The organism is Streptomyces sp. NPDC053079 (assembly GCF_044546695.1).
In the GTDB taxonomy this organism is placed as follows: Bacteria; Actinomycetota; Actinomycetes; order Streptomycetales; family Streptomycetaceae; genus Streptomyces.
This window is the reverse complement of record NZ_JBITZJ010000005.1, coordinates 339,239-452,835: the sequence shown is the minus strand read 5'-3', so window position 1 is coordinate 452,835 and position 113,597 is coordinate 339,239. Positions and strand designations below refer to the sequence as shown.

The following is a 113,597-nucleotide window of genomic DNA, read 5'->3' as shown; positions in this document are numbered from 1 at the left end:
CGCTGGTGGTGGAGGTCTGCGTGGAGCGCAGGATGATGCGGCCCCACGGGTTGTCGGGCGTGGGCAGGTACTCGTCCTGGAAGACCGACCAGATCTCCTGCGGGGTGACCTCGCCGCCCTCGGCGTCGGTCTTGGTCTGGATGATCTTCGAGAACTCGATCTGCATCCGGCGCGGCAGGTCCAGCTTGTGGTCGTTCTTCAGGACGTAGGCGATGCCGCCCTTGCCGGACTGCGAGTTGACGCGGATGACGGCCTCGTACGAACGGCCGACGTCCTTGGGGTCGATGGGCAGGTAGGGAACGGCCCACTCGATGTCGTCGACGGTCTTCCCGGCGGCGGCCGCCTCGGTCGCCATCGCCTCGAAGCCCTTCTTGATGGCGTCCTGGTGGGAGCCGGAGAAGGCGGTGTAGACCAGGTCGCCCGCGTAGGGGTGGCGCGGGTGGACCTCCATCTGGCTGCAGTACTCGGCGGTCCGGCGGACCTCGTCGATCTGCGAGAAGTCGATCTGCGGGTCGACACCCTGGGAGAAGAGGTTCATGCCCAGGGTGACCAGGTCGACGTTGCCGGTGCGCTCGCCCTGGCCGAACAGGCAGCCCTCGACGCGGTCGGCGCCGGCCATGACGGCCAGCTCGGCGGCGGCGACGGCGGTGCCCCGGTCGTTGTGCGGGTGGGCGGACAGGCAGACGAACTCGCGCCGCGACAGGTTCCGCGACATCCACTCGAAGCGGTCCGCGTGCGTGGAGGGGGTGGACCGCTCGACGGTGGCCGGCAGGTTAAGGATGATCTCGCGGCCGGCCTCGGGCTGCCAGACGTCCATGACGCCCTCGCAGACCTCCAGCGCGAAGTCCAGCTCGGTGTCGGTGAAGATCTCCGGGCTGTACTGGTAGCCGAAGACCGTGCCGTCGCCGAGGATCTTGTCGGCGTACTCCATGACCAGCCGCGTGCCGTCCACCGCGATCTGCTTGACCTGCTCGCGCGAGCCCCGGAAGACCACGCGGCGGAAGACGGGGGCCGTGGCGTTGTAGAGGTGGACCGTGGCCCGGTGCGCGCCGCGCAGGGACTCCACCGTGCGCTCGATCAGCTCCTCGCGCGCCTGGGTGAGGACGGAGATCGTCACGTCCTCGGGGATGGCGCCCTCTTCGATGATCGACCGCACGAAGTCGAAGTCGGTGGCCCCGGAGGAGGGGAAGCCGACCTCGATCTCCTTGTAGCCCATGCGCACCAGCAGGTCGAACATCTCGCGCTTGCGGGCGGGCGACATGGGGTCGATCAGCGCCTGGTTGCCGTCGCGCAGGTCGGTCGACAGCCAGCGGGGCGCGGCGGTGATGCGCTGGTCCGGCCAGCTGCGGCCGGCCAGGTCCACGGCGTCGTACGGGCGGTACTTGTGGACCGGCATTCCGGACGGCCGCTGGGTGACGGTGGCCGCGGTGACGGGCGTGGGACGGCCTACGGAGGGGTGGATCTCGGGCATCTGCGGAGGGCTCCTCGGTGATCCGCGCGATACGGCCGACGGGCTTCTTTCCTGGCGTTGGGCAACACCGAACTCCGCGGGGAGGGGGTCGGCCTACGTCTACAGGCCCTCGCCGCGGCAGCTAAGAAGAAGCAGCACGTCACGCATGATGCACAGCAGACTACGCGAGGCCAGGGAGGGGCTGTAGGGGCGTTCCAGCATGCGGGATGGGGCGCCTCCGGCTGTGGCCGGTAAAGGAACCTCGCCACTCGTTTGTGTTAATCACTGCACCGGGCCATGACAAGGCGGGGGGCCGGTGCCAGATTGCCGCCATGGACGACGCAATGAAGTCAGAGAAGACGGTTTTCTGCACGATCGTGCCGCCGCACGTCCTGGACAGGCTCTCCCAGGCCGAGGACCCCCGGCTCTACGAGCCCGCCCGCCGCACCCTGGAGCACGACGGCGTGCTGCGTACCCGCCGCCGCGTCACCGCGGCCCGTGCGTTCGCGGACTCGTCCGCCGGCACGCCCTCCGACACGCCGCAGCGCACGATCTACGACGCCGGGCACCGGGAGACGCTGCCGGGCAAGAAGGTGCACGCCGAGGGCGACGCCCCCGCCAAGGACGCGACGGTCAACCGCGCCCACGCCGGGCTCGGAGCCACCTTCGACCTCTTCTTCAAGGTCTACGGCCGGCACTCGATCGACGACTGCGGACTGCCGCTGGACGCCACCGTCCACTACGGGGAGGGCTACTGCAACGCCTTCTGGGACGGCGAGCGGATGGTCTTCGGCGACGGGGACAACGACACGTTCGTCGACTTCACCGTCGCCGTGGACGTCATCGGCCACGAGCTGACCCACGGCGTCGTCCAGCACACCGCGAACCTCGAGTACTACGGCCAGTCCGGCGCGCTCAACGAGTCCTGCGCGGACGTCTTCGGCTCGCTGATCAAGCAGTACGCGCTCGGGCAGAGCGCCGACCAGGCCGACTGGCTGATCGGGCAGGGGCTGCTGGGCCCGGGCGTGGACGAAGGCACGGCCCTGCGCTCGATGAAGGCGCCGGGCACCGCCTACGACGACGACGTCCTCGGCAAGGACCCCCAGCCCGCCACCATGGCGGACTACGTCCGCACCAACCGCGACAACGGCGGCGTGCACATCAACTCCGGCATCCCCAACCACGCCTTCTACCTGCTGGCCACCGACCTCGGCGGCAACGCCTGGGAGCGCGCCGGGAAGATCTGGTACGCCACGCTCACCGGCGGCGAGCTGTCCTCGGACGCCGACTTCGCCGAGTTCGCCCGGCTGACGGTGGCCTCGGCGCGCTCGCTGTTCGGCGAGGGGGACGAGCTCCAGGCCGTCCTCAAGGCGTGGAGCCAGGTGGGGGTCCCCACCGCGTAAGGACCCGTAGTCCGCAGCCGACAGGGTAGGGATGACGCCATGCGTATCGTCATCACCCGAACCGGCGGTTTCGCCGGCATCGAGCGCCGGGCCGAGCTGGAGACCTGCGGCCGGCCCGACGCCACGCACCTGGAGGCCCTGGCCCACCGCGCCCTCGCGCCGGGCCGGGAGACTCCGGCGAGGGGCGTGCCGGACGGCTTCCACTACGAGATCAAGGTGGACGGCCGCTCGGTCCACGCGGCGGACCCGCACCTCACCGAGGACCAGCGCGAACTGATCCGGACCGTCCTGAAGGAAGGCGCGTAGAGGGGCAGCCGCAGGGGGTCAGAACCCGAGCTTCCGCAACTGCTTCGGGTCCCGCTGCCAGTCCTTGGCGACCTTCACATGCAGGTCCAGGTAGACCGGCGTACCCAGCAGCGCCTCGATGTGCTTGCGGGACTTCATACCGACCTCCTTCAGGCGGGCGCCCTTGGGGCCGATGATGATGCCCTTCTGGCTGGGCCGCTCGATGTAGACGTTGGCGTGGATGTCCAGCAGCGGCTTGTCCTTGGGCCGGTCCTCGCGCGGCAGCATCTCCTCGACCACGACCGCGATCGAGTGGGGCAGCTCGTCGCGGACGCCCTCCAGCGCCGCCTCGCGGATCAGCTCGGCGACCATGACCTGCTCGGGCTCGTCGGTGAGGTCGCCCTCGGGGTACAGCGGCGGGCTCTCGGGCAGCAGCGGGGCGATCAGGTCGGCCAGCAGGGAGACCTGCTTGTCGCCGACGGCCGAGACCGGGACGATCTGCGCCCACTGGATGCCGAGCTCCTCGCCCAGCTGCTGGATGGCGATCAGCTGCTCGGCGAGCTGCTTGGAGTCGACCAGGTCCGTCTTGGTGACGATCGCGATCTTCGGGGTCTTCTTGATCCCCGCGAGTTCCTTGGCGATGAACTTGTCGCCCGGGCCGAGCTTCTGGTCGGCCGGCAGGCAGAAGCCGATCACGTCGACCTCGGCCCAGGTGGTGCGCACGACGTCGTTGAGCCGCTCGCCCAGCAGGGTGCGCGGCTTGTGCAGACCGGGGGTGTCCACCAGGACGAGCTGGGCGTCCGGGCGGTGCACGATGCCGCGCACGGTGTGGCGGGTGGTCTGCGGGCGGTTGGAGGTGATCGCGACCTTCGTCCCCACCAGTGCGTTGGTCAGGGTCGACTTGCCCGCGTTGGGGCGGCCGACGAAGCACGCGAAGCCCGCGCGGTGGGGGGCCTGGGAGGGGGAGGAGGCGTTGTCCATGCCTCATATTCTCCCCGATCGTCCGGCCCCCGCCGACCAGCGGCTTCAGCCCGCGGTGACGACCGGGCCCGGGGTGCCGTCCGGACCCGCGAGCAGCACGGGGGTGTCCGGGCCGCCCAGGTCCCGTACGGCCGCCCGGTCCGCGTCGGGCACGGCCGTCTCCGCGGATACCACGGCCGCCGCCTCCAGGGACTTCGCGCCGCTGGCCACGGCCATCGCCACGGCCGTCCGCAGGGCGCTCAGCCGCAGCGAGTCGAGCGCCACGGTCCCGGCGACGTACGTACGGCCCGTCTCGTCGCGGACCGCCGCGCCCTCGGGGACGGCGTTGCGGGCCCGGGCGGCGCGGGCGAGGGTGATGAGCTTGCGGTCTTCGGGGTCCAGCGTCTCCGTCATACCGGGAGCATAGGTGCGGCCGCGCCGGGCCCCCGAGGGCACCCGTGCGGCCTTCATGCGGCCGTCACACCGCCGTCATGTACGGGCCTCAGCCGGACGCCCGCTCCAGCAGACCGCCGAGGGAGTACATGCTGCCGCGGCGGCCCTCCGGCGTGGCGAGCCAGCGCACCTTCGCGGCCGTGCCCGTCTCCGGCACCGGGTTGTGCAGCACGATCGTCAGGTCCGGCCGGGCGGGCACGCGCAGCTGGGTGCTCTCCAGGTACAGAGTGCCGACCAGCGGGTGTGCGAACTCTTTGACCAGCAGGCCGCCGGGGCTCACGTCGCCGCGCGCCCACAGCTCGACGAACTCCGGGCTGGCCGCGGACACCTCGGCCACGATCTCCTTGAAGCCGTCGTCGTCGGGGCGCTCCGAGCAGGCGGCGCGGTAGGTGGCGACGACGCGGTGGGCGTTCTGCTCCCAGTTCGCGGCGCGGGCACGGTAGACGGGGTCGGTGAAGAAGTCGATCAGGCAGTTCTGCCGGATCTCCGGCCGGAAGCCCAGGACGTGGCCGGCCGCCTCGTTGTACGAGACGAGGTTCCAGTACGGGTCCATGATGTGCGCCGGGGACGGCAGCCAGCCGTCGATCAGCCGGCGCAGCCCGTCGCACAGGTACTCCGGGTCGTGCACGGACTCGGGCAGCGGCGGGTTCAGGCCGGCCAGGACGTACAGATGGCGGCGCTCGGGGCCGTCCAGCCTCAGCACCCGGGCGACGGCGTCGATGACCTGCGGCGAGACGGTGATCTGGCGCCCCTGCTCCAGCCACTGGTACCAACTGGCGCCCACCCCCGCGAGGACCGCGACCTCCTCGCGGCGCAGCCCCGGCGTGCGGCGGCGGGCCCCGCCGTCCGGCAGCCCCGCCTCGGCCGGCGAGACCCGGGCCCGACGGCTCATCAGGAACTCGCGCAGTTCCTCGCGCCGCCGCGGCCTGTCCCGGCCCTCGTACGGTGCAACGGTCACCATTCCCCCTCGTCCGGCCTTGCCCGGCCTCGCCCCGGGCCCTCTGCCTGGTGGTGCGACCACCACCATAAGCGCGCTCTCCCCACGGGTATTCCGCACGCCCGAGGGTGATCGCATGGCGATCGACTCCCTGCCCCGGACATCCGGCCCCGACACCTCCCCGGCCCCGGCCGGCGCCCGTATGACCACCCGCGCGAAGCTGATCCTGCTGGTGCTGTGCGCCGCGCAGTTCATCGTCGCGCTCGACTTCTCCATCCTCAACGTCGCCCTGCCCGCCCTCGGGGACGACCTGGGCATGGGCCAGGCCGACCTGCAGTGGGCGGTCACGGCCTTCGCCCTGCCCTCGGGCGGCTTCCTGCTGTTCTTCGGCCGGCTCGCCGACCTCTACGGGCGGCGGAAGCTGTTCCTGACGGGGCTGGCCCTGTTCACGGTGGCCTCCGTGCTGGCCACGCTGGCCTGGGACCCGGCGTCCTTCCTGGCCGGGCGGGCGCTGCAGGGGCTGGGCGCGGCCGTGATCGTGCCGACCGGGATGTCGCTGCTGACCACGACCTTCGCCGAGGGCCCCCAGCGCGAGCGGGCGCTGGGCATCAGCAGCACGCTGATGTCCCTGGGCTTCACCATCGGCATGCTGCTGGGCGGCGTGATGACCGACTGGCTGGGCTGGCGCTCCACGATGGGGCTGCTCGCGGTGGCGGGCGTCGGCGTGCTGCTGACGGCGCCGGGCCTGCTGACCGAGTCCCGGCGTGCCGACCGGCCGCGCCTGGACGTGCCGGGCGCGGTGACCGTGACCGGTGGCCTGCTGGCGCTGATCTACGCGCTGTCGACGGCGGCGCAGCGGGGCTTCGGCGGTGTGGACGTCCTCGTCACGCTGGTCGCCGGAGTGGTGCTGCTCGTGGCCTTCGTGGTGGTGGAGTCCCGGGCCGCCGAGCCGCTGGTTTCCCTGCCGATGCTGCGGCGGCGGACGGTGGCCTGGGGGAACCTGGCCGGGCTGATCACCTTCGCGATGATGACCACGGTCATCTTCCTCCTCACCCTGTACCTGCAGGAGGTGCTGGGGCTGTCGACGGTCCGCACCGGCCTGATCTTCGGCGCGCTGGGCATCTGCGCGGCCCTCTCCGGCATGACGGCCCCCAGGATCATCGCCCGCTTCGGCACCCGCGCCACGCTGGTGACGGGCATGCTGGTCCAGGCCGGCTTCACGGCCTCCCTGCTGTTCCTGGGCACGGCCTCGGGCGCCTGGCTGGCCCTGGTGGGCGCGTCGCTGGCCTGCGTCGGTCACATGTGGGCGATCGTGGCGTACGGCGTCACGGCCACGTCGGGGCTCCCGGACGGGGAGCAGGGCCTGGCCACGGGCCTGGTGACCAGCTCCCAGCAGGTGGGCATCACGATCGGCATCCCCCTGCTGAGCGCCCTGGCGTCGGCGGACATCGCGGCGCGACGGGACGCGGGGGCCGGCTTCGGGGAGGCGACGCTGGGCGGCATCAAACTGGCGTTGACAGTGGACACCGGGGTGGTGGCGGCGGTGGCCGTACTGGTGGCCGTCGGCCTGCGGCGTACGCGTGCGGGGCGCTGACCGGGGCTCCGCCCCGGACCCCGGTCCTCAATCTCCCGCAGCTACCGCTGGGAGGTGCCCCCAGACGGGCTGGATTTTCCAGCCCGTCCGGCGATTGAGGACAAGAAACGGTGAAAGGGCGGGTCAGGGGCACATCCCCCCACGCCCGCAGCCGCGACGGCGCCGCCCCCTACGTGGCCGGTCCGCGACAGCGATCAGCAGCCCACCCAGAATCGACATGTTGCTGAAAAAGGCCACCCGGTGCTGCATCCGCTTGCCCGGATCCTCCTCCGCCCAGTACGCGTGACCCGCCAGGGTCGTCGGCACCAGGCTGGCCGCCAGCGCCAGAGCACACGCGCGGGGCAGGATGCCGAAGGCGAGCAGCGTGCCGGCCCCCAGGTGCACGGCGCCGTTCAGGCGCACCAGCGCTCGCGCGTCCCGCGGCAGCCCCGGCACCCACTGCGCGATGGCGAGCGCCACGGGCGCGGCCGTGGCCGCCAGCGCCTCGGGGTGCTGGACGGTCCGCAGGCCGCTGCTGACGAACGCCGAGGCCAGCAGGGGACGGGCGATCCTTCTGACTACTGCCACCTGGCGTACGTTCCCGGCCGGCGCCGGGGGGAACCCCGGCGCCGGGGACATTCACTCCGCCGGGTCGGCCCCGGCCCGCACCGGCTCGACCAGCACGGTGACGATGCGGTTGCGCCGCCCCGCCGCGGCCTCGGCGGTCAGCCGCAGGGCGGTCAGGTCCGGGTCCTTGCCCCGCTCGGTGAGCTCGACGTCGGCCGTCGCACCGGCGATCGGCACCCGGCCCAGGGACTTGGCGAGCAGGCCGCCGACGGTCTCGACGTCCTCGTCGTCGAACTCCTCCAGGCCGTACAGCTGGCCCAGGTCGCCGATGTCGAGGCGGGCCGTGACCCGGTAGCGGCCGTCGCCGAGCTCCTCGACGGGCGGCAGCTCGCGGTCGTACTCGTCGGTGATCTCGCCGACGATCTCCTCGAGGATGTCCTCGATCGTGACGATGCCCGCCGTGCCGCCGTACTCGTCGATGACGACGGCGCAGTGGTTGCGCTGCTGCTGCATCTCGCGCAGCAGGTCGCCCGCGTTCTTGGTGTCGGGGACGAAGACCGCCGGCCGCATGGCCGTCGAGACCAGCTCGGACTCGGCGTCACGGCTGATGTGCGTCTTGCGGACGAGGTCCTTGAGGTAGACGATGCCCACCACGTCGTCCTCGTTCTCGCCGGTCACCGGGATGCGGGAGAAGCCGGAGCGCAGGGCGAGGGTGAGGGCCTGGCGGATGGTCTTGCCGCGCTCTATGACGACGAGGTCCGTCCGGGGCACCATCACCTCGCGGACGAGGGTGTCGCCGAGCTCGAAGACGGAGTGCACCATGCGGCGCTCCTCGTCCTCGATCAGCGACTCCTTCTCCGCCAGGTCGACCATGGCCCGCAGCTCCGCCTCGGAGGCGAAGGGGCCCATGCGGAAGCCCTTGCCGGGGGTGAGGGCGTTGCCGAGGAGGATCAGCAGCCGGGGCACCGGGCCCATGATCCGGGCGAGCGGCAGCAGGACGTACGCCGCCGCGGTGGCGGTGCCCAGCGGATGCTGCCGGCCGATGGTGCGCGGGGAGACGCCGACGGCCACGTACGAGACGAGGACCATCACGCCCACGGCGACCGTCAGCGCCTGCCAGGTGGCGTCGAACTCCTCCAGGCAGACGTAGGTGACGAAGACGCCCGCCGCCATTTCGCAGGCGACGCGCACCAGCAGCGCCAGGTTGAGGTAGCGGGTGGGGTCGGCGGCGACGGCCATGAGCCGGGCGCTGCCCCGCCGCCCCGCCCGTACGGCCTCCTCGGCCCGGAACCTGGTGGTCCGGGCGAGGCCGGCCTCGGCGCAGGCGGCGAGCCAGGCGACGACGATCAGCAGGACCGCGGCGGCGATCAGCCGGCCGGTCACGTGAAGGTGGGGGCCGGCGAGGGCCCCTCGATGCCGCGCTCGGCGCGCCAGCCGTCGATGATCGCGGCCTGGAGGCCGAACATCTCGGCCTTCTCGTCGGGCTCCTCGTGGTCGTAGCCGAGGAGGTGGAGGACGCCGTGGACGGTCAGGAGCTGGAGCTCCTCGTCCATGGAGTGGCCGGTCGGGGCCTCCTCGCCCTGCTTCTTGGCGACCTCGGGGCACAGGACGATGTCGCCGAGGAGGCCCTGCGGCGGCTCGTCGTCGTCCTTGGCCGGCGGGCGCAGCTCGTCCATGGGGAAGGACATCACGTCGGTGGGCCCGGGGAGGTCCATCCACTGGATGTGGAGCTGCTCCATGGCATCGGCGTCGACAACGATGACCGAGAGTTCGGAGAGCGGATGGATACGCATCCGGGTGAGGGCGTAGCGGGCGACATCGAGGATCGCCTGCTCGTCGACCTCCGTGCCGGATTCGTTGTTGACGTCGATTGACATGATTACCGGGGGTTACTTTCCGTTGCTGCGGCTGTCGTACTGCTCGTACGCGTCGACAATACGGCCGACCAGCTTGTGCCGGACGACGTCCTGGCTGGTGAGCATGGAGAAGTGGACGTCCTGGACGCCCTCGAGGATCTCCCGCACCTGGCGCAGGCCGCTCTTGGTGCCGCCGGGCAGGTCGACCTGGGTGATGTCACCCGTGATCACGATCTTGGAGTCGAAGCCGAGCCGGGTGAGGAACATCTTCATCTGCTCGGGGCTGGTGTTCTGCGCCTCGTCGAGAATGATGAACGCGTCGTTGAGGGTGTTGTGCGTCAGCAGGTAGTCCTGCGTGACGTACAGCGAGTCCTCGGCCGCGACCTGGATACAGACGGTCTCCTCACGGCCCGCCGGCTCGATGCTGTCGATGAAGCGCATCGGGCGGCCGCCGCCTCCGGCGGCGCGGTACGTGTCGCGCTTGCGGGCGAGGCGGAAGGGCTCGACGCCTTCGGGAAGGCGGATGTCGACGATGTGGGCGTCGCGGCGGTGGCTGACCTCGCGGCCGTTCGCCCTCCCCGGAGTCCGGCCCTCGGCCGCCCGGCGACGGCTGTACGCCACTCCGCCCAGCGACTGGACCAGCTCGATGACGTCGTCGCGGAGCAGGATCGAGGTCGTCGTGTACTGGATGCGGCAGGTGCGGCCGGACTGCGTGACGGGGCCGCCATCGGCGTCGAGCAAGCCCTGAAGAACGGCCAGGCGTACGTCGGCCGAGTTGCGCAGGTAGTCGTCCGGAATGACCTTCGAGTGCGAACGGGTGCCGAGCAGGTCCAGGGTGCGGAGCATCCCGGTGACCGGGTTCTCCAGGGTGACCACGTCACCCGGCTGCTTCACCCGGTTCAACGTGTAGTCGACACGGCCCTTCCAGCGGGCCTCGATGCCGGGCAGGGCGTCCTCCAGCGCCACCGCGAGTTCGGGGTCGGCGGTGGCGAACGAGGGGGTCGTGGAGCCGGTCAGGCACCCGTCACCGAGCAGCAGGCCGAGGGCATAGGGGTCCATGGGGACCTCCCGCTCCGGGAAACACACCGGCGCGGTCAGCATCGGCAGCTCGTACCGCCGGGACTGCGCGGCACGCAGGTTGCCAATCATCTCCTGGGTCTCCATGACCCGCCATGGCTTGTTCCGGCGCTTGTCCGAGGCCGTACGGACGGTCCACAGGTGCTCGCCGCAGCACAAGGTCCAAGAGCCGTCCTGGGCCGTGACACGGTAGATGTCCCTCTCGCCCTGCGGATAGACGCCGAGGACCGGAGTCGGCTCGCCGTTCGAGCCAACGACGAGATCACCGACCTGGAGGTCACCAATGGGGCGCCAGCCGTCCGGCGTCAGGACGTTCGTAAAGATGGGCTGGCTACGTCCCCGCATGTACGCCAGCGGCGCGACCTCGATCGTCCCGGCGGCCATCAGGCGCGGGATGGAGTCGGGGTCGAGCATGTCGTGCAGCGCGTCGTAGAGCGGCCGCAGATACGGGTCGATCTTCTCGTAGAGCGTGCCGGGCAGGAAGCCCAGCCGCTCGCCGGCCTCGACGGCGGGCCGGGTCAGGATGATCCGGTTGACCTGCTTGGACTGCAGGGCCTGGACCGCCTTGGCCATGGCCAGATAGGTCTTGCCGGTGCCGGCGGGGCCGATGCCGAAGACGACCGTGTGCTTGTCGATCGCGTCGACGTAGCGCTTCTGGTTGAGCGTCTTGGGGCGGATGGTGCGGCCGCGGCTGGAGAGGATGTTCTGGGTGAGGACCTCGGCGGGGGTCTCGGCCCCCTTCTCCTCGTCCTTGAGCATGGCGATCGAGCGTTCCACCGCGTCCTCCGTCATCGGCGCCCCCGTGCGGAGCACCAGCATCATTTCGGCGAAGAGGCGCTGGACGAGGGCCACTTCCCGCTCGTCGCCCGTCGCGCTGACCTCATTTCCCCGTACGTGGATGTCCGTCGAGGGGAAGGCGTTCTCGATGACCCGCAGGAGCGAGTCCCCGGAGCCCAGGACCGTCACCATGGGGTGCTTGGCCGGGACGGTGAACCGGGTGGTCGCCTGCGGTCGTGTGGGTGTCTGAGTCATGGGCCGGCTCTGAAGGCCTGCTCATCCCCTTCTTTCCTGCGTTCCTGCATCCGAAGAACCTTGGAATACCAAGGGTACGACGGTGTCCCCGGGAGCCCGAAGGCTTTTACGGACGGCGGAATCCCAGCGTGGGCACGGCCCGGCGCAGCGGCCAGGGGCGGCAGGCGGCGGGCAGCAGGCCGTCGAGGAAGGCGTAGCGGCGCAGGGTGGCCCGGGACTGGTCGTCGAAGGACTTCACGTGCTGCCACCAGGCGGCGATCTCCACCCAGCCGGGCGCGGAGAGCGAGCCCCCGAATTCCTGCACGGACAGGGCCGAGGTCAGCCCGGCGAAGGCGAGCCGGTCCGCGAGCGGCCAGCCGGCGAGGGTGCCGGTGACGAAGCCGGCCACGAAGACGTCCCCGGCGCCGGTCGGGTCGAGGGCCTCGACGACGATGGCGGGGACCTCGGCGCTCTCGCCGGTGCGCCCGTCCACGGCGTAGGCGCCCCGCTCCCCCATCGTCACCACGGCCAGCGGCACCTTGTCCGCCAGGGCCCGGGCGGCGGCGCGGGGGCAGTCGGTGCGGGTGTAGCGCATGGCCTCCTCGGCGTTGGGCAGGAACGCCTCGCAGTGCTCGAGGTCGGCCAGGTCGGCGGGGTCCCAGCGGCCGGTGTCGTCCCAGCCGACGTCGGCGAAGACCCGGCTGCCCCGGCGGGCCGCCCGTCCGATCCACTCCTCCTGGCGGCCCGGTACGAGCAGGGCCACGCAGGCGCGGGCGGCGGGCGGGCACTCGGGGGCGGGCTCCTCCGGGGGCGGGGCCTCGTGCCCGTGGGAGACCATCGTCCGCTCGCCCTCGTAGGCCATGGAGACGGTGACCGGGGAGTGCCAGCCGGGCACGGTGCGCGACAGGCTCAGGTCGATGCCCTCGCCGCGCGAGAGCGCCTCCCAGCAGTATTCGCCGTACATGTCGTCGCCGAAGGCCGCGGCCAGCGAGGTGCGCAGGCCCAGCCGGGCCAGGGCGGTGGCCATGTTGGCGATGCCGCCGGGGCTGGAGCCCATGCCGCGCGCCCAGGACTCGGTGCCGCGCACGGGGGCCGAGTCCAGGCCGGTGAAGATGATGTCGAGGAAGACCGGTCCGGTCAGATAGACGTCGGTCGCCGGGTCGCCCTCGCGGCGGACCTCGGCGAGGGGGTCGAGGACCGGCGCCGCGCCCTCGAACCGCTCGTCCCGGACGCGCTTGCCCTGGCTGCCTGCCTGCGGTGTCACGTGCGACGAAGAGACCGACATGCTCGCTCGTTGCTCCTCTCAGGGGTGCACGGGTGCGGGTCCGGACAGTCTGCCCGATCCTGCGGTACGTTCCGGACTATGAGGCTGACGATTCTCGGCGGCGGCGGCTTTCGCGTGCCTCTCGTGCACCGGGCCCTGTTGGACGACGCCCGGCGCGAGGCACCGGGACGCTGTACGGAACTCGTGCTGTACGACACCGACTCGAAGCGGTTGAGAGTGATCGCGTCGGTGCTGGCCGCGCAGGCCGCCGGGGTGCCGGGCGCCCCTGCCGTGCGCATCGCCGACGACCTGGACCGGGCCCTGGAGGACACCGACTTCGTCTTCTCCGCGATCCGGGTGGGCGGCACCGCCGGGCGGGTGCTGGACGAACGGATCCCGCTGAGCGAGGGCGTGTTGGGGCAGGAGACGGTCGGCGCGGGCGGGGTGCTGTACGGGCTCCGTACGGTGCTGGTCGCACTCGAGATCGCGGAGCGGGTCGCGGCGCTCGCCCCCAACGCGTGGGTCATCAACTTCACCAACCCCGCGGGGCTGGTGACCGAGGCGATGTCCGCCGTGCTGGGCGAACGGGTGATCGGCATCTGCGACTCGCCGGTGGGCCTGGCGCGGCGGGCCGCGCAGGCGGTGCACGCCGACCCGGAAAGAGTGATCTACGACTACGTGGGCCTCAATCATTTGGGGTGGCTGCGCTCCTTGACCCTCGACGGCGAGGACCTGCTGCCGCGCCTGCTGCAGGACGACGAGGCCCTGCGCACGCTCGAGGAGGGCAAGCTCTTCGGCGGCGAGTGGCTGCGGGCCCTGGGCGCGCTGCCCAACGAATACCTGCACTACTACTACTTCCGCCGCGAGACGCTCCGCTCGGTGCAGGAGGCCACGGAGACGCGCGGGGAGTTCCTCGACCAGCAGCAGAACGACTTCTTCGCCGAGGCGGCGGCCGCGCCGCACCGTTCGTACGAACTGTGGGAGCGGACCCGGCTGCAGCGCGAGGAGACCTACGGGGCCGCGAGCCGGGCCGCTTCCGGCGGCTGGCAGCGCGACAGCTGCGACCTGGACGGCGGCGGCTACGAACGGGTGGCGCTGGCCTTCATGCGCGGGGTGGCCGCGAACGAGGGCGCCCGGCTGATCCTCAACGTCCGCAACGGCACGACCGTGCCGGCGCTGAGCGCCGACGCGATCATCGAGACGGTGTGCGTGGTGGACGCCAAGGGGGCGCGCCCGATGCCGTGCGCGCCCCTGCGTGAGGACCAGCTGGGGCTGATGCTGCAGCTCAAGGCCGTCGAGCGGGCCACGATCCAGGCGGCCGTCCACGAGGACCACGACGCCGCGCTGCGCGCGCTCGCGCTGCACCCCCTGGTCGACTCCCCGGCGGTCGCGGCCCGCATCCTCGCCCGGGCCCAGGGGGCGCGCAGCTGACGATCAGAAGACGACCACCGAGCGCAGCACGTCGCCCGCGTGCATGCGCTCGAACGCCTTCTCCACGTCGCCCAGCCCGATCGTCTCCGTGACGAACGCGCCGAGGTCGAGCCGCCCCTGCTGGTGCAGGTCGATGAGCATGGGGAAGTCGCGCGAGGGCAGGCAGTCGCCGTACCAGGAGGACTTGAGGGCGCCGCCGCGGCCGAAGACGTCCAGGAGCGGCAGCTCCAGCTTCATGTCGGGGGTGGGCACGCCGACCAGGACGACCGTGCCGGCCAGGTCGCGGGCGTAGAACGCCTGCTCGTACGTCTCGGGGCGGCCGACCGCCTCGATGACGACGTCCGCGCCGAAGCCGCCGGTCAGCTCGCGGATGGCCTCGACGGGGTCGGTCGAGCGGGAGTTGACGGTGTGGGTGGCGCCCATGCGCAGGGCGGTCTCGAGCTTGCGGTCGTCGATGTCGACGGCGATGATCCGGGCCGCGCCCGCGAGCCGGGAGCCGGCGATCGCCGCGTCGCCGACGCCGCCGCAGCCGATGACGGCGACGGAGTCGCCGCGCCCGACCTGGCCGGTGTTGATCGCGGCGCCGATGCCCGCCATGACGCCGCAGCCGAGCAGTCCGGCCACCGCCGGGGAGACGCCGGGGTCGACCTTGGTGCACTGGCCGGCCGCGACGAGGGTCTTCTCGGCGAACGCGCCGATGCCCAGGGCCGGCGAGAGCTCGGTGCCGTCGGCGAGCGTCATCTTCTGCTTCGCGTTGTGCGTGTTGAAGCAGTACTGCGGACGACCGCGCAGGCAGGAGCGGCACTGGCCGCAGACGGCCCGCCAGTTGAGGACGACGAAGTCGCCGGGGGCCACCTCGCTCACGCCCTCGCCGACGGCCTCCACCACGCCCGCCGCCTCGTGGCCGAGGAGGAAGGGGAAGTCGTCGTTGATGCCGCCCTGCTTGTAGTGCAGGTCGGTGTGGCAGACGCCGCACGCCTGGACCTTCACCACGGCCTCGCCCGGTCCCGGGTCCGGCACCAGGATGGTCTCCACCCGGACCGGCTCGTTCTTGCCCGGTGCGATGACTCCGCGTACTTCCTGCGCCATGGTCAGCGCCCCACCCTTCTCGTCGCTGCGATGTCCGACATGGTCACGGTACGCCCAAGGATCTTTCTCCGCGCGTAGAGGACCCTTGACCGGCACGTGTCGAGCGCCTTAGCTTCGCGCTGCACCTTCCTTGTTACCCAGGAGTCACTAAAGTGTCGCTCTCCCTGAAGTCCACCCGCGTGCGCATCGCCGCCGCCACCGCCGCCCTCGCCGTCGGCGCCGGCCTCTACACCGCGGGCGCGGCCACCGCCGACCACGCGGTGCCCCGCACGGACAAGGAGATCCCGAACCTCACGCAGGTCCAGGAGAAGATCAAGGCGTTCTACGGCGACACCGTCGACAAGAACGGCCAGCACTACGCGTCGCCGGACAGCAACTACGCCAAGCAGGTCGCCGACATCGAGAAGAAGGCCAAGGCCCACCTCGAGAAGGTCGTCAAGAACCAGGCCCACGGCAAGAAGGACGCCAAGCCGGCCATCGTCCTCGACCTGGACGACACCACGCTGCTGACCTACAACTACGAGCTCCAGGTGGGCTTCCACTTCACGCCCGAGTCGCAGGACGCCTATCTGAAGTCCACCGACATGGCGCCCGTCTTCGGCATGCCCCAGCTCGTCAACTGGGCGAAGTCCAAGGGCATCGAGGTCTTCTACGTCACCGGCCGCGGCGAGCACCAGCGCGAGTGGAGCGCCCGCAACCTCAAGAACGTCGGCTACAAGCCCGTCGCCGACACGGCGCACTTCTTCCTGAAGAACAAGCAGAACCCGCCCGCCTACCTCGCGTGCGGCGCGAAGTGCACCACCGTCGAGTACAAGTCGGGCACCCGCAAGTACATCGAGTCCCGTGGCTACGACATCGTCGCCAACTTCGGCGACCAGCACAGCGACCTGCAGGGCGGCTACGCCGACCGCACCTACAAGCTGCCGAACCCGATGTACTACCTGCCGTAAGGCCCTGGGGCCCTTAAGGCCCTACGCCCGCCGCTTCGGCAGCGGGACGCGCATCAGGTCCCGGGCGACGGTCAGCTCTCCGTCGAAGCCGGCCGCCCGGGCCTGGCGCTCGAAGACGGACGGGTCGTCGTAGCGCTGCGAGAAGTGCGTGAGCACCAGGTGCCGCACGCCCGCCCGCGCCGCGACCCGGCCGGCCTGGCCCGCCGTCAGATGGCCGTGCTCGGTGGCGAGGGACTCGTCCTCGTCGAGGAAGGTCGACTCGATGACGAGCATGTCGCAGCCCTCGGCGAGGGCGTCGACGCCCTCGCACAGCCGGGTGTCCATGACGAACGCGAACCGCTGTCCGCGCCGGACCTCGCTCACCTCGTCCAGGGTGACGCCGCCGACGGAGCCCTCGCGCTGCAGCCGGCCCACGTCCGGTCCGCTGATGCCGTGCGCGGCCAGCAGCTCGGGCAGCATGCGCCGCCCGTCGGGTTCGATCAGGCGGTAGCCGTAGGACTCGACGGGGTGCGAGAGTTTGCGCGCCTCGAGGACGAACGCCTTGGTGTCGGCGAGGACCGCGCCGGTGCCGGCCACGGGCTCCTGGACCAGCTTGACCGTCTCGCGGTAGGCCGTGGCGTACCGCAGCCGTTCGAAGAAGCGCTGCCCGCTGGCCGGGTAGTGCGCGGTGACCCGGTGCGGCACCCGGTCGAGGTTGATGCGCTGGATCACCCCGGCCAGGCCGAGGGAGTGGTCGCCATGGAAGTGCGTGACGCAGATCCGGTTGAGGTCATGGGCGGCCACCCCGGCGCGCAGCATCTGCCGCTGGGTGCCCTCTCCGGGGTCGAAGAGCAGGCCCTCGCCGTCCCAGAGCAGGACGTAGCCGTTGTGGTTGCGGTGCCGGGTGGGTACCTGGCTGGCGGTGCCGAGGACGACGAGTTCGCGTACGGACATAGGGCTTAGCCGGGCGGCCAGTTGAAGCCGCGGCCGCCGAGGACGTGGGCGTGCGCGTGGAAGACGGTCTGCCCGGCGCCGGCGCCGGTGTTGAAGACGATGCGGAAGCCCTGGTCCCCGTTCTCCTGCAGGGCGACCTCGCCGGCCTCGCGCAGCACGTCGGCGGCGATCTGCGGCTCGGCGGCCGCGAGGGAGGCGGCGTCGGGGTAGTGCACCTTGGGGATCACCAGGCAGTGCACGGGCGCCTGGGGGTTGATGTCGCGGAAGGCGAGGGTCGTCCCGGTCTCCTTGACGACCGTCGCGGGCACCTCCCCTGCCGCGATCTTGCAGAACAGGCAGTCGGCCTGCGGTTCTCCCGCCACCGGTGGCTCCTCCCGGGTCGTCGGCTCGTACGGTCCGGATGTTACCGGTCCGTCCGTACGGCCGTGGCGACCCTCCCCGCTACTTGCCCTGCTGGTGGTGGCCCTGATCGCCGGGCTTGTCGGTGCAGTCTGCGGAGGAGGTGGGCTTCGACGGCGGGCTCGGGGGCGTGCCGCCGCCCGTGCGGGAGCAGTCGCCGAGGACGCTCACGGAGAAGACCGTCCTGCCGTCGACCTTGGCGGTCAGCAGGCCGCGCACGCACGCCTGGCCGCTGATGCCGGTGACCCGGCCGAAGACGATGATCTTCTTGCCGTTCTCGGTGCGCCCCTCGCAGTCGACGCCGACGGCGTATACCGGCTGGGTGGCGCCGCTCGCGTCCTTGCCGCCGCCCTCGGCCTTGCCCGTGCACTTCAGCCAGGCCACCTTGACGCCCTCGTGCTCGAGCGCCCCACTGGCCTGCCGCTGTGTGGTGACGGCGACGGTCGCCGAATCGAGCCCGCCGGCCGGGTCGCAGCCGGCGAGCGCCATCACTGCCGCCCCGGCGAGGGCCGCGGCACCCGCCGCGTACCGCACCCGGGGACGGACACGCATGCGCCCCAACGCACCCATGACGGCGAGTCTCCCACCGGCCCGGGCCGTGCGGAAGAACGCCCGTGGGCCACGAGCTGACGCTCCGTCGGCCGCCGCTCCGCCCCCGTCCGCCGGAATGGTCTGTGCCAACATGACAGGATCAACTCCGAGTTCGTTCGGAAACACAGGATTTATCGTTTCCGCACCCGAGTTTCACCTTCCCCCCTTACTCTCTCCCGCAGGGAGACACACACGCGCCCGGGGAGGCGCGTGAGGGGGAAGATCCAAGCGATGCCACGGCGCTTTCGTGGCGCTTTTCAGGGGGGACTTCTTTGCTCGCTTCCGTCTTCGTCTGCGCCGTCTCGCTCGCCCTCTTCTGGATGGCGGGCTTCACGCTGTGGTGGCAGATGCACGCCTGGCGCACGCCCGAGACGCTCGCGGGCACCCGCTTCGAGCCGGCCGGCGACGACGGCGCCCTGTCCTTCTCGCTGCTGGTGCCCGCCCGGCACGAGCAGGCCGTGCTGGAGCACACCGTCACCCGGCTGCTGACATCCACGCACGGGCGCTTCGAGGTCCTCGTCATCGTCGGCCACGACGACCCGGAGACCGCCGGGGTCGCCGAGAAGGTGGCGGCCGCCGACCCGGACCGGGTGCGGGTGATCGTGGACACCCACGAGAAGAAGAACAAGCCCAAGGCCCTCAATACCGCGCTCCCTCACTGCCTGGGCGAGGTCGTCGGCGTCTTCGACGCCGAGGACCAGGTCCACCCCGAGCTGCTCACCCACGTCGACCACGCCTTCCGGGCGACCGGCGCGGACGTGGTGCAGGGCGGCGTCCAGCTGATCAACTTCCACTCCAGCTGGTACAGCCTGCGCAACTGCCTGGAGTACTTCTTCTGGTTCCGCAGCCGCCTCCACCTCCATGCGGAGAAAGGTTTCATCCCCCTGGGCGGCAACACCGTCTTCGTCCGCACCGACGTGCTGCGCGAGGCCGACGGCTGGGACCCGGAGTGCCTGGCCGAGGACTGCGACCTGGGCGTGCGGCTCTCCAGCCGGGGCAAGCGCGTCGTCGTCGCCTACGACTCGGAGATGGTCACCCGCGAGGAGACCCCCGGCACCCTGATGAGCCTGCTCAAGCAGCGCACGCGCTGGAACCAGGGCTTCCTGCAGGTCTACCGCAAGAAGGACTGGCGGCAACTGCCCACCGTCGCCCAGCGCCTGCTCGCCCGCTACACCCTGATGACGCCCTTCTTCCAGGCCTTCACCGGTCTGATCATCCCGCTGAACATAGCGATAGCGCTCTTCCTCGACGTCCCCGCCGGCGTCGCCGTGGTGACCTTCCTGCCGGCCGTCACCATGCTGGTCACCTTCATGTTCGAGATCGTCGGACTGCACGACTTCGGCACGCAGTACGGCCTGCGCGTGCGGTTCGTCCACTACCTCAAGCTCATCCTCGGCGGCCCCTTCTACCAGCTGATGCTCGCCGGGGCCGCGGTCCGCGCGGTCTGGCGGGAGCAGCGGGGCCGCAGCGACTGGGAGCTCACCCGACACGTCGGCGCGCACCTCACCCGAGAGGACGTCACTTCGTGACCGCGACACTCCCCACCGCCGAGGCGGCCCCGCCCGCCGTCCGGCGCCCGGCACCCGTCTCCCCCGGCCCCCTCAGACCCGTCCTGCGCCTGCGCGGCTCCCGCCCGGACCTGCTGGTGTGCGGGGCTCTGCTGGCGGCGATCCTGCTGGTGCAGGGCTGGAACATCACCGGCTTCCCGGCCCTGAGCGACGACGAGGGCACCTACCTCGCCCAGGCGTGGGCCGTCCAGGAGGGCAGGGGCCTGGCCCACTACACCTACTGGTACGACCACCCGCCGCTGGGCTGGATCCAGTTGGCCCTGGTCACCTGGATACCGGCGGCCCTGTCCCCCGACGCGATGTCGGTCGCCCCCATGCGCTGCGCGATGCTGCTGATCTCGGCCGTCAGCGCGGTGCTGGTGTACGTGCTCGGGCGCCGGCTGGGGCTGCAGCGCTGGGCGGCGGGGCTGGCCATGGCCCTGTTCGGGCTCTCCCCGCTGGCGGTGGTCCTGCAGCGGGAGATCTTCCTCGACAACATCGCCGTGATGTGGATCCTGCTGGCCTTCTGCCTGGCCGCCTCCCCCCGGCGGCACCTGTGGCACCACTTCGGGGCCGGGCTGGCGGCGGCCGTCGCCGTGCTGTCCAAGGAGACGATGCTCGTCATCCTGCCCGCCCTGCTGCTGACCATGTGGCGGCACAGCCACCGTGACACCCGCAAGTTCGCCGTGACGGGCGCGGTCACCGCCTGCGGGCTGATCGGCCTGGCGTATCCGCTGTTCGCCCTGCTCAACCACGAGCTCTTCCCCGGCCCCGGCCATGTGTCCCTGATCGACGGCATCAAATACCAGATGAGCCGACCCGGTTCGGGCTTCGTGCTCGACCCCGGGTCCGGCTCGCACGGCGTGCTGCACTCCTGGCTGTACTACGACCGCGTCCTGCCGCTGTGCGGACTGACCGCCGCGGTGGTACTGCTCGCCGCCGCCCGCTGGTCCCGCACGGGCCGGGCCCTGGCCGGCCCCACCGCCGCGGCCGTGATCCTCGCGCTGGTCGCGCTGCGCCCCTCGGGCTATCTGCCGGCGATGTACGTCATCCAGGTCCTGCCCTTCCTCGCACTGGCCCTCGCGGGCGTGGCCGCCTCCGTGGCCGGCGCCCTGCTGCGCGCCCGCCCGGGCCAGGGGCCCCGCCGGCGGGCGCTGCGCCGCTCGGCGGTCGCCCTGCTGGCCGTGGCGGCCGCCGTGCTCGTCGTACCGCGCTGGTACGACGGCAACCGCGCGGCCCTGACCGTCGACGCCAACGCCCCCTACCGCTCGGCCGCCGAATGGCTGGGCGACCGGGGCAACGTCGCCGACCCGGCCCGTACGCGCGTCCTGGCCGACGACGGGATCTGGCTCGACCTCGTGCACGCCGGCTACCGGCCCGGCACCGGAGCCGTCTGGTTCTACAAGGCCGACCTCGACCCCGCGGTCAGCACGACCATGCCGAGGGGCTGGCGCGACGTGGACTACGTGGTCTCCTCGCCGACCGTCCGCCGTGACGCCACGACGCTGCCGCTGGTGAAGGCCGCGCTGGAGAACTCCGAGGCCGTGGCCTCCTTCGGCGAGGGCCCGGACCGGATCGAGATCCGCCGGATCAGGGCCGGCGCCCGGTGACGGGCAGCGAGACCACGGCCACCGAGCCGTTACCCCGCCCGGGGGCCACCGCGCCCCCGGGCCCTTCCGGCATCCGCCGCCGCACGGCCCGCACCCTGGCATCCGTGCCCACGTCCTCGCCCCTAGCCCGCATGGTCGCCTTCGGCCTCATCGGCCTGACGGGATTCCTGCCGAACCTCCTCGGGCTGAAGGTGCTGACCGGCGCGGGCCTGCACTACCTCCCGGCCGAGGTCGTCGCCAACCAGTTCGGCGTCGTATGGAACTTCGCCCTCACCGAGACGTTGCTCTTCCGCCACCGACGCGGCCACCGCCACTGGGCGGACCGCCTCGCCCGCGTCGCCCTCCTGGCCAACGCCGACCTGGTGCTGCGCATCCCGCTCATCGCCCTGTTCGTCGGCGGCCTCGGCCTGGGCGTCCTGCCCGCGACCGCGCTCGCGCTGCTCACCACGTTCGTCCTGCGCTACGCCGCCACCGAGGCGCTGGTGTATCTGCCGCGCCCCCGGCGCCGCCTCCGCCCGAGCCGCGGCGGAGGCGCACACCGCCGAGACCGCCGTCAAGGAAGGGACAAGTGATGGCATGGCATTGAGAGTCACCACGGGCAGACGCACCCGTATCCCCGGACGCAGGAGACGCACCCGGGCGGCCGCGGCGCTGCTCCTGGCCTCGAGCGCGTCCTTCGGACTGCTGCTGGCCGCGCCCGGCCCGGCGGAGGCCGGCTCGAACATGGTCGTCAACCCCGGCTTCGAGTCCGTACGGTCCTCCGACGCCCTGCCGACCTGCTGGGAGAAGTCCGGCTGGGGCGACAACGACTTCACGGTCACCACGACCGACCAGGCGCACAGCGGCGGCAAGGCCCTGTCCGTCTCCGTCACGCGCCGCGTCGACGGCGACCGCAAGGCCCTGATGGTCGAGGACACCTCCTGCGCGCCGAACGTGACGCCGGCCCATCAGTACGACCTCTCGCTCTGGTACAAGAGCACCACCCCGGACGCGACCATCACCGTCTTCCGCCACGACGTGAAGGCCGGCTGGCAGTACTGGACCGACCTGAAGACGCTGCCGGTCAGCGCCGACTACACGCGCGCCTCCGTCCGTACGCCCGTCGTCCCGCCCGGCACCGACCAGATCACCTGGGGCGTCTCCGTCCACGGCACGGGCACGGTCGTCTCCGACGACTACGACATGGAGGACGCCACCCAGCCCGCGGTCGGCGACACCTGCACCGCCGGTGACGCCTGCACCAAGGGCACCTGGGCGGTGATGCCGTTCAAGAACCCGGTGCGCAGCATGCACTCGGTCGTCCTGCACAACGGCAAGGTGCTGCTGGTCGCCGGCTCCGGCAACGACCCCGACATGTTCAAGGCCGGCACCTTCACGTCTGCGGTCTACGACCCGAAGACCGGCACCACGAAGACGATCCCGACCCCGGTCGACATGTTCTGCGCCGGCCATGTGCAGCTCTCCGACGGCCGCGTCCTCATCATGAGCGGCAACAAGGCCTATCCGGCGGCCGACGGCAGCCACGGCTACGAGGGCTTCAAGGACAGCTACATCTTCGACCCGGCGGCGGAGAAGTACGTCAAGACCAACGACATGAACGAGGGCCACTGGTACCCCTCGGCGACGATCCTCGGCAACGGCGACGTCATCAGCTTCGGCGGCCTCAAGGAGGACTCGACCGGCAGCGTCACCGCCGAGAAGTTCTCGCAGGCGCAGCAGAAGTGGCTGCCGCGCAACGAGGTCAACCAGACCTGGTCGTACTGGGGCCTGTACCCGTCCATGATCCTCATGCAGGACGGCCGGCTCTTCTACTCCGGCAGCCACGTCTTCGGCGACGGCACGCCCGGCACGGGCGCGTCGGTCTACGACTACGGCGCCAACAAGATCACCGACGTGCCGGGGCTGCAGGACAAGGACAACCGCGACCAGTCGATGAGCGTGCTGCTCCCGCCCGCGCAGGACCAGCGCGTGCTGACCATGGGCGGCGGCAACGTCAACCGCAACCCGGAGGCGAGCCGCCTCACGGACCTCATCGACCTCAAGCAGCCCAACCCCGTCTACAAGCCCGCTCCGCTGCTGCCGCAGGGCACGGTCGACCAGGGCCAGGGGCCCAAGCCGCAGACCGGCGGGCAGGGCAAGATGTACGTCTCGGCGGTGCTGATGCCCGACGGCAAGGTCCTGGAGACCGGCGGCGGCCTCCACGACCGGGCGGACCCGGTGTACGAGGCGAGCTTCTTCAACCCGCAGACCAACACCTTCCAGCCGGGTCTGGCGACGGACCCGATCCCGCGCACGTACCACTCCTCGGCCTTCCTGCTGCCCGACGGCCGGGTGATGGCGGTGGGCGACAACCCCGGCAACGGCACGTTCGACGACCACGTGTCGATCTACACGCCGCCGTACCTCTACAAGGGGGCGCGGCCGCAGATCACGTCGGTGGCGAACAACAAGTGGCAGTACGCCAGCACGCAGCGCGTGACGGTGGACCGTCCGGTGGTCAAGGCCGAGCTGATCCGCCCGGCGGCGGTGACGCACTCCTCCGACCCGAACCAGCGCTTCGTCGACCTGCCGATGACGGTCGGCGCGGACGGCACCACGATCGACCTCAACGTGACGAGCAACCCCAACCTGGCGCCGCCGGGCTGGTACATGCTCTTCGCCGTCGACGCGGCCGGCGTCCCGTCGGTGGCCTCCTGGGTCCACCTGGGCGGCCCGGAGGCCCTGGCCACCCCGATGGTGCACGACTTCGCGGGCAAGATGCGGCACGACGCGAAGGCGTCCGTCCCGGAGCCGGCGAAGAAGTCCCACCCCGTCTCCCCGCAGATCGCGGGCTGCGACCGCCACTACGGGGCGGAGAACGTGTGCGTTCCGACGGTCTTCCCGAAGACGGTCGCGGCGACGACGGCGGCCCGGTGCGAGTGGCTCACGGCGCACGACTACAAGGCGCTGCGGCTGAACGGCAAGGACGATCCGCTGAAGCTGGACCCGGACCGGAACGGCCGGGCGTGTGACTGAGAAGGCCTGAAGGCAGGCACCCAGTGCATCCGTGCCCCCGCGTCCGAACCGGGCGCGGGGGCACGTGCGTTCGTGCCGCCCGGCCTCGCGGTGGGATCATGCGTGTTCCGACCGCTTCTGGATCACTGGAGCCACCGTGAAACACCTGGGCATTCTCGCGCACAGCGCGGAAGGGGCCGCCCTGTGCTTCCGCACCTTCTGCCGGCAGGGCTTCGCCGAGCTCGGCCCCCACGAACACCCCGACGTCACCCTCGACTTCATCGCGCTGGCCCGCAGCATGCCCGCGTGGGACGCGGGCGACCACGACACGATCCGCGCCACGTTGGCCGAGAGCGCCGACCGGCTGGCCCGCGCGGGCGCGGACTTCTTCGTCTGCCCCGACAACACCGCCCACATGGCATTCGAACGCCCCGGCCCCGCCCTGGCCATCCCGGGCCTGCACATCGCCGAGGTCGTCGCCGCCCAGGCAGCCCGCGAGGGCCGTAAGCGCGTGGCCGTGCTGGGCACGAAGTACCTGATGGACGGCCCGGTCTACCCCGAGGCGCTCGCCCGTCGCGGCATCGCGGCGGAAGTGCCGGACGCGGCCGACCGCCGGATCGTCAACGACGTCATCTTCGAGGAGCTGCTCAACGGCATCCTCTCCGAGAGCTCGCGCCGGGAGTACGTACGCATCATCGCCGGCCTGGCCGGTCGCGGCTGCGACGCGGTGGCCCTGGTCTGCACCGAGATCCCCCTTCTGGTGACCCCGGACGTCTCCCCCCTCCCCACGCTCGACTCGACCCGCCTCCTGGCCGGCGCCGCGTTCGACGTGGCCGTGGGCCGCGCGGAGCTCCCGTCCTGGCGCGGAGGCCCGGTCGCCCCCTGACCGCCTACGGCAGCTCGCGCCGCACCAGAGCCCGGTCGAACGGCTCGCCCGTGGCGCGGGCGTACGCCAGCCGCTCCCGCACCTCCCTGAGCGTGCGCGGCCGGTAGCCGGGGCCGCCGAAGCAGCAGTCCTTGTGGAAGCGCACCCCGGCGTGCAGCAGCACCGACAGCGCCCGCCAGCCGGCGACGTCCCGCCGGCGTGGCGGCGCGAACGCGGACCCGACGTGGATCAGCGACCCGGCACACCGCGGACAGGTGCGCACCCGGTTGTAGCGGCCGTGACTGGGCTGCTTGTAGGAGGCCCGGCAGGGCAGGCAGACGTACGCGGACTTGGCGGGAGGCATGCGCCGAGGCTAACAAGGCCGCGGGATTGTTCAGCAGCTGTAGTGCTGAGTCACGCCGCCGATGTCGTCGTACTCGCGCTCATCGAAGATGAACACCCTCGACCAGCGGTACTCGGGGGGTGGATTCCCGTCGTCCATCTCCGGGCTGTCGAAGGTTCCCACCTGGAAGAGTGTCAGCCCTGTCGAGTTCTTGACCGAGAACCGCGCATGCCAGATGTCTCCGGTGCCCGTCGAATACGTCTTGGTGACGCAGCTCCACAGCCCCGAGCCGTCCGAGTTGAATTCGATCCTGCCGTCCCGCTGCTCACAGTCCCCGACGTGGAGCTCGCCCCAGACGAACACCTTGGAAGCGAGCTCCGGCGCCCCTTCCTGGAGGCTGCCGTCCGTACTGGTTTCGACGCAACCGGCCATTTCCCCGTCCCCTCTCCCCTGATCACCGTCCCCTTCAAGGGGAGATGACACTTCGCAGCGTACGCGGGACGCCCGAAACAGGAAGAGAGCGTACGAAAGTGTGCTGATGCCACTTATGGCCGGATCGGGGCCGGACCCGGCGCATCGCCTCCCCCACCCGCCCGGCGGCAGCCCGGTCCGCCGCACGCCGCGCGGGCCCGTCGGGTGTCACCGCGTGCGGCAACCCCGACGGCCGCAGCGCCCCATAGTCCGAGAACCGCCGGGCGCCGCACGCCTCGCAACACGCCTCCCCGCCGGTGTGCCGCCAGCCGGAGCGGTGCGCACACCGGGCTGTGCCCTGGCCCCTCACCGGGCCGCACCCCGTCGCGGCAGCGGCAGCAGATGCGCGTCCCGGAAGTGGCTGCGGGCGGCGATGGTGGCATCCTCGGCTGCGACCTTGCCGCCGTCGGCTACGGCCGCCCGCCGCGCGGCCTCGAGCGCGACGCACTCGCCGCAGTCCACCGGCGACTTGTACATCCGCCGTTGTGGGTGGCCCAGTTCGAACCACAGCATCTTGCCGAAGCGGCGCTTGTCGTACGTACGGCTCCCCCAGCTGTCGGCGCACATGCGCAGGAGTACGAGCCCCCGCCCGGCCTCGCTGACGGGGCTACGGTCGGTGGCCGTTCCGCCTTCGAAGGCGGGCGGTACGAGGGGGCTGGTGTCCCAGACGCCGACGCGGAGTTGTCGGCCTGGCCGGCCGCGCAGGCTCAGTGAGCAGGGGCCGTCGGTGTGGAGGTAGGCGTTGGTGACGAGCTCGCAGGTCAACAGGGTTGCGTCGGCGGCGATTTCGGTCATGCCGTGGCTGTCGAGGACGGCTCGGGTGGTGACTCTGGCGATGCCGGGTGCGCGGGGGTCGCGCGGCAGTTCGAGGATGTAGGACCAGGGGGGCGTCGGGGATACGGTGGCCATGGAAGTCTCCTGGCGGAGTTGCCGGTTGAGCGGATTGGCCCACACGGTAGCGGCGCCCATGGGCTACATTCCCGCAATCCGTGGACTGAAGACCATGAGACCTCGAATGAGCGACACAAACGCACGCCAGTGCGAGTAGGGGAGCACCATGGCACCGAGCACACCGCTACCGACCGCGCGACGCCGTCGGCTTGGCGCCGAGCTGCGGCGGCTGCGTGAGCGGGCGGACCTGTCGGCCACCGAGGCGGGCGCCCGGTTCGGCATCACCCAGTCACGGATCAGCAATATCGAAGCGGGCCGCTACGGCGTGAGCGCGGAAAGGGTCCGCGCCCTTGCCCGGACCTACGACTGCTCGGACGAAAGCCTGATCTCCGCACTGGCCGCGATGGCCGGCGAACGCAAACGCGGCTGGTGGGAGGAGTATCGCGAGGTGCTGCCCGGCGGCCTGCTCGATCTGGCGGAGGCGGAACACCATGCCACCGCCCTCAGGGTCGCCCAGGCGATCACAGTGCCTGGACTCCTGCAAACCCCTGAACACGCCCGCGCCGTCTTCCGCGAGTTCGTTCCCGCCCTGATGCCGCACGAAGTGGAGTACCGCGTATCCCACCGCGTCAAGCGGCAAGAGATCCTGTTTCGCACCACCCCTCCGCCCTATACCGCGATCATCCACGAGGCCGCACTGCGGATGCAGTTCGGAGGTTCCGGGACAGCGAGTGCACAACTCGCCCACCTCTTGGCCATGAGCGAACGAGACAACATCACCATCGTCGTGATCCCCTTCGACGGCACGTCATTCCCGATCTCCGGGCACGGGGTCGACTACTTCCACGGTCCGGTCGACCAGCTGGACACCGTGCAACTTGATGCCGCACACGGCAGTCAGCTGATCGACACCGCCGCAAGCCTCGGCAGGTACCGCCTGATGCTGGACCGCATGGAAAACGTGGCACTCAACGCAAGCAACTCACGCGATTTGATGCACCGCATCGCAAAATCCACCTGAAAGGGACAACATGACCGAGCCGCACTGGCAGAGGTCGTCGTACTGTGAGGCGGCGTCCTCGTGCATCAACCTCGCCACCTCCGCAGACGCCATACACCTCCGCGAAAGCGACACCCCCGAGACCGTCCTGAGCCCCACCCGCCAGAGACTGCGCCCCCTCATATCCGGCATAAAAGCCGGAAACTTCGACCGGGCAGGGGCGCCGGCATCGTAAACAGGGCGCGCGGAACGCAAAACGCGCCCCCAAATGGCTGCAAGCTCTGGCCTTCACGTCGCAAGAAGAAGACGGTGGCGGTCGGAAATCGAAGGGGTTCGGGATAATGAGTGCGGCCTGCAGCACCAATCCCTATCAGAGGTAATCGAAAACCCCCGAAGAAGGTGCAATGCCCGACATCAAGAGCGGCTCTAAAAAGCAGGACGTGCTCATCCTCGTATTCACCGTCCTGCCTGCCGGCGCGGTGCCGATCATCACCTGGATAGCCAAGGCGACGGACGGGGCGGCGCAGATCGCCCTGATCATCCTTGTCGCCGTCCTGGCCACGGCACCCCCGCTCTGGGCGTTCTGCCAGCAGAAGAAGACGCGCGTCCAGGAAAGAACCCGCCGCGAGGCACTCCTGGCACCGATCATCGATTACATCGGCGAAAGCATCACCAAACCGCACGAAGCCCCCGCAAAGGTGGCGCAGATCCATGAGCGCCTGGCCCCGCTCCTGGCGGAGAGCCTCGGCGGCGGCGCACGGTGCACGTTCTACTCGTACGACAGGAAGAACGAACGCTTCGTCAAGGAAGTGGCCTCGGGCGGACCGAACGGCACGCCCGACGAGATCGGGAACCGTTCCGAGAAATTTGCCAGCCTGAGGCACGTAATGGAACAAAAGGTCGCGGTGTACACAAAAGACATTCTCGACCCCGATGCGCAATTGAACTTCACCCTGGGCAGCGGCTACAGGTCGATCCTCGCTCACGGAGCCTGGGCGGGGGACGAAGTGCAGGGGGTCCTGATTGTCGATGCACCGAATCCCGGCGATCTTTCGAGGGTCAAGGTGCCGGAAACCTACGTATGGGTCTTCGCTTCTTTGTTCGGCGCTTCAAACGCTCTCGGAATGGACCCGACCGGGTGACGGAACGCCGGACAGCGGGTAAAACAGTGAAGATGCTCCAAACCGAGCGGAGACCGCTCGCGGCTCACTAGAGTCGATGCGCATCGAGAGACAGGTTGGGGGAACCGTCATGCCTGAGCGTGAATCGGCGATCATCGCATCCGGGCATCGGTGGATGGACGGCAAGGAATCCACCGATGCCTACATCACTAAAGTGCTGCAGTCGGCGGCCACGACTCCTGGTCAGGAGTTGTTCCGCTGGATAAGGTCCAGGCTGGCCGTCGTGCTGCAGGCACATCACAAGCCATAGCGGGCGCCCGGAGCCGCCCCGCTGTCAGCCACCGCAGGTGAGCCGCGCGGGCATCTCGGCACTGATCAGATACTCGGTCTCACGCTCCCGCGCGCAGGCGGAGTTGAAGTACGAGACGTGGCCGTTCACGTCGGTGACCAGCAGCCGGCTGTCGGCGATCTGACGGTGGAGCCGCCGGGCACCGGGCAGCGGCGTGGCCGGATCGTGGGTGTTGGCGGCGATCAGGATCGGCGGTGCGCCGCGCACCGGAGTCGGCTGCCACGGGTTGGTCGCCTTGACGGGCCAGTCCGCGCAGGAGGCGGACATGACCCAGCCTTCCGCGGCCGCGCCGGTGCGCGGAGCGACCGCATGGGCCTGACCCAAACGAGCCGCCGCATCCGCGTAGCCGGTGAACTGCGGTGGGAAGTCCAGGCAGGAGACGGCGGTGTACGGGCTGTCCTGCTTGCCGACGTAGCTTCCGCCCTGGACCAGAGTTGATGCGTCATTGTGCCGGTCGGCGGCGGCCAGCCCCTGCGCGAGGTTCACCCAGGCGTTCGTACGGACGACGTCCTCTATGAGGCGTACGCGCAGCAGTTGTACGGGCAGGGCCATGCGGATCCGGTCGCCGTTGACCGTGAGGCCCTTCTGTCCGGGCACCGGGATCGGGGTACGGTCGGCGCGGGCGACGACACGGTCGTAGACCGCGCCCGCGTCCTCGCCGTGCAGGGCGCAGGCGGTGTCCTCGGCGCACCAGGCGACGAAGCGGTTGAACTCACGCTCCATCTCGGCGGCTTCCTCGCGCAGGAAGCGGGCGGGGCCCGAGGCGTGGTCGATCGGACCGTCGAGCACCATGGCCCGGATCCGCTGCGGGAACAGCCGGGCGTAGGTGGCGCCGAGGTGGGTGCCGTAGGAGACGCCGAGGTAGTTGAGGCGCCGCTCGCCCAGCGCGGCCCGGAAGGCGTCCATGTCGCGCGCGACCGAGACGGTGTCGATGTTGCGGACGAGCTCACCGTGGCGGGCGAGGCACCGCTCGCCGCGGGCCCGGCTGCTGCGCTTCATGTCCTCGTACTGGCGGGCGTCCTTCGGGAAGACCACCTGGCCCGGGTCGAGCACGGGTCCGCAGTCCAGGCCCTGGCTGCCGCCGGTGCCGCGCGGGTCGAGGCTGACGATGTCGAAGCGGTCCCGCAGCGGGCCCGGGAACAGCAGGTCCGCCTGCCCGTAGGCGAGCATCGTCGCGCCCTGCCCGCCGGGGCCGCCGGGGTTGAAGAACAGCGTGCCGACGCGGTGCGCCTGGTCGCGCGCCGGGACCCGGGCGGCCTTGACGTCGATCTTCTTGCCCGTGGGGTCCTTCCAGTCGAGCGGGACGCGTAAGGAGCCGCATTGGACGGCGGCGGTGGGCCCCTCGCTGCAGGGCTTCCACGCCACCGGGGGCGCCGGAGTGGCCGCGGGAGCCGCGTGGGCGGCGGGAGCGAGCGTTGCCGCCAGGAGCGTCAGGGCGACCGGTAAGCCATGGCGTCGCATCGTCATTCCCCCGCCAACTTCTTGAAGAAGTACACGTCCGCGTGCCCGCCGGGCATGCCCGGTACGCGGCCGACCTCGGCGTATCCATGACGCTGGTAGAAGCCCGGGGCCTGGAAGGTGTACGAGGAGACCGTGATGCGGTCACAGCCGCGCCGCACGGCCTCGGCTTCGGCCGCCCGCAGCAGCTTCGCGCCCCAGCCGCCGGCGCGGCTGTCCTCGCGCACCCACAGCAGCTCGATCGCGCAGAGACCACCCCAGGTCGAGGCCGTCAGCCCGCCGATGAGCTGACCGTCCCCGTCCGTCACCTTGACCGAGAGCTCGCCGCGCTCGGCGTTTCCGGTCGCCGCTTCGTTGAAGGCGTCGAGTTCGTGCTCCAGGCGCTCGGTGAGCGCGGCGTCGCTCCCGCCGACAGCCGGCACCGGCTTCTCTTCAGCAGTCATGAGCCGCAGTATGCGCACAACTCCCCCCGAAAACCATCGAGTTTCGAGAGGCCGGGGCAAGCCGCACATTCGGCCATGCGCGTCCTCGCCCGATCAGGCCGCCGACGCGCGCGGCGGGCCACGGCGGGGGTGTCCGAAAGTCGGACGCCCGGCCTCGGGAAGAGCGGCGATGCCACGACTGCGCCAGGGTGGCGCGTTCCGCCGCTCACCCCTCCCGGCCTGCTGAACCGGCCGGAATTTCCCGTCCGGGCGGCGATCGGATTAAGGCCAGGCCAGGACCGGCTGTTTTTGCGGGCTTGCCCGCGCGGGGGAGGCGCGAGAATACGGCCAGGTTGAACCTTCGATATTTGAAGGGGACTCTGTCCCGAATGCCCCTGGCCGCACGGTGACGGCGGCACCTAGGTTCGCGGTCGGGACGAAAGTCCCCCGGTGAATTCCTGCACTGCGAAACCCGAGGAAGGGAAAGCAGCATGAGGAAAATCCAGAAGACCGCCGTCGCACTGTCCACGGCCGCACTGCTCGGCGGCGGCATACTGGCCTCCGGAGCCCCGGCGGCGGCCGCGCCCACGGCTGACGTGTGGTACCAGTTCCAGAACATGGCCACCGACCGCAACTTCGACTCGTACAGGTCAGACGTGCTGTACGCGTACTCCCCGGACGGAAGCAATTCGCAGGAGTTCAGACTGCAGTCCGGCAACCTGCCGGGCTATCAGATCGTCGACCGTCGGCACGGCAAGTGCGTCACGGCCAAGGGCCTCAACAAGAACATCGCACTCGAGCGCTGCAACACCAATCTCCAGTCGCAGTACTGGGACTTCAACGTGAACGACCAGGGCTCGGCCTTCCAGAGCCGCAAGTACTCCCACGGCTGTATCCAGGACAGCGGCCAGAACCAACCGATGGTCCTCAAGACCTGCTCACGCGGCCCGATCCAGCAGTACCTGCCGCTGGCCGAGGGCGGAAAGAAGGCACGCCACTAACCGGCGCGGAAAGGGAACGGATGAGCCCGGCGACAAAAATCGCCGGGCTCATCGCCGGTTATGGCCGACGCGCGGTTCTCCGCCCCGCCCCTCCCCTCCCCCTCAGCTCCACCGCCCCGTCCGCCCCAGCAGCAGCGCGGCCGCCGCCGTGCCCGCCGTCGAGGTGCGCAGGACGCTCGGGCCGAGGCGGTACGGGTGGGCGCCCGCGGTTGCGAAGGTGGTGAGTTCTTCGGGGGAGACGCCGCCCTCGGGGCCGACCACCAGGACGATGTCGCCCGTCGGGGGGAGGTCGGCCGTGGCGAGGGGGGTGCTGCCCTCCTCGTGGAGGACCGCGGCGAAGGCTGCGCCCGAGAGGAGGTCGGCGACCTGGCGGGTCGTCATGAGGTCGGCCACGGAGGGGAAGCGGAGACGGCGGGACTGCTTGCCGGCCTCGCGGGCGGTCGCGCGCCACTTGCCGAGGGACTTCAGGCCACGGTCGCCCTTCCACTGCGTCACACAGCGGGAGGCCGCCCACGGCACGATCGCGTCGACGCCGGTCTCGGTCATCGTCTCGACCGCCAGCTCGCCTCGGTCGCCCTTCGGCAGGGCCTGGACGACCGTGATGCGCGGCTGCGGTTCGGGCTCGGAGCGGACGGAGGTGACGGAGACGTCGAGGTGGTCCTTGCCCTCCACCGCGGCCACGATGCCATGGGCGCCCGTGCCGTGCCCGTCCGTCAGGACGATCTCCTCGCCCACCCGCAGCCGGCGGACGGAGACCGCGTGCCGGCCCTCGGGCCCGTCGAGGGGGAAGACGGTGCCGGGGAAGACTCCGGTGAGGGCGTCCTCTTCGACCAGGAAGACCGGCGCTGTCATGACGTACTCGCTCTCTCGCTGCAATGACTCGGCGGTCCCGGCAATCGGACCGCCCGGTGGTTCAGTGGCTCGACGTCGCCCGGGCCGCGGCCAGTTCGGCCGCCAGCACGCCCACCAGCTCCGCCGCCGGGAGCTCCCGCGCCAGGCGGTGGCCCTGACCGGCCCACAGGGCCATGGCCTGCGGGTCGCCGGCCGCCGCGGAGGCCTTGCGCAGGCCGGACGTCATGTGGTGGATCTGGGGGTACGCGGCCGGGGCGTACGGGCCGTGCTCCCGGATGAAACGGTTCACCAGGCCCCTGGCCGGACGGCCCGAGAAGGCCCGGGTCAGTTCGGTCCGTACGTAGCGGGGATCGGTGAGGGCCTGCTTGTGCAGGGCGTGCGCGCCGGATTCCGGGCAGGGCAGGAACGCCGTGCCGAGCTGCGCCGCGCAGGCGCCCGCGGCGAGGACGGCGGCTATCTGCGACCCGCGCATCAGTCCGCCCGCCGCGACGACCGGCAGCGGCACGCTCTCGCGGACCTCCGTCAGGAGCGCCAGCAGGCCCAATCCCGCACCCGCGCCGTCCATGTGCGGATCGTCGCGATGCGTGCCCTGGTGGCCACCGGCCTCCACGCCCTGGACGCACACCGCGTCCGCGCCCGCCTCCGCCGCGGCCTGCGCCTCGGCGACGGACGTCACCGTCACGACGGTCACCGTGCCGGCCCGGGCCAGGGCGTCCACCGCCGTACGGGCGGGACACCCGAAAGTGAAGGAGACGACCGGCACCGGGTCGTCGAGGAGAATGGCGAGCTTGGCGTCGTAGGCGTCGTCACAGGCCTGGTCCGTCTCCCCCAGCGGGGTCCGGTACCAGGCGGCCTCGCCCGCGAGCTGCTCGGCGTAGACCTCCACGGCCGCCGGATCGGCGGCGGGCGGCTGCGGCATGAACAGGTTCACTCCGAACGGCCGGGCCGTCCGGGCGCGGAGCTGCTTGATCTCCTCGTACATGGCCGCCGGCGTCTTGTACCCCGCGGCCAGGAAGCCCAGGCCACCGGCGTCGGAGACGGCCGCGGCGAGCGAGGGGCAGGAGCCACCGCCCGCCATGGGGGCTTGCACGATCGGGTGCTCGAACAGTCCGGTGAACGGAGCCATGAGCACATCGTGTCACAAGCCCACCGGCCCCCCGGTGAGGCCGACGCGAGCACCGGGCGGGACGACGCGAACGCCGGGCGGGACCGGAGAAATCCGGCCCCGCCCGGCGTTCGGAAACGTCATCGCCCACGCGGCTAACGCCCGTTGAACGCGTCCTTCAGCCGCGAGAACAGCCCCTGCTGCCCCGGCTTGAACTCGCCCATCGGGCGCTCCTCGCCGCGGATCTTCGCCAGCTGGCGCAGCAGATCCTCCTGCTGCGGGTCCAGCTTCGACGGGGTGGTCACCTCGACGTGCACGATGAGGTCGCCACGGCCGCCGCCGCGCAGGTGCGTGACACCGCGCTGGTGCAGCGGGATCGACTGACCGGACTGCGTGCCCGGACGGATGTCGATCTCCTCGACGCCGTCCAGCGTCTCCAGCGGCACCTTCGTGCCGAGGGCGGCGGCGGTCATCGGGATGGTGACCGTGCAGTGCAGGTCGTCGCCGCGCCGCTGGAAGACCGGGTGCGGGGTCTCGTGGATCTCCACGTAGAGGTCGCCGGCGGGGCCGCCGCCGGGGCCGACCTCGCCCTCGCCCGCGAGCTGGATGCGGGTGCCGTTGTCGACACCGGCGGGGATCTTCACGGTAAGGGTCCGCCGCGACCGGACGCGGCCGTCGCCGGCGCACTCCGGGCACGGGGTCGGCACCACGGTGCCGAAGCCCTGGCACTGCGGGCAGGGACGGGAGGTCATGACCTGGCCCAGGAAGGACCGGGTGACCTGCGAGACCTCGCCACGGCCGCGGCACATGTCACAGGTCTGCGCGGACGTACCCGGAGCCGCACCCTCGCCGCTGCAGGTCGTACAGACGACGGCCGTGTCGACCTGGATTTCCTTGGTCGTGCCGAAGGTCGCCTCGTTCAGGGTGACTTCGAGCCGGATCATGGCGTCCTGGCCGCGGCGCGTGCGCGAGCGCGGACCGCGCTGCGAGGCCTGGCCGAAGAAGGCGTCCATGATGTCGGAGAAGTTGCCGAAGCCGGCGCCGAAGCCGCCGGCGCCCGCACCCGCGCCGCCCGAGGCGGACAGGGGGTCGCCACCGAGGTCGTAGACCTGCTTCTTCTGCGGGTCCGAGAGCACCTCGTAAGCGGCGTTGATCTCCTTGAACCGCTCCTGCGTCTTCGGGTCCGGGTTGACGTCCGGGTGCAGCTCGCGCGCGAGACGGCGGAAGGCCTTCTTGATCTCGTCCTGCGAGGCATCACGCCGTACGCCCAGGACCGCGTAGTAGTCCGTGGCCACTTACGACTCCGCCAGGATCTGTCCGACGTAACGTGCCACTGCGCGTACCGCTCCCATCGTTCCGGGGTAGTCCATGCGGGTCGGTCCGACCACGCCGAGTTTGGCGACGGCCTCGTCGCCCGAACCGTAGCCGACCGCGACGACCGATGTGGAACTCAGGCCCTCGTGGGCGTTCTCATGACCGATGCGCACGGTCATTCCCGAGTCCTGCGTCTCGCCGAGCAGCTTGAGCAGCACGACCTGCTCCTCCAACGCCTCCAGCACGGGCCGGATCGTCAGCGGGAAGTCATGACCGAAACGAGTGAGATTGGCGGTGCCGCCGATCATCAACCGCTCCTCGGTCTCCTCGACCAGCGTCTCGAGCAGAGTGGCGAGAACCGTAGAAACGGTTCCGCGATCGTCCTGCTCGAAGGACTCGGGGAGGTCCTGCACCAGCTGCGGCACGTCGGCGAAGCGGCGGCCCACGACACGGCTGTTCAACCGCGCCCGCAGATCCGCCAGCGAGGTCTCGCCGAACGGCGCCGGGCAGTCGACCATCCGCTGCTCGACCCGGCCGGTGTCCGTGATCAGCACGAGCATCAGGCGGGCCGGAGCCAGCGCGAGCAGCTCCACGTGGCGCACGGTCGAACGGGTCAGCGAGGGGTACTGCACCACCGCGACCTGACGGGTCAGCTGCGCCAGCAGCCGCACCGTGCGGGCCACCACGTCGTCCAGGTCGACGGCGCCGTCCAGGAAGTTCTGGATGGCACGCCGCTCCGGCGTCGACAGGGGCTTGACGCCCGCGAGCTTGTCGACGAAGAGGCGGTAGCCCTTGTCGGTCGGGATACGGCCGGCGCTCGTGTGGGGCTGGGCGATGAAGCCCTCTTCCTCCAGCGCGGCCATGTCGTTGCGCACCGTGGCCGGGGAGACGCCCAGCCGGTGCCGCTCGGTGAGGGCCTTGGAGCCGACCGGCTCCTCGGTGCCCACGTAGTCCTGAACGATGGCGCGCAATACTTCGAGCCTGCGTTCGCTCAGCATCGCGCGCACCTCCAGTCAGTGGTCCAGCCGTCTTACGGTCCTGCGGGGTCTCACAGGGTCTTCACCCTTGGCACTCAATGGTCACGAGTGCCAGAACCCTTCAGCCAGTGTACGGCCGGGCCCCACGGCCAGGGCAAGGGCCGTCCCCGCCGCGAGCCTCCGGCGCCCCTCCGGGCAGGCAACGGTACCGCTCTGCGGCTAGCGTCGCGGTATGGAGAATCACGGGGACTCCCCCGCCGCGGGGGCGCGCTGGGAGCGGCTCGCGCCGGGTGTCGTACGCCGCAGGCTGCCGGGCTGGGACGCGACGGTGGGCGCGATCGCGGGCACCACGGGCGTCCTGGTCGTCGACACGGGCTCCTCCCTGCACGAGGGAGTGGAGATCCGCCGCGAGCTGCAGGACCTCTTCGCGCTGCCCGTGACGCACATCGCACTCACCCACCCGCACTTCGACCACGTGCTGGGCACCGCCGCCTTCGCGGGCGTGCAGGTGTACGGGGCGGTGGGCGTCGCCGAGCTGCTGCTGCGCGAGCGCGACGAGCTGCGGTGGGACGCGGTACGGCACGGGGTGGAGCCCGACGTCGCCGCAGAGGCCGTCGAGCTGCTCGTACGCCCCCACCACCCGGTCTCCGGCGAGCTGACGGTCGACCTGGGCGGCGGGCGGCGGGTGCTGCTCGCGAACGTCGGGCCGGGGCACACGGCGCACGATCTCGCCGTGCTCGTCGCGGGCACGGGCGGAGCGCCGGAGGTCGTCTTCTGCGGCGACCTCGTCGAGGAGTCCGGCGAACCGCAGGCCGGCCCGGACGCCCTGCCGCACGCCTGGCCGGGCGCCCTCGACCGGCTGCTCGCCCTGGGCGGCGACGACGCGCTGTATGTGCCGGGGCACGGCGCGGTGGTGGACGCCGCCTTCGTGCGTGCGCAACGCGACACGCTGGCGGGGCGCTTCGGCGTGTCGTGAACGGTGAACCGGATCACCGTCGTGATCCACAATGGCCCGCATGCGCAGCAGCAGACAGTACGGCCCCGATCTGACTCCCCCGTGGAAGCGGAACACGCCCGCTCCCGAGGTGCCGGCCGAGGTGGACCTCGTGGTGGAGGAGGTCACGACGGGCTTCTGCGGTGCCGTGATCCGCTGCGAGAAGACGGCCCAGGGCCCGACGGTCACGCTCGAGGACCGCTTCGGCAAGCACCGCGTCTTCCCCATGGAGCCCCGCGGCTTCCTCCTGGAGGGGCGCGTCGTCACCCTCGTACGCCCGACCCCCGCCTCCCCCGCCCCGCAGGCCCCCGCTCGCACGGCCTCCGGGTCCATCGCCGTCCCCGGAGCGCGGGCGCGCGTGGCACGCGCCGGGCGCATCTACGTCGAAGGGCGCCACGACGCGGAGCTCGTGGAACGCGTCTGGGGCGACGACCTGCGCATCGAGGGCGTCGTCGTGGAGTACCTCGAGGGCATCGACGACCTGCCGGCCATCGTCTCGTCCTTCGCCCCCGGCCCGGACGCCCGCCTGGGCGTGCTGGTCGACCACCTCGTCCCGGGCTCGAAGGAGTCCCGCATCGCCGCCGAGGTCACCGGCGACCACGTGCTGGTGGTGGGCCACCCCTACGTCGACGTCTGGGAGGCCGTGAAACCGTCCTCCGTGGGCATCCCGTCCTGGCCGCGGGTGCCGCGGGGGCAGGACTGGAAGACGGGCGTCTGCCGGGGGCTGGGCTGGCCGGAGAACACGGGGGCCGCTTGGCAGCGGATTCTGGGGTCGGTGCGCAGTTACAAGGACCTGGAGCCGGCACTGCTGGGGCGGGTGGAGGAACTGATCGACTTCGTGACGGCACCGGTGGGTTAACCGGGGGCTCCGCCCCCGGACCCCCGGTCCTCAATCGCCGGACGGGCTGATTTGTTGCCCCGGAACCGGCGGAAAATCCAGCCCGTCCGGCGATTGAGGACAAGAAACGGTGAAAGGGCGGGGCAGGGGCAGAACTCCCGCCTCAGTCCACCAGGTCCCGCACCACCGCGTCGGCCAGCAGCCGCCCGCGCAGGGTCAGGACCGCGCGCCCGGCCTCGTACGGCTCGGGCGCCAGCAGCCCGTCCGCCAAAGCCCGCGCCGCGGCCGCCGCACCCGCCGGCTTCAGCAAAGACAGCGGGCACCCCTCCACCAACCGCAGCTCCAGCAGAATCCGCTCCACCCGCCGGTCCTCGTCCGCCAGGACCTCCCGCCCCGCCCCCGGCGACCGCCCCTCGCTGAGGGCCTGCGCGTACGCACCGGGATGCTTGACGTTCCACCACCGCACGCCCCCGACGTGGGAGTGGGCGCCCGGGCCCGCGCCCCACCAGTCGGCGCCGCGCCAGTAGAGCTCGTTGTGGCGGCAGCGGCCGGCGTCGGTCGTGGCCCAGTTGGAGACCTCGTACCAGGCGAAGCCCGCGCCGGCGAGCTTCTCGTCGGCGATCAGGTAGCGGTCGGCGTGCACGTCGTCGTCCGTCATCGGCACCTCGCCGCGGCGGATGCGCCGGGCGAGCTGCGTGCCCTCCTCCACGATCAGGGCGTAGGCCGAGACGTGGTCCGGGCCCGCGCCGATGACCGCGTCCAGGGAGGCCCGCCAGTCGTCGTCGCTCTCCCCGGGCGTGCCGTAGATCAGGTCGAGGTTGACGTGCTCGAACCCGGCCGCGCGGGCCTCGGCCACGCACGCCTCCGGGCGGCCCGGGGTGTGCGTACGGTCGAGGACCTTCAGAACGTGCTGGCGGGCGCTCTGCATGCCGAAGGAGACCCGGTTGAAGCCCGCGGTCCGCAGCTCTTCCAGATAGCGGGGGTCGACGGACTCGGGATTGGCCTCCGTGGTGATCTCGGCGCCGTCCGCGAGCCCGAATTCGTCGCGGATCGCGGCGAGCATCCGCCCGAGGTCGGCGGCGGGCAGCAGCGTCGGGGTGCCGCCGCCCACGAAGACCGTCTCGACCGGGCGCGGGTCGTCGCCCAGCACCTTGCGGGCCAGGCGGATCTCCTCGGCGACGGTGTCGGCGTAGTTGTCGCGGGAGGCGAGCGCACCGCCGGAGCCGCGCAGCTCACTGGCGGTGTAGGTGTTGAAGTCGCAGTAGCCGCAGCGGGTGGCGCAGTACGGGACGTGCAGGTAGAAGCCGAGGGGTCGCTGCCCGGAGCCGTCGAGGGCGTGGCGGGGCAGGGCCCCGTCCTCGGGCATGGGTTCACCGTCGGGCAGTACGGAAGGCATGCGTTCCATTGTCCGGCATGGCGGGGATTACTCGGCGCGCAGCACCAGCAGCGCCAGGTCGTCGTCCGGCGGGGTCCGGGAGAAGCCGTGGACGGCGCGCCGGATCCGCCCGGCGACGCCCTCGGCGGTCAGGCCCGTGCAGCCCGCGAGGGCGGCGGCAAGGCCGTCCCCGTCGTCGAAGAGGCGGTTGCCGGACTTGCGCTCGGTGACGCCGTCGGTGACGCACAGCAGGGTGTCGCCGGAGGTCAGGTCGAAGGTCTCGCTGCCGTAGCCGACGTCCTCGACGACGCCGAGCAGGGTCTGGGGGACCGCGGCGGCCCGCACCGAGCCGTCGGGGCGCAGCAGCAGCGGCAGCGGGTGCCCGGCGCTGGCGAGGGTGCAGCGCACGCCCTTGCCGTGCGGCACGAGCTCGCCGTACAGCAGCGACAGGAAGCGCGGTGCCGCCCCGCTCTCGGCCGCTTCGGCGGCCTCCTCGCACACCAGCCGGTTGAGACGGTCGAGGACGTCGGCGACGCCGTAGCCCTCCTTGGCCAGCAGCCGCAGCCAGGGCCGTACGAAGCCGGTGGTCACGGCGGCCTCCGGGCCGCTGCCGCAGACGTCGCCGAGGGCGAAGCACCAGCGGCCACCGCCGACGCCGAAGACGTCGTAGAAGTCGCCGCCGGCGGAGGCGTCGCCCCGGGGTTCGTAGACGACGGCCTTGTCGACGCCGGGGATCTCAGCGACGCCGCGGGGCAGCAGTCCGCGCTGGAGGATGCGGCTGATGGTGGCCTGGCGGGTGTACTGGCGGGCGGAGGCCAGGGCCTGGGCGACGCGGCGGGCGAAGTCCTCGACGAGGCAGACGACGTCGCCGGCCATGGCGGCCGGGGCGCTGCGGCCCAGGAGCAGGGTGCCGACGCCGCGGCCGCCGGCGACGAGCCGGCAGGCCAGCGCGGTGCCGTCCGCGGGGCCCTCCGCTCCGTGGGTGCCGTGCGGGGCATCGGCCCGGCAGTGCCCGTACTGGCCCTGCGGCCAGGGGACGGCGCGGCCCGCGGCGGGCAGGGCGGGCGGGGTGCGCTGCAGGGCGATCCGCAGGGGTTCGATGCGGCTCTCGCGGGCGTGCCAGACGCGGGCGAGGCGGGGTACGGGCCGGATGGCGCCGGGGGCGCCCTCGACGTCGAGCCAGACGGCGCACCAGTCGGCGAGGCGGGGCACGGCGAGCTGGGTGGCGAGGGAGGCCACCATGTCCTCGTCGAACTGCCCGGCGAGCAGCTCGGACGCCTCGGCGAGGAAGGACAGCGCGCGGTGGTGGCTGCGGTCGCCGGCGCGGCGGCCGGACGGCTCGGGGCGGGCGCCGGGGGCGAGGATCTCGGCGACGCGCAGGTCGCGCAGGAGGGCCTGCTCGGAGAGGGCTCCGGTGTGCTCGTCCGCCGGGGAGGTCGGCAGGTGGAACCAGACCGTCTTGTCCGTACGCCGGTAGGCCGTGCCCCAGGTCTCGGCCAGCTCGGCGACCAGCCGCAGCCCCTGGCCCCCGTGCGCGGCGCCCTCGCGGTCACCGGCGGCGGGGCGCGGGCAGGGCCGGAACTCGCGGGCGGGGTGGTGGTCGGTGACCTCCACGACGAGGTTGCCGCCGGGCGCCGGATCCAGCCGGCACTCCAGGTCCACGGACGTGCCGGCGTGCACCACGGCATTGGTGACCAGCTCGCTGACCAGCAGCGTCGCATCGTCGGTGACCAGGGCATGGGCGTTCCAGCCGGCGAGCACGGACCGGACGAACCGGCGTGCGGCCGACGGCGCCCGGGCGTCGCCGGGCAGGCTGGTACGGGCCGTGGGCGGGCCGTCGGCGCCACCGGGGCCGGTCGACGCGCGGATCCCACGGGCCGGTGTCAGCACGACCGGCCCGTCCTTGCCCGCGGTTGGTGATGTCCTCACGTGACGCTCCTGACCGCATACGGCATAGTGCGGAATTCACCACGGCCAGAGTGACAGACCGTCTCCGCTCAGGGGCGAGGAGTGGGGTAAGTGAGCCTTACGAGTGGCCCTGCGCGTCTCAGTCCTCCCGGGACCCCTCGTACATCTCCTCGATCAGGCCCTTGTACTCGCGCTCGATGACCGGCCTCTTGAGCTTGAGGCTGGGGGTCAGCTCACCGTGCTCGACGTCCAGGTCGCGCGGCAGCAGCCGGAACTTCTTGATCGTCTGCCAGCGCTGCAGACCCTCGTTGAGCTCGCGTACGTAGCCCTCGATGAGCTCCTGGGTCTCGGGGGCGGCGACCACCTCCGCGTACGGCCTGCCGTCCATGCCCCGCTCCTTGGCCCAGCCCAGGATGGACGGGCCGTCCAGGGCGATGAGGGCGGTGCAGAAGTTCCGGTCGGCACCGTGCACAAGGATGTTGGAGACGAACGGGCATACGGCCTTGAACCGGCCCTCGATCTCGGCGGGCGCGACGTACTTGCCGGCCGAGGTCTTGATCAGGTCCTTCTTCCGGTCGGTGATGCGCAGATAGCCGTCCGGGGAGAGCTCGCCGATGTCGCCGGTGTGGAACCAGCCGTCGGATTCGAGGACTTCGGCGGTCTTCTCGGGCTGCCGGTGGTAGCTCTCCATGACGCCGGGGCTGCGCAGCAGGACCTCGCCGTCGTCGGCGATGCGGACCTCCGTGCCGGGCAGGGGCTTGCCGACCGTGCCCGTGCGGTAGGCCTCGCCGGGGTTGACGAAGCTGGCGGCGCTGGTCTCGGTGAGGCCGTAGCCCTCGAGGATGTGGATGCCGGCGCCGGAGAAGAAGTAGCCGATGTCGGGGGCGAGGGCGGAGGCGCCGGAGACGCAGGCGCGCAGCCGGCCGCCGAACGCGTCGCGGATCTTGGCGTAGACGAGGGCGTCGGCGGCGCGGTGCTTGGCGGCGAGGCCGAAGGGCACGGCCTTGCTGCCGGTGCGGCGGTAGTTGTCCTGGGAGACCTTGGCGTACTCGCGGGCCACCTCGGCGGCCCAGCGGAAGATCTTGTACTTGGCGCCGCCGGCCTCGCGGGCCTTGGCGGCGACGCCGTTGTAGACCTTCTCGAATATCCGGGGCACGGAGGCCATGTAGGTGGGCCGGACGACCGGCAGATTCTCGATGATCTTGTCGACCCGGCCGTCGACGGCGGTGACGTGCCCGACGCCGATCTGCCCGGCCGTCAGCACCTTGCCGAAGACGTGCGCGAGCGGCAGCCACAGGTACTGCACGTCGTCCGGGCGGGCGAGCCCGGTCGCCTGGATGGCGCGCGCCATGTACGACCAGGCGTCGTGCCGCAGCCGTACGCCCTTGGGGCGGCCGGTGGTGCCGGAGGTGTAGATGAGGGTGGCGAGCTGGTCGGAGCGCAGGGCTTCCACGCGCTCGCGGACGGCGTCGGGGTGCTGTTCGAGGCGGGCGGCGCCGCGCTTCTCCAGGTCGGCGAGGGAGATCACCCAGCCCTCGGGGTCGCCCTCGGCGGGCACGGCGTCGGCGGCCTCGACGACCACGACGTGGGCGAGGTCGGGCAGCTCGGCGCGGCGCAGCCGGGCCTTGGCCAGCTGGGCGGCGTCCTCGGCGACGAGGATCCGGCACTCGGCGTCCGAGAGCATGAAGGCGGTCTCGTCGGCGTTGGTGCTGGGGTAGACGGGCGTGGTGGCGGCGCCGGCGCACATGATGCCGAGGTCGGCGAGGATCCACTCCAGCCGGGTGGCGCAGGACAGCGCGATCCGCTGCTCGGGCAGGATGCCGAGGTCGATGAAGCCCGCGGCGATGGCGAAGACGCGGTCGGCGGCCTGGCGCCAGGTGAGCGAGGCCCAGGAGTCGGGGCCGCTGCCGGACGGCGCGGGGACCGGGTGGCGGTAGGCCTCGGCGTCGGGTGTGGCCTCGACCCGTTCGAGGAACAGCGCCGCCACGGACGACGGCCGGTTCTCGATCAAACTCTGTGTCTCGGTCACGGCATCCTCCGGGGCCCGCTACGTTGCTGGTGACTCGCGAGTAACCTTCCAAGCAGTGATCAGAGTAGAGCCGAAGGGGCCATCGCGTAAGAGTCCCTGGCGGCTTATGAGAAGAGGCTGCGCAAAAGTGCCCGCCCCCTGACGGGAACGGGCACCTCGCCGACGGTGGATCAGGGCTACTTCTTGCCCTTCTCCCCGCCTTCGTCGCTGGACAGCACCGCGATGAAGGCCTCCTGCGGGACCTCCACGCTGCCGACCATCTTCATGCGCTTCTTGCCTTCCTTCTGCTTCTCCAGCAGCTTCCGCTTACGGGAGATGTCACCGCCGTAGCACTTGGCGAGGACGTCCTTGCGGATGGCGCGGACGGTCTCACGGGCGATGACGCGGGAGCCGATGGCGGCCTGGATCGGCACCTCGAAGTTCTGCCTCGGGATGAGCTCGCGCAGCTTGGCGACCAGACGGACGCCGTAGGCGTAGGCCTTCTCCTTGTGCGTGATCGCGGAGAAGGCGTCGACCTTGTCGCCGTGCAGCAGGATGTCGACCTTGACCAGGTCGGCGCTCTGCTCGCCCGTGGGCTCGTAGTCGAGGGAGGCGTAGCCGCGGGTCTTGGACTTCAGCTGGTCGAAGAAGTCGAAGACGATCTCCGCGAGGGGCAGGGTGTAACGCAGCTCGACCCGGTCCTCGGAGAGGTAGTCCATGCCCAGCATGGTGCCGCGGCGGGACTGGCAGAGCTCCATGATCGCGCCGACGAACTCGGTGGGCGCCAGCACGGTCGCCTTGACGACCGGCTCGTGCACCTCGGCGATCTTGCCCTCGGGGAACTCGCTCGGGTTGGTGACGACGTGCTCGGTGCCGTCCTCCATCCGCACGTTGTAGACCACGTTGGGCGCGGTGGCGATGAGGTCGAGGCCGAACTCGCGCTCGAGCCGCTCGCGGACCACGTCCAGGTGGAGCAGGCCGAGGAAGCCGACGCGGAAGCCGAAGCCGAGGGCGGCCGAGGTCTCCGGCTCGTAGACGAGCGCGGCGTCGTTGAGCTGGAGCTTGTCGAGGGCCTCGCGCAGCTCCGGGTAGTCCGAGCCGTCCAGGGGGTACAGGCCCGAGAAGACCATGGGCTTCGGGTCCTTGTAGCCGCCCAGGGCCACGGTGGCGCCGTTCTGCTGGGAGGTGATCGTGTCACCGACCTTGGACTGCCGCACGTCCTTCACGCCGGTGATGATGTAGCCCACCTCGCCGACGCCGAGGCCGTCGGCGGGCGTCATCTCGGGCGAGGAGACACCGATCTCCAGCAGCTCGTGGGTGGCGCCGGTCGACATCATCTTGATGCGCTCGCGCTTCTTGAGCTCACCGTCGACGACACGGACGTAGGTGACCACGCCGCGGTAGGAGTCGTAGACCGAGTCGAAGATCATCGCGCGGGCCGGGGCGTCCTTGACGCCGACCGGGGCCGGGACCTGGGCGACGACCTTGTCGAGCAGCTCGTCGACGCCGACGCCGGTCTTCGCGGAGACCCGGAGCACGTCCTCGGGCTCGCAGCCGACGAGGTTCGCCAGCTCGGCGGCGAACTTCTCCGGCTGGGCGGCCGGCAGGTCGATCTTGTTGAGGACCGGGATGATCGTGAGGTCGTTCTCCATCGCCAGGTAGAGGTTGGCGAGGGTCTGGGCCTCGATGCCCTGGGCGGCGTCCACGAGGAGGATGCAGCCCTCGCACGCGGCCAGGGAGCGCGAGACCTCGTAGGTGAAGTCGACGTGGCCCGGCGTGTCGATCATGTTGAGGATGTGGGTGTTGCCCTTGTCCTCGGTGGGCGCCCAGGGGAGACGGACGGCCTGGGACTTGATCGTGATGCCGCGCTCGCGCTCGATGTCCATCCGGTCGAGGTACTGCGCACGCATCTGCCGCTGGTCGACCACGCCGGTCAGCTGGAGCATCCGGTCGGCGAGCGTCGACTTGCCATGGTCGATGTGCGCGATGATGCAGAAGTTACGGATCAGAGCCGGGTCGGTACGGCTCGGCTCCGGCACGTTGGTAGGGGTCGCGGGCACGCAGGATCCATTCGGTGACTTCGGCGTTTGAACGCTGGTCTCGGCGGGAGTCGGGTATACGACCTCACCATGGTCCCATGACCGGCGGGTACCGTCCGGTTTGGGAGGCCGCAAGGCGTACTGGTAGCCTGGTCCACTGTGCCTGTCGTGCCTCTCACACGTACACGGCACTATCGAAATCCAATCGAACCTGAAAAGGCTCAATCGTGGCGAACATCAAGTCCCAGATGAAGCGGAACAAGACCAACGAGAAGGCGCGCCTGCGTAACAAGGCCGTCAAGTCCGAGGTCAAGACCTTCGTCCGCGCGGCCCGCGAGGCCCTGGCCGGCGGCGACGCCGCGAAGGCCACCGCTGCCGTTGCCCTGGCCGGCAAGAAGCTCGACAAGGCCGCCAGCAAGGGTGTCATCCACAAGAACGCTGCCGCCAACAAGAAGTCCTCGCTGGCCCAGCAGGCTGCCGCCCTCCTCAAGGGCTGAAGCCACTTCGGGGCATGAGCCCCTCGCCGGCACGGAACCAGCGGCCCCTCTACCGCTCCGGACCGGCACCCCGCCGCACTCGGTCGTTCGCCACGCGGGTGCGGTACGAGCCTGACGGCTCACCAGACGATCCCAAGGCCCCGGCCGCCCTTCCCCAGGGCGACCGGGGCCTTCGGGCATTTTGAGGGTCTTCGGGCGTACGGGGGCCGAGCGGCGGGAGCAGAGCTCCCGCCCCCTCTCAGGAACGGCTATGCGTCAGGAACGGCTGCGCGCCGCCCGGGCCACGGCCACCACGGCCTTCTCCAGGGCGTACTCCGGATCGTCCCCGCCGCCCTTGACCCCGGCATCCGCCTCCGCCACGGCGGTCAGCGCCGCGGCGACCCCGTCCGCGGTCCAGCCCCGCATCTGCTGCCGCACCCGGTCGATCTTCCAGGGCGGCATGCCCAGCTCCCGGGCCAGGTCGCCGGGGCGGGCGCCCCGCGGCGCCGAGGCGAGCTTGCCGATCGAGCGCACGCCCTGCGCGAGGGCGCTGGTGATCAGAACGGGGGCCACACCCGTGGACATGGCCCAGCGCAGGGCCTCCAGGGCCTCCGCCGCCCGGCCCTCCACGGCCCGGTCGGCGACGGTGAAGCTGGACGCCTCGGCGCGGCCCGTGTAATAGCGGGCGACGACGGACTCGTCGATGGTGCCCTCGATGTCGGCGACGAGCTGCGCACAGGCGCTCGCCAGCTCACGCAGGTCACTGCCGATCGCGTCCACCAGGGCCTGGCACGCCTCCGGCGTCGCGGAGCGGCCGGTCGCCCGGAACTCCGAGCGCACGAACGCCAGACGGTCGGCCGGCTTGGTCATCTTCGGGCAGGCGACCTCGCGGGCCCCGGCCTTGCGGGCGGCGTCCAGCAAGCCCTTGCCCTTGGCGCCGCCCGCGTGCAGCAGGACGAGCGTGATCTCCTCCGCGGGGGCGCCGAGATAGCCCTTCACGTCCTTGACCGTGTCCGCGGACAGGTCCTGGGCGTTGCGGACGATCACGACCTTGCGCTCGGCGAACAGCGAGGGGCTGGTCAGCTCGGCCAGCGTGCCCGGCTGCAGCGCGTCGGGGGTGAGGTCCCGCACGTCGGTGTCGGCGTCGGCGGCACGGGCGGCCGCCACCACCTCCTGCACGGCGCGGTCGAGGAGGAGATCCTCCTGGCCCACGGCGAGCGTCACGGGGGCGAGCAGGTCGTCGGTTGCAGTCTTCCTGGCCATCGCGTCCAGCATCCCATGCGCCAGTGACACTCCCCCCTCCACGGCCGAGGTCGCATGCCGCACAATGTGCGGGTGAGCAGCGCTTTCTCCTATTCCGATCAGTCCGAATCCGTACGGCACCTCCTGGTGCTCCCCGACCGCGACGCCGCCGGGGAGGCCGCGGACGAGGCCTCCGAGCGCTTCGGCCTCGACGAGGAACCCCAGATCGTGCGCGAGGCCCTCGCCGGCGAGGACGACGCCGAGGACGCCCAGTGGCTGGTGGTCCTGGAGGACCCCGACGGCGAGCTGGACGCCGCCGCCCTGCGCGAGCTCGCCGAGGAGTACGACGGCTGGCTCGAGGTCGGCTGACCCCGCGCTCCCCCGGGCGGCGCCCGACCGAGCGGCCCCGCCCCAGCGGATTCGCCTCCCCACGTGCTTCCGCCCGTACTTCCGCGTCTGCGACTTCCTCTTCGTCCGCCCGTCACCGCCGTGGCCGTGCCGATCACGGCGATCGGGCCGTCCATGTCGGTGCGCAGGACCGTCGCTCCCTGCGCCCGCAGGGCGGCGACCGTGCGAGCGGCAGGGTGACCGTAGGGGTTGCCGGCGCCGGCGGAGATCAGGGCCAGGCGCGGTCGCAGGCCTCGCGTCAGCCGCGGGTCCTGGTAGGCGGACCCGTGGTGGGCGACCTTGAGGACGTCGACCGCCGGCAGCTCGGGGCGGGACTCCCACAACTCCTGCTGGGCGGGCGGCTCCAGGTCGCCCAGCAGAGCGAGCGTCAGACCCCCGCTACGCACGAGGAGAGCCACGCTGGCGTCATTGGGCCCCTCCTCGGCCACGGCGGACGTCCCGGCGGGCGGCGGCCACAGCACCTCCCAGGACAGCTCCCCCACTCGCCGCCGCTCCCCCGGCACGGCCTCGACGACCGGCACCCGTGCCCGCTCCGCCTCCCGGCGCACGAACGCGGCCTGCCCCGCCGGCTCGGCGAACGCCGTCGTCCCGATCGCCCCGACCGCCCTGCCGCGCAGCACACCGGGCAGCCCGTCGACGTGGTCCGCGTGAAAGTGGGTCAGCAACAGCAGCGGCACCCTGTCGACGCCCAGCTCCCGCAGGCAGCGGTCGACCGCCCGCGGCTCCGGGCCCGCGTCGACGACCACGGCGGTGCCCGGACCGGCCGCCAGGGCCAGGGCGTCTCCCTGTCCGACATCGCACGCGACCATCCGCCAGTCGGGTGGCGGCCAGCCCGTGACGGCCCGCGTCAACGGCACCGGACGGACGATCGCGAGCAGCAGGAGCAGTGCGCAGCCCGCACAGGCCCAGGGGCGGCGCAGCACGGGACGGGCGGCGAACACGACGACCGCCGTGACGGCCGCCAGCGCCAGCCCGCCGGCCGGGCCGCCCGGCCAGCCGAGCTCCGCCCCGGGCAACCCCGCCCCCGTCCGGGCCACGGTGGCCGTCCAGGAGGCAGGCCAGCCGGCCAGCCACGCGAGGCCCTCCGCGACGGGCGGCGCCACAGGGGCGACGGCCAGCGCGGCGAAGCCCAGGACGGTGGCGGGGGCGACCGCGGGCTCGGCGAGGAGGTTGCAGGGCACCGCGACCAGGCTCACCCGGGCCGCCAGCACCGCGAGCACCGGTGCGCACACCGCCTGCGCCGCGGCCGTCGCGGCGAGGGCCTCCGCGAGCCGGGGCGGCATCCCGCGCCGCCGCAGCGCCGTACTCCAGCGCGGGGCGAGCGTCAGCAGGGCTCCGGTGGCCAGGACCGAGAGCAGGAACCCATAGCTCCGGGCCAGCCACGGGTCGACGAGCACCAGCAGCAGCGTGGCCGCCGCGAGGGCGGGCAGCAGGCTCCGGCGCCGTCCCGTGCCGATCGCCAGCAAGGTGATCAGGCCGCACACGGCGGCCCGCAGCACGCTCGGATCGGGCCGGCACACGACCACGAACCCGAGCGCGACCACACCCCCCAGTACCGCGGTCAGCCGCAGCGGAATGCCCAGCCGCGCGGCGAGCCCCCGGCGCTCGGCGCGCGAGGCGAGGTGCGGCGGCCCGATGAGGAGGACGAGGAGGACCGTGAAGTTCCCTCCGGACACGGCCAGAAGGTGCGTCAGGTCTGTGGCACGGAACGCCTCGTCGAGATCCGGCGGAACGCGGGAGGTGTCCCCCACGACCAGCCCCGGCAGCAGCGCCCGGGCGTCCGGGTGAAGTCCGTCCGTGGCGGCCCGCAGGCCCGCGCGCAGCCTGCCCGCCGCGCGCTGCAGTGTGGAGGGCCCACCAACGACCTGCGGTGGCTCGTGGCCGTCGACCCGCACGACGGCCGCGACGCGGTCCCCGTCCCGCACCGGCGGCGCCAGCCTGCCCTCGACTCGCAGCCGGGTCGAGGGCAGGAGCCCCAGCCAGGATTGACCGGCGATCAGCAGGACCGGCGTGCGGACCTTCGTGCGGGATCCGGTCGCGCCTGAGGCGGGGAGGACGTCCGTCGCCTCCGTCTCCACGACGACGGCGGGCGCGGTGCGGACCGAGCCGCGCACCTTCTGCCGCGTGGCCCGCGGGTCCCCGGTGACCGTCACCTCGACGGTGGCCCGCTCGTACCGCCGCGCCAGCTCCGGCAGGGGCCCGCGCCGTGTGTCGGCCCCCGCCAGGGCGCCGGCCGCCGCTCCGGCCGAGGCGCACAGCAGCGCCGCCACCACCGCGACCACCACCCCGGCGGTACGAGCGCCCGGCCCCCTCACGGCGCCGTCCCGCCCGCCCGGGGCGCGGCGCACGGCGGCCAACAGCACACAGGCCACGGTCACGGCCCCGGCACAGGCGAGGGCGACGTCCCCGCCGTCGGCCGTCAGGGCGGCCGCCGCCGCTGCCCACGCGGCGAGCGCGGGGACGACCAGCCGCAGATCGGCCGCCCGGCCCTCGGCTCCGCCTCCCGCCGACGGCCCGTCGCCCGCATCGCCGACGTCGGCGCCGCCCCCGTCTTCTCCCCGCATGAACCGCACCGCCGCCTGCCTCATGGCTGGACCAAAGGCTTGAGGTCCGTGAACCGGCGGGCGCCGATGCCGTTGACGTGCCGGAGGTCGGCGACGGACCGGAAGCCGCCGTGCCGGGTGCGGTAGTCGAGAATGTGCTGGGCGAGGACAGGGCCGACGCCCGGCAGGGCGTCAAGCTGCTCGAGCGTTGCTGAGTTGAGGCTGACCGGCCCGCCCGACGCCCCCGGACCGCCACGTGGGCCACTCGCACCCGCCGCCGTCCCACCAGCCCCGGACGCGCCTGCCGGGCCCGGCACACCAGGAACACCTGGAACCCCTGGAACACCCGGCACGCCCACCACGATCTGTTCCCCGTCCGTGAGCACCCGGGCCCGGTTGAGGCCGGTCGTATCGGCCCCCGGGCGGGCTCCCCCTGCCGCCTCCAGCGCGTCGGCGACCCGCGAACCGGCCGGCAAGTGCTGAACGCCGGGGCGCCGCACCTTGCCCGCCACGTCCACCACCACGGCCCGCGCGCTCGCCCCGACCGCCGCCGTGGGAACCACTGTGGGAACCGCCGTGGGAACCACCCTCGGCGCGGTGCCCACCGCCGCGGCGGGCCCTTCGCGCGCCGGCGGCCGTACCGTCTGCGGTCTCCCGGCCCAGAAGTGGTAGCCCGCGAAGGCGACCGCCGCCACCAGCACCACCGCCAGCGCGGCGAGCGTCCTCGGCTCGATGCCGCACCGCAGGTGCACCCACACCGGCAACCGGTCCCACAAGGCACCCCGCCAACCCCCGCGCACGGGCCTGGAGTCGGGCGCCGGCGCAGCGGCCACCCTCTCGCGCAGGGAACCGAAGTCCCGGGCGAGCGAGGCAGCCCCCACGGTTGTCACGCCATGTGATCGAGCAGTCATGGCACGTGACCGTAGACGTGTTCGGCCTGCCCCGCTGAAGCAGCCTGATTTCCGTGGATAACCGGCCGGTTGTGGAAAACTCCGTCACCCGTCAGGGGCAAGGAACGCCCAGCGCGCCCAAAGGCTCAGCACACCCCGACCTACCTGGGCGAGACCACCACACCCAGCAGCCCCGGCCCCGTGTGCGCCCCGATGACCGCGCCCACCTCGCTCACCTGCAGGTCGGCCAGCCCCGGCACCCGTTCCCGCAGCCGCTCGGCGAGCAGGGCGGCCCGGTCGGGGGCGGCCAGGTGGTGGACGGCGACGTCGACGGGCGCGGTGCCCGCCCGCTCGACGGCGATCTCCTCCAGGCGGGCGATGGCCTTGGACGCGGTGCGGACCTTCTCGCGCAGCTCGATGCGGCCGTCCTCCAGCTGCAGCAGCGGTTTGACGGCGAGCGCCGAGCCCAGCAGCGCCTGTGCGGCGCCGATGCGGCCGCCGCGCCGCAGGTAGTCGAGGGTGTCGACGTAGAAGTACGCGGCAGTGCCCTGGGCGCGTTTCTCCGCCGCGGCCACCGCCTCGTCCAGCGTGCCGCCGGCCTGCGCCGTCTCCGCGGCGGCCAGCGCGCAGAACCCCAGGGCCATGGCCACCATGCCCGTGTCCACGGCCCTGACCGGGACGGGCGCCTCCCGGGCCGCGAGCACGGCCGCGTCGTACGTACCGGAGAGCTCGGCGGACAGGTGCAGGGAGACGATGCCTTCGGCACCGGCCTCGGCTGCCGCGCGGTAGGCCGCGGCGAAGACCTCGGGGCCGGGGCGGGACGTGGTCACCGGCCTCCGCTTCTGCAGGGCCTGGGCCACCGACCGGGCCGAGATCTCGGTGCCCTCCTCCAGCGCCTCGCCGCCCAGGACGACCGTCAGCGGTACGGCGGTGATCCCGTGCCGCTCTCTCTCCTGTTGCGGCAGGTAGGCCGTTGAATCGGTGATGATCGCGACATGGCGGGACATGCACCGGAGGGTACCCGCCAGGCCGCCCCGACGGCAGTGCGAGCCTCCGCTTGCGGGCCCTCCCGGCTGTCAGGCGGTGCTTTCCGGACGCTTGGCCTTCTGCCAGGAGTACCCTGCCTGCCGCCAGGTATCCCGCCCGGTGATCGCGGCCCGCTCCGGCTCCCCGGCGTCCGCCGCGCCGGCCTGCGCCGACGCCTCACCGGAAGCCTTCGGGGCACCGCCCGACGCCCCGGGCTTCGCCCCGGCACCCGACGCCGCCGCCGCTCCCGTACCGGCCACCGGCTCCGTTTCCGTCTCCCAGTGCCGCAGCGCGCCCGTCTCCATCCGGATCTGCTCGCTCAGCGCCGACAGGTCGTCGTCCGCGAACTGCCGTGCCCGGTCCTGCGCGGCCCACCGCAGCGAGTCCGCCGAGTGCGTGACGCGCTCGGTGCGCTCGCGCAGCTCCGGCAGGCGCGCGGCCACCCGGCCCTTGTCCGGCTCGGTCTCCAGCTTGCGCAGGTCCTCGTCGATCTCGTGGGCATGGGCGCTGAGCCGCTCGAAGAGGGCCAGGGACTCCGACAGGGAGGCATCCTCAGGCAGGGCCGCCCGCAGCACGTCCTGGGTGGCACGCATCGACGTGCGCAGGGACAGCCGCAGCTGCGCGACCTCGCCGCCCGGGCCCGGCTGGACGTACTGCCTGGCCTTGAGCCGCGTGTCCTCGACCGTGCGCCGCGCCTGGGTGACCGTGCGGTCCACGCCGCGCTTGACCGCCCGCACCGTCCTGACCGCGGCGATCACCGCGAACGCGACGAGGATCGCAAAGATCACGGCGAAGATCGCGGCGGCGGCGTCCATATGCGCTCCTCCAGAGGCCCGGGCGGGCCCGGCACATCAACGGCAGGGTCCGTCCCCACCCCTCCACCGTAAACGCAACGGGCAGGCCGAGGGTTCCGGAAGAACCCCCAACCTGCCCGTAGGGACAAACCCCTAGCTCATGCGCGAGCCCTTACGCCGGAACGATGTTCACCAGCTTCGGCGCCCGCACGATCACCTTGCGGATGCCCGCCCCGGCCAGCGCCGCCACGACCGCCGGGTCGGCCAGGGCCACCTTCTCCAGCTCCTCGTCGGAGATCGACGGGGGCACCTCCAGGCGGGCCTTGACCTTGCCCTTGATCTGGACGACGCAGGTCACGGCCTCGTCGACCAGGTAGGCCGGGTCGGCCACGGGGAAGTCCCGGTGCACGACCGAGTCGGTGTGGCCGAGCTTGCGCCACAGCTCCTCGGCGATGTGCGGGGCCAGCGGCGCGAAGAGCAGCACCAGCGGCTCGGCGACGGACCGGGGCACCTCGCGCAGCTTGGTGACGTGGTTGTTCAGCTCGGTCACCTTGGCGATGGCGGTGTTGAAGCGCAGGTTCGCCATGTCCTGGGAGATGCCGTCGACGGCCTTGTGCAGGGCGCGCAGCGTCGCCTCGTCGGGCTCGGCGTCGACCACGGTGACCTCGCCGGTGTTCTCGTCCACCACGTTGCGCCACAGGCGCTGCAGCAGCCGGTACTGGCCGATGACGGCGCGCGTGTCCCAGGGGCGGGAGACGTCCAGGGGACCCATCGCCATCTCGTACAGGCGCAGCGTGTCCGCGCCGTACTCGGCGCAGATCTCGTCCGGCGTGACGGCGTTCTTCAGGGACTTGCCCATCTTGCCGAGCAGCCGGCTGACCTTCTCGCCCTGGTAGTAGTACGCGCCGTCGCGCTCCTCCACCTCGGCGGCCGGGACGGCGATGCCACGGCTGTCGCGGTAGACGTACGCCTGGATCATGCCCTGGTTGTAGAGCTTGTGGAACGGCTCGGCCGAGGAGATGTGGCCCAGGTCGAAGAGGACCTTGGACCAGAACCGGGCGTACAGCAGGTGCAGCACGGCGTGCTCGGCGCCGCCGACGTACAGGTCGACGCCACCGTGCGGCTGGCCCTCGCGCGGGCCCATCCAGTACTGCTCGGCGTCGGCGGAGACCAGGCGCTCGTCGTTGTGCGGGTCCAGGTAGCGCAGCTCGTACCAGCAGGAGCCGGCCCAGTTGGGCATGGTGTTGGTCTCGCGGCGGTAGCGCTTGACGCCGTCGCCGAGGTCCAGCTCGACGTTGACCCAGTCCTCGTTGCGCGAGAGCGGGGTCTCGGGCGAGGTGTCGGCGTCGTCCGGCTCGAACGTGCGCGGCGAGTAGTCCTCGACCTCGGGCAGCTCCAGCGGGAGCATCGACTCGGGCAGCGAGTGGGCGACGCCGTCCTCGTCGTAGACGATCGGGAAGGGCTCGCCCCAGTAGCGCTGGCGGCTGAACAGCCAGTCGCGCAGGCGGAAGTTGATGGTGCCTTCGCCGATGCCGCGCTCGGTCAGGTGGGCGATGACGGTGCGCTTGGCCTCGTCGATCTCCATGCCGTTGAGGTCGATCTCGTCGTTGGCGGAGTTGATCGCCGGGCCCTGGCCGCCGTACGCCTCGCCCTCCCAGCCCTCGGGGGGCTGGACGGTGCGGATGATGGGCAGGTCGAAGGCGGTGGCGAACTCCCAGTCGCGCTCGTCCTGGCCCGGGACGGCCATGATCGCGCCGGTGCCGTAGCCCATCAGGACGTAGTCGGCGACGAAGACGGGGACGCGCTCGCCGGTCAGCGGGTTGAGGGCGTACGCACCGGTGAAGACACCGGTCTTGTCCTTGCCCTCGGTCTGGCGCTCGACGTCGGTCTTGGACTGCGCCTGCTTGCGGTAGGCGGCGACGGCGTCGGCCGGGGTCGACGCGCCCCCGGTCCAGATGTCCTTGGTGCCCTCGGGCCACTCGGCGGGCACGATGGCGTCGATCAGGTCGTGCTCGGGGGCCAGCACCATGTAGGTGGCGCCGAACAGGGTGTCGGGGCGCGTGGTGAAGACCGTGACCTTCGCCTCGGCGCCGTCCGCCACCGCGAAGTCGACGCGGGCGCCCTCGCTGCGGCCGATCCAGTTGCGCTGCTGCAGCTTGATGGCCTCGGGCCAGTCCAGGGCGTCCAGGTCGTCGATCAGGCGGTCCGCGTAGGCGGTGATCCGCATGTTCCACTGGCGCAGCTTGGACTTGAAGACGGGGAAGTTGCCGCGCTCGGAGCGGCCGTCGGAGGTGACCTCCTCGTTGGCCAGCACGGTGCCCAGGCCGGGGCACCAGTTCACGGGCGCGTCGGAGGCGTACGCCAGGCGGTACGTGCCCAGGACGTCGGAGCGCTCGGCGGCGCTCAGCTCGCTCCACGCGCGCGTGCCCGGAACCTCACGCTGCCCGCTCTCGAACTCCTCGACCAGCTCACTGATCGGCCGGGCCTTCTTGGCGTCCGCGTCGTACCAGGAGTTGAAGATCTGCAGGAAGATCCACTGCGTCCACTTGTAGTACTCCGGGTCGATCGTCGCGAACGACCGGCGCTTGTCGTGGCCCAGACCCAGGCGGCGCAGCTGCGCCTTCATGTTGTCCATGTTGGCCTCGGTGGACACCCGGGGGTGCGTGCCGGTCTGCACCGCGTACTGCTCGGCGGGCAGGCCGAAGGCGTCGAAGCCGAGGGTGTGCAGGACGTTGTGGCCCGTCATGCGGTGGTAGCGCGCGTAGACGTCGGTGGCGATGTAGCCGAGCGGGTGGCCGACGTGCAGGCCCGCACCCGAGGGGTACGGGAACATGTCCATGATGAACTTCTTGGGCCGGGCGACGACGTCCGGGTCGCCCGCCAGCTCTCCGCTGGGGTTGGGCGCGGCGTACGTGCCGTCCGCGTCCCAGAAGTCCTGCCAGCGCGCCTCGATGTCAGCGGCCAGCGCGGCCGTGTAGCGGTGCGGGGCGGCCACTTCGGCGGCGGTGGGGGTCTCGCTCATCGTCCTCAAAGCTCCATCGATCGTCGTCTCTGCCTGCGGCTGCGATATTCCGGTCCTCCGGGCTGGCCCCGGAAATGAAAAAGCCCCTCGCACAGGAGGGGACGCCGCGCCGATGCCGACCGGAAGTCACCGGTCGGTGCTGATCAGCGCGGCTCGCTAAGCAGGAGGCGTACGGCACGCATGGGGTCAGGTTACCGCAGCGGCGGAAGGTACCGCACCGAGGCAAGGGCCCCGCAGACGTTAGCAGCGGCACCCCGCCGCCCACCGGGGTTGCGCGAAGCGCGGCCGCCGCCGCGGCCCGCTGCCTAGCGTGCCGGGGCATGGACCTCCACCGCTTCCTCGACCAGACCGGTGGCGTGCTCGCCCTGGTCTCGCTGACCGCGACCGTCGTCTGGGGGCTCATCGCCACCGACCGGCTGGTCCTCGGCCCGCGCAGCCGGCTGCTCGCCCAGGCCGTGCACCGGGCGACCGCCGTCGGCGCGCTCGGCTTCCTGTTCGTCCACGTGGGCGTCAAGGTCACCGAGGCGCACGCCTCGGCCGGCGCCGCCCTGCTGCCGTTCTCCTCCGGTGTCCGGGGCCGCGACGGGCTGATCGCCCTGGGGTCGCTCGCGGGCCATCTGATGGTGCTCGCCGCGGCGACCGGCGCCGGGCGCAGCGCCTTCGCCGGGCGCGGAAGCGCCGCCCACCGCTGGCGGGCGCTGCACGGCTGCGCCTACGCCGCCTGGTGCGCCGCCCTCCTGCACGGCCTCAACGCGGGGCGCGCCCCGGCGCGTTGGGTGACCCTCTGCTACGCGCTCTGCCTGGCGGCGGTGGCGGGCGCGCTCCTGTTACGCCTCGCGCTGGCGCGCCTCGCGCAGGGCCGCCGCGTACCGGAGCACCGCATACGGGGCCGCCGCCGACGCCCCGAAGAGGCCGTCGCCGTTGCCCCGCAGCCGGTCCGGGAAGCCCCCGTGCCGTACGCCGGCACGGACCTCGCGCGGCCCCGTGCCGCCCACGGCGCGCCGGGCCGGCACCGGTGAGGGCCGCCGTGACCGGCGGACTGCCGGAGGTGCTCGCGCTCGGGCAGCCCCGCCTGACGGCCGGCTTCGAGGACGCCGGGCGCCTGGACCGGCGGGCGCACCTGGCCGTGCACGGCACGGCGCCGCGCCTGACCGAGGACGATCTGATCCGGCTCGCGGAAGCGGTCGCCCTGCGCGGGCGCGGCGGCGCCGGCTTCCCGTTCGCGCGGAAGCTGCGCGCGGTGGGCGGCACGGCGCGGCGGCGCGGGGTCCGGCCCGCGGTGATGGTCAACGGCTGCGAGGGCGAGCCCGCGTGCCGCAAGGACGCCGTCCTGCTCGAGCGCGCCCCGCACCTGGTGCTGGACGGCGCACTGCTGGCCGCCGAGGCGCTCGGGGCCCGCACGCTCGTGGTCGGGGTGACGCGGCCGGGCACGGAGGCGTCCATGCGGGAGGCGCTCGCGGAGCGCGGTCTGGCCGACCGGCGCGGACGGGCGGTACGCGCCCGGGTCGTACGCCTGCCCGAGCGCATGGTCTCCGGTGAGTCGTCCGCCCTGCTGCGCGCCGCCGACGGCGGGCCCGCGCTCCCGCCCGGCCGGCACCCGCGCGCCAGCGAGCAGGGCCTGGCCGGGCTGCCGACGCTGCTCTCCAACACCGAGACCTTCGCCCAACTCGCCCTCGCCGCCCGCCTGGGCGCCGCCCGCTACGCCACGGCCGGCACGCCGGACGAGCCGGGCACCGTCCTGCTCACCGTCTCCGGCGCGGTGCCCGGCCCCTGCGTGGTGGAGGCGCCGAGCGGCGTGGCGCTGCCGCACGTGCTGGCCCGGTGCGGGGCCGGGCAGGCGCCGCAGGGGGTGCTGGTCGGCGGCTATCACGGCGGCTGGCTGGACGCGCCGACGGCGGCGGAGGCGCTGCTGTCGCGGAACGCCCTGGCGGCGTGCGGCGCGAGCCTGGGCGCGGGCGCGGTGCTGCCGCTGCCCGACGCCACCTGCCCGCTGGGCGAGACGGTCCGCGTGGCGCACTGGCTGGCGGCCGAGTCGGCGGGCCAGTGCGGGCCCTGCCGGCTCGGCCTGCCGACGCTCGCGGGGGCGCTGGCGGACGTGGTGGCCGGCGGCGGGCGCGGCGCGCTGGAAGGCGTACGGGAGGCCGCGGGGGGCGTACGCGGCCGGGGGGCGTGCGCCCATCCGGACGGCTCGGCGCGCTTCGTGCTGAGCGCCCTGACGGCGTTCACGGACGATCTGGCCGCGCACGTCCTGGGCAGCGGCTGCGGGCGCCCCACGGCCGGCGTGCTGCCCCTGCCGAGCCCGCCCGGCGAGGCGCCCGGCGAGGGGCGTACGGAGCGGCTGGCGGTGGACTGGACGCTGTGCGAGGGGCACGGGCTGTGCGCGGGGCTGCTGCCCGAGCTCGTACGCATCGGACCGGACGGATTTCCCGTGCTGGCGGACACAGGGGTGCCCGAGCACCTTCGGGGGCGCGCGCAACGATCCGTACGCCGCTGTCCGGCGCTGGCGCTGCGCCTGGACCGCGGGCAATGATCCATAAACGAGGAGAGGACAAACGATGAGAGGGCCGTCCTTGCGGACGACCCTCTCATCTTCTGTGGAGCTAAGGAGAATTGAACTCCTGACCTCCTGCATGCCATGCAGGCGCTCTACCAACTGAGCTATAGCCCCTTGTTTTGTTTTCCGCCCGGTTTTCCTTGCGGTCTCCCTGGCGACACGGATTACATTACACGGACCTCCCCCCCACTTGCCAAATCGGTTCGACCCCCCGACCGGGTCGCCCCGGTTTGACCGATTTTCAGGCCGTCGCGAGGGGTCAGGCCGTCGCGAAGGAGTAGAACCTCTTCAGCGCGCAGTGCTCGTCGAGCAGCCGTCCGTAGATCGGCTCGCCCTCGAGCTCGCGGTAGGTCTCGATCGGGTCGCCTTTTATGATCAGCGCCCGCGCACACTCCACACACCAGTACTGGTATTCGGAGTTGAGCGGCTCCATGTCACGGACGATCGGCGTCCCGCTGCCGCACCAGTCGCACTTCCGGCTGTGAGCACCCATGGGTCAGCTCCAACCCCCTCCCCTTCGGCCCCGTCCGCTCCCGGCCGTCCGATTCTGCCACGGGACCACGCCGGAACAGCAACAATCCCGCCTCCCTGTGAGTGGGAGACGGGATCGTCCGAACTGTGGAGCTAAGGAGAATTGAACTCCTGACCTCCTGCATGCCATGCAGGCGCTCTACCAACTGAGCTATAGCCCCGCTGTTCTCGGTTCCCCCGGAGGTTTCCCTCCGCGTTCCCCGCGAACAAGAAGAACTTTAGCCTGTGACCTGCCCAGAAGTGAAATCGGGCCTCAGGGGCCACACGACGGGCACCTCAGTCGTCGTCGCCGAGGACCGGCTCGGGCAGCGTCCCGGCGTTGTGCTCCTGCAGCCGCCAGCCGCGCGCGCCCTCGCCCAGCACAGACCAGCAGCAGTTGGTGAGGCCGCCCAGGGCCTCCCAGGAGCGGGCCTCCAGGCCCAGCAGCCGGCCGATGGTGGTGCGGATCGTGCCGCCGTGGCTGACGACGACCAGGGTGCCGCCGTCGGGCAGCTTCTCGGCGTGGGACCGCACGACGGGCGCGGCCCGGTCGGCGACCTCGGTCTCCAGCTCGCCGCCGCCCCTGCGCACGGGCTCGCCGCGCTTCCACGCCGCGTACTGCTCGCCGTAGCGCTCGGAGATCTCCTCGTGGGTCAGGCCCTGCCAGGTGCCCGCGTAGGTCTCGCGCAGCTCGGGGTGGTGGGAGACCTCCAGGCCCGTGACGGCCGACAGCTCGGCGGCGGTGGCCGCGGCGCGCTTGAGGTCGGAGGCGACGATGGCGTCCGGCCGCAGCGCCGCCAGCAGCCGGGCGGCCCGGCGCGCCTGCGCGACGCCGGTGCCGGTCAGCTCGATGTCCGTGGTGCCCTGGAAGCGGCGCTCCACGTTCCATGCGGTCTGACCGTGCCGCCACAGCACGATCCGGCGGCCCCGGCCGCCCGGACGGCCGTTCAGCTCAGGTCCCCGTCCACCTCGGCCGCCTGCGCGCGGGCGTGCTCGTCGGCCTTGCCGCGGGTGGCGACGGCGTCGGCGGGCAGGTCGATCTCGGGGCAGTCCTTCCACAGCCGCTCCAGGGCGTAGAAGACCCGCTCCTCGCTGTGCTGGACGTGCACGACGATGTCGACGTAGTCCAGGAGCACCCAGCGGGCGTCACGGTCGCCCTCGCGGCGCACCGGCTTGACGCCGAGGTCCTTGAGCAGCCGCTCCTCGATCTCGTCGACGATCGACTTGACCTGGCGGTCGTTGGGGGCCGAGGCCAGCAGGAAGGCGTCGGTGATCGACAGCACGTCGCTGACGTCGTACGCGATGACATCGTGCGCGAGCTTGTCGGCGGCCGCCTGGGCAGCGGCCTGGATGAGCTCGATGGAGCGGTCAGTGGCGGTCACAAGCCATGCTTTCGTAAAGAGGGTCAGTACCTCTCAAGGGTCTCACGACCCGCCGACACCCCTCCTGGCCTTTTCCGCCCGCCCCGGGACCGCCCCGGGACCGCCCCGGCAGGGCCCCGGGCCGCCGGGACGGCCCGCCTGCGCTCAGCTCTTGTAGTCCTTGCCCAGGACCACGGTGATGTCGGCGTTGCCCGCGCCGTCGCCCTTGCGCACGGCCTTCTCCGGCAGCCCCAGCGTCTTCGCGGCCTCCTTGGCCTCGGCCGCCCGGGCCTCGTCGGCGTAGACCACCGAGGAGGTCGCCTGAGCCGGACCGGCCGAGCCGCCGTCGACGTAGGTGTAGCCCCCGTTGACCAGCTTGACCTGCGCCGATCCGGTCGCGGCCGGGGTGCCTGTGGCGTTCTTCACGCTCACCCGGGGCGGTGCGTTCTTGTCGGTGTTCTTCACCGTGCCGCCCAGCACGTCCTTGACCACGCCGTCAGCCGCCCGCTCGCCGAGCGTGCCGTCGGACTGCACGGGCAGGACGGCGGTGCCGTACGAGCCCTCCTTGGCCTTCTCGGCGAGGTGGGCCAGCGAGGCGCCCAGCTGCTGGACGGAGAGCGAGGGGTCGGGGATCTGGGCGAGCGACTCCACGGTCGTGGTGGCCGCCTTGGCGTCGCTGGACATCTTGCGCAGCACGCCCTGCATGACCTGGCCGAACCGCGCCAGCGGCTTGCCCTGGTCCTCGCCGGGGCCCTGGTAGGTGGCGTAGGCGACCGCCGTCTGGCCGCTCAGGCTCTGGCCCTTGCCCGGGCTCACCAGGGGGCGGTCGCCCTCCTTGGCGCCGGGGACGGTCGTGTCCGTGTCGACGGTGATGCCGCCGACCAGCTCGACGAGGTTCTCGAGGTAGGGGGTGTCCAGCCGCCAGCTGCCCTTGATGTCGGCGCCGAGCAGGGTGTTCAGCGCGTCCCGGGTGCCGCCGGTGCCGGCCTCCTGGACGGCCTTGCCGAGGGTCGTGGCGCCGCCGCCCTCCTTGCCGAGGGCCAGCGCGTTCGGCAGCAGCACCGCCGTGGCCTTCTTGGTGGTCGCGTTGTCGACCAGCAGGGCCGTGGCGCTGTCACCGCCCCGGGTCTGGCGCAGGTGCACGACGATGACGTCGCGCTTCTGCGCGCCGCTCACCGCCGCCGGGCCCTTCTTCTCCTCGCCGCCGGCCAGCAGGAACCAGCCGATGCCGCCGCCGAGCGCCAGGACCAGCACCACGGCGAGCGCGACGTAGCGGTTGCGGCCCTTGCGTTTGCGCTCGTCGCGCCGCTCGGTGCGGCTCTCGCTGAACTTCAGCCAGTCGATGACGTCCTCGGAGTCCTCGTCCGGCTCCTCGATGAAGGAGAACTGCTCGGTGCGGTAGTCCGGCGCGTCCGGCGCCTCTCCCGCGGCCGGCCGGGGCTCGGGGACCCGCTGCCCGGTGCGGACCTGCGCGGCCGGCGGCTCCTCGTGCGCGGGCGGGCCCGCCTGCCGGGGGATCCACTCCTGCTGCTGGGTCTGCTGGGGCTGGTCCTGGGGTGCGGGGTTCTGGGCGTACGGATCGTAGGGGCCGTACGAGGAGTCGTACGCCTGCTGCTGGGCGGGCGGAGCCTGCTGGGCGTACGGGTCGTAGCCGTACGTCTGCTGTGCCTGCTGTTGAAGGGGCTGACCGTACTGGTCGTACACGCGCTCCGGGGCGTCCGGCCGGTACACCGGCTGCCCGTACGCGTCATAGCCGTGGACCTGCTGCTGCGGCGCGTACGGGTCGTGCGCGTACGGGTCCTGTCGGTCGTTCACCAGTGCCCCTCGATGCCCATCGAGCCGGAGTCGGCCCTCGCTCCGGTCTCAGCCGTCGTGACGGTACAGCCTGCGCTTGTCGATGTAGCGCACCACACCGTCGGGCACGAGGTACCAGACGGGCTCCCCCTGGGCGACGCGGGTGCGGCAGTCGGAGGAGGAGATGGCGAGGGCCGGGACCTCGACGAAGGAGACGCGGTCCTCGGGCAGCCCCGGGTTGGCCAGTATGTGACCGGGCCGGGTGACGCCGATGAAGTGGGCGAGCGAGAAGAGCTCCTCGGTGTCACGCCAGGTGAGGATCTGCGCCAGCGCGTCGGCGCCGGTGATGAAGAACAGGTCGGCGTTCTCGTTGAGGGCGCGCAGGTCCCGCAGGGTGTCCGTGGTGTAGGTCGGGCCGCCCCGGTCGATGTCGATGCGGCTGACCGAGAACTGCGGGTTGGAGGCGGTGGCGATCACCGTCATCAGATAGCGGTCCTCGGCCGGGGACACCTGCTTGTGGCTCTTCTGCCACGGCTGCCCGGTCGGCACGAAGACCACCTCGTCCAGGTGGAACTGCGAGGCCACTTCGCTCGCGGCGACCAGGTGTCCGTGGTGGACCGGGTCGAACGTCCCGCCCATCACTCCGAGCCGCCGCTTCGCGGGCCCTGTCTGCTCTCCCATGCGTGCAGACCCTACTGGGCTCCCCGACACGCCGAACCTCCAGGGACCGGCGGGATCAGCGGTCGCGGTTGAAGCGGGTGGTGATCCAGAGCAGGAGCAGCAGGATGACCAGGGCGGCGCCGCCGGTCATGTAGGGGCTGATGCTCTCGTGGGTGTCCACGTGGTGCTCGCCCTCGGAAGCGAGGGTGATCAGGGCGCTGTGGGCGGTGGTGAGGGTCACGTCGGCAGGACCTATCCGGGATGGGATCGGGTGGAGACTTCTGCCACATCGTATGCGGGCCCTTACGGCAAGCTCACGCCGACTCCGCGGCTCGGGCCGCTCAGTCCTTCTTGCCGTACCCGCGCAGCAGGAACCAGGCGAGGAAGACGACGCCGACCACGCCGACGATCAGGACCGTGCGCAGCACCGCGCCCGGGCCCGTGTCGCCCTTGGAGACGGCGAGGACCTCGGTGAACCCGGGATGCGTGGTGAAACCATTGATGAGGGGCATGACTCCCACGGTAGCCATGCCGGAGCCACGGCCTAGGCTGGGGTCCGGAAGCCGGGGGACGGGCCATCGACAAGGGCCACTGAGGGGGTCTTTCCACATGAGCGACAGCCACACCGACAGCCACGAGCGGGCGCCGGGCCGCGACCGCAGGCGCTTCCCCGACATCTCCTCGCGTGCGTACGAGCATCCGGCGGATCGTTCCGCCCTGGTGGCGCTGCGCAAGCTGAGCGGCTTCGACACGGTCTTCAAGGCCCTGAGCGGGCTGCTGCCCGAGCGCAGTCTGCGGCTGTTGTTCCTGTCCGAGTCGGTGCGGGTGAGCGAGCAGCAGTTCGCGCATCTGCACGCGATGCTGCTGGACGCCTGCTCCATCCTGGACATGCCGAGGGTCCCGGCGATGTACGTCACGCAGGATCCGCAGCCCGGCGCCATGTGCATCGGCCTGGACGAGCCGATCATCGTGGTCACCACCGGTCTGGTGGAGCTGCTGGACGAGGAGGAGATGCGGGCGGTCGTGGGCCACGAAGTGGGCCACGCCCTCTCCGGGCACGCCGTCTACCGCACGATCCTGCTGTTCCTGACCAACATGGCCGTGAAGGTCGCCTGGATCCCGCTGGGCAACATCGCGGTGATGGGGATCGTGACGGCGCTGCGCGAGTGGTTCCGCAAGTCCGAGCTGTCGGCGGACCGGGCGGGGCTGCTGGTGGGCCAGGACCTGCGGGCCTCCCTGCGGGGGCTGATGAAGATCGCGGGCGGCAACCACCTGCACGAGATGAACGTGGACGCCTTCCTCGCCCAGGCGGAGGAGTACGAGAGGGGCGGCGACCTGCGCGACTCCGTACTGAAGATCATGAACGTGCTGCCGCGCAGCCACCCGTTCACGACCGTACGGGCGGCGGAGCTGAAGAAGTGGGCCGAGAGCCGCGACCACCAGCGCATCATGGACGGCCACTACCCGCGCCGGGCGGAGGACAAGGACGCGTCGGTCTCCGACTCCTTCCGGCAGTCCGCGAACCACTACGCCGACGCGGTCCGCTCCAGCAAGGACCCGCTGATGGGGCTCGTGCGGGACCTGGCGGGCGGGGCCTCGGACCTGGGCGGCAAGCTGCGGGAGACGTTCGGGGGGCGCGGGGGCGCTGCGACGCCGCCGAAGGCTCCCGGGGACGGTGGGCGGGACACGCCGGGGTCCTGATCCGGTTCAGCGCCGCAGCGTCGGCTGGGACGACGGGGACAGGGCGCCGCAGAGGTCGGAGGTCGTGGGGCCGGGAGCGTAGGGGTCCGTGCCGTTCGGGCCCGCGGTGCTCGCCTTCTGGCCGGCCAGCAGCGGCCGCAGATAGCCGGCGTCGTCCGCCGAGCAGGACTGCGGCCCTGCCAGCAGATAGCTCTGCAGCACCTGTACGTGGTGCTCCTGCAGGTCGTCGCGGTCGAAGCGGAAGCGCATCGTGCGCCGCACGGTGAACAGCGACGCCTCCTCGGGCCCCTTCGCGGCGCGGACGGCGTAGACGAAGGTGTGGTCGGAGGAGACCTCCAGAGCGGCCGGGGACGCCTCGGTGATCGAGAAGGTGCCCTGGGTCCGCACGGTGCGGTCGGCGAGGGCCACCTGGGCGGGGTCGAAGCGGATCAGCCAGCCGGTGGCGGCGTACCGTCCGTCGTCGGCGGGGTGGGACAAGCTCCGGTCGAACTGGGCCAGTTGGGAAGGGGCGAGCAGCAGCCGGACGGTGCGGTGGCCGCCGCCGGTCAGGACGGCCGGGTCGAGGGCGGACTTGACCGTGTACTCCTTGGCGGTGGCCAGGGCGGCCATCACCAGGCTCTCGGAGAAATTCTGGGTGCGGCGTGCGGCCGGAAGGGTGACGCCCTCGGCGCCGTCGCGGAACTGGGCGGCGGGGCTGTTGTCGAAGAGGTCCTTCACGGCGGTGGACCCGGGCACCGGGTCACGCGGGGCGAGCGGCACGATCGCGGTGCGCAGGGCCTCGGCGGTGGGCGGCCTGGGCTCCTTGTAGGGGTGGCGCAGGCCCATGTAGACGGCCGTGCCGAAGGCGAGGGCGATCAGCATCACCAGGAGCAGCACCTGGCGCGAGGCGCTGACGCGGGCCCAGGCGTGCCGGGTGCGGACGGCCGGGGCGTGGTCGTCCATGCGCTCGCGGGCGGAGAACTCCTGGAGCCGGGCAGCACGGACGAACGATTCGTCGAACACGACGGATCGGTACTCTTCGTCGCCACCTCCCTGGGGGCCCTCGGGCGTGCCCTCAGGGGGGTCTCCAGGCCCGTTCATATCTCAAGAGTAGGTCTGCGGAGCGCCTGGTAAACGCCCTGGTACGCGACAAGTTCTGACGAAATTTCAAGCTGCCGGGCCGGGCTCGCCAATCCTGGCCAGGCAGTAGCACTCCGTGACGAAAAGACGGAGGGTCACGCCGAATGACGGAGGGTGACCGCCCCGGCGTGACGGACGGTGACGGTCAGCGAGGGGGCGGCACGGCGGAGGCCACGGGCGGTTCGGTGTCGACCGAGACCGACGGCAGCGGGTGCTGCTGCCGCCGCTCCCCCGCCGGGGCGTCCACGCCCGTGGTGGCGGGCGTCTGGGCGGGGGCCTGACGGTTGCCCGAGGAGGCGCCGCGGTAGACGGCGGTGAAGGCGAGGGCGATCACGCCTATGCCCATGACCACCGCCAGCACCCAGGCCACCGGGCGGTGCCAGCGGGCATGGCCGCGGTAGGGCCCGCGAGCCGTGCCGTACCGCCCGTAAGGGCCGTAGGCGTCGTCCGGGTCGAGGTCCCTGGCGAGGCCGTGCAGCTCCCCCAGGCGGTCGGCGTGGCGCCCGGGCGGGCCGTAGCCGTCGTCGGGGGCGTCGTCGTACGGGTCGTCGTCGGCGGGGCCGCCGCCGGCCCGGGCGCGCGCGGCATCGGTCTCCGCACGGGCCCGGTCGGCGGCGAGCATCCGCTCGACCGCTGAGGGTTCGTGGACCGCGGCGGACCGCACGAACTCCTCGTCGAAGACCACGGAGGCGAACACGTCGTCCGCGTCTCCATGGCGGTGGCTCTCGGGCTCCTCGCCGTCCGGGAACGGCTTGCCCCCCACGTCGTCCGGCACCCGTCCAGCGTAGACCCGAACCGGTCAATCCGCGCGACCGGTACGGGAATTCGGCCTACCGCCCCCGGACGTGACCGTCGCCGGTGACGATGTACTTGGTCGAGGTCAGCTCCGGCAGACCCATCGGGCCGCGTGCGTGCAGCTTCTGCGTGGAGATGCCGATCTCGGCCCCGAAACCGAACTGGCTGCCGTCGGTGAAGCGGGTGGAGGCGTTGACCGCGACCGTCGTGGAATCCACCAACTGGGTGAACCGGCGAGCGGCGGCCTGCGAGGTGGTGACGATCGCCTCGGTGTGGCCGGAGGTCCACAGCCGGATGTGGCGCACGGCCGCGTCCAGGTCGTCCACGACGGCGGCGGCGATGTCGTACGAGAGGTACTCGGTCTCCCAGTCCTCCGTGGTCGCGGGCACCACGGTGGCGCCGGTGTCCGCGGCCGCGGCCGCCTCCACCACCCGCTCGTCGCCGTGCACGGTCACGCCCGCCTCCGCGAGCGCGGCCAGGGCGCGCGGCAGGAAGCGCCCGGCGATGTCCTGGTGGACCAGCAGGGTCTCGGCGGCGTTGCAGACGCTGACCCGGCTGGCCTTGGAGTTGATCAGGATCTCCACGGCCATGTCGAGGTCGGCCTCGGCGTCGACGTACACATGGCAGTTGCCGGTGCCCGTCTCGATGACCGGGACGGTGGACTCCTGGACGACCGTGCGGATCAGCGAGGCGCCGCCGCGCGGGATCAGCACGTCGACCATGCCCCGGGCGCGCATCAGCTCCCGGACGGACTCCCGGCTCTCGCCCGGCACCAGCTGCACGGCGTCCGCGGGCAGCCCGGCCCCGCCCACCGCATCGCGCACGACGCGCACCAGGGCGGTGTTGGAGGCGTACGCGGAGGACGAGCCGCGCAGCAGGACGGCGTTGCCCGACTTCAGGCACAGGGCGGCGGCGTCCACGGTGACGTTGGGCCGGGCCTCGTAGATGATGCCGACGACGCCGAGCGGCACCCGCACCTGGCGCAGGTCGATGCCGTTGGGGAGCGTGGAGCCGCGCACGACCTCGCCCACCGGGTCGGGCAGGGCGGCCACGTCGCGCACGTCCTTGGCGATGGCCCGCACCCGCTCGGCGGTCAGGGTCAACCGGTCGACGACGGACTCGCTGGTGCCGGCGGCCCGGGCCTTGGCGACGTCCTCGGCGTTGGCGTCGAGGATCTCGCGGGTACGGACCTCCAGCGCGTCGGCGATGGCCAGCAGCGCCTCGTCCTTCACCGAACGTGGCAGCGGCGCGAGCTCGGCGGCCGCGGCACGGGCACGGTAGGCGGCACGCAGCACCGGGGACTGCGGCATCGGGTCGGCAAGGGGGGAGGGGAAGACACTGCTCATGGCCGCAGCCTAACCGTGCGGCAGGCCGCGACCGAGCGGTATTCCACACTGCGGGACGTCCGGTACCGGGCAGCGGGAGGGCGCCGGGGCCGGCGGTCGGCTAGAAGGGGTGCACCCCGACCGGGGTGGCCGGCAGGGGTCCGCAGCCCTCGGCGATGCGCTGGTGGTAGGTCTCGCGGTCGATGACCTCCAGGCCGACGATCTCCCAGGGCGGGAGCTGAGCGGTGGAGCGGTGCTCGCCCCACAGCCGCAGCGCCACGGCCGCCGCGTCGTGCAGATCGCGCGCCTCCTCCCAGTAGCGGATCTCCGCGTGGTCGTTGGCATAGCGGCTGGTCAGCAGGAACGGATGGTCGTGGGCGAGCTGCTCCAGCGCCCGCCGGACCTCCTTGAGCGGCGCCTCCGCGCCCGAGACGCTGAGGGTGATGTGCCACAGCCGCGCCACGTCGTCGGCATCCGCCCGCTCCCCCGTGTCACCTGACCCGACGCTGGTCAGTGTCCGCCCAGCCGTCCCTCGGGGCAGCGCCCCTGGGCGCCCTCGTCTCACCGGCGGCCTCCTGTTGTTCGCCGCTCCGCGCGCGTGCGGCGGAGCCTGTGGTGCGTGGGCCCGTGCGTCCTTCACGGCGCCCTGCATCAAAGTTGACCAGTCGGCGGGCGGCCGCGTGGCGGTTTTACGGAAAGGCCCCATGGAAAGGCTGTCCTTACCGGCGGTTTCTCGTCCGTGGATAACGCCCGTCAGCGATGCGGCATGCCCGCATCGCCGTGCGGCATGCCCGTATCAGCGGCGCAGGACGACCAGATCGTCACGGTGCACGACCTCGCGCTCATAGCCCGGTCCCAGGTCACGGGCCAGATCACGGGTGGAGCGGCCCAGCAGCTGGGGGATCTCGCCCGCGTCGTAGGTGACCAGCCCGCGCGCGACGGCCCGGCCCGCGGGGTCGCGCAGCTCGACCGGGTCGCCCGCGCTGAATTCACCCTCGACCGCGGCGATGCCCGCCGGCAGCAGCGAACCGGTCCCCTCGATCACGGCCCGTACGGCCCCGTCGTCCAGCGTCAGGGCGCCGCGCGGGGTGGAGGCGTGCGCGAGCCACAGCAGCCGGTCTGCGGAGCGGCGGCCGGTGCGGTGGAAGAAGGTGCCGGTGGCACGGCCCCGCAGGGCGTCGGCGGCCTGGCTGGCGGAGGTCAGCACGACCGGGATGCCGGCCGCCGCCGCGATCCGGGCGGCCTCCACCTTGGTGACCATGCCGCCGGTGCCCACGCCGGCCTTGCCGGCGCTGCCGATGGAGATCCCCTCCAGGTCCGCCGGCCCGCGGACCTCGGCGATCCGCGAGGTGCCCGGGGTGCTGGGATCACCGTCGTAGAGCCCGTCGACATCCGACAGCAGCACCAGCAGATCGGCCCGTACGAGATGGGCTACGAGCGCGGCCAGCCGGTCGTTGTCGCCGAAGCGGATCTCGTCCGTGGCCACCGTGTCGTTCTCGTTGACGACCGGGACGGCACCCATCGACAGCAGCTGGTCGAGGGTCCGGCGGGCGTTGCGGTAGTGCGCGCGGCGGCTGGTGTCGTCGGTGGTCAGCAGCACCTGGCCCACGCGGCGGCCGTAGCGCGCGAAGGAAGCGGTGTAGCGGGCGACCAGCAGCCCCTGGCCGACGCTGGCGGCGGCCTGCTGGCGGGCCAGGTCGCGCGGTCGCCGGTCCAGGCCCAGCGGTGCGAGCCCGGCGGCGATGGCGCCGGAGGAGACCAGCACGATCTCCTTGTCCGCGGCCGCGTCCTTGCCGTCCCCGACGCTCTTGGCCAGCGCGTCGACGAGGGCGTCAACCCGGTCGGCGTCCAGACCCCCGCCCGCGGTGGTGAGTGACGAGGATCCCACCTTGACGACGATCCTGCGGGCTGCCATGACCTCTTGCCGGGCCGTGTCCGACGCCCCTGCCCCTATCAACGGAAGTACACCTCTGTCTTCACCGATGCTGTGCCTGCGGCCGTATCTGTTCAGGTCCGCAAATCTACCGTCTGACGATTGCGGGCGTTCGACCCTGTTTTGTGACGGTTGACGTCGTGGAAGATTGCTCCTTGCCCAGCGGCCGTCATACGGTCGGTGGTCGACCGTCGTCCTCCACAGTGTCTTCCGACGGTTCCCCCCTGCCCCAAGCCCTCCTGCCAGGAGCCCCTCCAGTGCCTTCTGCCGGAACAGCCTCCCGCCGAGCAGTGCAGCTCGCGGTGCTGCTCTCGATGCTGGTGTTCTTCACACTCCAGCTCGTCGGCGCGCTGCTGCCCCATGTGCCGCTGCTGATCACCGCCTCGGCGACGGGTCTCGCCCTCGATCTGTACCTGCAGCATCGCGACCCCGGTCTGGTCGCCGTGCTCGGAAAGATCCGCTTCGACGTCATGGTGCGCCAGCTGCTGCGCGACATGCTCGTCCTGATCGGGCTGCTGCGGCTGCACGGCGACGGATCCCTGCGCGGCTACGCACCCGTCATCGTCGGTCTCGCGCTGTTCTACGCGGCCCACCTCGGCTGCCAGGTCACCGCGATCCTCGTCCGCAGAAGCCGCACCCTGCCGTTCCTCACCCGGAACATCGACGCCTCGGGGCTGCACCTGACCGAAGCGCCGCCGCGCCTGCTGGCCCGCCAGCACGGCCGACGGCTGCTGCGCTTCACCACGCCGGCCACGGCGGGCCTGCTGGTCACGGCGGCCACGGAGGACACCGTGTGGGCGGAGGCCGGCGTGGGCCTGGCCCTGGCCCTGGCCCTGGGCGGCACGGTGCACCTGGCGAGCTGGCTGCGCCCCGCCAAGCGCATCGCGGGCGAACAGCAGGCACTGGAGTGGCTCGACCGGTGGCTGGCCGCCTACAAGCCCACCGTCGGCATGTACTTCTCCGGCGGCACGAGCTCGGCCTACCAGGCCAACATGTGGCTCTCGACCCTCGCCGCGCTGGACGGCAAGCCCGTCATCGTGCTGCGCGAGCGCTTCATGGTGCAGAAGATCGAGGCCACGGACGTGCCGATCGTGTGCATCCCCAAGGTCGTCCATCTGATGGCCCTGGAGAAGTCCTCGCTGAAGGTGCTGCTGCACCCGGCGAACTCCGGCAAGACCTCCCAGGTCCTGCGCATGCCCTCCATCAAGCACGCCTTCACCAACCACGGCGAGAGCGACAAGCTCTCCAGCTGCAACCCGTACTCCAAGGCGTACGACGAGGTCTGGGTCGCCGGCCCGGCCGCCCGCGAGCGCTACCAACTCGCCGACATCGGCGTCGAGGACAAGGACGTCGTCGAGGTCGGCCGCCCCCAGCTCGCCCCCATCAGGCCCGCCGGCGCCCGCGACGAAGCCGCGGACGACCGCTTCACCACCGTCCTGTACGCCCCCACGTGGGAGGGCTGGGACGGCAACCCCGGCAACACCTCGGTGATGCTCGCCGGCGAGAACATCGTCCGCGCCCTGCTCGCCGACCCCAAGGTCCGCCTCCTGTACAAGCCGCACCCCATGACCGGCTCGGTCGACCCGCGCGCCGGCCAGGCCAACGCGCGCATCCAGGCGATGATCCACGAGGCCAACGCGGCCCGCTCGGGGCCCCGCCCCGGAGCGGAGGCGGCGGCGGAACTGGCGCGCCGCACGGCCGAGCTGGAGCGGCTCACCACCAGCGCCTTCCGCGACAGCGCCGACGAGATCGAGCGGATGCTGGTGCAGTCCACCCCGGAGACGGGCCGCGCCGCGACCGTCGAGGCCGCCACGACCGACTGGGAGAACGCCTACTGGGCCTCCCTGCCCGACTGGGAGCACCAGGTCATCACGACCGCGCGGCCGGCGCTGTTCAGCTGCTTCAACCAGTCGGAGCTGCTGATCAGCGACGTCTCGAGCGTCGTGTCGGACTATCTGATCAGCGAGAAGCCGTACGCCGTGGCCAACACCAGCGGCATGGACGAGGAGGAGTTCCGCGCGAACTTCCCGACGGTGAGCGCGGCCACGATCCTCACGCCCGGGGCGGAGGGCGTGGACGGCCTCCTGGCCACGGTTCGCGACCCCGCCCTCGACACCCTCGCCGGGGCCCGTGCGGAGCTCAAGGAGCGCCTCCTGGGCCCCTCCGACCCGCCTTCGCTGGTCCGCTTCAACCGGGCCGCGCTGGCGCTCGCCGCGAAGGCGGACGAGCGGCGGGAGCGGATGGAGGCCCGTTCCTCGGACATCCCGGCCCCGCGGGCGTCGGCGACGGCCGACGAGGCCGAGGCCGAAGCCCTGCCGGAACCGGCGGAGGAGCCGGCGGTCTCCGTCACCTGAGACCCGGACTGGCGCAACGCAAACGCCGGACGGGCTGCATGTGCAGCCCGTCCGGCGTTTGCGTTCGGCCCGTCAGGGATTACGAGAACGGGTTGAAGCCCTCGTACTCCTGGTCCGCCTCGTCGCGCGCGGCGTCACGGTCACGGCGGCGCTGCGCCGCCGGACGCGGGGCCTCGAAGCGGTGGTCCTCACCACGGCGGCCCAGCATCTCCGCACCGGCGGCCATCGACGGCTCCCAGTCGAAGACGACCGCGTCGTCCTCGGAGCCGATGGCGACGCCGTCGCCCCCGCGGGCACCGGCCTTCATCAACGCGTCCTCGACACCGAGGCGGTTGAGGCGGTCGGCCAGGTAGCCGACGGCCTCGTCGTTGTTGAAGTCGGTCTGGCGCACCCAGCGCTCCGGCTTCTCGCCGCGCACCCGGTAGATGCCGTCCTCCTCCAGGGTGACGGTGAAGCCCGCGTCGTCGACGGCCTTCGGGCGGATGACGATGCGGGTCGCCTCCTCCTTCGGCTTGGCGGCGCGCGCCTCGGCGACGATGCCGGCCAGGGCGAAGGACAGCTCCTTCAGACCGTGCCGGGAGACGGCCGAGACCTCGAAGATCTGGTAGCCGCGGGCCGCCAGCTCGGGGCGGATGATGTCGGCGAGGTCCTGGCCGTCGGGGATGTCGACCTTGTTGAGGACGACGATGCGCGGCCGGTTCTCCAGGCCGCCGTACTCCGCCAGCTCGGCCTCGATGACGTCGAGGTCGGTCAGCGGGTCGCGCTCGGACTCCAGGGTGGCGGTGTCCAGGACGTGCACCAGCACCGAGCAGCGCTCGACGTGGCGCAGGAACTCCAGGCCCAGGCCCTTGCCCTGGCTGGCGCCGGGGATCAGACCGGGGACGTCGGCGATGGTGTAGACGGTCGCACCGGCCGTGACGACGCCCAGGTTCGGGACGAGCGTGGTGAAGGGGTAGTCCGCGATCTTCGGCTTGGCGGCCGAGAGCACCGAGATCAGCGAGGACTTGCCCGCGCTCGGGTAGCCGACCAGCGCCACGTCGGCGACGGTCTTGAGCTCCAGGACGATGTCCTGCTCCTGGCCCGGGACGCCCAGCAGCGCGAAGCCGGGGGCCTTGCGGCGGGCCGAGGCCAGCGCCGCGTTGCCCAGGCCGCCGCGGCCGCCCTCGGCGGCCACGTACGTGGTGCCCTCGCCGACGAGGTCGGCGAGGACGTTGCCGCGCTTGTCGAGGACGACCGTGCCGTCCGGGACCGGCAGGACCAGGTCCGTACCGTCCTTGCCGGAGCGGTTGCCGCCCTCGCCCGGCTTGCCGTTGGTGGCCTTGCGGTGCGGGCTGTGGTGGTAGTCCAGGAGCGTCGTGACGGACTGGTCGACGACCAGGGTCACGTCACCGCCACGGCCGCCGTTGCCGCCGTCGGGGCCGCCCAGCGGCTTGAACTTCTCACGGTGGACGGAGGCGCAGCCGTGGCCTCCGTTACCCGCGGCGACATGCAGCTCGACGCGGTCCACGAAGGTGGTCATAGCGGTGTGCCTCCAGATACGTGCAGGGGATGTCTCTGTTGTAACGCAGCAAGGGCGGACCCGCTTCCCCGCAGGGAAGGGAGGTCCGCCCTCGCTTATCGCTCTACGGCGTCAGGATCCCGTTGGATCAGACGGCCGGAACGATGTTGACGACCTTGCGGCCACGGTGGGTGCCGAACTGCACCGCACCGGCCTGCAGCGCGAACAGGGTGTCGTCGCCACCGCGACCGACACCGGCGCCCGGGTGGAAGTGGGTGCCACGCTGGCGGACCAGGATCTCACCAGCGTTGACGACCTGACCGCCGAAGCGCTTCACGCCGAGCCGCTGGGCATTGGAATCGCGACCGTTCCGGGTGGACGATGCGCCCTTCTTGTGTGCCATGTGTTCTCAGTCCCTTACTTCGCAGCCGTGGGGATGCCGGTGATCTTCAGCGCGGTGTACTGCTGGCGGTGACCAATGCGCTTGCGGTAACCGGTCTTGTTCTTGTACTTCAGGATGTCGATCTTGGCACCCTTGTGGTGGTCCACGATCTCGGCCTGGACCTTGATGCCCGCCAGGACCCACGGGTCGCTGGTGACGGACTCGCCGTCGACCACGAGCAGCGTGGAGAGCTCGACCGCGTCGCCCACCTTGCCGTCGGAAATCTTGTCAACCTCGACGATGTCGCCCACAACAACCTTGTGCTGGCGACCACCGCTACGCACGACTGCGTACACGCGGATCTCACTCTCGCTAGTAAACGGGACCTCTGATGCCAGCCGCTCGCACGGGCCGGGGCCCATGACAGTCCAGGAGGACGAGCGGCCTCTCCCCGCCTCGACGGCCGGGAGGGATGTGCTCAGTGGTGTGGCGTCAAACAGACGCCGACGGTCAAGGTTACGGGGCCTTGACCAGGGGGTCAAACCGGGCCCCGCCGGGCGGGCCGGAGAATCCGGCCCGCCCGGCGGGTGAGGACCGTCAGGCCTCCGCGGAGGACTCGGCGGCCTTCTTCGCCGTCTTCTTGGCGGGGGCCTTCTTGGCGGTCTTGGTGGCCGCCTTCTTGGCCGTCGCCTTCTTGGCGGTGGTGGTCTTCTTCGCCGCCGCCTTCTTCGCCGTGGTGGCCTTCTTCGCCGGGGCCTTCTTGGCCGCCGTCTTGCGGGCCGTCTTCTTGGCGGGGGCCTCCTCGGCCATCACCTCGACGTCGGCCTCGGCCACGACCAGCGGCTCCTCCACGGGCGCCGGCTCCGGCTCCGCCGGGGCGGCGGGCGCGGTGACGACGACCACGGCCGTGTCCTCGGCCGTGGCGGGCGAACCCGCCGGGGCGGACGCCCTGCGCGTCACCCGGCGCCGCGGCCGTGCCGGAGCCGCCGGGGCGGCCTCGGGCTCGGCGACCGGCGCGGCCTCCTCGACGACCGGCTCGGCCACCGGCTCGGCGACGACCTCGGCCGGCGCGGCAGGCTCGGCCTGCTCCACGACGATCTCCGGCTCCGGCTGCGCGGCCTTGGGGGCACCCGCCGGGGCGGACGCCTTGCGGGTCGCCCGGCGGCGCGTGCGGCCACCGCGACGGGACGCCGCGGCCTCGGCCTCGGCGGCGCTGCCGTACCACTCGTCCTCGGACTCGACCGCCGGCTGCAGCTCGGCCTCGGTCACCGCGACGGGCTCCAGCTCGGGCTCCTCCGCGGCGGCCTCGGGGGCCAGGGCGGCGGGCTCGACGGCCGGCTCGGGGGCCTCGACGGCCGCCTTGCCCTTCTTCTTGCCGCGCTTGCCGCCACCGCCGCCGCCACCGACGGTCGTCGGCTGGTCCATGTGGACGATGACGCCGCGGCCGTTGCAGTGGACGCAGGACTCGGAGAAGGACTCCAGCAGGCCCTGGCCGACCCGCTTGCGGGTCATCTGGACCAGACCCAGCGAGGTCACCTCGGCGACCTGGTGCTTCGTACGGTCCCGGCCCAGGCACTCCAGCAGGCGCCGCAGCACCAGGTCCCGGTTGGACTCCAGCACCATGTCGATGAAGTCGATCACGATGATGCCGCCGAGGTCGCGCAGCCGCAGCTGGCGCACGATCTCCTCGGCCGCCTCCAGGTTGTTCCTGGTGACCGTCTCCTCGAGGTTGCCGCCCTGACCGGTGAACTTGCCGGTGTTGACGTCGACCACGACCATCGCCTCGGTCCGGTCGATGACGAGCGAACCGCCGCTGGGCAGCCAGACCTTGCGGTCCAGCGCCTTCATCAGCTGCTCGTCGATCCGGTACGTGGCGAAGACGTCGACGTCCGACGTCCACTTCTGCAGCCGGTCGGCCAGGTCGGGGGCGACGTGCGAGACGTAGCCGTGGATGGTCTCCCAGGCGCCGTCACCGCTGACGATGACCTTGGAGAAGTCCTCGTTGAAGATGTCGCGCACGACGCGGACGGTCATGTCCGGCTCGCCGTACAGCAGGCTCGGCGAGCTCGTCGAGATCTGCTTCGACTTCTTCTGGATCTCTTCCCACTGCGCTTGCAGGCGCTCCACGTCACGGCGCAGCTCGTCCTCGCTCGCGCCCTCGGCCGCGGTGCGCACGATCACACCGGCGTCCTCGGGGACGATCTTCTTGAGGATCTGCTTCAGGCGCGCGCGCTCGGTGTCGGGCAGCTTGCGGCTGATGCCGGTCATCGAGCCCTCGGGCACGTAGACCAGGTAGCGGCCGGGCAGGGAGACCTGGCTGGTCAGGCGGGCGCCCTTGTGACCGATCGGGTCCTTGGTGACCTGGACGAGCACGGACTGGCCGGACTTCAGCGCGGTCTCGATGCGGCGCGGGCCGTTGCCCATGCCGAGCGCCTCGAAGTTGACCTCGCCGGCGTACAGCACGGCGTTGCGGCCCTTGCCGATGTCGACGAACGCGGCCTCCATGGACGGCAGGACGTTCTGGACCTTGCCCAGGTAGACGTTGCCGACGTAGCTGGTGGCCTGCTCCTTGTTGACGAAGTGCTCGACGAGGACGTTGTCCTCCAGCACGCCGATCTGGGTGCGGTCGCCGTTCTGGCGCACGACCATGACCCGCTCGACGGCCTCACGGCGGGCCAGGAACTCGGCCTCCGTGATGATCGGCACGCGGCGGCGGCCCTGCTCGCGGCCCTCGCGGCGGCGCTGCTTCTTCGCCTCCATGCGGGTCGAGCCCTTGATGGACTGGACCTCGTCGAAGCCCGTGCCGCCCTCGGTGCGCGCGGCGCGCTCACGCGGCTCGCGGACCTTGACGACCGTACGCTCCGGCTCGTCCGCGCCCGGCTCGGTCTCCAGCGTCTCGCCGCTGCGACGACGGCGACGGCGACGACGGCGGCTCCCGGCGGACGCGAAGGCGGCCTCCTCGTCCTCCTCGGCCTCTTCCTCGGCGGCGGCCTCGGCCTCTTCGGCCTGCGGCTCCTCCTCGCCGGCCTCGGCCTCGGCGGCCTCGCCCCGGCGACGACGGCGGCCACCACGACGACGACGGCGCGAGGGACGCTCGCCCTGCTCCTCGTCCTCGGCGGCGGCTTCCGCCTCCTCGGCGGTCTCCGGCTCCTCCTCCTCGGCCTCGGGCTCCGCCGTCACGACGGTGGGCTCGACGACGACCTCGGCCTCGGCGGGCTCGCCCCGGCGGCGACGACGGCGACGGCCACCGGCGGCGGGCTGCGCGGCCTCGGCGGCGGGCTGCTCCTCCTCCGGCGCCTCGGCGGCGGCCGCAGCGGCGGCGGCAGCGGTCTCCGGCGTCTGGAACATCGGCTCGGTGAACACCGGCGCCTGGAACACGGCGGTCGGCGGGCGCACGGCCCGGCGGCGCGTACGGCCGCCCTCGGCGGGCGCCTGCTCGGCCTCGGCGGCAGCGGCGGTCCCGGCGCGCACGGCGCGACGACGGCCACGGGTGCCCTCGGCCGGCGCCTCGGCGGCGGGCTCGGCGGCCTGCTCCACGGCTTCGGCGACGGGCTCGGCGGCACGGCGGCGCGTACGACGGGCCCGCGCGGGCTCGGCGGGCTCGGCGGCGGGGGCCTCGACGACCTCGGCGGCCTCGGTGGCGCCCTGCGGCGAACCGGCCGGAGCCGACGCACGACGGGTCGCACGACGACGCGTACGAGCGGGGGCGGCGGCCTCCTCGGCGACGGGCTCGGCCGCGACGGCGGGCTCCAGGGTGATGGCCTGGGGGGCCTCGAGGGCCTCCTCGGCCACCTCGGTGGCCTCGACGGGCTCGCTCACCTGCGGCGCACCGGCCGGGGCCGACGCACGGCGCGTGGCACGGCGACGCGGACGGGCAGGAGCGGCGGGCGCCTCCTCGGCGACCGGCTCGGCCTCCACCTCGGCGACGACCTCGGCGGCCTCCTCGGCCTCCACCTGCGGCGCACCCGCCGGAGCGGTCGCCTTACGGGTGGCACGACGACGCGTACGCGCCGGAGCGGCGGCAGGAGCCTCGGGGGCCTCCTCCGCGGCGGCCTCGGCAGCCGGGGTCTCGACGACCTCGGCAGCCTCGGTGGCGCCCTGCGGCGAACCGGCCGGAGCCGACGCACGACGCGTGGCACGACGACGCGGACGAGCGGGGGCGGCGGGCTCCTCGGCAGGCGCCTCGGCGACGGCCTCGGGGGCCTCGACGACCGGGGTCTCCACGACCTCGGCGGCGCCCTGCGGCGCACCGGCCGGGGCCGACGCACGGCGCGTGGCACGGCGACGCGGACGGGCAGGAGCGGCGGGCGCCTCCTCGGCGACCGGCTCGGCCTCCACCTCGGCGACGACCTCGGCGGCCTCCTCGGCCTCCACCTGCGGCGCACCCGCCGGAGCGGTCGCCTTACGGGTGGCACGACGACGCGTACGCGCCGGAGCGGCGGCGGCAGCCTCGGGAGCCTCCTCCGCAGCGGCCTCGGGCGCCTCGACGACAGCCTCGGCGGCCGGCGCGGCCACCTTGCGCGTGGCGCGGCGACGGGTGCGGGCGGGCTTCTCCGCCTCGGCCTCCTCCGCCTGGGCGGCGGGCTCGGCCGCAGCGTCGGCGGTCTGGGGTGCGGCGGCGGTGGTCTTGCGGGTGGCACGGCGGCGCGGGCGGGCCGGGGTCTCCGGCGCGGCCGGAGTCTCGGCGGCCTCCGCGGCCGGCTCGGCGGCGGCCGTCACGGCCGCCTCCCCGGCGGGCGGACCGGCCGGGCGGGACGCCGCCCGGCGACGACGCCGCGGGGGCAGCGTGTCGCTGGGGGAAGCGTCTGTGGTGTTGTTGCCGGGCGCGTTCTGCGCGGCCCCGGCCTCGGTGGGCTCAGTGGATTCGAGCATGCGGGCGGTTCTCCCGTCACGCTCCCGGGCGCCGCGTCGTGGTCCGACCCGCCGGTCCGCGTAATGAGCGCGGTACCGCCGTCCGGGGCGCGGTCGCCGCACGGGAGCTGTCGTCTCGCTCGCCGGCTCCGAAGCTCATCGGCACCGGCGAAAGTCTCCTGGTCAGTGCGCCTGCCGCACCGGGTGGCTCCCTGGTGGACCGGCGGCGCTTCGACGGCCGTCCTTACGCGGAACCTTCCGGCACCTGCTGCGCGGCACTCGGCCCGGCGGCCGTGGATGGAGCGGCCGGGGCGGCGTCGCGGTCGGGCGCGAGCGGATCGGTCACCGTGCCGGACTCCTCATCGAGCAGCCCCTGCGCCAGCCTGGTCACCGCAGCGGGGACCGGCGGCGCCAGGTCGGCCGTAGCGCGGAGACCGGACAGGACGTCGTCGGGTCGCACGGCAGGTGTCAAGTGCCGAACAACCAGCCGCAGTATCGCACAGGCACCGTCGCCGGGCCTATCGGCCGGGGCTTCCAGCGCCTCGAGTCGGCGTACCGCCTCGCGTGCGTCGAAGGTCCGCATGCCGTTCTTGGTCCGGCGCTGGACCTCGACCGTCTCCGCCGCCAGGAAGGCCGCGACGGCCTTCTCGGCGTCCGCGGGGTCGACGCCCTCCAGCCGCAGCTCCCATACGGACGCCTGCAGCCGGTCGGCGAAGGAGGAGGTGTGCGCCTCCACCGCGTCGGTGATGTCGAGCCCGTCCGGCAGCGACTCGTCGAGCAGCGCCCGCAGGACCGCGGGGTCGCGCCGCTCGGCGAGCTGGATCTCCAGGTACTCGGCCTCGCTGCCCGTGCCGGTGGGTGCGGCATTGGCGTACGACACCTTGGGGTGCGGGGTGAAGCCCGCCGAGTAGGCCATGGGCACCTCGGCGCGGCGCAGCGCCCGCTCGAAGGCGCGCTGGAAATCGCGGTGGCTGGTGAACCGGAGGCGGCCGCGCTTGGTGTAGCGCAGACGAATGCGCTGCACCGCGGGTGCGGGCGGCGGGCCTTCGGGCTGTCGCTTGCCCAGTGTCGTTCAGTCCCTCGTGAGTGCGGTCATTCTGCTACCTAGAGTACGTGCAACGAGGGCCCTGCCGATCCGGCAGGGCCCTCGCTCGAACTCTCGTACTACTTGATGACGGACAGCGGCAGCAGCTTTTTGCCCGTCGGGCCGATCTGGATGCTGGTGTCCATCTGCGGACAGACAGACGCACGCCTATAAATTCGCCCCCATGGCAAAGCGCTCACGCACGAAGTCAGCAGCGAAGCAGAGGTCCTACGACGTCGAGGCCGAGTGGACAGCCGCGGATCTGGCGGTCCTCGAAGATCTGAAAGCGGCCGAAGCCTTATTACCGGAGGACGCTCCCCGGGCACTCCTGTCCATCCGCCTGTCGGTCTGGACCGATGACACGACCTCCCCCGTCCGGCAGGAGCTTGATCTCCGGATCCTGGCAAGAGACCTGGGGCACAGGGTCGTGGGGGTGGCCAGCGACCTGAACGTCAGCGCGACCAAGGTGCCGCCATGGAAGCGGAAGCAGCTCGGCGACTGGCTCAACAACCGGGCGCCCGAGTTCGACGCGCTGCTCTTCTGGAAGCTCGACCGTTTCGTACGCCGCCTCTCGGACCTGTCCATCATGATCGACTGGTGCCTGAAGTACGGCAAGAACCTGATCTCCAAGAACGACAGCATCGACTTGACCACCACGGCCGGGAAGATCCTGGTCACCATCATCGGTGGCATCGCGGAGATCGAGGCCGCCAACACTTCCACCCGTGTCGCGAGCCTCTGGGACTACGCGAAGACACAGAGCGAGTGGCTGGTCGGCAAGCCGGCCTACGGCTACGTGACCGACGTGGACGAGCACGGAAAAGTCATTCTCCGCATAGAGGGGACAGCGCACCGGGTCCTCCACTGGTGCCGAAGAGCAGCAAGAAGGCCAAAACCGGCGTCCGCCCGGCGCATGGTCAGGGTGCTCGTACGGTCTGGCCTCTGCGGGCCCGGACTCACCGCGTCCACACTGTTGAGCCGACTGCGGAACCCGGCCCTGATGGGCTACCGGGTCGAGGTGGACCCGGACAGGGCCCGCAGGGCACGGCTCGTGCTGGGCAAGGACGGCAAGCCCATCAGGGTTGCGGAGGGGGTCTTCACCGAGGAGGAGTTCTACGAGCTGCAGGCCGCCCTGGACCGGTCCGGCAAGAACCAGCCCCCACGGCGGACGGACAGGCCCACGAAGTTCCTCGGGGTCCTGATCTGCCCGCCCTGCGGTACCCACATGACCGTGCAGGTGAACAGGACGGAGAACGCGACATACCGCTACATGCGGTGCCAAGGCTGCAAGGGCGGGGGCCACGGGGCTCCGAACCCCGACGAGATCTACGGCCAACTTGTGCAGGACGTCTTGACCATCCTTGGGGACTGGCCAGTGCAGGTCCGGGAGTACGCGAACGGCGCGGAGGCGCGCAAGGAGGTGAAGCGCCTCCGGGACTCCATCGCCTACTACATGAAGGAGCTGGAGCCCGGGGGCCGCTACTCGAAGACGCGGTTCACGCAGGAACAGGCCCAGGAGACGCTGGACAAGCTGATTGCCGATCTAGAGGCCGTCGACCCGGAGACCACCCAGGACCGGTGGGTAAACGTGCACAACGGCAAGACGTTCCGGCAGCACTGGGAAGAAGGGGGCATGGAGGCCATGGCCGCCGACCTGGTCCGTGTGGGCGTCAAGTGCGAGGTCTACCGGACGAAGGTCCCGAAGGTTCGGGCCCCACAGATTCGTCTGCGCCTCCTCATCCCGAAGGACGTCCGGGAGCGCCTGATAGTGAAGGAAGACGACTTCGGCGAGAAGTTCTAGATCACCGACGAACAGGCCCCTGCCGCATGGCGGGGGCCTGTACTCATAGCTTGCCGGGGGCGTACGGCTCCTGGTTGCCGTCCCTGTCCACGATGACGATTTCGCTGGTCACCGTGGCTTTCGGCCTGCGTTCATCAGCCCGTCGTCCTCCCCTGTCCCGAGCAACCGGAACGCCCGTGACCCCGCTGACCCCGCAATCTTGATCCGTTGACCGGCCTCTCACTGCGCCTCACCTCGCCCCGGTCGAGGCACTAGTGCCTCACGAGCGAGCTCACGGTTTCGGGCCAGGTCGTGAGCGATTCCGGCAGCTACGGCGGCCGCACCAGGGGTGTGGCCAGACCCGAAGTAGCGCCAGCTGGTCTCTGTCATCGCGTCGGCATCAATCACGGGTCGAACCGCGCCGCCCTGGCGTTGGACTCGCGCGGTACTGAGCGCCGCGTAGGTGGTGGAGTAGGCGCGGGATTTGGTGAGGATGTGGCCGCGGAAGCCGAGGGTGTGGGTCCAGGCGCGGAGGTGGAGGGCCTTGAGGGCGGGAAGGCTGCCGAGCTTCCAGCAGGTGTGCATGAGTGTGCGGACGTGGGGTGTGACGGTGGCGTGGTCGATGTCGTCGGTGCTGGTGATGCGGTAGTCGGTGCCGCAGGCCATGCCGGTGGAGCCTGTGCCCTTGGTGACGTACTTGGCGATGTAGGCGGCTACGGCGTCGTCGCCCAGGCCGTCGGGGCCCGGTGAGGCTCGTAAGGGGCGGATGTCGAGTTGGGTGCCCCAGCTCAGGGTGTGTTCGCCGGTGGCCGGGCTGTGGGGGGTGTGGGCCAGGGTCTGGCGGGCGGCGGTCGTGACTGCGTTGGTGAGGAGTTCCGTGGTGCCCCAGGCCGGGGCAGGGTCGCCAGGGCCGGTGGGGCCGTCGAGGCGGATGACCGCATGGATGTGGATGGCTGCGCGTTGCTGGTACTCGGCGACTTTGGCGAAGGAGAGCCGGGCGTGCTGGGCGAACCGGGTCTGTGTGATGCCTGCCGCTGTGGCGAGGTGGCGGCGGGTGTTTCGTGCGAAGCGGGACCAGAGCTCTCCGGTGTGGGCGTGCCAGAGGATGTGGCCGGTGTAGTCGTAGCAGCCGGGGCAGAGCGGTTGGCCGACGAGGGGGTCGGTGGGTTCGTGGTGGCGGGTGCAGCTTCGGGGGTGGCCGTGTTCGCAGTCGGGGGTGTTGCGGCGGGGGTGGCAGCGCTTGCCGTCGGTGGTGGCCCGGTGGACGGTGCCGAAGCTGGGCGCGGTGAGGGTGACGAAGAGCCGGGGGTGCTCGCGGACCGTGGGCGGGACGGTCTTGCCGCCGGTCAGTCCGGCGCGGACGAGGTGGAAGGTATCGCCGGCGTGGAGGCGGGAGCACGGCGGACAGACGCTCTCGCGCCGGTTGCGACAGCGGACTAGGAGGCGTTCTCCGGGTTCGTTGCGGGTGTCGTAATGACGCAGGATCTCGCCGGTCACGGTGTCGCGGGTGGTGGTGTGGCCGGAGAGGTGGATGGGGTGGGCGCAGCCGCCGGTCGCACGGATCTGGTCGAGCAGGCGGGGGAAGAGGGGGTCTGCGGCAAGGCGGATGACGTCCTGGTCGACTTCGGGGAGCCGGCGCAGGCGCGCTGCCAGGTCGAGGGCGGCGCGCCTGCCGGCCGAGGTGGTGGTGTCGGTGGGGATGGTGGGGACCTCCCGGGGTGGGCCGCCGGAGCGGCGAAGTGGTGGTGGGTTGGTGGGCCGGTGTCGTCCATGGCGTTCGCTCCTTCACGGGTCGTGGGAGTGGGTTAGCGGATGGTGCCGGTGCCGCGGCAGCAGCGGCATCGGTGCCAGCGACGCCCGGAGCGGGTCTTGCGGCGTCGTTCGCCTTCGCAGAGGGGGCAGCGCACGGGACGCATGGGCATCAGCTGTTCTCCCTCTATGTGTGGTTGAAGCCGGTGAGGCACCAGGTGACGAAGCCGTGGATGGTGAAGACCACGGGGGTCTGGCCGAGGTAGAGGCCGAAGAGGGCGATGACCGCGGCTTCCCATTTCTTGACGTCCCGAGACCGGACCAGGAGAACGGTGATGATCCCGAAGACCACCACGAGCGAGAGGGAAGACCCCTCGCCGATGCCATCGGGGTTCATGAGCCGCCCCCTTCCACGGCCAGCAGCGCGCGGTGGACGTTGCGGAGGTAGGGCGTGCGTTCCGCATGCTTGTGGGCGGCGGTCCGGGCTTCTTCAGTGGTGGTCTTGTGGGACCGGGCGCGGCTCCACGTGCCGTCCGCATCAGCGCAGACAGCGACGCCCTTTTCGTCGGTGGTGATGGACTGGGCGATGACGACGGCGTCTTTGTTCAGGTCGCCGAGGGTCATCTCAGCGGTGCCGGCATCGTTGACCCGGTGGCAGATACGGCCGGAGAGCTGCGCCCGCAACGCGGTGACGCCGGGGCCGAGGTCGGAGCCCATGCGCTGGGCGGCCACGAACAGGTAAATGCCCAGGGCTGCGCCGAGCTGGCCTATCCGCAGCATCGCAGTGGAGCAGCGCTCCGCCTCGGCTTTCCCTTCGCGGGTGCCGTCGGAGAGGTAGAGCTCAGCGAGTTCATCGACGATGACCACGATCGGGGTCGGGCGTTGTTTGTCGGGGAGTTCCCAGATCGAGCGCACTCGGGCGGCGCGGCAGGTGGCCATGCGGTCGAAGAGTTCGTCGACCAGGGCGCCGAAGACGGCGACCGCTTCACGTCGGTTGGTGGTGAGGGCGGACAGTCGGTGCTCGAACAGGCCGAGTTCCATGCCGCCCTTGCAGTCGATCCCGACCAGAGCCACATCCTGCGGCGCCAGCCCGATCACCAGCCGCGCGAGCAGGTTGGATTTCCCGGATTGGGTGGCGCCGGTGGTCAGCCAGTGCGGGACTTGGCGAAAGTTGACCACCCATGCCGCGCCGGCCTCGAGGATGCCCACCAGGGCGGAGAGGTGAGCCGCTGGCGCGGAGGCGATGCCGGGCTGTTGCAAGGGGTCGGCGGCGGTGGCGAGCAGGTGGACGGTGCCGCGTTCGGGAGAGGTGACCCGTACGGCGTGGACCCGCCAGGCGTGCGCCAGAGCGTCGGCCGCGGCGATGAACGGGGCCGGTGTCTGGCCCGGATGCAGCCGCACCACCACGCTCACACCGGTGCGGGTGGCTTTGGGGAACGAGATCCGGGGAGCCACCGGCTTGAGTGCTTCACCGCGGACGATGAGGTCGCCGAGCAGGCTTCGGGTCGGGCGGGGAGCGACGGCCAGGTCCTGGAGGATGGCGACCTTGCGCCAGGTCCGCACGATCCGTAACGCGGTCAGCGGGTAGCCGACGACGTACCAGACCCACACCGGCCGCACCTGCCACAACCGCGCCCCGGCAACCAGCAGCCAGGCCAGACCGAACATGAGCACCGCGAGCGTGAACGGCCCCATCACGCACCACCACCCTTACCCGAAGACGCCGATGCCGGAGCAGGCGCGGGTACGGGGGTGATGGCGGCGGCGCGGAAGCTGATGCCGTGCCGGTCACCCATGGCCCAGGAGAACGCTTCCAGGCCGGTGACCTTCACTTCGACACCTTCGAGCACGCCGACGGGTTCGCCGGCGACGGCGATCTCGATGACTGAGACGCGGCGGGCTTCCTGGCGGACCATGACCGCGACGGTGTAGATCGTGTTGCCGTCCCGGTCCTTCTTGACCTCCTTCGTTTCGAAACTCGCAAGCTTCGGCTCCGGCGCAACAGCGCACCGCAGAACGCCGAGCCGGGTTGTGTCCACAGGGATGGACTGCATGGGTACCGGGCCTCCTTGGGCCATCGACGACCACTCACCTAGCGGACGTCACTCGTGCTGACGAGTGACCACTATGAGGCTGTTGACCGGGCGGTGCAAGCACTTATGCTGACGAGTGATGTGAGACGGATGGACGACGACGCACCAAGGGAGACCCGCAGTGGGAGAGATCCAGCGCCCCGGAGCCCTGTACCAGCAGGTCGCAGCCGAGATCCGCAACGCCATCGCCGCCGGCGAATTCCCCCCGGGCGCCCCACTCCCCTCGGAGTCCCAGCTGATCGAGCGCTACAAGGTCTCCCGCCCGACCGTCCGCAACGCGATCTCGGCCCTGCGCTCAGAGGGCTTGATCGAGGTCATCCACGGCAAGGGCAGCTACGTCCGCGCCCTCCCCACGCCCACCCTCACCATCGAGCAGACCATCCACCAGGACGCCGGAACCTACGCCCTGGGACACAGGTGGGAGCAGGCCGAAGAACCCGCCACCTACCGCTCAACCACCACCGCCATCACAGGCCCCCTGCTCGAACTGGCCGAGGGCGAGGCAGTGTTCGGCACAGACCGGCTACTCGTCGACCCGGCCAGCAGCACGCGCGCCATGCACCGGTTGACCATCCCGTTCTGCGTGGCTGAGGGAACCCCACTCGCCGACGCCCCCGACACCGAACCGGAGCAGATCTACGCCCTGCTCACCAAGGCCGGACACGAGCTCACATGGACCGAGACGGTCAGCGCCCGCATGCCCAAGCCCGACGAACGCACCACACTCGACATCCCCGAAGCCACCCCGGTCATCCACACCACCCGCATCACCCGCGGCACCGCCACCGGACCGCTCATCCTCGAAGAACTCCACACCAGCGCCGCCCGCGTTCAGCTGACCTACCACATCACCGCTGCGCCCGGTACTACCGCTCGGGCGGGAGAGTAGTGGTCCCGTCTATTTGCGTCTCTGCGAGTGGCTAAGCGAGCCCTCGAACGCCCGATAGATCTGCCCCATGCAGGGCGGCGTTTGTGAGCGTTGCCCCATGCAGGTCGGCGTTTGTGAGCGTTGCCCCGTACAGGTCAGCGTTTGTGAGCGTTGCCCCGTACAGGTAGGCATTAATGAGTGTCGCCCTGCGCAGGTGGGCATTGGTGAGTGTTGCCCCGTACAGGTTGGCGTGGGAGAGAGTCGCTCCGTCCAGGTTGGCGTTGGCGAGAGTCGCTCCAGCCAGGTTGGCGCCAGTGAGTGTCGCCCTGTGCAGGTTGGCGTTGGTGAGAGTCGCCGCGTCCAAGTCGGCGTTGGTGAGTGTTGCCAAGTACAGGTTGGTGTTGGTGAGTGTCGCCCCGCGCAGGTGGGCGTCAGCGAGTGTCGCCCCGCGCAGGTCGGCGTTGGTGAGTTTCGCCCCGTCCAGGTTGGCCCTAGTGAGGTCAGCATGAACGAGTTGCGCACCAGCGAGATGGAGTCCGTGGAGATCGAGGGTTTCCCGGTCATCAACGTGGGTGCGTGATTCCTCGCGGGTGAGGGCGGTTAGGGCTGCCTGCACGTCAGCCGCCGGTTCCTCAGGAAGACTTCTTGGGTCCGGCAGCAGAGGTTCGTTGCCGACGGCAGGGGATGAGGGGGTGGGTACGGCTTTGGGGACGCGGTCCCGGATGAAGTGGCCCAGGACGCGGGCAGCATCGGTGGCAACTTGCTCGGGCGCGTCTTGGACGATCTGTTCCAGGGCGAGGATGCCGCCGATACGCACGTATTGCTGTTCTGAGTCGAGCCGTTCCAGCGCTTTGGTGAAGCGTTCGGTGATCTGACCGCGTCGGGTAAGACGATAGGTGCGGGCAGTGTAGAGCAGGGCGATACCGGCGCCGAGAGCCGCGATGCAGGCCACCGCGGCAGTGCGCAGGCCCGTGACCAAGCCAGCTGATCCGTCCGCCAGTCCTTTGCGGTCAAGGTACCTCGCATCGATCACGTAAGGCCCCCGCCAGACTAGCCACGGCAAGCCGACGAGGAGGGCAAACCCACCCACCGCGATAAGCGCCCCCATGACCCACCGGCGGGCCCTCGCCTTCCGCCACGCCCTGAGTCGCCGCTGGTCAAGCAAGGGCAGGGCATTCCGCAGCTCCCGGCGGCGTGCCCATACGACGATTATTCGACCAAACATTCGACCAAGCAGCTGCCGAGTGTTCATGCCTGGTACATGCCCGCACCAAGGCGCCCGGTTGCGCACCCGCTACTGTCTCGCAGGATCTCCCCCGGTCGCCCACATACATCTGCGGACTTGACGGTCCCGCCAACAGATCGGTCCAAACCTTCTTCACTTACTCAAGGGCGCGCCTGCGGCGCGCCGGGCGGCCCGGGCGCCCCGGCGGGCTGCGGCCTGACGGCCGGTCCCGCCGGACGCCACCGCCCGCACGGCCAGGGCGCCCCGATACAGGCGCGAAGGCCGCCACCACTCCCGGCGCGATGGCTCCATCCTGGCGTGAGCCCGTTCGCCGGCCGCACCTCGTCTGTGGCGGATGCGTTGCGGCTTGGCTCGCTTCGCGCGTCGGCACCGCGGTCACCTGCGGCCCGGTGGACAGCACCATCGCCGCGGAGTCTCGGGTGGTGCCGGCCGTGACGATCAAAAAGCCGAGGCGGGTGGCTGGGGCCGGGAAGTGGTTGAGGAAGCACACGCGCGCCGGATCGTTTGGCCGCTCCGCCGTCGTGGCTGACTTTCTATGGCTTAGGACCACAGGCCCAACAGGGATCACTTCCCCAGGAAGCGGGCCGGCGGTCCAGCGCTCTCTTCGCCTCACCAGTGGGTGAATCCCGCTTGCGGCCGCATCGCCCTCCCAAGATGCAACTGAATGGCCGCAGTGGGACTCTGAGGGTGCAGAACTGCATGGAATGCCATCGCTGGCTGCGATGCCTACCGCACAGCGGTTGCGAGATCTGCGGGGTTAAAGATGAAGCTTAAGTGTGTCTTTGCGGCCTCGACTCTGCTGACCCCTATTCTGTTTGTGGGCATGACAGGGAGTGCCTCGGCAGCTGATGTGCACACTGTCGTACTCAAGGGAACTATGGTGGTGAGAGACACGGACGAGTTTAGCCACACCGAGAAGACTTTCGACTTCGAGAAAAAAGTCACCCTTAGGCACGGCGATAAGCCCGTGATCTTGAGGATCTCAAAGTGCGCAGGTGGCGAGGTCAGAGGCGTCTTGGACGTCCTAGTGCAGCTCGATCGCTTTGATGTAATTCACGCAGGGCCAAACCTGAAACTGTACGAGGGAGACTCCTGCACAAGCAAGGATCTCGACGGTGAAAGGTCATACTTGAATAGTCGAATACCTCTGGGGGAAACGCGGAATTGGGAAACCTGGGTGGTGAATGGCGAATACCTGTCGCCCGATCTCGTTCGGGCAAAGTGGACCGTCACTCACGACGGACCGCCGAAGCCCCCTTCGAACGTCAAGGTCACGACACCCTCCACCCGCCTGATCTGTGCCGTTCTAGGGGTGCCCTGTAAGCAAAAAAGCGTCTTCCTGACTTGGAATGACAACGCCAACAATGAAACTGCTTACGAAGTCCGAAACGTCACTCTTGATCGAACCATGCTCGCACCACAGAACAGCACAAAGTTCACCTGGCCCGGTCTCGACCGACAGGTCAACTACTGCTTCCAAGTCCGGGCGGTCAACAGTCTCGGAGCGTCAGCCTGGTCGCCTACCTTCTCCCTCGCCGCCGCAGTGGTTCTCGGTGCCCGCAGGGCATGCGCCTGACAGGTCGGTTTTCGAGACACGGCCTATTTCCCAGCCCGTGCCAAGGCTGACGAGTCTGCTCGCCCGGGCTTAAAGGAGGAGCAGCTTCACTCGGCGCAAGCGAGGTTACGTCGCTTCGCACGTCGGCGCCGCTGTCTCCTACGGCCCGGCAGGTAGGATCATCGCCGCACAGTCTCGGGTGGCGCCGACCGCGACGATCAAAAGCCAAGGAAGAGTGGCCGGGGCCGGAGCTTGGCAGCTGAGCAAGTCACGCTGTGGTCGTTCGGCGGGCCCCGCCGTCGGGGCTGACTTTCTGCGCCCCGGTTTGACCGATGCCGCCCCCATCCGACCAGCCGTGCCAGGGCGGTGTTAGGAGTCATCAGCGATGGCGGCGAAGCTGCCGGGCGAAGCGCTTCACGGTGATCTCGCGAACGACGCTGGGGCCGAGGTAGTGGGTCAGGACCAACGTCACTCCCGCTGCAAAAGTGGGCCACGGCCCCACAAGCGCATCCCCCACCAGTACGCCACCCACCAGCAGCAGTAGCCCTATCGCCGCAGCAAGCGCCTGTTGCTCGTCACGCTGCACCTTGCACCTCCCTTGATCGTGAGAGACGCACGAGGCTAGCGACTATCACTGACAACTGCCGGGAAATTTGGTGTAGATGAGTACTCTCGCCCACCGGTACAGCTCTCACCTCAGTCGGCCTGGCGCAGCTCACCGGCGTAGCGCACCAGGGCCGCCACCGCCCGCACCACCTCCGCAGGCCACACCAGCCGCACCACCCCGGACCCGTCCGGCCCCGTCTGCGCTACCGAGGTCGCCCCCTCAGTCCGCACCCCGGCGTCAGCCAGTGCGGCGCTCAGCTCGTCAGCGGCTCCAAGGGCGTCACGCCAGCCGCCCACGTAGTCGACCCCGCGGACCCACAGGACTGCGTCCGGGTCGAACTGCGAGTCGCTGACGTCGAATTCGTCGTTGCCCGGCCCGCGCATGGCTACCCCTTTGATCTTTGGCTGGATACGGATCTTGTGCGGGGCGCATCGCATGAGGACATGACGAAGGCCCCGATACCATCGGCATCGGGGTCTCCGTGATCCCTGCCGGACCACCCCCGAGCCCGCCAAGGAACGGGGTGGTCCGGTTCTGTCGTTCAATGTGCGGTCCGGCTCCTCAGCGAGAGTGAGGAGGAGCCGAGAAACCGGACCGCGGGCAGCGGGCGGTCGCAGGCCGCTGCCGTCCCCCGACGGTGTGAGCAAGCCGCCCATCTCCGGCGCAGGACGGGCGCCGCTCGTGGGCGCGCGTCGGGGGAAGTCGGAGCGTGACCCCACCATCGGACAGTGGGCCACGCAGTAGATCAGCGGTGATCGCGCCGCCGGGGTGTCCGCCAGTCCCGCTGAACCCGAAGGTCCCTGTCGGTTTCCAGGCGCAGGGGCTGTCCGGTCTTGAACACCACAATGACGTCGCGCCCGGCTTGCCGAACTGCCTTCACCTCTCGCTCTTCGCCGCCGTCGACCACCACGTCGCCGCGTCGGAGCATGTACGCCAGTACGCGCATCACAGGTACCTTCCGCCCGGAGCCGACACAATGGCCCATACGGACTTCCCGAGGCGCCGGCGGGGGTGTACTCCCCAGCGATCCGAGAGTTCAGCAACGATGGCCAGTCCACGGCCACCCTCCACGTCCTGGTCACGCAGCTGCGGCACCCTCTCGTCTGCGTCGTCGACGGCCATACGGACACCGCCCCACCCGCGACAGAAGACGGTCTCAATACACCGCTCATCCGAGAGGCGGGCGTGAACAACCGCGTTGGTCATCAGCTCCGAAAGCACGACGACCGCGTCGTCTTCGGCGGCGGACAGCCCCCAGGCGCTCAGGGCGTCGCGCAACTCGGCTCGCGCCAGGGCCACCGATCGGGGCTCATGTATCCAACGATGCACACGTCGTACGTCGACCTGACATCTGGCCAGCGCAGCACTGAGATCGCTCACGGTCTCGACCGTCCTTCGAGAGCACGGGTAAGTGACGTGAGTGAAGGTACGGCCGCAAACCAGGGAGGACCCGGAAAAAAATTCCGGGTCCTCACAAGTTCCGGTCGGAGGCGCCTACTTGATCGCGTCGAGGCAGAGCGCGAGCTCGTGGACGTCCTCCTGGCGCGTTTGCTTGGCGAGGCGTCGGGCCAGATCGCGCGCCAGCTCATGCGCCCGCATCTGTTCCGGTGCTGTCCTGAACGCACGCTTGAGGCTGTCGACCGCGTCGTCCGTCCGGTTCGCCATGCCGAAGGCGCGAGCCATGTCCAGACGTAGGCGGGCCTGGCGCTCGACCGGCAGGCCCACAGCCAGGCGATCAGCCTTTGCCTGTGAGGCTATGCCCAGCGCATCGTCCACATTTTCGAACTCCAGTGCCGTCGCCAGGCGATGAATCTGGACATTCGCCGGGCCGAACGAGGTCCACATCTCGTTGCCTTCGCCACCGAGGCGATCGGCAGCTTCCTTCGCCTTGCCCAGCATTTCGCCCGTTGTCTGGGCATCCTCCATGCGGGCGGCCGCCATAGCCCCGTTAAGGAACAGCGTGCCGTAGACGGACAAGGCAGTAGACGATGACCTCCACCATCCTGGAGCCACGTCCAGAGCCGCGTCGAGAGTGACGTTCACGGCCTCCTGTGGCAGGCCGGCGCCGAGCTGGACGTGTGCCACGCCGCGCCGCAGGGCCAGGATCACTGCTGGGTCACCGAGGTCGCTCGCAGCCACGTCACCTTGGTCGACGGCCGTCCACGCCAGGTTGGTCTCCCCCAGCTTCCGGAGATAGACAGCCGCCACGTGGAGGGCCAAGGCGAACTGCCTCAGCGCCTTCCTCCGGAGTTCGCTGGGACCTCTGTGGACTGCCAGACGTACATCGGCGAGCAGGCCCGGCAGAACCTCGCCCAGCCGCGCATACTGCGAAGCCTGGTAGAGGCGCCAGGCTTGGTCGACCTCCACCTCCACCCGTTCCAGGCGAGGCACCTCCCGGCGGTCGAACAGATCTCCAGAGAGGCGGCGCGACTGCATCAGCGCGGCCCGGATTGCCGGCACACTGCCCTTGTGGTCGCCGTAGTCGTCGAGCAAGGCGGGCGAACCTTGGAGATCTTCGACGTGGATGCGCAATGCATCGGCCAGGTCCGTCAGCATCTTGATGCGTTCCACCGGGATCCGGTCCGATTCCACGCGGTAGACCCAGTCTTCCGACCTGCCCACCAGCTCGCCGAGCTCCCGCTGGGTCAGCTCTCGCCGATCTCTGTAGAACTTGAGGCGCTGCCCGAACGTGAGGTGGTTGGTCATGCCGCGCATCGTTGCCCCTCCCCTGGCTACGTTGGGTCGAGTGTCACACGCGCTGCGGCAGCGCGACAGGCAACGGGTCAACTGCGGACACGGTTGATCGTCTCCGTAGGCTCAGCACCATGACCGAGAACGAGCACGAGCAGCGCATGGCCCGCCCTCGGATGGCATCCGGTGCCCTGTTCTTCAACGATCAAGGGCACGTACTGCTGGTACAGCCCTCGTACAAACCCAAGTGGGAGATCCCCGGCGGGTACGTCGAGATCGGCGAATCGCCCTTGTCCGCATGCAAGCGCGAGGTCCAGGAGGAGCTGGGCATCTCCCCCGCGATCGGCTCGCTCCTGGTCGTGGACTGGGCACCCAGCGAGACCGAAGGCGACAAGGTGCTGTACGTCTTCGACGGCGGGGAGCTACAGCCCGAGGACATAGACGCGATCAAGATCGCGGCCGGGGAGCTGCTGGCCGCCGAATTTCACCCCGCCGAGGCAATCGAAGATCTACTGATTCCGAGGCTCGCCCGCAGGGTCAAGCGGGCGATCGCCGCTCGAGGGGGTCCCCACCCTGAGTACCTAGAGCACGGGCAGCCGCCGCCCCAGGCATGAACCAGCTGGCAGCGCGGCCACCGCACAGCCAGCAGCCCATGCCGCCACGGCGAAGCACCCCCCTTCGCCCGGAAGGCGCCTGCCCGCCATGGACAGGCGCCTTCCGGTGCCAGTGGGCTACGTCGCACCCACTCGATTTCGCTACGGATATCGGAACGGCTCGGTTGACCCGGTAGTGGAGTACGACCGGCCTTAGGGGCCGCCCCCCGGACTTCCGCCCGGGGTATCAGTTCAGCCAGGATGCGAGCCCTTTCGGCCTCATTGAGCCCCGTGAGGACATCCGTCACCCGCTTCAGAGCATCACTCACCGGCAAGCCCTTTCCGCAGGTCAGACCCTACTTTTTGACGGTCAACGGCAGCAGCTTCTTGCCCGTCGGTCCGATTTGTATAGCCGTGTCCATTTGCGGGCAGACGCCACAGTCGAAGCACGGCGTCCAGCGGCAGTCCTCGACCTCGGTCTCGTCGAGCGCGTCCTGCCAGTCCTCCCAGAGCCAGTCCTTGTCCAGACCGGAGTCCAGGTGGTCCCAGGGCAGGACCTCCTCGTACGTACGCTCGCGCGTGGTGTACCAGGCGACGTCGACGCCCTGCTCGGGCAGCGTCTGCTCGGCGCACTTCATCCAGCGGTCGTAGCTGAAGTGCTCGCGCCAGCCGTCGAAGCGGCCGCCGTCCTCGTAGACCGCGCGGATGACGGAGCCCACGCGGCGGTCGCCGCGCGAGAGCAGGCCCTCGATGATGCCGGGCTTGCCGTCGTGGTAGCGGAAGCCGATGGAGCGGCCGTACTTCTTGTCGCCGCGGATCTTGTCGCGCAGCTTCTGCAGGCGGGCGTCGGTCTCCTCGGCGGAGAGCTGCGGCGCCCACTGGAAGGGGGTGTGCGGCTTGGGCACGAAGCCGCCGATGGAGACCGTGCAGCGGATGTCGTTGGACTTCGACACCTCACGGCCCTTGGCGATCACGTTGACCGCCATGTCGCCGATCTGCAGCACGTCCTCGTCGGTCTCGGTCGGCAGACCGCACATGAAGTAGAGCTTCACCTGGCGCCAGCCGTTGCCGTAGGCCGTGGCGACGGTCCGGATGAGGTCCTCTTCGGAGACCATCTTGTTGATGACCTTGCGCATGCGCTCGGAGCCGCCCTCGGGGGCGAACGTCAGACCGGAACGACGGCCGTTGCGGGTCAGCTCGTTCGCGAGGTCGACGTTGAACGCGTCCACACGGGTCGACGGCAGGGAGAGGCCGATCTTGTCCTCTTCGTAGCGGTCGGCCAGGCCCTTGGCGATGTCACCGATCTCGGTGTGGTCGGCGGAGGACAGCGACAGCAGGCCGACCTCCTCGAAGCCGGTCGCCTTGAGGCCCTTGTCCACCATCTCGCCGATGCCGGTGATGCTTCGCTCCCGCACGGGGCGCGTGATCATGCCGGCCTGGCAGAAGCGGCAGCCGCGCGTGCAGCCGCGGAAGATCTCCACCGACATCCGCTCGTGCACGGTCTCCGCGAGCGGCACCAGCGGCTGCTTGGGGTAGGGCCACTCGTCGAGGTCCATGACGGTGTGCTTGGACACCCGCCACGGCACGCCGGAGCGGTTGGGGACGACACGGGCGATGCGGCCGTCGGCCAGGTACTCCACGTCGTAGAAGCGCGGGACGTACACGCCGCCGGTCTTCGCCAGGCGCAGCAGCAGCTCGTCGCGGCCGCCGGGGCGGCCCTCGGCCTTCCAGGCCCGGATGATGTCGGTGATCTCCAGGACGGCCTGCTCGCCGTCGCCGATGACCGCGCAGTCGATGAAGTCCGCGATGGGCTCGGGGTTGAACGCCGCGTGGCCGCCCGCGAGGACGATCGGGTCGTCGAGGCCGCGGTCCTTGGACTCCATCGGGATGCCCGCGAGGTCCAGGGCCGTGAGCATGTTGGTGTAGCCGAGCTCGGTGGAGAAGCTCAGGCCGAACACGTCGAACGCGCCGACGGGCCGGTGGCTGTCCACGGTGAACTGCGGCACCTTGTGCTCACGCATCAGCTCCTCGAGGTCCGGCCACACGCTGTACGTGCGCTCGGCGAGGACGCCCTCGCGCTCGTTGAGGACCTCGTAGAGGATCATGACGCCCTGGTTGGGCAGTCCCACCTCGTAGGCGTCCGGGTACATGAGCGCCCAGCGGACGTCGCACTCCTCCCAGGGCTTGACGGTGGAGTTCAGCTCTCCGCCGACGTACTGGATGGGCTTCTGCACGTGCGGGAGGAGAGCTTCGAGGTGCGGGAAGACCGACTCGACAGGCATTCGCAGTGGTGTCTCTCATGAGCGGGCAGGGGTGACCCTCAAGGGTAACGTGCCCGCCGGCCGTACAAGGGGCGCCCGGAATTACTGGGCCTCCAGCCCCTCCCGCCACCGCTTGTCGGACACCGCCGCCCACACCTCCGGCAGCTCCCGCTCGGCCTGTTCCGCCCGCTGTTCCTCCCGCCCGTAGAGCAGCCCGAACGTGAAGGCGGACTCCCCCGCCCCGTCGGCCTGGGCGGCGATCGTGCGCAGGGCGCCGCGTGCCATGAGGCTGTCCTGGTGGTCGCCCAGCAGGGACTGGACGGTCTTCAGCTGCTTGGCGAAGCGTTTCGCGGGCTTGCCCAGGCCGGCCGTCGCGGCCTCCGCCGCGTAGCGGGTGCGCTTGGCGGCCTTGCGGGCGTCGTGCAGGGCGGTGTCGCGCTCGGGTCCCGGGGCCGCGGTGGCCAGGGCGTGCTCGACGCGGGCGGCCAGGCGTGCGTAGTCGCGCAGCACGGCCTTGGCCAGCGCGGGTGCCGGGGGCTTCGCGGCGGCGGTGCGCAGCGGCGGGTCGGCGAGGAGGGCGTCGAGGCTGTCGAGGAGCGCCAGATAGCGCTTGCCGTCGAGGACGCTGGTCAGGCGCTTGCGGGACTCGATGCGGTTGCGGCTGGACCAGATGCGCAGCCGGGCGCGCACGGGTCCGCGGACGAGTGTGCGGGGCAGTTCGTCGAGGTGTTCGCGCAGCCGTTCGGTGACGACCTCGCGGTCGCGGTCGATGCCCAGTTCGGCGGCGAGCCATTTCAGTTCCGCGGCGAGGGGGTCGGTGACGCGCCGGTCGAGGACGCCCGCGTAGGTGCGGAAGGCGCTGCGCAGGCGGCGGGTGGCGACGCGCATCTGGTGGACGGCGTCCTCGGTGCCGAGGCGGGCGCCGGGGTCGAGGGTGAGGACGGCTTCGGCCTGTTCGCGCAGGTACGCCAGGACGTGGTCGCCGGCGGTGGGCTTGGGGGGCAGGCTGGTGGCGGGCGGTTCGGTCAGGGGCGCGATGCCCGTCTCGGCCAGGGCCCGGGCCAGCTTGCTGGGCGCGTCCGAGGGGCGCAGGCCGGCCTTGCGCAGGTGCGGTTCGAGGGCGTCGAAGAGGTCCTCGTCGCCGCCCCGGGCGAGTTCGATCTCCACTTCCGTCCACCGGGCGGTGGCGCCGCCGTCGGTGAGGGCGGTGGCCGTGACCGTGTCGGTGCCGGCCTCGGCGAGCAGGGTGCCGCCGGCGTCGTGGAGGTGGTGCACCTGTCGGCGGGAGACGATCCGCACCAGCGGCCGGAGCGGGGCGTCGCGCGTGCGCGAGCGGACGAGTGCGGTCAGGGCGCGCGGCACGGCGGCCGCGAGGGGGGCGCGGATCTCGTCCCGTACCCCCGGGGCGACCGGCAGTTTCAGGTGCCAGCCGGCGTCGGTGCCGCCCGTGCGGCGGCGCAGGGTGATGCCGGCCGCGGCCAGGCGGCGGTCGGCGGTGTCGTAGTAGACGGCGTCCAGCTCGGCCGTCCCCCGGTCGTGGGCGGCCGCCACGGGTGCGGCCCCGCTCAGGTCGGGGAGGTGGGCCGGGCCCGTACCGTCGCCGGCTTCGTACTTCCGCTCGATCTCTCTCACGGTGTCCGCCATGACGCCGAATCTAGTCCTCGAACGGGCGTGGCGGCAGACCGCCTCCGGCGGCTAGGCCGACATCTGGCGCTGTGCCTTGATCGACTGGAGGAGTCCCACCGCCATCCAGGCCGCGAACATCGACGAGCCTCCGTAGGAGACGAAGGGCAGCGGGAGCCCGGTGACGGGCATGATGCCCAGGGTCATGCCGATGTTCTCGAAGCTCTGGAAGGCGAACCAGGCGATGATGCCGGCGGCCACGATCGTCCCGTACAGCTCGGTGGTCTCGCGGGCGATGCGGCAGGCCCGCCACAGCACGACGCCGAGCAGGAAGATGATCGCTCCGGCGCCGACGAAGCCGAGTTCCTCCCCGGCGACGGTGAAGATGAAGTCGGTCTGCTGCTCGGGGACGAACTGGCCGGTGGTCTGGGAGCCGTGGAAGAGGCCGGAGCCCGTGAGGCCGCCGGAGCCGATGGCGATGCGGGCCTGGTTGGTGTTGTAGCCGACGCCGGCCGGGTCGAGGGCGGGGTTGGCGAAGGCGGCGAAGCGGTTGAGTTGGTATTCGTCGAGGACGCCGAGCTGCCAGACGAGGAGGCAGCCGACGACGCCCGTGCCGATGAGCCCGGCGATCCAGCGGTTGGACGCGCCGGAGGCCAGCAGCACGGCCAGCACGATCACGACGAGCACCATGACGGAGCCGAGGTCGGGCATCAGCAGGATGACGGTGATCGGCAGCGCGGCGAGGGCGAGGGCCTCCATGACGGTGCGGTGGTCGGGCTGGCGCCGGTCGCCGGAATCGACCTTGCCGGCCAGCAGCATCGCCATCCCCAGCGTGATGGTGATCTTCGTGAACTCGGAGGGCTGGATGGAGAAGCCGCCGCCGAGCTGGATCCAGGAGCGGGCGCCGTTGATGGTCGCGCCCAGCGGGGTGAGCACGGCGAGGGTGAACAGCACCGAGATGCCGTACAGGATGGGGACGGCGCCGCGCAGCGCCCGGTGGCCGACCCAGACCGCGCCGAGGGCGAGGGCCAGGCCGATGCCGGTGTTGAGGAGGTTGCGCAGCAGGAAGTAGTAGGGGTCGCCCTGGTTGAGCTCGGTGCGGTTGCGGGTGGCGGAGTAGACGAGCAGGGTGCCGATGGCGGACAGGGCCAGGGCCGCGAGCAGCATGACCCAGTCCAGGCGGCGCAGCACGGAGTCGCGGGCGGTGAGCCGGGACCAGGTGCCGCGCTCGGGGGTGAATCGGCGGACGCGGTAACCGCCGGCGGTACTCACCGGTCCTCGTCCTCCTTCCGGGACGGGGACTGCTCCGGCGAGGCCGGTCCTCCCGAGGGCGGGGCCGAGGAGCCGTCCGAGGCGGACGCCGAGGGGCTGGGCGTGGGCGAGGCGATGGGCTGTGCCTCGATGGTGCCGTCCTTCTCGATCTTCGGCAGCCCGGCCTGCGGGTGCGGCAGCAGCGCCTTGCTCTCGTCGATCTTGCCCTTCTCGTCGACGCCGTACAGGCCGTTGTAGATCTTGCGGACGGCCGGGCCGGAGGCGCCGGAGCCGGTGCCGCCCTGGGAGATCGTCATGACGATGGTGTAGTCGGCGGTGTAGGTGGCGAACCAGGAGGTGGTCTGCTTGCCGTAGACCTCGGCGGTGCCGGTCTTGGCGTGCATGGGGATCTCTTTCTGGGGCCAGCCCTGGAACCGCCAGGCGGCGGTGCCGTTGGTGGCGACGCCGGCGAGGGCGGCGTCGATCTGGTCGCGGGTCCGGCCCTGGAAGGGCAGCCGGCCGTGGGAGGCCGGCTTGATCTCCCGTACGCGCTTGCCGTCGCTGGAGACGATGGCCTTGCCGACGGTGGGGTTGTACAGGGTGCCGCCGTTGCTGATGGCGGCGTAGATGGTGGCCATCTGGATGGGGGTGACGAGGGTGTCGCCCTGGCCGATGGAGTAGTTGACGGAGTCACCGGCGCGCATGCGCATGCCGGACTCGCAGTTCTCCTTGGCGATCTTCCCGGCGTAGCTGTCGTCCTTGTCGCTCTGCTTGCACCAGGTGTCCTTGTTGGCCTCCCAGTACTTCTTCTTCCACTCGCGGTCGGGGACGCGGCCGCGGACCTCGTTGGGGAGGTCGATGCCGGTCTCCTTGGCGAGGCCGAACTGGTGGGCGGTCTTGTAGAACCAGTCGGCGGGGTTCTTGGGCTTGTTGCCGCCGTCCTTCTGCCACTGGCGGTAGGCCAGGTCGTAGAAGACGGTGTCGCAGGAGACCTCCAGCGCCCGGCCGAGGTTGATGGAGCCGTGGGACTGGGACTCGAAGTTCTTGAAGACCTGGCCGCCGATGCTGTACGAGCTCGAGCAGTTGTAGCCGTCGTCGAAGCCGTATCCGGCGTTGACGGCCGCCGTGGTGGAGATGACCTTGAAGATGGAGCCGGGGGCGGCCTGGCCCTGGATGGCGCGGTTGAGCAGCGGGTAGTTGGAGTCCTTGCCGGTGAGTTCCTTGTAGTCCTTGCCGGAGATGCCGCCGACCCAGGCGTTGGGGTCGTAGGTGGGGTTGGAGGCCATGGCGACGACCCGGCCGGTCTTGGACTCCATCACCACGACGGCGCCGGCGTCGGCCTTGTAGGGGACGCCGGTGTTGCGGTCGATCTCCTTGCGGGCGTCCTTCATCGCCTGGTCCAGTTCGCGTTCCGCTATGGCCTGCACGCGGGCGTCGATGCTGGTGACGACGTTGGCGCCGGGCTCGGCCTTGTCGCTCTTGGCCTTGCCGATGACGCGGCCGAGGTTGTCGACCTCGTAGCGGGTCACGCCGGCCTTGCCGCGCAGCTCGGTGTCGTACTGGCGCTCTATCCCCGAGCGGCCGATCTGGTCGGAGCGCAGCAGCGGGGAGCGGCCGTTCTTGGCCTTGGTGATCTCCTCGTCGCTGACGGGCGAGAGGTAGCCGAGGACCTGTGCGGTGTTGGAGCCGCCCGGGCCGGCGTAGCGGCGCACGGCGGTGGGCTCGGCCGTGATGCCCGGGAAGTCCTCCTGGCGCTCACGGATCTGCAGGGCCTGCTGGGTGGTGGCCTCGTCCGTGATGGGGATGGGCTGGTAGGGCGAGCCGGCCCAGCACGGCTTGGGGGTCTTGGCGTCGCACAGCCGCACCTTGGCGGCGACGTCCTCGGGCTTGAGGTTCAGCACGCCGGCGAGGCGGGCGAGGACGGCCTTGCCCCTGTCCTTCATCTTCATCAGGTCGGTGCGGCTGGCGGAGACCACCAGCCGGGTCTCGTTGTCCGCGAGCGGCACCCCGCGGGCGTCGAGGATCGAGCCGCGGGTGGCGGGGGCGACGACCTGCTGGATGTGGTTGTCGGCGGCCTCGGCGGTGTACTGGTCGCCGTTGCGGATCTGCAGGTACCACAGGCGGCCGCCGAGGGTGAGCAGCAGCGAGAAGACGAGGATCTGGATGACGACCAGCCGGATCGTGATGCGCGAGGTCCGCCCGGTCTCAGGACGACTGGTCAAAGCCGCTTGACCCCCTTGAGCTTCGGCTTGCGCGGCTTGGCGAGCAGGCTGGTGCGCTGGCTGCCGATGCGGCTGGTGCGGCCGCCGAGGCGGCCCTTGCGGCTGATGCGGCCGAGGCGGAAGCTGCCACCGGTGTTGCGCCGGTAGGCGGGCTCGCCGGCGCCGGCGACCGCGGTGCCGTCGCCGGTGAGCGGATCGCCGAGGGTGCGCCGGGCCACGGCCATGATCAGGGGCACGGTGAAGGGGGCGAGCAGCAGGTCGTAGAGGGCGGCGGTCGCCACGAGGCCGGTGAGGCCGACGTGGCGGGCGGCGGTGTCGCCGACGAGGGAGCCGACGCCCGCGTAGAGCAGGGTGGAGGCGATGGCGGCGCCGACGACGGCGAGCATGGGCGCGGTGGCCGAGCGCAGCTGGCCGCTCTCGGGTCTGGCCAGGCCGATGAGGTAGCCGATCAGGCACAGCACCAGGGCGTAGCGCCCGGTGGCGTGGTCGGCGGGGGGCGCGAGGTCGGCGAGCAGGCCGGCCCCGAAGCCGATGAGGGCGCCCGCGGTGTGTCCGTAGACGAGGGCGAGGCCGACGACGACGAGGAGCAGCAGGTCGGGGACGGCGCCGGGCAGGTGGAGGCGGGCGAAGACGCTCACCTGGACGACGAGTGCCACCACCACGAGCGCGGTCGAGAGCAGGATCCGGTTCAGGCGCATCGGTCAGTCCTGGGGCTTGGCGCTCGGGGAGGGGGTGACGGTGACGGTCACGGTGGGGGCCGGCTTGGGAGCCTCGGGTTTGGGCGGCAGGACGGTGTCGCGGGGGTCCTCGCGGGGCGGCTGGACGACCACGCCGACGAGGTCGAGCTTGCTGAAGCCGACGAAGGGGCGCACCTGCAGGGTGCGGGTGAGGCCGCCGCCGGAGGGCTCGACGCGGGTGACCTCGCCGACGGGGACGCCGGGCACGAAGGGCTTGTCGCGGCTGGAGCCGAAGGTGGTCAGGCGGTCGCCCTCGCGGACGGCGGCCTTGCCGTTGAGGAGCTCCACGCGCAGGGAGCGGTCGCCCTGGCCGTTGGCGAAGCCGATCTCGCCGGTCTTCTCCATGCGGGTGCCCACCGTGAACTTGGGGTCGCTGGCGAGCAGGACGGTGGAGGTGGTGGGGCCCACGGTGGTGACGCGGCCGACGAGGCCGTCGCCGTTGAGGACGGTCATGTCGCGCTTGACGCCGTCGTTGCCGCCGATGTCGATGGTGACGGTCCAGGAGAAGCCCTGCGCGGCTCCTATGGCGATGACCTGGGCGCCCTTGATGCCGTACTGGCCGCGGCCGGCGGTCTTGAGCATCGCGTCGAGCTCGCGAAGGCGGCCGCGGTTGCGGTCGTCGCTGCCGAGCCGCTGCTTGAGGGTGGTGTTCTCGCGCTCCAGCTCGCTGATGCGGTCGCTGCGGTCGCCGGAGTCGCGGACGGCGGCGATGGCGTCGCCGACCGGGTCGACGGCGGCGGCCACGCCCTGTTCCACCGGGCCGAAGGCCGAGGCGGCGGCGTGCCGCGCGCCGTCGAGCGGGGACTGCTCACCGCCGCGGATGTCGACCGTGATCAGCGCGAAGGCGATCGCGATCAGCAGCACCAGCAGCAGCCGGCTCTCTCGTGTGTCCCTCACGTGCGGCGGCGGGCCCTTCTCGTCGGACCGCCGGGCTGCGGGTCCGGACGGTCATCGGGGAGCGTTCTGCCTGTATATCAGTTGGGGCAGGCGCCGTCGGCGCGCCATGGAGCGAGCGCCTCCGGTCCGGCACGGGACGCCCCTTTCGTCACCGACGGGGCTGGGCGTCCAGGACCTGCTGGAGGGCTTCGAACTCCTCGACGCACTTGCCGGAGCCGAGGGCGACGGAGTCCAGCGGGTCCTCGGCGATGTGGATCGGCATGCCGGTCTCGCGGCGCAGCCGCTCGTCGAGGCCGCGCAGGAGGGCGCCGCCGCCGGTGAGAACGATGCCGCGGTCCATGACGTCACCCGAGAGCTCCGGCGGGCACTTGTCGAGGGTGGTCTTGACCGCGTCGACGATGGAGTTGACGGGCTCCTCGATGGCCTTGCGGACCTCGGCGGCGGAGATGACCACGGTCTTGGGCAGGCCGCTGACCAGGTCCCGGCCGCGGATCTCGGTGTGCTCGTCCTGCTCCAGGTCGTAGGCCGAACCGATGGTGATCTTGATCTGTTCGGCGGTGCGCTCACCGAGGAGGAGGCTGTACTCCTTCTTGATGTGCTGGATGATCGCGTTGTCCAGCTCGTCGCCGGCGACCCGGATGGACTGCGCGGTGACGATGCCGCCCAGGGAGATCACGGCGACCTCGGTGGTGCCGCCGCCGATGTCCACGACCATGTTGCCGGTGGCCTCGTGGACGGGCAGCCCCGAGCCGATGGCGGCGGCCATGGGCTCCTCGATGATGTGCACCTGCCGGGCACCGGCCTGGGTGGAGGCCTCGATGACGGCGCGGCGCTCGACGCCGGTGATGCCGGAGGGCACGCAGACCACGACGCGCGGGCGGGCCATCCAGCGGCGCTTGTGGATTTTGAGGATGAAGTAACGGAGCATCCGCTCCGTGATCTCGAAGTCGGCGATCACGCCGTCCTTGAGCGGACGGACCGCGACGATGTTGCCGGGGGTTCGGCCGATCATCTTCTTGGCCTCGGCGCCGACCGCGAGGATCCCACCGGTGTTGGTATTGATCGCGACGACTGACGGCTCGTTGAGGACGATCCCGCGGCCTCTGACGTAAACCAGCGTGTTGGCGGTCCCGAGGTCGACAGCCATGTCACGGCCGATGAACGACATGTTGTTCCCCATGAGGATACGTCTGGCCTTCCCAGTTTGAGCGATTGCTTACTTGAGGACGGCAGGTGTGGTGCGCTGCGGGGCGCCGAGGCTTCATCGTAGTCTCGCCCACTCGAACGCGGTGCGAGGGTTCCTCCGCCATTGTGGGTGGAACACGAGCTGGCCCCAGTAATGGTGACGTCGTGTCGGAGTGAGAGGTTCCCTCGTTCGGCGCGGCATATGCCTGAGGGCGACCGAAAAGAAATCGGTCGCCCCTGATCAGAATGGACGTTCGGCTGATCCGGTATCAGGCGAGGCCGGGAAAGAAAATCTTGATTTCCCGCTCCGCGGACTCCGGGGAGTCCGAGGCGTGGATGAGGTTCTCGCGCGTGATGGTCCCGAAGTCGCCGCGGATCGAGCCGGGAGCGGCCGCGATGGGGTCGGTCGGGCCGGCCAGCGCGCGGACGCCCTCGATGACGCGCTCGCCCTCGACGACCAGGGCCACGACCGGGCCGGAGGACATGAAGCCCATCAGCGGCTCGTAGAAGTCTCGGCCGACGTGCTCGGCGTAGTGCTGCTCGAGGGTGGCACGGTCCAGGGTGCGGAGCTCCAGCGCCGCGATCGTCCAGCCGGCCTTCCGCTCGATGCGGCCGACGATCTCGCCGACCAGGCCGCGGCGGACGGCGTCCGGCTTGAGAAGGACGAGGGTGCGCTGGCTCATACTGCGGGCTCCTTGCGGCAATCGAGTGTGTGGCCCAGAGGGTACAGGGGCGCGGCAGCCGAGCGGCACCCGGACCGTGATCGCCGGCAAGGCCACGGCGGACCGCCTCCGGCGGCTCACCTCCGCCTGCGCGGAGCAGCGGCCCGGGTGCTGAACCCAGTTCAGCACCCGGCACTGACAACCGGGCCCTATGCGGCGTCCGCCGCAGCGGCGGCGAAGCGGGCCTTGGCCTCGTCCACCTTGCGGCCGAAGTGGACCGAGGCCCACCACAGGCCGGCGAAGACCACGCCGAGGATGAACATCATCGGGACGACCAGGCCGCTGGCGATCAGGCCGATCTGCAGCAGCCAGCCCAGCTGGACGCCGCCGGGCCGGGTGAGCATCCCGCACAGCAGGACGCTGAGCACCATGGCGGTACCGCTGACGGCCCAGACCGTGCCCGTGGACAGGTCGGAGGTCTGCATGGCGACCAGGCCGGCGAAGCCGATGACGAAGAATTCACCGATCAGGGTGCTCGCGCACAGCGTCCTCATGTCAGCCCCTTCCCAGCAGCAGCCGGGCCTCGCCGACCGTGATCACCGAGCCGGTCACCAGCACACCGGCGCCCGCGTACTCGCCCTCTTCCTCCGCGAGGGTGATCGCGGCCTCGAGGGCGTCGTCCAGCCGCGGCTCGACCTGGACGCGCTCGGAACCGAAGACCTCGACGGCCAGCGCCGCCAGCTCGTCCACGTCCATGGCGCGCGGGGTGGAGTTCCGGGTGACGACGATCTCCGCGAAGATCGGCTCGAAGGCCTCCAGCAGGCCGCGCACGTCCTTGTCGGCGCTGGTGCCGACGACGCCGACGAGACGGCTGAAACCGAACGCCTCGGTGACGCCCTCGGCCGCGGCCCGGGCGCCGGCCGGGTTGTGGGCGGCGTCGAGCACCACGGTGGGGCTGCGGCGCACGACCTCCAGCCGGCCCGGGGAGGTGACGGAGGCGAAGGCGCGGCGGACGGTGTCGATGTCCAGGATGCGGGCGTGCTGCGAGCCGATGCCGAAGAACGCCTCGACCGCGGCCAGGGCGACGGCGGCGTTGTGCGCCTGGTGGGCCCCGTACAGCGGGAGGAAGACCTCTTCGTACTCGCCGCCCAGGCCGCGCAGGGTCAGCAGCTGGCCGCCGACCGCGACCTCGCGGGCGGTGACGCCGAACTCCATGCCCTCGCGGGCGACGGTCGCGTCCACCTCGACGGAGTGCTTGAGGAGCACCTGCGCCGCGTCCACCGGCTGCTGCGCCAGCACGACGGTGGCGTCGGGCTTGATGATCCCGGCCTTCTCCGCGGCGATGGCGCCCGAGGTGGAGCCGAGCCGGTCGGTGTGGTCGAGCGCGATCGGGGTGACCACGGCGACCGTGCCGTCGACGACGTTGGTGGCGTCCCAGGTGCCGCCCATGCCGACCTCGACGACGGCCACGTCCACGGGGGCGTCGGCGAAGGCCGCGAAGGCCATGCCGGTGAGCACCTCGAAGAAGGAGAGGCGGAAGTCCTCGCGCTCGTCGACCATCCGGACGTACGGCTCGATGTCGCGGTAGGTCTCGATGAAGCGCTCGGCGGCGATCGGGGCGCCGTCCAGGCTGATCCGCTCGGTCACGGACTGCACGTGCGGGCTGGTGTAGCGGCCGGTGCGCAGGTCGAAGGCGGCCAGCAGGGCCTCGATCATGCGGGCGGTGCTGGTCTTGCCGTTGGTGCCGGTGATGTGGATCGCGGGGTAGGCGCGCTGCGGCTGGCCGAGGATGTCCATCAGGGCTTCCATGCGCACCAGCGACGGGTCCAGCTTGGTCTCGCCCCAGCGGCCCGCCAGCTCGCTCTCCACCTCGCGCAGCGCCCGGTCCACCTCCGGGTCCTCCGGCCGGGCCGGGACGCCGTCGCCCTGCGGGGGCCCGGACTGGGCGCGCAGGGTGCGGCTGCCGGCCTCGATCACGGCGAGGTCGGGGTCGCGGTCGGTCTCGGCTTCGACGATCTCGGCGAACCGGTCGGTTGCACCGTTTTCACCATTTTCGCCGGGTTCGGTTTCGCCGTTTTCGTCGTTCAGGGGGCGCTCGCTCACGGGGCCCAGTCTACGGACCGGGGCGCCCGGGAGAGCGGGGGCACCTCCCACGACATCGGGAGCGCGTACATCCGCTTTGGCATACGGTTTTTCCGGAAGATCCCTTGAGTGAGTTTCGGCGGTGCGCGCGAAGGAGAGCCATGGGGTCCGAGGACCGGGACCGGCTCCAGGCGGTCCTGGAGGCGCTGCCGGCCGGTGCGCTGCTGCAGAGCCCGGCCGACGAGGTGCTGGCCGTCAACCGACGGTTCGTCCGCATGTTCGACCTGGAGGGGCGGGCCGACCTCTCCCCCGGCGCCCCCATGCGGCCCGTCGCCCCGCTCGTACGGGCCTTCTTCGCCCCCGGCCACACCGGACCGGGCACCCCCGGCGAGATCCTGGCCGGCCGCCATGTGCACCGGGTGGCCGAGATCCCGCTCACCGACGGGCGGACGATCCGCCGCCAGGTCGAACCGCTGCGGCACGGCGACGCCTACCTCGGCTCCCTGTGGGTGTTCGCCGACATCACCGACGCCAAGCGGCGCGAGCGCGACCTGGAGCGCGACAACCGCACGCTCACCGAGCTCGCCGGACAGCGCAACGCCTTCACCGCCGCCGCCTCCCACGAGCTGCGCACCCCCCTCACCTCGATCTGCAGCTTCGGCGAGCTGCTGGCCGACCCGGCCTTCGGCAGCCTCGGCGCCGAGCAGTCCTCCTTCCTGGACGCCATCCGGCGCAACGCCGAACGGATGCAGCGGGTGATCTCCGACCTGCTGCTCACCACCCGGATGCGGGCCGCCGGACCCGAGCTGGAATTCGCCCCCGTGGACGTACCGCACATGCTCGAGGACTCCGTCATGGACCAGATGGGCGCGATCGAACGGGCGGAACTGTTCGCCGTCCTCGACTGCGCGCCCGGCCCCGCCCTGCGCGGCGACCGCCACCGCCTCCAGCACGTCCTGGGAAACCTGCTGGAGAACGCCGCCAAGTTCACCCCGCCCGGCGGCCGGATCACCGTCACCGCCGCCCCCCGCGGCGTCCACTGGGACATCGAGGTCGCCGACACCGGCATCGGCGTCCCCGAGCAGGCCCGCCACGAGATCTTCACCGGCTTCGTACGGGCCCCCAACGCCCGCTCCGGCGGCTACCCCGGCACCGGACTGGGCCTGGCCATCGCCCGTACCGTCGTCGAGCTGCACGGCGGCACGATCACCGTCGGCGGCCGCGAGGGCGAGGGCGCGGTCTTCCGCATCCGGCTGCCCCTGGAGGGGCCGCCGCCCGCACCCGGAGCGAGGGCCCGGCCATGACCCGCATCCTCCTCGTCGAGGACGACCCCGACCTCGCCCTCGCCCTGCGGGTCCTGCTCACCCGCGCCGGCCACGAGGCCGTCCACGCCGAGGACGGCCGCGAGGCCCTGCGCCTGCTGTTCGCCGAACGGCCCGGGCTGATGATCCTCGACATCGGCCTGCCCGGCCTCGACGGCTGGGAGGTGCTCGAACGCACCCGCGACATGAGCGACCTGCCCGTCCTGCTGCTCACCGCCCGCGGCGCCGAGTCCGACCGGGTGCGCGGCCTGCGCGCCGGCGCCGACGACTACCTGCCCAAGCCCTTCGGCAACGACGAGCTCCTCGCCCGCGTCGAGGCGCTGCTGCGCCGCAGCGAGCCCACCCGCTGGGCGGGCGACTCCTTCGGCGGGGACGGGCTGCGGCTGGTGCCCGAACGGCGCTCGGCCGTATGGCAGGGCCACGAGGCGCGGCTGAGCGACATCGAGTACCGGCTGCTGCAGGTGCTCGTCCGCAACCGGGGCCGGGTGATCACCACCGACCAGCTGCTGGACCGGGTGTGGGACGACCCGGAGGGCACCGGCCGTGAGCGGGTGAAGTTCGCGGTGCTGCGGCTGCGGCGCAAACTGCGCCAGGCCGCCGGCGACGAGGCCGCCGACCCCCTGGAGGCCGTACGCGGCCTGGGCTACCGCTACCGCCCCGACGACGGCGGCAATGGCGAGGACGAGGGGGCCGAAGGTCCCTGACCGGCCCGGGACCATGGTCCTCGATCATCCCTTCGCAACCGTCCGGCAACCGAAGACCCTCCTGACGCGCAACCGGGGCACCGCAGTCTCGTAGCCGTCCCCGCCGCCGGCCTCAGGAGTCCCCCTCGTGCTGTCCCTGCCCCCGCGTAGCGTCGCCCTCGTTCTCGGCACCCGCCCCGAGCTCGTCAAGCTGACCGACCTCGTGCGCCTCCTGGGCCCCGCCGCCCACCTGGTCCACACCGGGCAGCACTACGACGAGGAGCTGTCGGGCCGCTTCCTGACCGAGCTGGGCCTGCCGGAGCCGACGTTCCTGACCGGCGTGGGCGGGCAGCCGCGCGCCGTGCAGATCTCCGCCGCCCTCGCGCAGCTCGACGAGCTGTTCACGGCCGAGCCGCCGCTGGCCGTCGTCGTCCAGGGCGACACCAACGCCGCCCTCGCCGGCGCGCTGGCCGCCAACGCCCGCGGGATCCCCCTGCTGCACGTCGAGGCCGGGCTGCGCAGCCACGACCGCGACATGCCCGAGGAGCACAACCGCGTCCTCATCGACCGCATCGCCGACGTGCTGTGCGCCGCCACCGAGGACAACCGCGCCAACCTCCTCGCCGAGGGCATCGACGACGCCCGCATCGCCGTCACCGGCAACACCGTCGTCGAGGCCGTCCGCAACCAGCTCCCCGACGCGGCGGAGCGCACGGCGCTGCTGGCCCGGCACGCGCTGACCGCCGACGGCTATGTCCTGGCCACCGTGCACCGGCCCGAGAACACCGACTCGCCCGGGGCCCTGCGCGCCATCCTCACCGAGCTGGCCGCCCTGGCCACCGCCGACCGCCCGGTCGTCCTGCCGCTCCACCCGCGCACCCGCGCCCGCATCGAGGCCGCGGGCCTCACCGGCCTGCTGACCCCGCTGACGGTGACCGCTCCCCTGGGCTACTCCGAGTTCCTGGCCCTGGCCCGGCACGCCGCGCTGCTGATCTCCGACTCGGGCGGCATCCAGGAGGAGTGCACGGTCCTCGGCCGCCCGCTGGTGGTCGTCCGCCGCTCGACGGAGCGGCCGGAGGCCATGGGGGACTTCGCGGACCTGGTCGAGCCGGGGGCGCAGATCGGGCGGGTCGCCACCCGCCGCCTGGCGGAGGGCGCGGACGGTCTGCGGCGACTGGCCGCCCTGCCGAGTCCCTTCGGGGACGGGCTGGCGTCGGAGCGGATCGTGGCGCTGCTGGTCGCGATCGGCGCGCCGGAACAACTGGCGGCAGCGGCCTGAGCCTTCCCCCACCCCGCCCCTTCCCGTAACCGGGGGCTCAATGTGAGCCCGTCCGGCGATTGAGGACAAGAAACGGTGAAAGGGCGGGACCGGGGCCCCTTCCGCGACGCGCACCGCACCGCACCGCCCCCGTAAACGCACCCCCCCCCGGAGCCCCCACCCGCATGTTCTCCAGCCCCCTCCTCCTCGCCTTCCCCTTCTTCCTCCTCCTGTGCTTCCTGCTCTACTGGGCCGGCGCCCGCCACGCCTACACCCGCCGCCCCGAGGCCGGCCACGGCGACCCCGGCGCCTTCGACTGGCACTTCTTCGTCCCGTGCCGGGACGAAGAAGCCGTCGTCGGCACCACCGTGCGCCGGCTGCGCGCCGACCACCCGGGCGCGCACGTGTGGGTCATCGACGACGACAGCGAGGACCGCACCGGCGCCATCGTCGCCGCCCTGGCCGACGACGACCGCCGCGTCCACCTCGTGAGCCGTCGCCGCCCCCACGCCCGCCAGGGCAAGGGCGCCGCGCTCAACGCCGCGTACGACGAGCTGAACCAGTTCCTGTCCAAGGACGCCGACCGCGAGCGCGTCGTGGTGTGCGTCATCGACGCCGACGGCCAGCTCGACCCGCACGCCCTCCCCCGCGTCGCCGGCCCGCAGGGCTTCGGCGATCCGGAGATCGGCGGCGTCCAGGTCAGCGTCCGGATGCGCAACACCGACGACCCCCGCCCGCTCGGCGAGGACCGCGGCCGCATCGCCAACGCCTTCGCCCGTCTCCTCGTCCGGATGCAGGACATGGAGTTCTCCGTCTCCAACGCCGGCATGCAGCTGCTGCGCGGCCGCACCGGCTCCGTGGGCCTCGGCGGCAACGGCCAGTTCACCCGGCTGACCTCGCTGGACCGCATAGCCGCCGCCGAGCGCCGCCCCTGGCAGCGCGGCGCGCTGCTGGAGGACTACGAGCTGGGCCTGCACATGATCCTGGCCGGTGACCGCATAGCCCACATAGCCGACACCTGGGTCTCCCAGGAGGGCCTGCCGCACGGCCGCCGCTTCCTCACCCAGCGCACCCGCTGGGCCCAGGGCAACCTGCAGTGCGTGCGCTACGCGCCGCGCATCGTCTCCTCGCGCCACTACGGCGGCAAGGGCGTCCTGGAGACGCTCTACACCTTCCTCCAGCCCGTCGCCCACCTGGTCACCCTCGCGCTGTGCGCGATCATGTTCACCCTCCTCGGCCTGACGGCCGCTCAGGACGGCGTGGGCGAGGCGTTCGGCGGCATGCTGGCCCTGTGGCCACTGGTGCTCGCGCTGGGCGTCGTCTCCGTGCTGCCGTTCGTGCTGTGGGGCCCGCTCTACCGCCGTGACCGCGCCGCCGACCGGTCGATGCTGACCGCGCTGCTGTGGGGGCTGGCCCTGTGGCTGTACGCGTACCACCTCTTCCCCGCCTCGGCGCGCGGGTTCGTCCGGATGCTGCGCGGCCGCAACGGCTGGGCGAAGACCCGGCGCAACGCCGAGCGCGTGGAGTCCGGGCCGGTGGCCATCGAGGCCTGAGCCCCCCTCACGAGCCGCACGGGCCTCATGAGATCGGTCACAGAAGAGACCGACGAGGCAACTTTCCGTTCCCTTCCGTCATCTGACCGCCGGTGATATTTATGCCCGGAACGGTTCCGGGTGGCGGAACGGAGCGTTGTGCGGATACCACAACTGAGCAATCGGACGCATCTGCTGCTGCTCACCGCGTGGGCGGTGCTCTGGTTCGTGATCGTCGAGCCCAGCGGCGGCTTCTCCTGGCACTACCTGCGCACCGGCGGCGAGCTGATCTACGGATCCTCGGGCGACGGCGGGCTCAACCTCTACGCCCGCCACCCTGAGCTGCAGATGGGTCCCATCAGCTTCCTCGTGGCGGGCCTGTTCAACCCCTTCCCCGCCGAGGTCGGGCAAGTGCTGGCCGAGGCGTTCATGTCGGTGCTGGGCCTGGTGATCCTGGTCCTCGCCGGCCGCAGCGCCGCCCGGCACTTCCTGGGCACGGGCACGAACCACCAGCGGCTGCGGCAGCGCGTGCTCATCGCGGGCCTGGCCTTCATCCCCATGTGGATCGAGGTCGCGGTCCGCTTCGCGCATCTGGACGACGTCCTCGCGCTCTTCTTCACCGCCCTGGCGGTCTATTACCTGACGCGCTGCAATGCCGCCGCGACCGGCATCTGCATGGCCCTGGCCCTGGACTCCAAGCCCACCGCGCTGGCCTTCCTGCCGCTGCTGCTCGCCCTGCCCAAGGAGCGGTGGCTGCGCGCGGGCCTGTGGTGCGTGGGCCTGGTGGCGGTGGCCTGGCTGCCGTTCTTCGTCGTCGACCCGCAGTCCTTCGCCGCGGCGAAGTTCACCATTCCCAACAGCCCCGCCTCCGCGCTGCGCTGGCTGGGCGGCAACACCCCCGTGACCCCCGACTGGGCCCGGCCCGCCCAGGCCGCGCTCGGCCTCGCCCTCGGGACGATCGCCGTCTGGCGGGGCCGGTGGGCGGCGGTCGTGCTGCTGGGCGCCAACGCCCGCATCGTCCTCGACCCCAGCGTCTACACCTACTACACGGCGTCCGTGCTGCTGGGCACCCTGCTGTGGGACGTGTGCGGACAGCGGCGCCTGGTGCCGTGGTGGAGCTGGATCGCGCTGATCGTCCTCTACGGCAGCGTGTTCATGGTGCCCGACGAGTCGGCCAAGGGCCTGATCCGGCTCGGCTTCGTGGCCGTGTCGACGGCGTACGTGCTGTTCGCCCCCGTACGGGACCGGCGGGACCGCAACCAGCACAGGCCCCTCGACCGGGTGGAAGAGGGGCCTGTGGAAGGGCCGTGGGGTCCCATGTGGGACCCGGGTCGTACGAGGCCTTGGGCCGCTACTTCGCCGGCAGGGCGGCCAGCTGGGCGGTGATCCGCTCGATGTCGGCCTCGGCCGTCGCCAGGCGCGTGCGGATCTTCGCCACGGCCGCCTCGGCGGCCTTGGCGAGGAACGCCTCGTTGCCGAGCTTGGCCGTGGACTGCGCCTTGTCCTTCTCGGCAGCGGCCAGCGCCTTGGTCAGCCGCTTGCGCTCGGCCTCGACGTCGATCGTGCCGGACAGGTCGAGCGCCACGGTCGCGCCCGCGACCGGCAGCGAGGCGGTGGCGGCGAAGCCCTCGCCGGCCGGCTGGAGGCGCAGCAGCAGACGCATCGCGTCCTCGTGGGCGGCCAGCGCCGTGCCGGTCAGGTCCAGCTGGGCCGGGACCCGCTGGCCCGGCTGCAGGCCCTGGTCGGAGCGGAAGCGGCGGACCTCGGTGACGACCTGCTGGACCGTCGCGATCTCCTGCTCGGCCGCGGCGTCACGGAAGCCGCTGTCGGCCGGCCAGTCGGCGATGACCACGGACTCGCGGCCGGTGAGCGCGGTCCACAAGGTCTCGGTGACGAACGGGACGACCGGGTGCAGCAGGCGCAGCGTGACGTCCAGGACCTCGCCCAGCACCCGGCGCGAGGCCTCGGCCTCGGGGCCGCCCTTGGCGAAGGTGGCCTTGGACAGCTCGACGTACCAGTCGAAGACCTCGTCCCACGCGAAGTGGAACAGCGTGTCGGAGAGCTTCGCGAACTGGTAGTCGTCGTAGTACGCGTCCACCTCGGCGACGACCGAGTTGAGCCGGGAGAGGATCCACCGGTCGGTGGCGGACAGCTGCTCGGCGGGCGGCAGCTCGCCCTCGACCGTCGCGCCGTTCATGAGCGCGAAGCGCGTCGCGTTCCAGATCTTGTTGGCGAAGTTCCGCGAGCCCTGGACCCAGTCCTCGCCGATCGGCACGTCCACGCCGGGGTTGGCGCCGCGGGCGAGGGTGAAGCGGACGGCGTCGGAGCCGTACTTGTCCATCCAGTCCAGCGGGTTGACGGCGTTGCCGAAGGACTTCGACATCTTCTTGCCGAACTGGTCGCGGACCATGCCGTGCAGGGCGATGGTGTGGAACGGCGGGGTGCCGTCCATCGCGTACATGCCGAACATCATCATCCGGACGACCCAGAAGAAGAGGATGTCGTAGCCGGTGACGAGGACGGAGTTCGGGTAGAACTTCGCGACGCTGTCGGTCTTCTCGGGCCAGCCGAGCGTGGAGAAGGGCCACAGGCCGGAGGAGAACCAGGTGTCCAGGACGTCGGTCTCCTGGTGCCAGCCCTCGCCCGTGGGCGCCTCGTCGTCGGGTC

General features: G+C 71.3%; 101 protein-coding genes, 2 tRNA genes and 2 pseudogenes (2 of these 105 running past the window's edge). 32 read left to right on the top strand and 73 right to left on the bottom strand.

The genetic code is table 11. From position 1 onward, the window contains the following. Positions 1-1,471 carry the 5' portion of a 2-isopropylmalate synthase gene (leuA, locus tag ACIGXW_RS21025; protein ID WP_399574401.1) on the bottom strand. The gene continues 299 nt to the left of window position 1, outside the view, so the window shows 1,471 of its 1,770 coding nt (coding positions 1-1,471); its start codon is at positions 1,469-1,471; the stop codon falls past the left edge of the window. Positions 1,472-1,794: 323 nt separating this feature from the next. On the opposite strand from leuA, the gene ACIGXW_RS21020 reads away from it, so the two are divergent. Both ACIGXW_RS21020 and ACIGXW_RS21015 read left to right on the top strand, forming a co-directional pair. Continuing rightward, a complete protein-coding gene (locus tag ACIGXW_RS21020; protein ID WP_399574400.1) occupies positions 1,795-2,853 on the top strand; it encodes a M4 family metallopeptidase in 1,059 nt (352 codons plus the stop codon). A 39-nt stretch (positions 2,854-2,892) separates the two neighbouring features. Further along, a complete protein-coding gene (locus tag ACIGXW_RS21015) occupies positions 2,893-3,159 on the top strand; it encodes a protealysin inhibitor emfourin (RefSeq protein WP_399574399.1) in 267 nt (88 codons plus the stop codon). An 18-nt stretch (positions 3,160-3,177) separates the two neighbouring features. Here the strand turns inward: ACIGXW_RS21015 and era are convergent, their stop codons facing one another. The 3 genes from era to ACIGXW_RS21000 form a co-directional block, all read right to left on the bottom strand. Beyond that, the gene (era, locus tag ACIGXW_RS21010) at positions 3,178-4,119 is read right to left on the bottom strand and encodes a GTPase Era (RefSeq protein WP_071966590.1); all 942 of its coding nucleotides are present in this window, start codon (positions 4,117-4,119) and stop codon (positions 3,178-3,180) included. A 45-nt stretch (positions 4,120-4,164) separates the two neighbouring features. After that, the gene (locus ACIGXW_RS21005) at positions 4,165-4,512 is read right to left on the bottom strand and encodes a cytidine deaminase (protein WP_071966719.1); all 348 of its coding nucleotides are present in this window, start codon (positions 4,510-4,512) and stop codon (positions 4,165-4,167) included. Positions 4,513-4,600: 88 nt separating this feature from the next. Next, positions 4,601-5,512 carry a helix-turn-helix domain-containing protein gene (locus ACIGXW_RS21000; protein ID WP_071965905.1) on the bottom strand — a complete coding sequence of 304 codons (912 nt, stop codon included), beginning with the start codon at positions 5,510-5,512 and terminating at the stop codon, positions 4,601-4,603. A gap of 112 nt (positions 5,513-5,624) precedes the next feature. On the opposite strand from ACIGXW_RS21000, the gene ACIGXW_RS20995 reads away from it, so the two are divergent. Then, positions 5,625-7,082: an MFS transporter gene (locus tag ACIGXW_RS20995; protein WP_399574398.1), complete on the top strand. Its 1,458-nt coding sequence runs from the start codon at positions 5,625-5,627 to the stop codon at positions 7,080-7,082. A 123-nt stretch (positions 7,083-7,205) separates the two neighbouring features. Here the strand turns inward: ACIGXW_RS20995 and ACIGXW_RS20990 are convergent, their stop codons facing one another. The 5 genes from ACIGXW_RS20990 to ACIGXW_RS20970 form a co-directional block, all read right to left on the bottom strand. Then, positions 7,206-7,649 (bottom strand): DoxX family membrane protein, encoded by a 444-nt coding sequence (locus tag ACIGXW_RS20990; protein WP_399574397.1) that lies wholly within the window; start codon positions 7,647-7,649, stop codon positions 7,206-7,208. A gap of 51 nt (positions 7,650-7,700) precedes the next feature. Continuing rightward, positions 7,701-9,011: a hemolysin family protein gene (locus ACIGXW_RS20985; protein WP_399574396.1), complete on the bottom strand. Its 1,311-nt coding sequence runs from the start codon at positions 9,009-9,011 to the stop codon at positions 7,701-7,703. Next, on the bottom strand, positions 9,008-9,505 hold the full coding sequence (ybeY, locus tag ACIGXW_RS20980; protein ID WP_229358006.1) for an rRNA maturation RNase YbeY: 498 nt from the start codon (positions 9,503-9,505) through the stop codon (positions 9,008-9,010). The genes ACIGXW_RS20985 and ybeY overlap by 4 nt, the downstream gene beginning before the upstream one ends. A gap of 12 nt (positions 9,506-9,517) precedes the next feature. Further along, positions 9,518-11,593 carry a PhoH family protein gene (locus tag ACIGXW_RS20975; protein ID WP_399574395.1) on the bottom strand — a complete coding sequence of 692 codons (2,076 nt, stop codon included), beginning with the start codon at positions 11,591-11,593 and terminating at the stop codon, positions 9,518-9,520. Positions 11,594-11,699: 106 nt separating this feature from the next. Continuing rightward, positions 11,700-12,857 carry a carbohydrate kinase family protein gene (locus tag ACIGXW_RS20970; protein ID WP_399574394.1) on the bottom strand — a complete coding sequence of 386 codons (1,158 nt, stop codon included), beginning with the start codon at positions 12,855-12,857 and terminating at the stop codon, positions 11,700-11,702. 78 nt (positions 12,858-12,935) lie between these two features. Between ACIGXW_RS20970 and ACIGXW_RS20965 the strand changes: the two genes are divergently transcribed. Continuing rightward, complete coding sequence (locus ACIGXW_RS20965; RefSeq protein WP_399574393.1) at positions 12,936-14,267, top strand: 6-phospho-beta-glucosidase; 1,332 nt, start codon at positions 12,936-12,938, stop codon at positions 14,265-14,267. 3 nt (positions 14,268-14,270) lie between these two features. On the opposite strand, the gene ACIGXW_RS20960 is transcribed toward ACIGXW_RS20965, so the two are convergent. Further along, positions 14,271-15,356 (bottom strand): S-(hydroxymethyl)mycothiol dehydrogenase, encoded by a 1,086-nt coding sequence (locus ACIGXW_RS20960; RefSeq protein WP_360914733.1) that lies wholly within the window; start codon positions 15,354-15,356, stop codon positions 14,271-14,273. 152 nt (positions 15,357-15,508) lie between these two features. Between ACIGXW_RS20960 and ACIGXW_RS20955 the strand changes: the two genes are divergently transcribed. Then, positions 15,509-16,306, top strand: a complete 798-nt coding sequence (locus tag ACIGXW_RS20955; RefSeq protein ID WP_399574392.1) for an HAD family acid phosphatase — start codon at positions 15,509-15,511, stop codon at positions 16,304-16,306. A gap of 21 nt (positions 16,307-16,327) precedes the next feature. On the opposite strand, the gene ACIGXW_RS20950 is transcribed toward ACIGXW_RS20955, so the two are convergent. From ACIGXW_RS20950 to ACIGXW_RS20940, 3 genes are all read right to left on the bottom strand, one after another. After that, a complete protein-coding gene (locus ACIGXW_RS20950; protein WP_360914726.1) occupies positions 16,328-17,239 on the bottom strand; it encodes a ribonuclease Z in 912 nt (303 codons plus the stop codon). Positions 17,240-17,244: 5 nt separating this feature from the next. After that, positions 17,245-17,601, bottom strand: coding sequence for a histidine triad nucleotide-binding protein (locus ACIGXW_RS20945; RefSeq protein ID WP_399574391.1), 357 nt, complete (start codon positions 17,599-17,601; stop codon positions 17,245-17,247). 79 nt (positions 17,602-17,680) lie between these two features. Next, entirely contained in the window at positions 17,681-18,190 is a 510-nt protein-coding gene (locus ACIGXW_RS20940; RefSeq protein ID WP_399574389.1) for a hypothetical protein, read from the bottom strand. 311 nt (positions 18,191-18,501) lie between these two features. On the opposite strand from ACIGXW_RS20940, the gene ACIGXW_RS20935 reads away from it, so the two are divergent. The 5 genes and pseudogenes from ACIGXW_RS20935 to ACIGXW_RS20915 all read left to right on the top strand — a co-directional run bounded on the left by ACIGXW_RS20935 (position 18,502) and on the right by ACIGXW_RS20915 (position 25,266). Beyond that, a complete protein-coding gene (locus ACIGXW_RS20935; protein WP_399574388.1) occupies positions 18,502-19,758 on the top strand; it encodes a glycosyltransferase in 1,257 nt (418 codons plus the stop codon). Next, complete coding sequence (locus ACIGXW_RS20930; RefSeq protein WP_399574387.1) at positions 19,755-21,386, top strand: ArnT family glycosyltransferase; 1,632 nt, start codon at positions 19,755-19,757, stop codon at positions 21,384-21,386. The genes ACIGXW_RS20935 and ACIGXW_RS20930 overlap by 4 nt, the downstream gene beginning before the upstream one ends. A gap of 80 nt (positions 21,387-21,466) precedes the next feature. Further along, a pseudogene (locus ACIGXW_RS20925) lies at positions 21,467-21,958 on the top strand (GtrA family protein); the annotation flags it as partial. A gap of 4 nt (positions 21,959-21,962) precedes the next feature. Beyond that, positions 21,963-24,401: a galactose oxidase-like domain-containing protein gene (locus ACIGXW_RS20920; protein ID WP_399574385.1), complete on the top strand. Its 2,439-nt coding sequence runs from the start codon at positions 21,963-21,965 to the stop codon at positions 24,399-24,401. Positions 24,402-24,537: 136 nt separating this feature from the next. Then, positions 24,538-25,266 carry an aspartate/glutamate racemase family protein gene (locus ACIGXW_RS20915; RefSeq protein ID WP_399574384.1) on the top strand — a complete coding sequence of 243 codons (729 nt, stop codon included), beginning with the start codon at positions 24,538-24,540 and terminating at the stop codon, positions 25,264-25,266. A 4-nt stretch (positions 25,267-25,270) separates the two neighbouring features. Here ACIGXW_RS20915 and ACIGXW_RS20910 read toward each other — a convergent pair whose 3' ends face one another. From ACIGXW_RS20910 to ACIGXW_RS20895, 4 genes are read right to left on the bottom strand one after another with little or no spacing between them, the layout of a single operon-like run. Further along, positions 25,271-25,609 (bottom strand): deoxyxylulose-5-phosphate synthase, encoded by a 339-nt coding sequence (locus ACIGXW_RS20910; protein WP_399574382.1) that lies wholly within the window; start codon positions 25,607-25,609, stop codon positions 25,271-25,273. Positions 25,610-25,639: 30 nt separating this feature from the next. After that, on the bottom strand, positions 25,640-26,020 hold the full coding sequence (locus tag ACIGXW_RS20905; RefSeq protein WP_399574380.1) for a DUF6294 family protein: 381 nt from the start codon (positions 26,018-26,020) through the stop codon (positions 25,640-25,642). A 34-nt stretch (positions 26,021-26,054) separates the two neighbouring features. Then, on the bottom strand, positions 26,055-26,369 hold the full coding sequence (locus ACIGXW_RS20900) for a DUF6255 family natural product biosynthesis protein (RefSeq protein ID WP_399574378.1): 315 nt from the start codon (positions 26,367-26,369) through the stop codon (positions 26,055-26,057). Further along, entirely contained in the window at positions 26,366-26,968 is a 603-nt protein-coding gene (locus tag ACIGXW_RS20895; RefSeq protein WP_399574376.1) for an ATP-binding protein, read from the bottom strand. Before ACIGXW_RS20895 ends, ACIGXW_RS20900 begins: the two co-directional genes overlap by 4 nt. Positions 26,969-27,116: 148 nt before the next feature. Between ACIGXW_RS20895 and ACIGXW_RS20890 the strand changes: the two genes are divergently transcribed. From ACIGXW_RS20890 to ACIGXW_RS20875, 4 genes are all read left to right on the top strand, one after another. Further along, on the top strand, positions 27,117-27,971 hold the full coding sequence (locus ACIGXW_RS20890) for a helix-turn-helix domain-containing protein (protein WP_399574374.1): 855 nt from the start codon (positions 27,117-27,119) through the stop codon (positions 27,969-27,971). Between the two features lie 10 nt (positions 27,972-27,981). Then, positions 27,982-28,185 (top strand): DUF397 domain-containing protein, encoded by a 204-nt coding sequence (locus ACIGXW_RS20885; RefSeq protein WP_399574372.1) that lies wholly within the window; start codon positions 27,982-27,984, stop codon positions 28,183-28,185. A gap of 169 nt (positions 28,186-28,354) precedes the next feature. Then, on the top strand, positions 28,355-29,092 hold the full coding sequence (locus ACIGXW_RS20880) for a hypothetical protein (RefSeq protein WP_399574370.1): 738 nt from the start codon (positions 28,355-28,357) through the stop codon (positions 29,090-29,092). Between the two features lie 109 nt (positions 29,093-29,201). Continuing rightward, a complete protein-coding gene (locus tag ACIGXW_RS20875) occupies positions 29,202-29,381 on the top strand; it encodes a hypothetical protein (protein WP_177337869.1) in 180 nt (59 codons plus the stop codon). Between the two features lie 24 nt (positions 29,382-29,405). Here the strand turns inward: ACIGXW_RS20875 and ACIGXW_RS20870 are convergent, their stop codons facing one another. Then, the gene (locus ACIGXW_RS20870; protein WP_399574368.1) at positions 29,406-30,887 is read right to left on the bottom strand and encodes an alpha/beta hydrolase; all 1,482 of its coding nucleotides are present in this window, start codon (positions 30,885-30,887) and stop codon (positions 29,406-29,408) included. After that, positions 30,884-31,321: a GNAT family N-acetyltransferase gene (locus ACIGXW_RS20865; protein WP_399574366.1), complete on the bottom strand. Its 438-nt coding sequence runs from the start codon at positions 31,319-31,321 to the stop codon at positions 30,884-30,886. Before ACIGXW_RS20865 ends, ACIGXW_RS20870 begins: the two co-directional genes overlap by 4 nt. Before the next feature lie 470 nt (positions 31,322-31,791). On the opposite strand from ACIGXW_RS20865, the gene ACIGXW_RS20860 reads away from it, so the two are divergent. After that, positions 31,792-32,301: a ricin-type beta-trefoil lectin domain protein gene (locus ACIGXW_RS20860; RefSeq protein WP_399574363.1), complete on the top strand. Its 510-nt coding sequence runs from the start codon at positions 31,792-31,794 to the stop codon at positions 32,299-32,301. 102 nt (positions 32,302-32,403) lie between these two features. On the opposite strand, the gene ACIGXW_RS20855 is transcribed toward ACIGXW_RS20860, so the two are convergent. The 4 genes from ACIGXW_RS20855 to hrcA all read right to left on the bottom strand — a co-directional run bounded on the left by ACIGXW_RS20855 (position 32,404) and on the right by hrcA (position 36,570). Continuing rightward, on the bottom strand, positions 32,404-33,153 hold the full coding sequence (locus ACIGXW_RS20855; protein ID WP_399574362.1) for a 16S rRNA (uracil(1498)-N(3))-methyltransferase: 750 nt from the start codon (positions 33,151-33,153) through the stop codon (positions 32,404-32,406). A gap of 61 nt (positions 33,154-33,214) precedes the next feature. Further along, a complete protein-coding gene (locus ACIGXW_RS20850) occupies positions 33,215-34,279 on the bottom strand; it encodes a nitronate monooxygenase (RefSeq protein WP_399574361.1) in 1,065 nt (354 codons plus the stop codon). Positions 34,280-34,413: 134 nt separating this feature from the next. Further along, positions 34,414-35,553, bottom strand: coding sequence for a molecular chaperone DnaJ (gene dnaJ, locus ACIGXW_RS20845; protein ID WP_071963315.1), 1,140 nt, complete (start codon positions 35,551-35,553; stop codon positions 34,414-34,416). After that, a complete protein-coding gene (gene hrcA, locus ACIGXW_RS20840; protein ID WP_399574359.1) occupies positions 35,554-36,570 on the bottom strand; it encodes a heat-inducible transcriptional repressor HrcA in 1,017 nt (338 codons plus the stop codon). 211 nt (positions 36,571-36,781) lie between these two features. On the opposite strand from hrcA, the gene ACIGXW_RS20835 reads away from it, so the two are divergent. Next, complete coding sequence (locus ACIGXW_RS20835; RefSeq protein ID WP_399574358.1) at positions 36,782-37,525, top strand: MBL fold metallo-hydrolase; 744 nt, start codon at positions 36,782-36,784, stop codon at positions 37,523-37,525. A gap of 40 nt (positions 37,526-37,565) precedes the next feature. Further along, complete coding sequence (locus ACIGXW_RS20830; protein WP_399574357.1) at positions 37,566-38,402, top strand: DUF3097 domain-containing protein; 837 nt, start codon at positions 37,566-37,568, stop codon at positions 38,400-38,402. 142 nt (positions 38,403-38,544) lie between these two features. Here the strand turns inward: ACIGXW_RS20830 and hemW are convergent, their stop codons facing one another. From hemW to lepA, 4 genes are all read right to left on the bottom strand, one after another. Then, a complete protein-coding gene (gene hemW / locus ACIGXW_RS20825; protein WP_399574356.1) occupies positions 38,545-39,777 on the bottom strand; it encodes a radical SAM family heme chaperone HemW in 1,233 nt (410 codons plus the stop codon). Positions 39,778-39,804: 27 nt separating this feature from the next. Then, positions 39,805-41,646 carry a SpoIIE family protein phosphatase gene (locus tag ACIGXW_RS20820; protein WP_399574653.1) on the bottom strand — a complete coding sequence of 614 codons (1,842 nt, stop codon included), beginning with the start codon at positions 41,644-41,646 and terminating at the stop codon, positions 39,805-39,807. 157 nt (positions 41,647-41,803) lie between these two features. Continuing rightward, positions 41,804-43,693, bottom strand: a complete 1,890-nt coding sequence (locus ACIGXW_RS20815) for an AMP-dependent synthetase/ligase (protein WP_399574355.1) — start codon at positions 43,691-43,693, stop codon at positions 41,804-41,806. Between the two features lie 176 nt (positions 43,694-43,869). Beyond that, entirely contained in the window at positions 43,870-45,732 is a 1,863-nt protein-coding gene (gene lepA, locus ACIGXW_RS20810; RefSeq protein WP_399574354.1) for a translation elongation factor 4, read from the bottom strand. A gap of 206 nt (positions 45,733-45,938) precedes the next feature. Between lepA and rpsT the strand changes: the two genes are divergently transcribed. After that, positions 45,939-46,208 carry a 30S ribosomal protein S20 gene (gene rpsT, locus ACIGXW_RS20805; protein WP_071963317.1) on the top strand — a complete coding sequence of 90 codons (270 nt, stop codon included), beginning with the start codon at positions 45,939-45,941 and terminating at the stop codon, positions 46,206-46,208. Positions 46,209-46,463: 255 nt separating this feature from the next. Here the strand turns inward: rpsT and holA are convergent, their stop codons facing one another. Then, the gene (gene holA, locus ACIGXW_RS20800; protein ID WP_071963368.1) at positions 46,464-47,450 is read right to left on the bottom strand and encodes a DNA polymerase III subunit delta; all 987 of its coding nucleotides are present in this window, start codon (positions 47,448-47,450) and stop codon (positions 46,464-46,466) included. A 54-nt stretch (positions 47,451-47,504) separates the two neighbouring features. Between holA and ACIGXW_RS20795 the strand changes: the two genes are divergently transcribed. Continuing rightward, positions 47,505-47,798, top strand: coding sequence for a hypothetical protein (locus ACIGXW_RS20795; RefSeq protein WP_399574353.1), 294 nt, complete (start codon positions 47,505-47,507; stop codon positions 47,796-47,798). Between the two features lie 113 nt (positions 47,799-47,911). Here ACIGXW_RS20795 and ACIGXW_RS20790 read toward each other — a convergent pair. The 5 genes and pseudogenes from ACIGXW_RS20790 to leuS all read right to left on the bottom strand — a co-directional run. Then, positions 47,912-50,425 (bottom strand): annotated as a pseudogene (locus ACIGXW_RS20790) (ComEC/Rec2 family competence protein); the annotation flags it as partial. Then, the gene (locus ACIGXW_RS20785; protein ID WP_399574351.1) at positions 50,422-51,261 is read right to left on the bottom strand and encodes a helix-hairpin-helix domain-containing protein; all 840 of its coding nucleotides are present in this window, start codon (positions 51,259-51,261) and stop codon (positions 50,422-50,424) included. The pseudogene ACIGXW_RS20790 and the gene ACIGXW_RS20785, both read right to left, overlap by 4 nt. Before the next feature lie 170 nt (positions 51,262-51,431). Beyond that, the gene (locus tag ACIGXW_RS20780) at positions 51,432-52,277 is read right to left on the bottom strand and encodes a DegV family protein (RefSeq protein WP_399574350.1); all 846 of its coding nucleotides are present in this window, start codon (positions 52,275-52,277) and stop codon (positions 51,432-51,434) included. 69 nt (positions 52,278-52,346) lie between these two features. After that, positions 52,347-53,111, bottom strand: a complete 765-nt coding sequence (locus ACIGXW_RS20775; protein WP_399574349.1) for a hypothetical protein — start codon at positions 53,109-53,111, stop codon at positions 52,347-52,349. 151 nt (positions 53,112-53,262) lie between these two features. Beyond that, positions 53,263-56,112 carry a leucine--tRNA ligase gene (leuS, locus tag ACIGXW_RS20770; RefSeq protein WP_399574348.1) on the bottom strand — a complete coding sequence of 950 codons (2,850 nt, stop codon included), beginning with the start codon at positions 56,110-56,112 and terminating at the stop codon, positions 53,263-53,265. A gap of 320 nt (positions 56,113-56,432) precedes the next feature. On the opposite strand from leuS, the gene ACIGXW_RS20765 reads away from it, so the two are divergent. Together ACIGXW_RS20765 and ACIGXW_RS20760 are read left to right on the top strand one after the other, a co-directional pair. Then, positions 56,433-57,131: a hypothetical protein gene (locus ACIGXW_RS20765; RefSeq protein ID WP_399574347.1), complete on the top strand. Its 699-nt coding sequence runs from the start codon at positions 56,433-56,435 to the stop codon at positions 57,129-57,131. Between the two features lie 8 nt (positions 57,132-57,139). Next, positions 57,140-58,642 (top strand): NADH-ubiquinone oxidoreductase-F iron-sulfur binding region domain-containing protein, encoded by a 1,503-nt coding sequence (locus ACIGXW_RS20760; protein ID WP_399574346.1) that lies wholly within the window; start codon positions 57,140-57,142, stop codon positions 58,640-58,642. Between the two features lie 65 nt (positions 58,643-58,707). On the opposite strand, the gene ACIGXW_RS20755 is transcribed toward ACIGXW_RS20760, so the two are convergent. The 9 genes from ACIGXW_RS20755 to ACIGXW_RS20715 form a co-directional block, all read right to left on the bottom strand. After that, positions 58,708-58,780: transfer RNA gene (locus tag ACIGXW_RS20755), tRNA-Ala, on the bottom strand. A gap of 145 nt (positions 58,781-58,925) precedes the next feature. Then, positions 58,926-59,159 (bottom strand): hypothetical protein, encoded by a 234-nt coding sequence (locus tag ACIGXW_RS20750; RefSeq protein WP_071963321.1) that lies wholly within the window; start codon positions 59,157-59,159, stop codon positions 58,926-58,928. 126 nt (positions 59,160-59,285) lie between these two features. Further along, positions 59,286-59,358 (bottom strand) — tRNA-Ala (locus ACIGXW_RS20745). A 115-nt stretch (positions 59,359-59,473) separates the two neighbouring features. After that, complete coding sequence (locus ACIGXW_RS20740) at positions 59,474-60,127, bottom strand: histidine phosphatase family protein (RefSeq protein ID WP_071963369.1); 654 nt, start codon at positions 60,125-60,127, stop codon at positions 59,474-59,476. Next, positions 60,124-60,558: a ribosome silencing factor gene (gene rsfS / locus ACIGXW_RS20735; RefSeq protein WP_071963320.1), complete on the bottom strand. Its 435-nt coding sequence runs from the start codon at positions 60,556-60,558 to the stop codon at positions 60,124-60,126. The genes ACIGXW_RS20740 and rsfS overlap by 4 nt, the downstream gene beginning before the upstream one ends. Before the next feature lie 144 nt (positions 60,559-60,702). After that, positions 60,703-62,352 carry an LCP family protein gene (locus tag ACIGXW_RS20730; RefSeq protein ID WP_399574345.1) on the bottom strand — a complete coding sequence of 550 codons (1,650 nt, stop codon included), beginning with the start codon at positions 62,350-62,352 and terminating at the stop codon, positions 60,703-60,705. A gap of 48 nt (positions 62,353-62,400) precedes the next feature. Continuing rightward, entirely contained in the window at positions 62,401-63,012 is a 612-nt protein-coding gene (gene nadD / locus ACIGXW_RS20725; protein ID WP_071963325.1) for a nicotinate-nucleotide adenylyltransferase, read from the bottom strand. 55 nt (positions 63,013-63,067) lie between these two features. After that, positions 63,068-63,232, bottom strand: a complete 165-nt coding sequence (locus ACIGXW_RS20720; protein ID WP_177337872.1) for a hypothetical protein — start codon at positions 63,230-63,232, stop codon at positions 63,068-63,070. Between the two features lie 100 nt (positions 63,233-63,332). Continuing rightward, positions 63,333-63,503, bottom strand: a complete 171-nt coding sequence (locus ACIGXW_RS20715) for a hypothetical protein (protein WP_177337874.1) — start codon at positions 63,501-63,503, stop codon at positions 63,333-63,335. Positions 63,504-63,600: 97 nt separating this feature from the next. On the opposite strand from ACIGXW_RS20715, the gene ACIGXW_RS20710 reads away from it, so the two are divergent. Continuing rightward, positions 63,601-64,692: a M48 family metallopeptidase gene (locus tag ACIGXW_RS20710; protein ID WP_071963327.1), complete on the top strand. Its 1,092-nt coding sequence runs from the start codon at positions 63,601-63,603 to the stop codon at positions 64,690-64,692. Positions 64,693-64,698: 6 nt separating this feature from the next. Here ACIGXW_RS20710 and ACIGXW_RS20705 read toward each other — a convergent pair whose 3' ends face one another. The 5 genes from ACIGXW_RS20705 to proB all read right to left on the bottom strand — a co-directional run bounded on the left by ACIGXW_RS20705 (position 64,699) and on the right by proB (position 69,846). Then, positions 64,699-65,772 carry a hypothetical protein gene (locus tag ACIGXW_RS20705; protein ID WP_399574344.1) on the bottom strand — a complete coding sequence of 358 codons (1,074 nt, stop codon included), beginning with the start codon at positions 65,770-65,772 and terminating at the stop codon, positions 64,699-64,701. Positions 65,773-65,956: 184 nt separating this feature from the next. Further along, positions 65,957-66,586 carry a hypothetical protein gene (locus ACIGXW_RS20700; protein WP_071963329.1) on the bottom strand — a complete coding sequence of 210 codons (630 nt, stop codon included), beginning with the start codon at positions 66,584-66,586 and terminating at the stop codon, positions 65,957-65,959. A gap of 55 nt (positions 66,587-66,641) precedes the next feature. Further along, positions 66,642-67,952, bottom strand: a complete 1,311-nt coding sequence (locus tag ACIGXW_RS20695) for a glutamate-5-semialdehyde dehydrogenase (RefSeq protein ID WP_071963331.1) — start codon at positions 67,950-67,952, stop codon at positions 66,642-66,644. Between the two features lie 100 nt (positions 67,953-68,052). After that, a complete protein-coding gene (locus ACIGXW_RS20690) occupies positions 68,053-68,496 on the bottom strand; it encodes a hypothetical protein (protein WP_399574343.1) in 444 nt (147 codons plus the stop codon). Positions 68,497-68,727: 231 nt separating this feature from the next. Continuing rightward, on the bottom strand, positions 68,728-69,846 hold the full coding sequence (gene proB, locus ACIGXW_RS20685) for a glutamate 5-kinase (RefSeq protein ID WP_218182869.1): 1,119 nt from the start codon (positions 69,844-69,846) through the stop codon (positions 68,728-68,730). A 275-nt stretch (positions 69,847-70,121) separates the two neighbouring features. On the opposite strand from proB, the gene ACIGXW_RS20680 reads away from it, so the two are divergent. Next, positions 70,122-72,218: a hypothetical protein gene (locus tag ACIGXW_RS20680; RefSeq protein ID WP_399574342.1), complete on the top strand. Its 2,097-nt coding sequence runs from the start codon at positions 70,122-70,124 to the stop codon at positions 72,216-72,218. Between the two features lie 79 nt (positions 72,219-72,297). On the opposite strand, the gene obgE is transcribed toward ACIGXW_RS20680, so the two are convergent. The 5 genes from obgE to ACIGXW_RS20655 form a co-directional block, all read right to left on the bottom strand. Next, positions 72,298-73,737: a GTPase ObgE gene (obgE, locus tag ACIGXW_RS20675; RefSeq protein ID WP_071963336.1), complete on the bottom strand. Its 1,440-nt coding sequence runs from the start codon at positions 73,735-73,737 to the stop codon at positions 72,298-72,300. Positions 73,738-73,864: 127 nt separating this feature from the next. Next, the gene (rpmA, locus tag ACIGXW_RS20670) at positions 73,865-74,119 is read right to left on the bottom strand and encodes a 50S ribosomal protein L27 (protein ID WP_071963337.1); all 255 of its coding nucleotides are present in this window, start codon (positions 74,117-74,119) and stop codon (positions 73,865-73,867) included. Positions 74,120-74,133: 14 nt separating this feature from the next. Then, positions 74,134-74,454 carry a 50S ribosomal protein L21 gene (gene rplU, locus ACIGXW_RS20665; protein ID WP_071963338.1) on the bottom strand — a complete coding sequence of 107 codons (321 nt, stop codon included), beginning with the start codon at positions 74,452-74,454 and terminating at the stop codon, positions 74,134-74,136. A gap of 241 nt (positions 74,455-74,695) precedes the next feature. Continuing rightward, positions 74,696-78,970 carry a ribonuclease E/G gene (locus ACIGXW_RS20660; RefSeq protein WP_399574341.1) on the bottom strand — a complete coding sequence of 1,425 codons (4,275 nt, stop codon included), beginning with the start codon at positions 78,968-78,970 and terminating at the stop codon, positions 74,696-74,698. 223 nt (positions 78,971-79,193) lie between these two features. Next, positions 79,194-79,973, bottom strand: a complete 780-nt coding sequence (locus ACIGXW_RS20655) for a TIGR03936 family radical SAM-associated protein (RefSeq protein WP_071963339.1) — start codon at positions 79,971-79,973, stop codon at positions 79,194-79,196. Positions 79,974-80,217: 244 nt separating this feature from the next. On the opposite strand from ACIGXW_RS20655, the gene ACIGXW_RS20650 reads away from it, so the two are divergent. After that, entirely contained in the window at positions 80,218-81,834 is a 1,617-nt protein-coding gene (locus ACIGXW_RS20650; RefSeq protein ID WP_399574340.1) for a recombinase family protein, read from the top strand. 219 nt (positions 81,835-82,053) lie between these two features. Here the strand turns inward: ACIGXW_RS20650 and ACIGXW_RS20645 are convergent, their stop codons facing one another. The 4 genes from ACIGXW_RS20645 to ACIGXW_RS20630 all read right to left on the bottom strand — a co-directional run bounded on the left by ACIGXW_RS20645 (position 82,054) and on the right by ACIGXW_RS20630 (position 85,616). Continuing rightward, a complete protein-coding gene (locus ACIGXW_RS20645; RefSeq protein WP_399574651.1) occupies positions 82,054-83,454 on the bottom strand; it encodes a replication initiator in 1,401 nt (466 codons plus the stop codon). A gap of 295 nt (positions 83,455-83,749) precedes the next feature. Continuing rightward, entirely contained in the window at positions 83,750-83,959 is a 210-nt protein-coding gene (locus tag ACIGXW_RS20640) for a hypothetical protein (protein WP_399574339.1), read from the bottom strand. Then, positions 83,956-85,257, bottom strand: a complete 1,302-nt coding sequence (locus tag ACIGXW_RS20635) for an FtsK/SpoIIIE domain-containing protein (protein WP_399574338.1) — start codon at positions 85,255-85,257, stop codon at positions 83,956-83,958. Before ACIGXW_RS20635 ends, ACIGXW_RS20640 begins: the two co-directional genes overlap by 4 nt. Next, positions 85,257-85,616 carry a hypothetical protein gene (locus ACIGXW_RS20630; RefSeq protein ID WP_399574336.1) on the bottom strand — a complete coding sequence of 120 codons (360 nt, stop codon included), beginning with the start codon at positions 85,614-85,616 and terminating at the stop codon, positions 85,257-85,259. The genes ACIGXW_RS20635 and ACIGXW_RS20630 overlap by 1 nt, the downstream gene beginning before the upstream one ends. A 160-nt stretch (positions 85,617-85,776) precedes the next feature. Here ACIGXW_RS20630 and ACIGXW_RS20625 point away from each other — a divergent pair, with 160 nt between their 5' ends. Beyond that, complete coding sequence (locus ACIGXW_RS20625) at positions 85,777-86,544, top strand: GntR family transcriptional regulator (RefSeq protein WP_399574334.1); 768 nt, start codon at positions 85,777-85,779, stop codon at positions 86,542-86,544. Positions 86,545-86,575: 31 nt separating this feature from the next. Here ACIGXW_RS20625 and ACIGXW_RS20620 read toward each other — a convergent pair whose 3' ends face one another. Further along, positions 86,576-87,556, bottom strand: coding sequence for a pentapeptide repeat-containing protein (locus tag ACIGXW_RS20620; RefSeq protein ID WP_399574333.1), 981 nt, complete (start codon positions 87,554-87,556; stop codon positions 86,576-86,578). 1,096 nt (positions 87,557-88,652) lie between these two features. Here ACIGXW_RS20620 and ACIGXW_RS20615 point away from each other — a divergent pair. Further along, positions 88,653-89,345, top strand: coding sequence for a fibronectin type III domain-containing protein (locus ACIGXW_RS20615; protein WP_399574332.1), 693 nt, complete (start codon positions 88,653-88,655; stop codon positions 89,343-89,345). A 358-nt stretch (positions 89,346-89,703) separates the two neighbouring features. Here the strand turns inward: ACIGXW_RS20615 and ACIGXW_RS20610 are convergent, their stop codons facing one another. The 5 genes from ACIGXW_RS20610 to ACIGXW_RS20590 form a co-directional block, all read right to left on the bottom strand. Further along, the gene (locus ACIGXW_RS20610) at positions 89,704-89,910 is read right to left on the bottom strand and encodes a hypothetical protein (RefSeq protein WP_399574331.1); all 207 of its coding nucleotides are present in this window, start codon (positions 89,908-89,910) and stop codon (positions 89,704-89,706) included. A gap of 110 nt (positions 89,911-90,020) precedes the next feature. Then, a complete protein-coding gene (locus ACIGXW_RS20605; RefSeq protein WP_399574330.1) occupies positions 90,021-90,314 on the bottom strand; it encodes a hypothetical protein in 294 nt (97 codons plus the stop codon). A 362-nt stretch (positions 90,315-90,676) separates the two neighbouring features. Next, complete coding sequence (locus ACIGXW_RS20600) at positions 90,677-90,877, bottom strand: hypothetical protein (protein WP_399574329.1); 201 nt, start codon at positions 90,875-90,877, stop codon at positions 90,677-90,679. Further along, positions 90,877-91,311, bottom strand: coding sequence for an ATP-binding protein (locus ACIGXW_RS20595; RefSeq protein WP_399574328.1), 435 nt, complete (start codon positions 91,309-91,311; stop codon positions 90,877-90,879). Before ACIGXW_RS20595 ends, ACIGXW_RS20600 begins: the two co-directional genes overlap by 1 nt. Positions 91,312-91,425: 114 nt before the next feature. Beyond that, positions 91,426-92,637: a helix-turn-helix domain-containing protein gene (locus ACIGXW_RS20590; RefSeq protein WP_399574326.1), complete on the bottom strand. Its 1,212-nt coding sequence runs from the start codon at positions 92,635-92,637 to the stop codon at positions 91,426-91,428. 119 nt (positions 92,638-92,756) lie between these two features. Here ACIGXW_RS20590 and ACIGXW_RS20585 point away from each other — a divergent pair, with 119 nt between their 5' ends. After that, positions 92,757-93,236: an NUDIX domain-containing protein gene (locus tag ACIGXW_RS20585; RefSeq protein ID WP_399574325.1), complete on the top strand. Its 480-nt coding sequence runs from the start codon at positions 92,757-92,759 to the stop codon at positions 93,234-93,236. Between the two features lie 335 nt (positions 93,237-93,571). On the opposite strand, the gene ACIGXW_RS20580 is transcribed toward ACIGXW_RS20585, so the two are convergent. From ACIGXW_RS20580 to ACIGXW_RS20535, 10 genes are all read right to left on the bottom strand, one after another. Next, entirely contained in the window at positions 93,572-95,497 is a 1,926-nt protein-coding gene (locus ACIGXW_RS20580) for a TIGR03960 family B12-binding radical SAM protein (protein ID WP_399574324.1), read from the bottom strand. Between the two features lie 81 nt (positions 95,498-95,578). Next, on the bottom strand, positions 95,579-97,120 hold the full coding sequence (locus tag ACIGXW_RS20575; RefSeq protein WP_399574323.1) for a CHAD domain-containing protein: 1,542 nt from the start codon (positions 97,118-97,120) through the stop codon (positions 95,579-95,581). A 51-nt stretch (positions 97,121-97,171) separates the two neighbouring features. Further along, positions 97,172-98,371, bottom strand: coding sequence for a rod shape-determining protein RodA (gene rodA, locus ACIGXW_RS20570; RefSeq protein ID WP_399574321.1), 1,200 nt, complete (start codon positions 98,369-98,371; stop codon positions 97,172-97,174). Continuing rightward, positions 98,368-100,572: a penicillin-binding protein 2 gene (gene mrdA, locus ACIGXW_RS20565; RefSeq protein WP_399574320.1), complete on the bottom strand. Its 2,205-nt coding sequence runs from the start codon at positions 100,570-100,572 to the stop codon at positions 98,368-98,370. The genes rodA and mrdA overlap by 4 nt, the downstream gene beginning before the upstream one ends. Continuing rightward, positions 100,569-101,270 carry a rod shape-determining protein MreD gene (gene mreD, locus ACIGXW_RS20560; RefSeq protein WP_399574319.1) on the bottom strand — a complete coding sequence of 234 codons (702 nt, stop codon included), beginning with the start codon at positions 101,268-101,270 and terminating at the stop codon, positions 100,569-100,571. Before mreD ends, mrdA begins: the two co-directional genes overlap by 4 nt. Before the next feature lie 3 nt (positions 101,271-101,273). After that, on the bottom strand, positions 101,274-102,206 hold the full coding sequence (gene mreC, locus ACIGXW_RS20555; protein WP_399574318.1) for a rod shape-determining protein MreC: 933 nt from the start codon (positions 102,204-102,206) through the stop codon (positions 101,274-101,276). Between the two features lie 148 nt (positions 102,207-102,354). Further along, positions 102,355-103,374, bottom strand: coding sequence for a rod shape-determining protein (locus ACIGXW_RS20550; RefSeq protein ID WP_004950903.1), 1,020 nt, complete (start codon positions 103,372-103,374; stop codon positions 102,355-102,357). A gap of 286 nt (positions 103,375-103,660) precedes the next feature. Further along, positions 103,661-104,074, bottom strand: a complete 414-nt coding sequence (gene ndk, locus ACIGXW_RS20545) for a nucleoside-diphosphate kinase (protein ID WP_071963346.1) — start codon at positions 104,072-104,074, stop codon at positions 103,661-103,663. A 188-nt stretch (positions 104,075-104,262) separates the two neighbouring features. Further along, positions 104,263-104,607, bottom strand: a complete 345-nt coding sequence (locus ACIGXW_RS20540) for a DUF4233 domain-containing protein (protein WP_399574317.1) — start codon at positions 104,605-104,607, stop codon at positions 104,263-104,265. Position 104,608: 1 nt separating this feature from the next. Continuing rightward, positions 104,609-106,156: a bifunctional folylpolyglutamate synthase/dihydrofolate synthase gene (locus ACIGXW_RS20535; protein WP_399574316.1), complete on the bottom strand. Its 1,548-nt coding sequence runs from the start codon at positions 106,154-106,156 to the stop codon at positions 104,609-104,611. A 140-nt stretch (positions 106,157-106,296) separates the two neighbouring features. On the opposite strand from ACIGXW_RS20535, the gene ACIGXW_RS20530 reads away from it, so the two are divergent. From ACIGXW_RS20530 to ACIGXW_RS20510, 5 genes are all read left to right on the top strand, one after another. Then, entirely contained in the window at positions 106,297-107,439 is a 1,143-nt protein-coding gene (locus ACIGXW_RS20530) for an ATP-binding protein (RefSeq protein ID WP_399574315.1), read from the top strand. Beyond that, a complete protein-coding gene (locus ACIGXW_RS20525; RefSeq protein ID WP_399574314.1) occupies positions 107,436-108,161 on the top strand; it encodes a response regulator transcription factor in 726 nt (241 codons plus the stop codon). The genes ACIGXW_RS20530 and ACIGXW_RS20525 overlap by 4 nt, the downstream gene beginning before the upstream one ends. A gap of 127 nt (positions 108,162-108,288) precedes the next feature. Further along, positions 108,289-109,419 carry a non-hydrolyzing UDP-N-acetylglucosamine 2-epimerase gene (gene wecB, locus ACIGXW_RS20520; RefSeq protein WP_399574313.1) on the top strand — a complete coding sequence of 377 codons (1,131 nt, stop codon included), beginning with the start codon at positions 108,289-108,291 and terminating at the stop codon, positions 109,417-109,419. Between the two features lie 164 nt (positions 109,420-109,583). After that, positions 109,584-110,951 carry a glycosyltransferase gene (locus tag ACIGXW_RS20515; RefSeq protein ID WP_071963351.1) on the top strand — a complete coding sequence of 456 codons (1,368 nt, stop codon included), beginning with the start codon at positions 109,584-109,586 and terminating at the stop codon, positions 110,949-110,951. A gap of 138 nt (positions 110,952-111,089) precedes the next feature. Further along, positions 111,090-112,316 (top strand): hypothetical protein, encoded by a 1,227-nt coding sequence (locus ACIGXW_RS20510; RefSeq protein ID WP_399574312.1) that lies wholly within the window; start codon positions 111,090-111,092, stop codon positions 112,314-112,316. Here the strand turns inward: ACIGXW_RS20510 and ACIGXW_RS20505 are convergent. Then, positions 112,282-113,597: the 3' end of a valine--tRNA ligase gene (locus tag ACIGXW_RS20505; protein ID WP_399574310.1), read on the bottom strand. Its footprint extends 1,318 nt past the window's final position; only the last 1,316 of its 2,634 coding nucleotides appear in the window; the start codon falls outside the window, past its right edge — the gene reads right to left on this strand; it ends in the stop codon at positions 112,282-112,284. The genes ACIGXW_RS20510 and ACIGXW_RS20505 overlap by 35 nt on opposite strands.

Bases quoted from the DNA above. Each gene is read 5' to 3' on its own strand.
- ACIGXW_RS21020 (WP_399574400.1), top strand. From the start codon at position 1,795: ATGAAGTCAGAGAAGACGGTTTTCTGCACGATCGTGCCGCCGCACGTC.
- ACIGXW_RS20795 (WP_399574353.1), top strand. From the start codon at position 47,505: ATGCCGCACAATGTGCGGGTGAGCAGCGCTTTCTCCTATTCCGATCAG.
- ACIGXW_RS20750 (WP_071963321.1), bottom strand. From the start codon at position 59,159: ATGGGTGCTCACAGCCGGAAGTGCGACTGGTGCGGCAGCGGGACGCCG.
- obgE (WP_071963336.1), bottom strand. From the start codon at position 73,737: ATGACCACCTTCGTGGACCGCGTCGAGCTGCATGTCGCCGCGGGTAAC.
- ACIGXW_RS20540 (WP_399574317.1), bottom strand. From the start codon at position 104,607: ATGAGGACGCTGTGCGCGAGCACCCTGATCGGTGAATTCTTCGTCATC.
- ACIGXW_RS20635 (WP_399574338.1), bottom strand. From the start codon at position 85,257: ATGGGGCCGTTCACGCTCGCGGTGCTCATGTTCGGTCTGGCCTGGCTG.
- ACIGXW_RS20875 (WP_177337869.1), top strand. From the start codon at position 29,202: ATGCCTGAGCGTGAATCGGCGATCATCGCATCCGGGCATCGGTGGATG.
- ACIGXW_RS20640 (WP_399574339.1), bottom strand. From the start codon at position 83,959: ATGAACCCCGATGGCATCGGCGAGGGGTCTTCCCTCTCGCTCGTGGTG.
- ACIGXW_RS20580 (WP_399574324.1), bottom strand. From the start codon at position 95,497: ATGCCTGTCGAGTCGGTCTTCCCGCACCTCGAAGCTCTCCTCCCGCAC.
- ACIGXW_RS20765 (WP_399574347.1), top strand. From the start codon at position 56,433: ATGGACCTCCACCGCTTCCTCGACCAGACCGGTGGCGTGCTCGCCCTG.
- hemW (WP_399574356.1), bottom strand. From the start codon at position 39,777: ATGCCTTCCGTACTGCCCGACGGTGAACCCATGCCCGAGGACGGGGCC.
- ACIGXW_RS20575 (WP_399574323.1), bottom strand. From the start codon at position 97,120: ATGGCGGACACCGTGAGAGAGATCGAGCGGAAGTACGAAGCCGGCGAC.
- ACIGXW_RS20650 (WP_399574340.1), top strand. From the start codon at position 80,218: ATGGCAAAGCGCTCACGCACGAAGTCAGCAGCGAAGCAGAGGTCCTAC.
- ACIGXW_RS20515 (WP_071963351.1), top strand. From the start codon at position 109,584: ATGTTCTCCAGCCCCCTCCTCCTCGCCTTCCCCTTCTTCCTCCTCCTG.
- ACIGXW_RS21015 (WP_399574399.1), top strand. From the start codon at position 2,893: ATGCGTATCGTCATCACCCGAACCGGCGGTTTCGCCGGCATCGAGCGC.
- ACIGXW_RS20965 (WP_399574393.1), top strand. From the start codon at position 12,936: ATGAGGCTGACGATTCTCGGCGGCGGCGGCTTTCGCGTGCCTCTCGTG.
- ndk (WP_071963346.1), bottom strand. From the start codon at position 104,074: ATGAGCCAGCGCACCCTCGTCCTTCTCAAGCCGGACGCCGTCCGCCGC.
- ACIGXW_RS20585 (WP_399574325.1), top strand. From the start codon at position 92,757: ATGACCGAGAACGAGCACGAGCAGCGCATGGCCCGCCCTCGGATGGCA.
- ACIGXW_RS20715 (WP_177337874.1), bottom strand. From the start codon at position 63,503: ATGCCCCTCATCAATGGTTTCACCACGCATCCCGGGTTCACCGAGGTC.
- rpmA (WP_071963337.1), bottom strand. From the start codon at position 74,119: ATGGCACACAAGAAGGGCGCATCGTCCACCCGGAACGGTCGCGATTCC.
- ACIGXW_RS20995 (WP_399574398.1), top strand. From the start codon at position 5,625: ATGGCGATCGACTCCCTGCCCCGGACATCCGGCCCCGACACCTCCCCG.
- ACIGXW_RS20695 (WP_071963331.1), bottom strand. From the start codon at position 67,952: ATGAGCAGTGTCTTCCCCTCCCCCCTTGCCGACCCGATGCCGCAGTCC.
- ACIGXW_RS20950 (WP_360914726.1), bottom strand. From the start codon at position 17,239: ATGTCCGTACGCGAACTCGTCGTCCTCGGCACCGCCAGCCAGGTACCC.
- nadD (WP_071963325.1), bottom strand. From the start codon at position 63,012: ATGGGAGAGCAGACAGGGCCCGCGAAGCGGCGGCTCGGAGTGATGGGC.
- ACIGXW_RS20860 (WP_399574363.1), top strand. From the start codon at position 31,792: ATGAGGAAAATCCAGAAGACCGCCGTCGCACTGTCCACGGCCGCACTG.
- ACIGXW_RS20710 (WP_071963327.1), top strand. From the start codon at position 63,601: ATGAGCGACAGCCACACCGACAGCCACGAGCGGGCGCCGGGCCGCGAC.
- ACIGXW_RS20870 (WP_399574368.1), bottom strand. From the start codon at position 30,887: ATGACGATGCGACGCCATGGCTTACCGGTCGCCCTGACGCTCCTGGCG.
- ACIGXW_RS20880 (WP_399574370.1), top strand. From the start codon at position 28,355: ATGCCCGACATCAAGAGCGGCTCTAAAAAGCAGGACGTGCTCATCCTC.
- ACIGXW_RS20780 (WP_399574350.1), bottom strand. From the start codon at position 52,277: ATGTCCCGCCATGTCGCGATCATCACCGATTCAACGGCCTACCTGCCG.
- ACIGXW_RS20905 (WP_399574380.1), bottom strand. From the start codon at position 26,020: ATGGCCGGTTGCGTCGAAACCAGTACGGACGGCAGCCTCCAGGAAGGG.
- ACIGXW_RS20775 (WP_399574349.1), bottom strand. From the start codon at position 53,111: ATGGACGCCGCCGCCGCGATCTTCGCCGTGATCTTTGCGATCCTCGTC.
- era (WP_071966590.1), bottom strand. From the start codon at position 4,119: ATGGACAACGCCTCCTCCCCCTCCCAGGCCCCCCACCGCGCGGGCTTC.
- hrcA (WP_399574359.1), bottom strand. From the start codon at position 36,570: ATGCTGAGCGAACGCAGGCTCGAAGTATTGCGCGCCATCGTTCAGGAC.
- ACIGXW_RS20885 (WP_399574372.1), top strand. From the start codon at position 27,982: ATGACCGAGCCGCACTGGCAGAGGTCGTCGTACTGTGAGGCGGCGTCC.
- ACIGXW_RS20550 (WP_004950903.1), bottom strand. From the start codon at position 103,374: ATGTCGTTCATCGGCCGTGACATGGCTGTCGACCTCGGGACCGCCAAC.
- ACIGXW_RS20940 (WP_399574389.1), bottom strand. From the start codon at position 18,190: ATGCGTGTCCGTCCCCGGGTGCGGTACGCGGCGGGTGCCGCGGCCCTC.
- ybeY (WP_229358006.1), bottom strand. From the start codon at position 9,505: ATGTCAATCGACGTCAACAACGAATCCGGCACGGAGGTCGACGAGCAG.
- ACIGXW_RS20850 (WP_399574361.1), bottom strand. From the start codon at position 34,279: ATGGCTCCGTTCACCGGACTGTTCGAGCACCCGATCGTGCAAGCCCCC.
- ACIGXW_RS20530 (WP_399574315.1), top strand. From the start codon at position 106,297: ATGGGGTCCGAGGACCGGGACCGGCTCCAGGCGGTCCTGGAGGCGCTG.
- ACIGXW_RS20835 (WP_399574358.1), top strand. From the start codon at position 36,782: ATGGAGAATCACGGGGACTCCCCCGCCGCGGGGGCGCGCTGGGAGCGG.
- ACIGXW_RS20895 (WP_399574376.1), bottom strand. From the start codon at position 26,968: ATGGCCACCGTATCCCCGACGCCCCCCTGGTCCTACATCCTCGAACTG.
- ACIGXW_RS20525 (WP_399574314.1), top strand. From the start codon at position 107,436: ATGACCCGCATCCTCCTCGTCGAGGACGACCCCGACCTCGCCCTCGCC.
- ACIGXW_RS20705 (WP_399574344.1), bottom strand. From the start codon at position 65,772: ATGAACGGGCCTGGAGACCCCCCTGAGGGCACGCCCGAGGGCCCCCAG.
- ACIGXW_RS20830 (WP_399574357.1), top strand. From the start codon at position 37,566: ATGCGCAGCAGCAGACAGTACGGCCCCGATCTGACTCCCCCGTGGAAG.
- ACIGXW_RS20605 (WP_399574330.1), bottom strand. From the start codon at position 90,314: ATGCGCGGGCCGGGCAACGACGAATTCGACGTCAGCGACTCGCAGTTC.
- ACIGXW_RS20960 (WP_360914733.1), bottom strand. From the start codon at position 15,356: ATGGCGCAGGAAGTACGCGGAGTCATCGCACCGGGCAAGAACGAGCCG.
- ACIGXW_RS21000 (WP_071965905.1), bottom strand. From the start codon at position 5,512: ATGGTGACCGTTGCACCGTACGAGGGCCGGGACAGGCCGCGGCGGCGC.
- ACIGXW_RS21005 (WP_071966719.1), bottom strand. From the start codon at position 4,512: ATGACGGAGACGCTGGACCCCGAAGACCGCAAGCTCATCACCCTCGCC.
- proB (WP_218182869.1), bottom strand. From the start codon at position 69,846: ATGGCAGCCCGCAGGATCGTCGTCAAGGTGGGATCCTCGTCACTCACC.
- holA (WP_071963368.1), bottom strand. From the start codon at position 47,450: ATGGCCAGGAAGACTGCAACCGACGACCTGCTCGCCCCCGTGACGCTC.
- ACIGXW_RS20855 (WP_399574362.1), bottom strand. From the start codon at position 33,153: ATGACAGCGCCGGTCTTCCTGGTCGAAGAGGACGCCCTCACCGGAGTC.
- ACIGXW_RS20910 (WP_399574382.1), bottom strand. From the start codon at position 25,609: ATGCCTCCCGCCAAGTCCGCGTACGTCTGCCTGCCCTGCCGGGCCTCC.
- ACIGXW_RS20630 (WP_399574336.1), bottom strand. From the start codon at position 85,616: ATGCAGTCCATCCCTGTGGACACAACCCGGCTCGGCGTTCTGCGGTGC.
- leuS (WP_399574348.1), bottom strand. From the start codon at position 56,112: ATGAGCGAGACCCCCACCGCCGCCGAAGTGGCCGCCCCGCACCGCTAC.
- ACIGXW_RS20865 (WP_399574366.1), bottom strand. From the start codon at position 31,321: ATGACTGCTGAAGAGAAGCCGGTGCCGGCTGTCGGCGGGAGCGACGCC.
- ACIGXW_RS20590 (WP_399574326.1), bottom strand. From the start codon at position 92,637: ATGACCAACCACCTCACGTTCGGGCAGCGCCTCAAGTTCTACAGAGAT.
- ACIGXW_RS20660 (WP_399574341.1), bottom strand. From the start codon at position 78,970: ATGCTCGAATCCACTGAGCCCACCGAGGCCGGGGCCGCGCAGAACGCG.
- ACIGXW_RS20970 (WP_399574394.1), bottom strand. From the start codon at position 12,857: ATGTCGGTCTCTTCGTCGCACGTGACACCGCAGGCAGGCAGCCAGGGC.
- mreD (WP_399574319.1), bottom strand. From the start codon at position 101,270: ATGCGCCTGAACCGGATCCTGCTCTCGACCGCGCTCGTGGTGGTGGCA.
- ACIGXW_RS20920 (WP_399574385.1), top strand. From the start codon at position 21,963: ATGGCATTGAGAGTCACCACGGGCAGACGCACCCGTATCCCCGGACGC.
- ACIGXW_RS20600 (WP_399574329.1), bottom strand. From the start codon at position 90,877: ATGCGCGTACTGGCGTACATGCTCCGACGCGGCGACGTGGTGGTCGAC.
- ACIGXW_RS20890 (WP_399574374.1), top strand. From the start codon at position 27,117: ATGGCACCGAGCACACCGCTACCGACCGCGCGACGCCGTCGGCTTGGC.
- ACIGXW_RS20975 (WP_399574395.1), bottom strand. From the start codon at position 11,593: ATGACTCAGACACCCACACGACCGCAGGCGACCACCCGGTTCACCGTC.